102 protein-coding genes, 2 tRNA genes and 2 pseudogenes (2 of these 106 only partly in view) are annotated in these 115,343 nt (G+C 70.5%); 53 read left to right on the top strand and 53 right to left on the bottom strand.

The window, feature by feature from the left end:
• The 3 genes from OG504_RS34670 to OG504_RS34660 all read right to left on the bottom strand — a co-directional run.
• A protein-coding gene (locus OG504_RS34670) for an ATP-dependent Clp protease proteolytic subunit (protein ID WP_033285987.1) crosses the window boundary here: on the bottom strand, positions 1–444 show its 5' portion. 159 nt of this gene lie to the left of the window's left edge; only the first 444 of its 603 coding nucleotides appear in the window; the start codon lies at positions 442–444; its stop codon lies off the left edge, out of view.
• Between the two features lie 367 nt (positions 445–811).
• Complete coding sequence (gene tig, locus OG504_RS34665; RefSeq protein WP_405993328.1) at positions 812–2,176, bottom strand: trigger factor; 1,365 nt, start codon at positions 2,174–2,176, stop codon at positions 812–814.
• A gap of 194 nt (positions 2,177–2,370) precedes the next feature.
• Positions 2,371–2,447 (bottom strand) — tRNA-Pro (locus tag OG504_RS34660).
• Positions 2,448–2,611: 164 nt separating this feature from the next.
• Between OG504_RS34660 and OG504_RS34655 the strand changes: the two genes are divergently transcribed.
• Positions 2,612–2,685, top strand: a tRNA-Gly gene (locus tag OG504_RS34655).
• An 82-nt stretch (positions 2,686–2,767) separates the two neighbouring features.
• Here OG504_RS34655 and OG504_RS34650 read toward each other — a convergent pair.
• Positions 2,768–3,001, bottom strand: a complete 234-nt coding sequence (locus OG504_RS34650; protein WP_405993327.1) for a hypothetical protein — start codon at positions 2,999–3,001, stop codon at positions 2,768–2,770.
• An 11-nt stretch (positions 3,002–3,012) separates the two neighbouring features.
• Positions 3,013–3,207, bottom strand: coding sequence for a hypothetical protein (locus OG504_RS34645; RefSeq protein ID WP_026151384.1), 195 nt, complete (start codon positions 3,205–3,207; stop codon positions 3,013–3,015).
• Between the two features lie 303 nt (positions 3,208–3,510).
• Between OG504_RS34645 and OG504_RS34640 the strand changes: the two genes are divergently transcribed.
• Positions 3,511–4,617, top strand: a complete 1,107-nt coding sequence (locus OG504_RS34640; protein WP_405993326.1) for an acyltransferase family protein — start codon at positions 3,511–3,513, stop codon at positions 4,615–4,617.
• A 14-nt stretch (positions 4,618–4,631) separates the two neighbouring features.
• On the opposite strand, the gene OG504_RS34635 is transcribed toward OG504_RS34640, so the two are convergent.
• From OG504_RS34635 to OG504_RS34560, 16 genes are all read right to left on the bottom strand, one after another.
• Entirely contained in the window at positions 4,632–6,056 is a 1,425-nt protein-coding gene (locus OG504_RS34635) for a DUF6177 family protein (protein WP_405993325.1), read from the bottom strand.
• A 35-nt stretch (positions 6,057–6,091) separates the two neighbouring features.
• Entirely contained in the window at positions 6,092–10,069 is a 3,978-nt protein-coding gene (gene eccCa / locus OG504_RS34630) for a type VII secretion protein EccCa (protein ID WP_405993324.1), read from the bottom strand.
• 52 nt (positions 10,070–10,121) lie between these two features.
• Entirely contained in the window at positions 10,122–11,300 is a 1,179-nt protein-coding gene (locus OG504_RS34625) for a MinD/ParA family protein (protein WP_405993323.1), read from the bottom strand.
• Between the two features lie 25 nt (positions 11,301–11,325).
• Complete coding sequence (gene eccD / locus OG504_RS34620) at positions 11,326–12,681, bottom strand: type VII secretion integral membrane protein EccD (RefSeq protein WP_405993322.1); 1,356 nt, start codon at positions 12,679–12,681, stop codon at positions 11,326–11,328.
• 14 nt (positions 12,682–12,695) lie between these two features.
• Positions 12,696–12,989: a hypothetical protein gene (locus OG504_RS34615; protein ID WP_405993321.1), complete on the bottom strand. Its 294-nt coding sequence runs from the start codon at positions 12,987–12,989 to the stop codon at positions 12,696–12,698.
• 61 nt (positions 12,990–13,050) lie between these two features.
• Complete coding sequence (locus OG504_RS34610; RefSeq protein WP_405993320.1) at positions 13,051–13,542, bottom strand: HD domain-containing protein; 492 nt, start codon at positions 13,540–13,542, stop codon at positions 13,051–13,053.
• A 178-nt stretch (positions 13,543–13,720) separates the two neighbouring features.
• Entirely contained in the window at positions 13,721–14,452 is a 732-nt protein-coding gene (locus OG504_RS34605) for a DUF6508 domain-containing protein (protein ID WP_405993319.1), read from the bottom strand.
• A 6-nt stretch (positions 14,453–14,458) separates the two neighbouring features.
• Positions 14,459–14,863: a hypothetical protein gene (locus OG504_RS34600; protein ID WP_405993318.1), complete on the bottom strand. Its 405-nt coding sequence runs from the start codon at positions 14,861–14,863 to the stop codon at positions 14,459–14,461.
• Positions 14,856–15,254 carry a hypothetical protein gene (locus tag OG504_RS34595; protein ID WP_405993317.1) on the bottom strand — a complete coding sequence of 133 codons (399 nt, stop codon included), beginning with the start codon at positions 15,252–15,254 and terminating at the stop codon, positions 14,856–14,858. The genes OG504_RS34600 and OG504_RS34595 overlap by 8 nt, the downstream gene beginning before the upstream one ends.
• Positions 15,255–15,271: 17 nt before the next feature.
• On the bottom strand, positions 15,272–15,676 hold the full coding sequence (locus OG504_RS34590; protein ID WP_405993316.1) for a hypothetical protein: 405 nt from the start codon (positions 15,674–15,676) through the stop codon (positions 15,272–15,274).
• Positions 15,677–15,717: 41 nt separating this feature from the next.
• Positions 15,718–18,516 carry an ADP-ribosyltransferase gene (locus OG504_RS34585; RefSeq protein ID WP_405993315.1) on the bottom strand — a complete coding sequence of 933 codons (2,799 nt, stop codon included), beginning with the start codon at positions 18,514–18,516 and terminating at the stop codon, positions 15,718–15,720.
• The gene (locus OG504_RS34580) at positions 18,513–18,923 is read right to left on the bottom strand and encodes a DUF6507 family protein (RefSeq protein ID WP_405993314.1); all 411 of its coding nucleotides are present in this window, start codon (positions 18,921–18,923) and stop codon (positions 18,513–18,515) included. The genes OG504_RS34585 and OG504_RS34580 overlap by 4 nt, the downstream gene beginning before the upstream one ends.
• Before the next feature lie 105 nt (positions 18,924–19,028).
• Positions 19,029–19,343, bottom strand: coding sequence for a pore-forming ESAT-6 family protein (locus OG504_RS34575; RefSeq protein ID WP_366490831.1), 315 nt, complete (start codon positions 19,341–19,343; stop codon positions 19,029–19,031).
• A 77-nt stretch (positions 19,344–19,420) separates the two neighbouring features.
• Entirely contained in the window at positions 19,421–19,753 is a 333-nt protein-coding gene (locus OG504_RS34570; RefSeq protein WP_405993313.1) for a hypothetical protein, read from the bottom strand.
• 198 nt (positions 19,754–19,951) lie between these two features.
• Positions 19,952–21,154 (bottom strand): IS110 family transposase, encoded by a 1,203-nt coding sequence (locus OG504_RS34565; protein ID WP_405992347.1) that lies wholly within the window; start codon positions 21,152–21,154, stop codon positions 19,952–19,954.
• A gap of 265 nt (positions 21,155–21,419) precedes the next feature.
• Positions 21,420–22,598 (bottom strand): PP2C family protein-serine/threonine phosphatase, encoded by a 1,179-nt coding sequence (locus OG504_RS34560; protein ID WP_033285873.1) that lies wholly within the window; start codon positions 22,596–22,598, stop codon positions 21,420–21,422.
• A 162-nt stretch (positions 22,599–22,760) separates the two neighbouring features.
• Between OG504_RS34560 and OG504_RS34555 the strand changes: the two genes are divergently transcribed.
• Positions 22,761–24,020 (top strand): GNAT family N-acetyltransferase, encoded by a 1,260-nt coding sequence (locus OG504_RS34555; RefSeq protein ID WP_405993312.1) that lies wholly within the window; start codon positions 22,761–22,763, stop codon positions 24,018–24,020.
• A gap of 18 nt (positions 24,021–24,038) precedes the next feature.
• Here OG504_RS34555 and OG504_RS34550 read toward each other — a convergent pair whose 3' ends face one another.
• The gene (locus tag OG504_RS34550) at positions 24,039–24,854 is read right to left on the bottom strand and encodes an Fpg/Nei family DNA glycosylase (RefSeq protein ID WP_405993311.1); all 816 of its coding nucleotides are present in this window, start codon (positions 24,852–24,854) and stop codon (positions 24,039–24,041) included.
• Positions 24,855–24,974: 120 nt separating this feature from the next.
• On the bottom strand, positions 24,975–25,460 hold the full coding sequence (locus OG504_RS34545; protein ID WP_405993310.1) for a ribose-5-phosphate isomerase: 486 nt from the start codon (positions 25,458–25,460) through the stop codon (positions 24,975–24,977).
• 215 nt (positions 25,461–25,675) lie between these two features.
• Here OG504_RS34545 and OG504_RS34540 point away from each other — a divergent pair, with 215 nt between their 5' ends.
• Positions 25,676–27,106, top strand: a complete 1,431-nt coding sequence (locus OG504_RS34540) for an amino acid permease (protein ID WP_405993309.1) — start codon at positions 25,676–25,678, stop codon at positions 27,104–27,106.
• A 31-nt stretch (positions 27,107–27,137) separates the two neighbouring features.
• Here OG504_RS34540 and OG504_RS34535 read toward each other — a convergent pair whose 3' ends face one another.
• A complete protein-coding gene (locus OG504_RS34535) occupies positions 27,138–29,180 on the bottom strand; it encodes a serine/threonine-protein kinase (RefSeq protein WP_405996510.1) in 2,043 nt (680 codons plus the stop codon).
• A 239-nt stretch (positions 29,181–29,419) separates the two neighbouring features.
• Here OG504_RS34535 and OG504_RS34530 point away from each other — a divergent pair, with 239 nt between their 5' ends.
• Both OG504_RS34530 and OG504_RS34525 read left to right on the top strand, forming a co-directional pair.
• A complete protein-coding gene (locus OG504_RS34530) occupies positions 29,420–30,172 on the top strand; it encodes an LPXTG cell wall anchor domain-containing protein (protein WP_405993308.1) in 753 nt (250 codons plus the stop codon).
• 107 nt (positions 30,173–30,279) lie between these two features.
• Positions 30,280–31,608 carry an FAD-binding oxidoreductase gene (locus OG504_RS34525; protein ID WP_405993307.1) on the top strand — a complete coding sequence of 443 codons (1,329 nt, stop codon included), beginning with the start codon at positions 30,280–30,282 and terminating at the stop codon, positions 31,606–31,608.
• Here OG504_RS34525 and OG504_RS34520 read toward each other — a convergent pair.
• A complete protein-coding gene (locus OG504_RS34520; protein WP_405993306.1) occupies positions 31,592–32,173 on the bottom strand; it encodes a biotin transporter BioY in 582 nt (193 codons plus the stop codon). The genes OG504_RS34525 and OG504_RS34520 overlap by 17 nt on opposite strands.
• 440 nt (positions 32,174–32,613) lie before the next feature.
• Between OG504_RS34520 and OG504_RS34515 the strand changes: the two genes are divergently transcribed.
• From OG504_RS34515 to OG504_RS34485, 7 genes are all read left to right on the top strand, one after another.
• Entirely contained in the window at positions 32,614–33,813 is a 1,200-nt protein-coding gene (locus tag OG504_RS34515) for an ROK family protein (RefSeq protein ID WP_405993305.1), read from the top strand.
• A 251-nt stretch (positions 33,814–34,064) separates the two neighbouring features.
• Positions 34,065–35,135, top strand: a complete 1,071-nt coding sequence (locus OG504_RS34510; protein WP_405993304.1) for an ABC transporter substrate-binding protein — start codon at positions 34,065–34,067, stop codon at positions 35,133–35,135.
• A 5-nt stretch (positions 35,136–35,140) separates the two neighbouring features.
• Complete coding sequence (locus tag OG504_RS34505) at positions 35,141–36,007, top strand: ABC transporter permease (RefSeq protein ID WP_405993303.1); 867 nt, start codon at positions 35,141–35,143, stop codon at positions 36,005–36,007.
• Positions 35,983–36,726: an ABC transporter ATP-binding protein gene (locus tag OG504_RS34500; RefSeq protein WP_405993302.1), complete on the top strand. Its 744-nt coding sequence runs from the start codon at positions 35,983–35,985 to the stop codon at positions 36,724–36,726. The genes OG504_RS34505 and OG504_RS34500 overlap by 25 nt, the downstream gene beginning before the upstream one ends.
• A 205-nt stretch (positions 36,727–36,931) precedes the next feature.
• Positions 36,932–38,266 carry an LLM class flavin-dependent oxidoreductase gene (locus OG504_RS34495; RefSeq protein ID WP_405993301.1) on the top strand — a complete coding sequence of 445 codons (1,335 nt, stop codon included), beginning with the start codon at positions 36,932–36,934 and terminating at the stop codon, positions 38,264–38,266.
• Between the two features lie 11 nt (positions 38,267–38,277).
• Positions 38,278–39,168, top strand: a complete 891-nt coding sequence (locus OG504_RS34490; protein ID WP_405993300.1) for a TauD/TfdA dioxygenase family protein — start codon at positions 38,278–38,280, stop codon at positions 39,166–39,168.
• Between the two features lie 77 nt (positions 39,169–39,245).
• Positions 39,246–39,881: a superoxide dismutase gene (locus tag OG504_RS34485; protein ID WP_405993299.1), complete on the top strand. Its 636-nt coding sequence runs from the start codon at positions 39,246–39,248 to the stop codon at positions 39,879–39,881.
• Positions 39,882–39,997: 116 nt separating this feature from the next.
• Here OG504_RS34485 and OG504_RS34480 read toward each other — a convergent pair whose 3' ends face one another.
• The 3 genes from OG504_RS34480 to OG504_RS34470 are packed head-to-tail and all read right to left on the bottom strand — an operon-like array spanning position 39,998 to position 42,562.
• Complete coding sequence (locus tag OG504_RS34480) at positions 39,998–40,441, bottom strand: hypothetical protein (RefSeq protein WP_405993298.1); 444 nt, start codon at positions 40,439–40,441, stop codon at positions 39,998–40,000.
• Positions 40,442–40,466: 25 nt separating this feature from the next.
• The gene (locus OG504_RS34475; RefSeq protein WP_405993297.1) at positions 40,467–41,072 is read right to left on the bottom strand and encodes a histidine phosphatase family protein; all 606 of its coding nucleotides are present in this window, start codon (positions 41,070–41,072) and stop codon (positions 40,467–40,469) included.
• Positions 41,069–42,562 (bottom strand): FGGY-family carbohydrate kinase, encoded by a 1,494-nt coding sequence (locus OG504_RS34470; RefSeq protein ID WP_405993296.1) that lies wholly within the window; start codon positions 42,560–42,562, stop codon positions 41,069–41,071. Before OG504_RS34470 ends, OG504_RS34475 begins: the two co-directional genes overlap by 4 nt.
• Before the next feature lie 71 nt (positions 42,563–42,633).
• On the opposite strand from OG504_RS34470, the gene OG504_RS34465 reads away from it, so the two are divergent.
• From OG504_RS34465 to OG504_RS34455, 3 genes are all read left to right on the top strand, one after another.
• On the top strand, positions 42,634–43,674 hold the full coding sequence (locus OG504_RS34465; protein ID WP_405993295.1) for a 2-hydroxyacid dehydrogenase: 1,041 nt from the start codon (positions 42,634–42,636) through the stop codon (positions 43,672–43,674).
• 294 nt (positions 43,675–43,968) lie between these two features.
• Complete coding sequence (locus OG504_RS34460) at positions 43,969–45,390, top strand: FGGY family carbohydrate kinase (protein WP_405993294.1); 1,422 nt, start codon at positions 43,969–43,971, stop codon at positions 45,388–45,390.
• A 66-nt stretch (positions 45,391–45,456) separates the two neighbouring features.
• Positions 45,457–45,690 carry a hypothetical protein gene (locus OG504_RS34455; RefSeq protein ID WP_405993293.1) on the top strand — a complete coding sequence of 78 codons (234 nt, stop codon included), beginning with the start codon at positions 45,457–45,459 and terminating at the stop codon, positions 45,688–45,690.
• 12 nt (positions 45,691–45,702) lie between these two features.
• Here the strand turns inward: OG504_RS34455 and OG504_RS34450 are convergent, their stop codons facing one another.
• The gene (locus OG504_RS34450; RefSeq protein WP_405993292.1) at positions 45,703–46,356 is read right to left on the bottom strand and encodes a disulfide bond formation protein DsbA; all 654 of its coding nucleotides are present in this window, start codon (positions 46,354–46,356) and stop codon (positions 45,703–45,705) included.
• Positions 46,357–46,506: 150 nt separating this feature from the next.
• On the opposite strand from OG504_RS34450, the gene pepN (OG504_RS34445) reads away from it, so the two are divergent.
• Both pepN (OG504_RS34445) and OG504_RS34440 read left to right on the top strand, forming a co-directional pair.
• Positions 46,507–49,104, top strand: coding sequence for an aminopeptidase N (gene pepN, locus OG504_RS34445; RefSeq protein WP_405993291.1), 2,598 nt, complete (start codon positions 46,507–46,509; stop codon positions 49,102–49,104).
• A gap of 206 nt (positions 49,105–49,310) precedes the next feature.
• Positions 49,311–50,348, top strand: coding sequence for a hypothetical protein (locus OG504_RS34440; protein ID WP_405993290.1), 1,038 nt, complete (start codon positions 49,311–49,313; stop codon positions 50,346–50,348).
• A 73-nt stretch (positions 50,349–50,421) separates the two neighbouring features.
• Here OG504_RS34440 and OG504_RS34435 read toward each other — a convergent pair whose 3' ends face one another.
• On the bottom strand, positions 50,422–51,636 hold the full coding sequence (locus OG504_RS34435; RefSeq protein WP_405996509.1) for a glycosyltransferase: 1,215 nt from the start codon (positions 51,634–51,636) through the stop codon (positions 50,422–50,424).
• Positions 51,637–51,807: 171 nt separating this feature from the next.
• Positions 51,808–52,257, bottom strand: coding sequence for an ATP-binding protein (locus OG504_RS34430; protein WP_405993289.1), 450 nt, complete (start codon positions 52,255–52,257; stop codon positions 51,808–51,810).
• 101 nt (positions 52,258–52,358) lie between these two features.
• Here OG504_RS34430 and OG504_RS34425 point away from each other — a divergent pair, with 101 nt between their 5' ends.
• The 3 genes from OG504_RS34425 (at position 52,359) to OG504_RS34415 (ending at position 53,986) form a co-directional block, all read left to right on the top strand.
• Entirely contained in the window at positions 52,359–53,234 is an 876-nt protein-coding gene (locus OG504_RS34425) for a helix-turn-helix domain-containing protein (RefSeq protein WP_405993288.1), read from the top strand.
• A 75-nt stretch (positions 53,235–53,309) separates the two neighbouring features.
• Entirely contained in the window at positions 53,310–53,435 is a 126-nt protein-coding gene (locus OG504_RS34420) for a DUF397 domain-containing protein (protein ID WP_405996508.1), read from the top strand.
• Between the two features lie 59 nt (positions 53,436–53,494).
• Positions 53,495–53,986: a hypothetical protein gene (locus OG504_RS34415; protein ID WP_405993287.1), complete on the top strand. Its 492-nt coding sequence runs from the start codon at positions 53,495–53,497 to the stop codon at positions 53,984–53,986.
• Here the strand turns inward: OG504_RS34415 and OG504_RS34410 are convergent.
• The 5 genes from OG504_RS34410 to OG504_RS34390 form a co-directional block, all read right to left on the bottom strand.
• A complete protein-coding gene (locus OG504_RS34410; protein ID WP_405996507.1) occupies positions 53,925–55,040 on the bottom strand; it encodes a serine hydrolase domain-containing protein in 1,116 nt (371 codons plus the stop codon). The two genes, OG504_RS34415 and OG504_RS34410, sit on opposite strands and share 62 nt — an antisense overlap.
• 119 nt (positions 55,041–55,159) lie before the next feature.
• Positions 55,160–56,932 (bottom strand): TIGR03767 family metallophosphoesterase, encoded by a 1,773-nt coding sequence (locus OG504_RS34405; protein ID WP_405993286.1) that lies wholly within the window; start codon positions 56,930–56,932, stop codon positions 55,160–55,162.
• 252 nt (positions 56,933–57,184) lie between these two features.
• Positions 57,185–57,643: an NUDIX hydrolase gene (locus OG504_RS34400; protein ID WP_405993285.1), complete on the bottom strand. Its 459-nt coding sequence runs from the start codon at positions 57,641–57,643 to the stop codon at positions 57,185–57,187.
• A 104-nt stretch (positions 57,644–57,747) separates the two neighbouring features.
• Positions 57,748–58,638, bottom strand: a complete 891-nt coding sequence (locus OG504_RS34395; RefSeq protein WP_405993284.1) for a pyridoxamine 5'-phosphate oxidase family protein — start codon at positions 58,636–58,638, stop codon at positions 57,748–57,750.
• Between the two features lie 2 nt (positions 58,639–58,640).
• Entirely contained in the window at positions 58,641–59,090 is a 450-nt protein-coding gene (locus OG504_RS34390) for a VOC family protein (RefSeq protein ID WP_405993283.1), read from the bottom strand.
• A 111-nt stretch (positions 59,091–59,201) separates the two neighbouring features.
• Between OG504_RS34390 and OG504_RS34385 the strand changes: the two genes are divergently transcribed.
• On the top strand, positions 59,202–59,765 hold the full coding sequence (locus OG504_RS34385; protein ID WP_405993282.1) for a CGNR zinc finger domain-containing protein: 564 nt from the start codon (positions 59,202–59,204) through the stop codon (positions 59,763–59,765).
• A 113-nt stretch (positions 59,766–59,878) separates the two neighbouring features.
• Positions 59,879–63,172 (top strand): S8 family serine peptidase, encoded by a 3,294-nt coding sequence (locus tag OG504_RS34380; RefSeq protein ID WP_405993281.1) that lies wholly within the window; start codon positions 59,879–59,881, stop codon positions 63,170–63,172.
• 62 nt (positions 63,173–63,234) lie between these two features.
• Here OG504_RS34380 and OG504_RS34375 read toward each other — a convergent pair whose 3' ends face one another.
• Both OG504_RS34375 and OG504_RS34370 read right to left on the bottom strand, forming a co-directional pair.
• A complete protein-coding gene (locus tag OG504_RS34375; RefSeq protein ID WP_405993280.1) occupies positions 63,235–63,990 on the bottom strand; it encodes a hypothetical protein in 756 nt (251 codons plus the stop codon).
• A 1-nt stretch (position 63,991) separates the two neighbouring features.
• On the bottom strand, positions 63,992–64,513 hold the full coding sequence (locus OG504_RS34370; protein WP_405996506.1) for a sigma-70 family RNA polymerase sigma factor: 522 nt from the start codon (positions 64,511–64,513) through the stop codon (positions 63,992–63,994).
• 314 nt (positions 64,514–64,827) lie between these two features.
• Here OG504_RS34370 and OG504_RS34365 point away from each other — a divergent pair, with 314 nt between their 5' ends.
• Positions 64,828–65,844: an aspartate-semialdehyde dehydrogenase gene (locus OG504_RS34365; protein WP_405993279.1), complete on the top strand. Its 1,017-nt coding sequence runs from the start codon at positions 64,828–64,830 to the stop codon at positions 65,842–65,844.
• A 129-nt stretch (positions 65,845–65,973) separates the two neighbouring features.
• Here the strand turns inward: OG504_RS34365 and OG504_RS34360 are convergent, their stop codons facing one another.
• Positions 65,974–66,450: a DUF1203 domain-containing protein gene (locus OG504_RS34360; RefSeq protein WP_405993278.1), complete on the bottom strand. Its 477-nt coding sequence runs from the start codon at positions 66,448–66,450 to the stop codon at positions 65,974–65,976.
• A gap of 112 nt (positions 66,451–66,562) precedes the next feature.
• Here OG504_RS34360 and pepN (OG504_RS34355) point away from each other — a divergent pair, with 112 nt between their 5' ends.
• Positions 66,563–69,139: an aminopeptidase N gene (gene pepN, locus OG504_RS34355; RefSeq protein ID WP_405993277.1), complete on the top strand. Its 2,577-nt coding sequence runs from the start codon at positions 66,563–66,565 to the stop codon at positions 69,137–69,139.
• Between the two features lie 34 nt (positions 69,140–69,173).
• On the opposite strand, the gene OG504_RS34350 is transcribed toward pepN (OG504_RS34355), so the two are convergent.
• From OG504_RS34350 to OG504_RS34335, 4 genes are all read right to left on the bottom strand, one after another.
• Positions 69,174–70,499 (bottom strand): M14 family zinc carboxypeptidase, encoded by a 1,326-nt coding sequence (locus OG504_RS34350; protein ID WP_405993276.1) that lies wholly within the window; start codon positions 70,497–70,499, stop codon positions 69,174–69,176.
• Positions 70,500–70,604: 105 nt separating this feature from the next.
• Positions 70,605–71,363, bottom strand: coding sequence for an SDR family NAD(P)-dependent oxidoreductase (locus OG504_RS34345; RefSeq protein ID WP_405996505.1), 759 nt, complete (start codon positions 71,361–71,363; stop codon positions 70,605–70,607).
• Between the two features lie 86 nt (positions 71,364–71,449).
• Positions 71,450–72,694 carry a sigma-70 family RNA polymerase sigma factor gene (locus tag OG504_RS34340; RefSeq protein ID WP_405993275.1) on the bottom strand — a complete coding sequence of 415 codons (1,245 nt, stop codon included), beginning with the start codon at positions 72,692–72,694 and terminating at the stop codon, positions 71,450–71,452.
• Complete coding sequence (locus OG504_RS34335) at positions 72,613–73,692, bottom strand: EamA family transporter (RefSeq protein ID WP_405993274.1); 1,080 nt, start codon at positions 73,690–73,692, stop codon at positions 72,613–72,615. The genes OG504_RS34340 and OG504_RS34335 overlap by 82 nt, the downstream gene beginning before the upstream one ends.
• Positions 73,693–73,827: 135 nt before the next feature.
• Between OG504_RS34335 and OG504_RS34330 the strand changes: the two genes are divergently transcribed.
• Entirely contained in the window at positions 73,828–74,322 is a 495-nt protein-coding gene (locus OG504_RS34330) for a MarR family winged helix-turn-helix transcriptional regulator (RefSeq protein ID WP_405993273.1), read from the top strand.
• A 109-nt stretch (positions 74,323–74,431) separates the two neighbouring features.
• Here the strand turns inward: OG504_RS34330 and OG504_RS34325 are convergent, their stop codons facing one another.
• From OG504_RS34325 to OG504_RS34315, 3 genes are all read right to left on the bottom strand, one after another.
• Positions 74,432–74,710 carry a hypothetical protein gene (locus tag OG504_RS34325; protein ID WP_405993272.1) on the bottom strand — a complete coding sequence of 93 codons (279 nt, stop codon included), beginning with the start codon at positions 74,708–74,710 and terminating at the stop codon, positions 74,432–74,434.
• Between the two features lie 66 nt (positions 74,711–74,776).
• Positions 74,777–76,924, bottom strand: a complete 2,148-nt coding sequence (gene malQ, locus OG504_RS34320) for a 4-alpha-glucanotransferase (RefSeq protein ID WP_405993271.1) — start codon at positions 76,922–76,924, stop codon at positions 74,777–74,779.
• Entirely contained in the window at positions 76,925–77,254 is a 330-nt protein-coding gene (locus OG504_RS34315; RefSeq protein ID WP_405993270.1) for a hypothetical protein, read from the bottom strand.
• Positions 77,255–77,440: 186 nt separating this feature from the next.
• On the opposite strand from OG504_RS34315, the gene OG504_RS34310 reads away from it, so the two are divergent.
• Genes OG504_RS34310 through OG504_RS34300 form a run of 3 tightly spaced genes read left to right on the top strand, consistent with a single transcriptional unit; the run spans position 77,441 to position 80,009 of the window.
• A complete protein-coding gene (locus OG504_RS34310) occupies positions 77,441–77,974 on the top strand; it encodes a PadR family transcriptional regulator (RefSeq protein ID WP_405993269.1) in 534 nt (177 codons plus the stop codon).
• Entirely contained in the window at positions 77,971–78,669 is a 699-nt protein-coding gene (locus OG504_RS34305; protein ID WP_405993268.1) for an ABC transporter ATP-binding protein, read from the top strand. Before OG504_RS34310 ends, OG504_RS34305 begins: the two co-directional genes overlap by 4 nt.
• A complete protein-coding gene (locus OG504_RS34300; RefSeq protein WP_405993267.1) occupies positions 78,666–80,009 on the top strand; it encodes an ABC transporter permease in 1,344 nt (447 codons plus the stop codon). The genes OG504_RS34305 and OG504_RS34300 overlap by 4 nt, the downstream gene beginning before the upstream one ends.
• A gap of 83 nt (positions 80,010–80,092) precedes the next feature.
• Here OG504_RS34300 and OG504_RS34295 read toward each other — a convergent pair whose 3' ends face one another.
• Complete coding sequence (locus OG504_RS34295) at positions 80,093–80,629, bottom strand: HNH endonuclease (RefSeq protein ID WP_033284586.1); 537 nt, start codon at positions 80,627–80,629, stop codon at positions 80,093–80,095.
• Between the two features lie 324 nt (positions 80,630–80,953).
• On the opposite strand from OG504_RS34295, the gene OG504_RS34290 reads away from it, so the two are divergent.
• The 3 genes from OG504_RS34290 (at position 80,954) to OG504_RS34280 (ending at position 82,862) form a co-directional block, all read left to right on the top strand.
• Positions 80,954–82,048 carry a mechanosensitive ion channel family protein gene (locus OG504_RS34290; protein ID WP_405993266.1) on the top strand — a complete coding sequence of 365 codons (1,095 nt, stop codon included), beginning with the start codon at positions 80,954–80,956 and terminating at the stop codon, positions 82,046–82,048.
• 192 nt (positions 82,049–82,240) lie between these two features.
• Entirely contained in the window at positions 82,241–82,513 is a 273-nt protein-coding gene (locus tag OG504_RS34285; protein ID WP_405993265.1) for a hypothetical protein, read from the top strand.
• A complete protein-coding gene (locus OG504_RS34280) occupies positions 82,500–82,862 on the top strand; it encodes a Uma2 family endonuclease (protein WP_405996504.1) in 363 nt (120 codons plus the stop codon). The genes OG504_RS34285 and OG504_RS34280 overlap by 14 nt, the downstream gene beginning before the upstream one ends.
• 21 nt (positions 82,863–82,883) lie before the next feature.
• On the opposite strand, the gene OG504_RS34275 is transcribed toward OG504_RS34280, so the two are convergent.
• The 3 genes and pseudogenes from OG504_RS34275 to OG504_RS34265 all read right to left on the bottom strand — a co-directional run bounded on the left by OG504_RS34275 (position 82,884) and on the right by OG504_RS34265 (position 84,405).
• Positions 82,884–83,213 carry a hypothetical protein gene (locus OG504_RS34275; RefSeq protein WP_405993264.1) on the bottom strand — a complete coding sequence of 110 codons (330 nt, stop codon included), beginning with the start codon at positions 83,211–83,213 and terminating at the stop codon, positions 82,884–82,886.
• A gap of 77 nt (positions 83,214–83,290) precedes the next feature.
• A pseudogene (locus OG504_RS34270) lies at positions 83,291–83,503 on the bottom strand (VOC family protein); the annotation flags it as partial.
• Between the two features lie 170 nt (positions 83,504–83,673).
• Entirely contained in the window at positions 83,674–84,405 is a 732-nt protein-coding gene (locus OG504_RS34265; protein WP_405993263.1) for a DUF3592 domain-containing protein, read from the bottom strand.
• Between the two features lie 372 nt (positions 84,406–84,777).
• On the opposite strand from OG504_RS34265, the gene OG504_RS34260 reads away from it, so the two are divergent.
• Positions 84,778–85,233 (top strand): DUF5753 domain-containing protein, encoded by a 456-nt coding sequence (locus tag OG504_RS34260; RefSeq protein ID WP_405996503.1) that lies wholly within the window; start codon positions 84,778–84,780, stop codon positions 85,231–85,233.
• A 3-nt stretch (positions 85,234–85,236) separates the two neighbouring features.
• Positions 85,237–85,308 (top strand): annotated as a pseudogene (locus OG504_RS34255) (DUF397 domain-containing protein); the annotation flags it as partial.
• A gap of 188 nt (positions 85,309–85,496) precedes the next feature.
• Here the strand turns inward: OG504_RS34255 and OG504_RS34250 are convergent.
• Positions 85,497–86,453 (bottom strand): NAD(P)-dependent alcohol dehydrogenase, encoded by a 957-nt coding sequence (locus tag OG504_RS34250; RefSeq protein ID WP_405993262.1) that lies wholly within the window; start codon positions 86,451–86,453, stop codon positions 85,497–85,499.
• A gap of 122 nt (positions 86,454–86,575) precedes the next feature.
• On the opposite strand from OG504_RS34250, the gene OG504_RS34245 reads away from it, so the two are divergent.
• Entirely contained in the window at positions 86,576–87,181 is a 606-nt protein-coding gene (locus tag OG504_RS34245; protein WP_405993261.1) for a TetR/AcrR family transcriptional regulator, read from the top strand.
• A gap of 18 nt (positions 87,182–87,199) precedes the next feature.
• On the opposite strand, the gene OG504_RS34240 is transcribed toward OG504_RS34245, so the two are convergent.
• Entirely contained in the window at positions 87,200–87,757 is a 558-nt protein-coding gene (locus OG504_RS34240) for a hypothetical protein (RefSeq protein WP_405993260.1), read from the bottom strand.
• A 345-nt stretch (positions 87,758–88,102) separates the two neighbouring features.
• On the opposite strand from OG504_RS34240, the gene OG504_RS34235 reads away from it, so the two are divergent.
• From OG504_RS34235 to OG504_RS34170, 14 genes are all read left to right on the top strand, one after another.
• Entirely contained in the window at positions 88,103–88,936 is an 834-nt protein-coding gene (locus OG504_RS34235) for a hypothetical protein (RefSeq protein WP_405993259.1), read from the top strand.
• A gap of 188 nt (positions 88,937–89,124) precedes the next feature.
• Positions 89,125–90,351 (top strand): ROK family protein, encoded by a 1,227-nt coding sequence (locus OG504_RS34230; protein ID WP_405993258.1) that lies wholly within the window; start codon positions 89,125–89,127, stop codon positions 90,349–90,351.
• 111 nt (positions 90,352–90,462) lie between these two features.
• On the top strand, positions 90,463–91,800 hold the full coding sequence (locus OG504_RS34225; RefSeq protein ID WP_405993257.1) for an ABC transporter substrate-binding protein: 1,338 nt from the start codon (positions 90,463–90,465) through the stop codon (positions 91,798–91,800).
• A gap of 7 nt (positions 91,801–91,807) precedes the next feature.
• A complete protein-coding gene (locus tag OG504_RS34220; RefSeq protein WP_405993256.1) occupies positions 91,808–92,776 on the top strand; it encodes a carbohydrate ABC transporter permease in 969 nt (322 codons plus the stop codon).
• Positions 92,777–92,778: 2 nt separating this feature from the next.
• Positions 92,779–93,672: a carbohydrate ABC transporter permease gene (locus tag OG504_RS34215; protein WP_019065213.1), complete on the top strand. Its 894-nt coding sequence runs from the start codon at positions 92,779–92,781 to the stop codon at positions 93,670–93,672.
• Positions 93,673–93,785: 113 nt separating this feature from the next.
• The gene (locus OG504_RS34210; protein ID WP_405993255.1) at positions 93,786–95,051 is read left to right on the top strand and encodes a 6-phospho-beta-glucosidase; all 1,266 of its coding nucleotides are present in this window, start codon (positions 93,786–93,788) and stop codon (positions 95,049–95,051) included.
• The gene (locus tag OG504_RS34205; protein WP_405993254.1) at positions 95,042–96,013 is read left to right on the top strand and encodes an N-acetylglucosamine kinase; all 972 of its coding nucleotides are present in this window, start codon (positions 95,042–95,044) and stop codon (positions 96,011–96,013) included. Before OG504_RS34210 ends, OG504_RS34205 begins: the two co-directional genes overlap by 10 nt.
• A gap of 184 nt (positions 96,014–96,197) precedes the next feature.
• On the top strand, positions 96,198–97,655 hold the full coding sequence (locus tag OG504_RS34200) for a hypothetical protein (RefSeq protein WP_405993253.1): 1,458 nt from the start codon (positions 96,198–96,200) through the stop codon (positions 97,653–97,655).
• A 14-nt stretch (positions 97,656–97,669) separates the two neighbouring features.
• Complete coding sequence (locus tag OG504_RS34195; protein WP_405993252.1) at positions 97,670–98,731, top strand: glutamate ABC transporter substrate-binding protein; 1,062 nt, start codon at positions 97,670–97,672, stop codon at positions 98,729–98,731.
• A 66-nt stretch (positions 98,732–98,797) separates the two neighbouring features.
• A complete protein-coding gene (locus tag OG504_RS34190; protein WP_405993251.1) occupies positions 98,798–100,129 on the top strand; it encodes a hypothetical protein in 1,332 nt (443 codons plus the stop codon).
• A 26-nt stretch (positions 100,130–100,155) separates the two neighbouring features.
• Positions 100,156–102,696 (top strand): tetratricopeptide repeat protein, encoded by a 2,541-nt coding sequence (locus OG504_RS34185; protein ID WP_405993250.1) that lies wholly within the window; start codon positions 100,156–100,158, stop codon positions 102,694–102,696.
• Positions 102,697–104,040, top strand: coding sequence for a PP2C family serine/threonine-protein phosphatase (locus OG504_RS34180; RefSeq protein WP_405993249.1), 1,344 nt, complete (start codon positions 102,697–102,699; stop codon positions 104,038–104,040).
• A gap of 98 nt (positions 104,041–104,138) precedes the next feature.
• Positions 104,139–105,485, top strand: coding sequence for a vWA domain-containing protein (locus OG504_RS34175; RefSeq protein WP_405993248.1), 1,347 nt, complete (start codon positions 104,139–104,141; stop codon positions 105,483–105,485).
• A gap of 61 nt (positions 105,486–105,546) precedes the next feature.
• A complete protein-coding gene (locus OG504_RS34170) occupies positions 105,547–107,553 on the top strand; it encodes an FHA domain-containing protein (protein ID WP_405993247.1) in 2,007 nt (668 codons plus the stop codon).
• Between the two features lie 88 nt (positions 107,554–107,641).
• Here OG504_RS34170 and OG504_RS34165 read toward each other — a convergent pair whose 3' ends face one another.
• Positions 107,642–108,607, bottom strand: a complete 966-nt coding sequence (locus tag OG504_RS34165; protein ID WP_405993246.1) for a methyltransferase domain-containing protein — start codon at positions 108,605–108,607, stop codon at positions 107,642–107,644.
• 77 nt (positions 108,608–108,684) lie between these two features.
• On the opposite strand from OG504_RS34165, the gene OG504_RS34160 reads away from it, so the two are divergent.
• From OG504_RS34160 to OG504_RS34145, 4 genes are all read left to right on the top strand, one after another.
• Entirely contained in the window at positions 108,685–109,098 is a 414-nt protein-coding gene (locus OG504_RS34160) for a globin (RefSeq protein ID WP_405993245.1), read from the top strand.
• A gap of 146 nt (positions 109,099–109,244) precedes the next feature.
• Positions 109,245–112,472 (top strand): FtsX-like permease family protein, encoded by a 3,228-nt coding sequence (locus tag OG504_RS34155; protein WP_405993244.1) that lies wholly within the window; start codon positions 109,245–109,247, stop codon positions 112,470–112,472.
• 46 nt (positions 112,473–112,518) lie between these two features.
• The gene (locus OG504_RS34150) at positions 112,519–112,668 is read left to right on the top strand and encodes a hypothetical protein (protein WP_405993243.1); all 150 of its coding nucleotides are present in this window, start codon (positions 112,519–112,521) and stop codon (positions 112,666–112,668) included.
• Positions 112,669–112,714: 46 nt separating this feature from the next.
• Positions 112,715–115,343: the 5' portion of an FtsX-like permease family protein gene (locus OG504_RS34145; RefSeq protein ID WP_405993242.1), read on the top strand. 104 nt of this gene lie beyond the right edge of the window; the window shows 2,629 of its 2,733 coding nt (coding positions 1–2,629); the start codon lies at positions 112,715–112,717; the stop codon falls past the right edge of the window.

The following is a 115,343-nucleotide window of genomic DNA, read 5'->3' as shown; positions in this document are numbered from 1 at the left end:
CTCGGCCATGCGCTTCTTGGTGTGCAGCAGCCGCTCCGCGTGGATCTTGATGTCGGAGGCCGAACCGGCCAGGCCGGCGGAGGGCTGGTGGATCAGGATCTCGGCGTTCGGCAGCGCGAAGCGCTTGCCCGGGGTACCCGCGCTGAGAAGGAACTGGCCCATGGAGGCGGCGAGGCCCATGGCGATGGTCACCACGTCGTTCTTGATGAACTGCATGGTGTCGTAGATCGCCATGCCGGCCGTGATCGAGCCGCCGGGGCTGTTGATGTAGAGGTAGATGTCCTTGTCGGGGTCGGCGGCAAGGAGGAGGAGCTGCGCGGTGATCTTGTTGGCGATGTCGTCGTCGACCGCCTGGCCGAGGAAGATGATCCGCTCACCGAGCAGCCGGTTGTAGACCTGGTCGCCGAGGCCACCGATAGAGGGCTCGCCGGCGGCTGTAGGCATCAGATTCGTCACGTATCCACCTGCTCGTCTTTACGACGGCGCCGGGCCGTCTCACGTGTACTGCCGGGGGCAACGGGGACTCCCCTGCCCTCGTATTCATGGACCCTAACGCGCGGGTCCCTTCGGAGAATCCCGCAAAGGGAACTGTTCGCTGTCAGCGCATGCGCTGCGCCGGCCTGAGCGGAATCCCTCGCGGTGGGGTGGGTGCGGTCTGTGGCGAGGCTGCGGGTGAGTGGGGGCTGAGCGCGCCCGCGCGGCGGAGCCGCAAATCGATACAGCCCCGCGCCCCTTCAGGGGCGCTCCGGTGAGCGGTACGACAAAGGGCCCCGGGGCTCGATGCAAACCCCAGGGCCCCTCGTGTGGCTGCTTACGCCTCGGTGGGCTCCTCGGCGGCGGCCTCTACGGTCTCCGCCGTCTCGTCCTCGTCGTCCAGGTCGACGATCTCGCCGTTGGTGTCCTTCACCGTGGCGGCCTCGACCACTACGGCCAGGGCCTTGCCGCGGGCCACCTCGCCGACCAGGAGGGGGACCTGGCCGCCTTCGACGACGGCCTGGGCGAACTGGTCGGGGGACATGCCGGAGGAGGCCGCGCGGCGCATGAGGTGCTCGGTGAGCTCCTCCTGGTTGACGTTCAGCTTCTCCTTGTTGACGAGCTCGTCGAGGACGAACTGCGTCTTGATGCCCTTGACCGCGGCTTCCTTGGTCTCGGTGTCGAACTCCTCGGCCGTCTTGCCCTGGATCTCCAGGTACTTGTCGAGGTCGAGGCCCATCTGGCCGAGCTGGTGGTGCTCCAGGTTGTGCTTGCGGGTGTTGATCTCGTCCTCGAGCAGCTTCTCGGGGACGGGCACCTCGACGAGCTCCAGCAGCTTCTCCAGGACGCGCTCCTGGGCCTGCGTGGCCTGGTCGTACTGCTTCATGTTCTCGAGGCGCTTGCGGCTGTCCGCGCGCAGCTCCTCCAGGGTGTCGAACTCGGAGGCGAGCTGTGCGAACTCGTCGTCCAGCGCGGGCAGTTCGCGGGCGGCGACCTGGGTGACCTTGACGGTGACCTGGGCCTCCTGGCCGGCCGCGGAGCCGCCCTTGAGCTCGGAGGCGAAGGTGGCCTCGCCACCGGCCTCCAGGCCGGTCACGGCCTCGTCGATGCCCTCGAGCAGCTCGCCGGAACCGATGGTGTAGGAGACACCCTCGGCGACGCCGTCCTCGAGGACCTCTCCGTCGACCTTGGCCTCCAGGTCGAGGGTGACGACGTCACCGTCGACGGCCGCGCGCTCGACCGGGGAGGTCGCCGCGAAGCGCTCGCGGAGCTGCTCGACCGACTCGTCGATGTCCGCTTCGCTGACCTCGACGGCGTCGACCTCGACCTCGATGCCCGAGTAGTCCGGGATCTCGATGGTCGGGCGGATGTCGACCTCGGCGGTGAAGTTCAGCGTCTCGCCGTCCTTCAGCTCCGTGATGTCGACCTCGGGCTGGCCGAGCGGGTTGAGCTCCGCCTCGTTGACCGCCTCGGTGTAGAACTTCGGAAGCGCGTCGTTGACCGCCTCCTCCAGGACCGCACCGCGGCCGAACCGCTGGTCGATGACGCGCGCCGGGATCTTGCCCTTCCGGAAGCCCTTCACCGTGACCTGCTGGTTGATCTTCTTGTACGCCGCGTCGAGGCTGTCCTTGAGCTCCTCGAAGGGCACCTCGATGCTGAGCCGAACCCGGGTCGGGTTCAGGGTCTCCACGGCGCTCTTCACGGTTCGGTCTCCTTGGGGGCTGACTTCTTGGTTTGCGGACCCAGACAGGTCCGGCGGTTTCTGGTCGCCCGGAGGACTTCAGAGTGTGAGAGACACACGGGCGCGCAGCTTGCATAGTAGCCGCAGCGACGAGACCCCCCAAAAGGCGATCCCGCGAGGTACTGGTGTGATACCGGACCCGAAGGTCCGGCAGGTGGTCGGGGTGGCGGGATTTGAACCCACGGCCTTCCGCTCCCAAAGCGGACGCGCTACCAAGCTGCGCCACACCCCGTCTGGTGCGACACGTAGGGTACATGCCCGCAGGCGGTGAAGCCGCCGCATTTCACGAGCGCCGGGGTGCCGGAGGGGGCATGGGGAATGCGGTGTGCGCGGAGGGCACCCGACCCGCTACGATGCCTTCTGTGCCGCGGTCGTCTGACCTGCGGCGCGTCGTGTGCGGGCGTAGCTCAATGGTAGAGCACTAGTCTTCCAAACTAGCTACGCGGGTTCGATTCCCGTCGCCCGCTCCAGGCATCTCAGGGCCAGGCCGGAGGATCACTCCTCGGTCTGGCCCTGATGCGTTCCCCGCCTTTTGGCCGGAAAGGGGAGGCTTCAGGGGAGCCGTCGGAGCCAGAGTGTGGCGAGACCGTAGGCGGCGAGCGCCGCGGCGAAGCCGACGAGGCCCGATGCCGTGTACGCCCAGTCGGGCAGCGCGTGCCGGAAGTAGTCGAACGTGACATCGCGCGCGAACAGGAAGGCGGCGAACGCCGCGAACAAGGCGCCCGCCGACTCCTTGGTGAACCGTCGACGCGTCGGTGTCGAACCCCTCGCCGTGCGCTGCGGCACGCGCGCCTCCATCAGAAGCTGATCGAGTTGATCGTCTCCGCCAGCGAGTTTATGAACCGGTTGATGGACGGAGCCATCCCGGTCGAGGCGAGGAAGAAGCCGAAGAGGATCGCGACTATGGCTGGGCCGGCCTTGATCGATCCCCCTCGGATCAACACCACCAGGATGATCGCCAACAGCAGCACCACAGACAGTGAAATGGCCACAACTGATCACACCCTCGGTCGGTCCGCTCTCCCGGCCCGGGGACGCAACCCGCGCACCCCGCCAGAACCATCGTGCCACCAACGCGGCCCACGTATGCGGCGGGTGACGGATCGTTGGTCGCAAAGGTTCGGCAGGGATGTGTTCGCAGTTCGTTCGCATTATTGGCATGCGCACATGAACAGGCCTTCCCCGTGTACCCTTTTGCGCCTTTTGATCGGGATGAATCGTGACATCGTGAACAGATTCCGGACGCGCGTCCGATGGTTTCACCGATTCCCGAGGGCAACGCTAGGGTGCCTCAGATGTTCCACGTTGACACGCCCCCGGGCCAGAACGAACAGAGCAAACAGAACGAAAAGAACGAACAGCCCACATCGCGCGACGCGTTCTTCGACAACGCGAAGTACCTGGCGATCCTGCTGGTCGCCATCGGGCACTCCTGGGAGCCCCTGAAGGGCGACAGCAGAGTGCTCCAGGGCCTGTACATGGTCGTGTACACCTTCCACATGCCGGCGTTCATCGTCATCTCCGGCTATTTCTCCCGCAGTTTCGACATGAGCCCCGCCCGGCTGAAGCGGCTCCTCACCGGTGTCGCGCTGCCGTACATCGTCTTCGAGATCGCGTACTCGCTCTTCAGCCGCTACGCCAACGACGACCCGCACCAGCAGATCACCCTGCTCGACCCGCTGTATCTCACCTGGTTCCTCTGCTCGTTGTTCATCTGGCGGCTCACCACCCCGATCTGGAAACTGGTCCGGCACCCGCTGCCGATCGCCCTCGGCATCGCCATGCTCGCCTCCTGCACGCCTGCCATCACCGACGACTTCGATCTGCAGCGGACGGCGCAGTTCCTGCCGTACTTCGTGCTCGGCCTGGTCCTCAAGCCCGAGCACTTCCAGCTGGTTCGGCGGCCCGAGATGCGGAAGCTGGCGGTGCCGGTGTTCGTGAGCGCGCTGGTGTTCGGCTACTGGGCGGTGCCGCGGATGAACGCGAGCTGGCTCTACCACCACGACTCCGCGCAGGAGTTCGCCGCTCCCTGGTGGGTCGGGCCGGTGATGATGCTCGCGATGTTCGGCTGCTCGCTGCTGCTGACCGCCGCCTTCTACTCCTGGGTACCGAGCCGCACGACCTGGTTCACGGCGCTCGGCGCGGGCACGCTGTACGGCTATCTGCTGCACGGCTTCCTGATCAAGGGCGCCGGTTACGCGGGCCTGTACGACCACGCCTGGCTGCACCGGCCGTACGGCGTCGCCCTGGTGACCGCCCTCGCGGTCACCGGCGTCACCCTGCTGTGCACCCCGCCCGTACGCCGGGTGTTCCGCTTCGTGATCGAGCCCCGCATGGAGTGGGCGTTCAAGCGCGACGCGGCCGAAGTCGCCCGTGAACGGCAGAGCACACTGGTGGGCTGAGCAGCCGGGGTGTCTCAGGCGCCCTTGAGGTGCCTCATCAGCCGCTCGAAGTCCGTCCATCCCGCGAGGTCCGAGGGGTCGCCCGGGAACGGGTAGTACAACGCCGGACGCCTCTTCGGGCCCAACTCGCGCGGCGGCCGCGGCAGCGGGGTGCGCCTGGCCCGGTCGCCGGGCAGCTCGCGCACCTCCTCGGCACCGAGGACGAAGGCGTACGGGACGCCGGGCCCCTCGAAGCGCGGCGGTACGGACAGGTCACGGCGGGCCCGGCGGACCTGGACCAGCATCGACTGCAGATCGTGCCGGGTGGCGAGGACCTCCGCCGCCCGGGTCACGGCGGCGTCCGTCGGCACCGTCTCACCCGGGCCGTAACCGAACGCCAGCGTGACGTCCTCCTCCACACCGCCCTCGGTACGGCTGATCCGGACCGTCGCGAGGCCCGGGCGCTCCGGACTGCCGACGACCACCAGCCAGGTCGGCTCGGGCGCCCGCTCGTACGCCAGGTCGGTCAACTGTCGTAGCGACCAAGGCAGGTTGGCGGGCTCCTCGGTGCCCCAGCCGGCCGGCGGTTCACCGGTGAGCTCACGCCATACGGCTTCCAGGGCGCCGCCGAGCACGAGCCGCTCGTCCGCCGGGTGGACTGCCCGGAAGGACACGGCCAGCTGGCGTTCGCCGTCGTCGGCGGTCTCGGGGGTGAACGACTCGGCCACGGGGGTGCGGGGGTCCTCCGGCGTCGCGTCCGGGGACCCGGCCGTCACGAACAGGCCGTTGTCCCAGCGCAGTACGGCTCCGGACAGTCCGTCGTAGTAGCCGTCCTTCTTGTCCTGCACCACCCAGCGCGAGGGCCAGCCCGGCAGGCTGCCGCGGACCGCCGGGGACAGGCGCGTGCCGGCGGGGGTGACGATCTGCAGGCCCAGTCCGGCGTCGGCGACGGCCTTGAAGGCGTCCGAGAGCCAGGCGGTCATCGCGACCACCGGGCGGTCCTGGATCACCACGGCGACCTTGTCGGTGAGCACGTCCACGGCGGGCTGCGCCGCGGCCGGGGCCGGCACCGCGCGCACCCCGTCGGTGTCGACCACCGCCAGCGACCGCGCCGCCTGCGGCGGCCAGGCGGTGCCACCGACCAAGGTGGCGACGCGGGCCGCGAAGGCACCGGCGAGCTCCTCGGCCTCCTTGACGCCGGTGGTGGCACGGGCCTCGGTCCACCAGTACGGCACCTCGGGCTCGGTCGCCCCGAGCAGCCGCGTCGCCTCTCCCCTGACCCGCACCAGCAGGGGTGCCTCGACGGAGACGAGGGGACGGCCCCGCCCGTCGCAGAGCCGCACCACCGCGCCGTCCCCCTCGACGCCCGCCAGCAGGTCCGGGCCACCGGCCAGCAGCCCCGCGAGCACGCTCAGCGGGTCGGGCATCGTCCTGGTGAGAGCGACGGCATCCTTCGTCATGGGTACCTCGTCCCGTTGCCTGTTCCCACCCGGTCCTACCTGGTTCCCGCGTGGACGGTCTGGATCAGCCGGTTCGGCTCGCCCCTGCGGACCAGGACGCCGCGACCGGACGGCTGCCGGCCGGCGTACACCCCGGGAAAGAGCTGGCCCTCGCTGCGGTCGCCCGCCATCACCAGCGCCGAGGCGCCTGACTCGCGCAGGCTCTGCAGCAGCGGCTCGTACAGGCCCCGGGAGGCGCCCGCGACCCGGCGGGTGAGGACGAAGTGGAGGCCGATGTCCTGGGCCGAGGGGATGTACGGCAGGAAGGGCGCGAGCGGCTGCTGGCCGGCGGTGGTGAGGACGTCGTAGTCGTCGACGAGGATCACGATCCGCGGGCCCGAGCCCCAGCTGCCGGGTTCCAGGTCCGCGCCGTCCGCGCTCTCGTCGGGCAGCCGCTTCTCCAGTTCGCCGGCGATGCCCGCGGACAGGCCCGCGCACAGCTTGGCGTTGTAGGCGTAGCCGCCCCGGTACTCCTCGGGGACGGCGCCGCGCAGTCCACGGCGCGGGTCCATGACGCCGAAGACCAGTTCGTCCTCGCTGTAGCGCTCGATCAGGCCCTGGGCGACGGCCCTGAGCAGGTTGGTCTTGCCGCACTCGCTGTCGCCCATGATCAGCAGGTGCTGGTCGTGCTCGAACAGGTCGAGCAGGACGGGCGCCAGCTGGGTCTGGTCGAGGCCGATCGGGACCCGGCGCGGTTCGGCCGCCGGGCCGGGCAGCAGATGCGGCTCCAGGACGTGCGGCAGCACCCTGACCGGCTGGGCTGTCTCGCCGGACCAGGTGGCGCGGATCGTACGGGCCGTGCGCTCCAGGACCGTGCCGAGGTCGGCCGTGTCGGCGACGCCGTCCGTGCGGGGCAGGGCGACCTGGGCGAAGAGCTTGGTGTCGGTGAGGACGCGGCCCTTCTCGTCGGGCGAGAGGGTCTGCGCGAGCTTGCGCTCGATGCTGGACTCGCCAGCGTCGTTCAGCCTGAGTTCCACCCGCGTGCCGAACTGGGACTGGGCGGCGATGCGCACGTCGTTCCAGCGCAGCATGCCGGCGACCACGTGGATGCCGTAGCCGCTGCCGCGCTTGAGGATGTCGCCGACCCCTTCGTCGAGTTCCTCGAAGTCGTCGCGCAGGGCACCGAAGCCGTCGACGAGCAACACGATCTCCGTGGAGGCCAGTTCGGGGACGCGGCCCGCGGCGCGCAGGGTGCGCAGCTGCTCCAGGGAGTCGATGCGGTGGCGGCGGAACAGCTCCTCGCGCTGGTCCAGCATGCCGCGCACGGAGTCGACGGTGCGGGCGCACCGCTCCCGGTCGGCCCGGCCGGCCACCCCGCCCACGTGCGGCAGGCCGGACAGCGCCTGCAGACCGCCGCCCGCCAGGTCGAGGCCGTAGACGCCGACCTCCTGCGGGGTGTGGGTGAGCGCCAGGGACAGGGCCAGGGTGCGCAGCAGGGTGGTCTTGCCGGACTGGGGGCCGCCGGTGACCGCCGCGTGTCCGCCCGCCACCGTGAGGTCCAGGTACCACTGGCCCTGCCACTGCCGGGCCGGATCGTCCAGGACGCCCAGCGGGACCTGGAGCGGACCCCGGCGTCGGGCGAGCTGCATGCCGCGTGTGCCCACCTCGACGGGTCCGGCGACCTGGTCGAGGGCGACGGCGGCGGGCAGCGGGGGCAGCCAGATCTGGCGTACGGGCCGGGTGTCGGCGTTCTCCATCTGCCGGACCATGACGCCCATCTCGGTCAGTCCGGTCTCCCGGCGCCGCATCTGCGGCTCCTCGGGCCCCGTGCTCTCGCCCTGGCCCAGGGTGTTGTACGCCGGGTACTCCAGGGCGAGCGGCCCGGTGTCCTCGGTCTCGCGCCGGACGGGGCCGCGGTAGGCGCCGGAGACGTAGCCCGCCTTGAACCGCTCGTAGTGGCTGGTGTCGACCTTGAGGTAGCCGAAGCCCGGCAGCGGGGGCAGGTGGAAGGCGTCCGTGGTGTCCAGGACCGTACGGGACTCGTCGGCGGAGAAGGTGCGCAGGCCGAGCCGGTACGACAGATAGGTGTCCAGGCCCTTGAGCTTGCCGCCCTCGATGCGCTGGCTGGACAGCAGCAGGTGGACGCCGATGGAGCGGCCGATGCGGCCGATGGACAGGAACAGGTCGATGAAGTCCGGCTTGGCGGTGAGGAGTTCGCCGAACTCGTCGATCACGACGAACAGGTGGGGCAGCGGTTCGAGGTCGGGGCGCTTCTCGGCCCGCAGGGCGGCGTAGTGACCGATGTCGGCGACGTTGCCCGCCTCCTTGAGGACCTGCTGGCGGCGCTTGACCTCGCCGGCGAGCGAGGCGTGGACGCGTTCGACGAGACCGGCCTGGTTCTCCAGGTTGGTGATCACACCCGCCACGTGCGGGACGTCCGCGAAGGGGGCGAAGGTGGCGCCGCCCTTGTAGTCGACGAGGACCAGCGCGAGGTCCTCCGGCGGATGCGTGGCGAGCAGCGCGAGGACGAGGGTGCGCAGCAGCTCCGACTTGCCGGAACCGGTGGCACCGACGCAGAGGCCGTGCGGGCCCATACCCAGCTCGGAGGACTCCTTCAGGTCGAGGAGCACGGGTTCGTGGCTGTCGCCGACACCGATCGGGACGCGCAGGAAGGCGCGTTCGGCGCGGGGCGCCCACAGCCGGTCCAGGTCGAGGTCGGCGACGTCGTCGATGCCGAGCAGCTCCGCGAAGTCGACCGGACCGGTCAGCGGGGCACCGACCAGGGACTCCGCGGACAGCCGCAGCGGGGCGAGCATCCGGGCCAGGCCCTCGGCGAGGGCCGTGCCGACCTCGTCGACCGTGCCGTGGGCGCTGATCGGCTCGGTCTCACGCAGGTCCTCGATGTCGATCCGGGCGCCGTCGACGGTGATGCGCACACCGACGCTGCCGGGCTCCCGTACCCGCTCGTCGAGCAGGTGCAGCACGGTGACGCCCATGTCCCGCAGGCCGACCGCGTCGTCGGGGCGCGGCAGGTCGACGGCGTCGTCGCCGTGCGCGTCGGCGACGACGAGGAGCCGGGAGGTCATGGCGAGCGCGTCCCGGCCGGCCATGCCGCGGCGCACCTCGGCCGCGTAGGAGGCGCGGCGGCGCAGCTCACCGCCGATCCGCCGGGCGAGCTGGGGCAGCGAGGGGGCGATACGGCGGGCGGCGACCGGGCCGTCGAACTGCTCGGTGTCCAGCAGGTGCGGCAGCCACTTGACCCACTCCCAGTCGGCCAGCCGGTCGCCGGGGGCCGCGACGGCCAGGGCCACGTCGTCGGGCGCGTGGGTGGCGGCGGCCTGGACGAGCAGGGCGCGGGCGACGCGCAGGGTGTCCTCGCGCGGGCCGATGACGCTGATGTTGCCGACCCGGTCGAGCGGGACGGTGAGCGGCAGTTCGGTGCCGGTGCTGAAGCGGGAGGTCAGCGCGGAAGCCTCGTTGAGCATGAACCGGTCGGGCGGGGTGAGCGCGGAGGAGCCCTGCTGGGCGACCTGCAGATCGCGCACCGGCATCTGACCGGTGCCGACGCGTACCCGCAGGAAGTCCCCGTCCGTCCGGCGCCGCTCCCACAGGCGGGCGGGGTCGCGCACGATGTCGTACAGCGCGTCCGGCGGCGGGTTGAGCACCTGGGCGCGCTCGCGCCGTTCGCGTTCCTCCGTCGCCAGTTGTTCGCGCAGGTCCTCCAGGTAGGCCAGGTAGGCCTCGCGCTGGGTGCGGCGGACGCGCTGCGCCTTGCCGCGCTGGGAGAAGGCCATGGCGAGGGAACCGGCCAGGGTGACGACGAGGATGATCGCGCCCAGCCCGGCGAACTGGCTGTTGCGCACGAAGGTCATCATCACGACGGACGACATGACCCCGGCGACGGGCAGCAGCGAGTGCAGCACGGAACCGGCCTTGCCCTCGGGCAGGTTGGGCGGCGCCTCTATGGCGCGCGGCTCGGGGGCGGCCGGCGGGCGGGTGGTGCGCGCGGGACGGTGGATCAGTCGGGTGCTCATCTACGTTGCCTGGTCCTCGGGTTGGATTCCTCGGTCCCTTCCTGTCGGGCGGTCAGCGCTGCTTCTGGGAGAGCTGGAAGACGTCGGCGGCCAGCCGGGTGGCGGCCTGCCGGGTGGCCCGGGCGAGGAGATCCGTACGGATGGTGCCGCCGGACGCGAGGTGGCGGTCGTAGGGCAGGACGCGCACGGTGACTCCGGCCCCGGTCAGCTCCTGGGTCGCCCTGGCGAGGTCGACGCCGGGGTGCGGTGCGAGCTCGGTGAGGACGACGACGGTGGAGGCCAGCACGTGCGGGGGCAGGTTGCGCATCCACTCCAGGACGGCGCGGGTGCTGGCGATGCCCTCCAGCGTCGCGGGCACGGTGAGCACCCGGGCCTGCGCGGCGGACAGCGCGGTACGGGCGACCTCGGCGGGCAGGGTCTCGCAGTCGACGACGGTCACCCCGAAGAAACGGCGCAGCGAGACCATGACCCGCTCGTAGCCCGCGGTGTCGAGCATGGCGCCGACCTGGCCCTGGCTGCCGGGCAACAGCCAGGCGTTGCCGGGGAGTTGGACCAGGTAGCCGGTGACGTCGAGCAGCGACATCTGCGGTTCCACCAGTCCGGCGAGGTCGCCGGTGGTCCAGCGCAGGGTCTCCGCGCCGAGCCGCAGCGGCAGCGAGCCGAGCGCCGGGTCGGCCTCGACGACGAGCACCGGGTCCTGGCGGTAGTGGGCGTAGGTGGCGCCCAGCAGCGCGGCGACCGTCGTCTTGCCGGAGCCGCCGCGGATGGACGTCACCGCGATCTGCCGCCCGGTGGTGACCGCCTGCTGCAGCACCTCGGCGGTCGCCGCGCTGTCGGCGACCTCGCGGGCCGCCGAGGAGGAGACGGTACGGCGTACGGCGCGCAGGGCACGGGTACCGAGCGCCTCACCGCGGCGCGGCTTGAGCGCGGCGGCGGCGAGCCGCTTGTCGAGCACGGGGCGGGAGTCGGGGGTGACGCGGTGCGGTGCGCGGGGCTGCGGCTGGTAGGTGTGGGCCTGTTGCTGGTGTTGAGGAGGCGGCGGGTCGGCGTACGCCTGCTGTTGTGGGTAGCCGTACGCCGGGGCGCCGGGTCCCTGCTGCGGTAGCGGTTGTTGTTGCTGCGGCGATAGCTGTTGTTGCTGTGGCGGCACAGGCTGCTGACGCTGATGCTGAGGCGTAGCGCCTCTCAGATCGCGCAGCACGTCGCTCTGCCAGTTGTCCCCGTTCGGCATGTCGCCCTTCACTCCTGCCCTGGCCTCAGAACTTGTTGAGCAGTTGCCCATAGATGCCGAACACCCCGACGGCGAGCGGGAAGAGCCCGATCACGCCGAGGGACTCGATCAGGTCGCCGATCCGCCGCAGCCGCACCTGCACGTGCTCGGGCGGCTGGACCGCGAGGACCAGCAGCGGCAGCACTCCGGCGACGCACAGCAGCACCAGTGCCCCGGCGCCGCCCGCGTGGTCCACCCACTCCACCGCGAGCCGTACGACGAGCAGCGCGGCGCCGCTGAACAGCGCCACGACCTCGGCGACCAGCGGGAAGGCCCGGGCCTGGGACAGCAGCACCACGGCGGTGAGCGAGGTGAGGGTCACCGTCCACACGGTGGGCCGCCCGGCCGAGGTCAGCAGCCAGCCGCCGGCGGCGGCCGAGACGACGGTGGCGATGGTGATCAGCGCGAGCCCGCGGTGCGTCGCGGCGAGCGCGTTGGCGACCTGGTGGCGGCTGACCGAAGCGCCCGCGGAGCGCCGGTCGTCGAGTCCCGTCAGCCCCGAGGCCATCAGCGCCAGCCGCGGCAGCATGCCGAGCAGCACGACGGAGAACACGGCCATCACCGCACCGAGCCGGTCCGGCCGGTCCTGCACGGCGGCGACGGCCTCCCACACCAGGGTGATGAAGGCGGCGGCGCCGGCCCCGAGGAGCGCACCACGGCCGAGCGGGGAGAAGTAGGCGAGCAGTACGAGAGTGAGCACCAGCGCCGCGACGACACCGGCCAGCCGGGCCGGTCCTGACCAGCCGTAGGCGTCGGCGGCGGTCCAGGCGGCGAGCAGTCCGAGCCCCCCGGAGGCGAGCAGCAGCGCCGTGGCGAGCCCGCGGTTGCCGTCGCCGATCTTCGAGACGAGCGCGCCCGCGACCAGGAACACGACCGTGACGACCGCGAGCGCGGTGGTGACGGACTCGAGCGCGAACTCGCGCCGGGCCAGCAGGGCCGCGGCCACGGCGAACACGACGGTGGCCACCCCGGAACTGGCCCGGCGTGCGGCGGGCCGCCAGCGCCAGGCGCGCAGATCGAGGTCGTCGGCGACCTGGTCGGTGACGTCGTGCACGACGGGTGCGGGCGGCGCGGCATGGGCGCGCACCAGCTGGAGCACGGCGCCGTCGGGCACCTCGGACGACGACAGCGTGGCCTCGTGCGGCAGCACCGAGCCGTCGGAGGTGATCAGCTGCCGGGTCATGGGCCGCGTGGCGGCGCGGTCGTCGAGCAACTGCAGGATGTCGGGCAGGAGTTGCCCGATCGGGGTGTCCGACGGCAGGACGATGTCGACGCGCCGGCGCTCACCGACCAGCGTGACCCGGCTCAGTTGTGTCCGGGACGTCGTTGCTGTACTCACCACTTACCGGAACCCATTCATCGCGAAGTTGTGGCCGAGGATGCGGCGGACGGCTGCGCGGAGGTGCCGCCGTACTGCTGCTGCTCCTGCTGCTGTTGCTGCTTCTGCTTGGCCAGGGTGGCCTGCAGGAAGGACCACCCGACGCACCCGGCGCACAGGACCGCCGCGATGGCGATGCCCGCGAACACCTTCCCGAGCCGCTCGTCGGCCGAGCGCCGGGTGCGCTGCGCGCCGAAGAGCAGCGCGTCGCGCATCCGGCGCCGGCGCACCGCCACCGACTCCAGCAGTTGGCTGTCGTAGTCCCGTGCCATTGAGTTGGTCCTGTGCCTGTGCTCTCTGTGCGGTCGTCAGTCGTCGGAGGTCGTGGAGGTTTCAGGGACGCGAGGGGGTGTCAGGGATGTCGGGGTTTTCGGAGTTCTCGGGGTTCTCTGCGGTGATGCCGAGGTACTCCCGCATGTCGGCGTACTTCCGCGTCAGACGCCGTGCAGTGGGCTCGTCGAGTACGGCCAGCCGGCGCGGGTCGGCGTTGTGCGCGAGGTCGGCCGCCTTGACGAGCCGCGCGCCCTCGGTGGCGAGGATCCGATCCGCGTACGCCCGCGGCTCCTCGCCCGGCCGTTTGCTCAGGGCCCGTACGACGTCCTTGGTGCGCTGGGTGAGCGCGGCCGCCGTCAGCCACTCCTCGCTCAGCACACCGTCCTCGATCGCGTCGTGCAGCCAGGCGGCGGCGATGAGTTCGCGACCGCCACCACGGGCGCGCACGCCTTCGGCGACGGCCTCCAGGTGTTCGGCGTAGGGCCGGCCGGCCTTGTCCCGCTGCGCGGCGTGCGCGGCGCGGGCTACGGACTCGACCTCGGCGAGCGTCATGACCGGAGCGGACGACCCGTCGTACGGCATAGCGCATCCCCCCTGTCCCCGTGACTTCGCCCGTGCAACATAAAACATGGACGCGCGGGCGGCGTACCCGGGGAGCCCGGGCTGCCGGGAACGGCGCCGAAACCTCCGCAGAACCTGCACACCTGGCGTTCCCTATGTCGAATCCGGCTCACTGGGCGGGGTGCGCGGCATGCGCGGCGTGCCGGTCCAGGAGCGCGACAACCATGGCGTCGAAGAGGCCGCTCTGGACGGCTTCGTCCACCGACCCCTCGTTGACGCGTTCACCGACCGCGAGGAAGGTCGCGGCGCGTATGGCGTCCGCGGGACGCAGCCGTCCGTGGGGCGGCACCGCGGGAGGCGGAGCGGAGCTCCAGCGGTACTCCGGGGTGACGGCACCGATGCCCCACAGGGCCTTGACGACTCGCCACAGCGGCTTGCTGTAGACCGGATACGGCCACTGTGTCGCGCCGTTCGCGTTCTTCTCGCCGCCGCCCCAGCGGACGTCACGGTCGTCGTCGGTGAGGGCGGCGTAGGCGTCGGCCAGCTCCTGCCAGGCTTCGACGTCGTCGTGGCCGAGCTGGGCCAGCAGGCGCCGGTCGTCGGCCTCGGTGACGGCGCGGGCGAGTTCGTCCAAGGCCTCGGGGCCGCGGACGCCGACCGGGGGCCCGGTGCCGGCGTCGCGGGCGAGCTGGGTCAGCGCGCCGGCCAGGGGGATGCCTCGCTCGCGGGTCTCCGCCACCTTGGCCGCCCATGTCTCGCCGAGGCGATACCCGTCGACACCGGTCGCGGCGCGCCGCGACCACTCCAGGGTGCCTGCGGCGTAGTCGGCCCAGACGTATCCGACGACTTCGCCGTCGGGGCTCTCTACGGCGACGTACTGGACGGGGTGCTGGTGCTGCATGCGGGGTCAGGCCTCCTGGGCGACGGCCTTGACTGCGGCGGTGTTCGGCGCGTCCGTGAGGGAACCGGGCAGAGGACGGCCTCTGCCGCCGGGCTCCGGTCCGGCCAGGAACTCGGCGACAGCCTGTGACGGGCGGATGCCCCGCGCCTTGGCTTCACGCAGCCTGCTGATCCAGGAGATGCTCTCGTTCGCCCCCACGGGACCAGCGGCCCGCCTCGGCACATACGCGGCGGCGTCGTCCTCGTCACCGCCCCACACGTATCCGAGGACCGCACCGTTCTGCTTGTCGACAACCGTGAAGTACCGCACCGGCTTGTCGGTCCGGGTCCGGTACCTCGGCGGCCCTGGAGACACGAGGTTGAAGTGCACGTCCTCGTCGAAGCGCCGGTTGATCGGCGCGGGTTCAGCCACCAGAGGCCATTTCCTTGAGTGCGGCAAGCGTCGGGGACTCGGTGAGCGAGCCGGGGACGGCGTGGCTCGGCTCGCTGTCGTTGGTGCCCCGCGCCAGTTCCGCGAGCAGGGCCGTCGGGGCGAGCTCCCGGGCCTTGCCGGCGCGGAGGGCCCGCAGCCACCTCGCGCCGGCGTTGACGGCGTCGGCCGAAAGCCCTGGCGGCACCAGCCAGCCAGCCGCGTCGTCCTTGTCGTTCGCCCACACGTACCCGATGACCTTGCCGGTCCGGTCGGCGACGCTCAGGTACGCGACCGGGCCATCGGTGCTCCGGCCGTACATCGCCGGACCTGCCACCTGCTTCAGCTGGAGGTCTTCTGCGAAGCGCGAGTTGACCGGTCGTTCACTGCTCATGGTGGCGCGTATGACTCCTAGTCACCCTTGGCAAGGGCTTTGACCGCCGCGGCGTTCGGGGCGTCGGTGAGAGAGTCCGGCAGGGCCCGGCCGAATTTGCCTGTCGCCGGTTCGGCCAGCATCTCCTCGATGGCCTGGGCGGGTCGGATACCCCGTCCCTTGGCCTTCTCCAGACGGTTGAACCAACCGAGGCCCTCCATCAACGCCCGAGGTCCGGCGGCCTGCCGAGGTTCCCACGCGGCGGCGTCGTCCTCGTTAGCGGCCCACACGTATCCGAGAACCAAACCGTTCTCTCTGTCTGCCACCTCGAAGTACCGCACCGGCTTTTCGGTCCGGGTCTGGTACCTCGGCGGGCCCGGCTTCACGAGGTTGAAGTGCAGGTCATCGTCAAAACGCGGGTTGATCGGTCGTTCAGTGCTCATGATGTCCACATTCCTTTGCCACTCCCTGCTCCGCAACGAAGCTACGGCCTCGGCAGAACCTCTCCGTACGCATGCCACTTGCCCGCCTCGTCCACGAAGACCCGCGTCACCTTGTACTCGGTACCGCGGGCGAGGAGTAGTTCGCGTTCTCCCTTGACCAGGGTGATGGACTCCAGCCAGAGGGCAGGCGTGTCTTTCGGCACCCGCAGATGCATCCACACCGGCTTGGCGTCGAAAGGTGGTGGCGGGGTCTTGCCAATGGCAGTGGAGGTGAACGCCTTGTCGTCCCAGACGCCGCCCTGCAACTCCATCGGCGAATCGAGCCCAAAGTGACCGATGCCGGTGCCGCGGACAACCATGATGTCCTCGGGTACGGGGCGAGCGTCCATGACCTTGTCCATCTCGTCGATGGTGTGCAAGATCGAATCGGGCACTTCGGTGTCATAACGAAGATGGTCGTTGATGGGATCGTAGGCGGAGCCGGTGTAGGTGACCAGCCCTTCCTTCCTCTCGGGGTCGAGGCCGTCCATGAACTCTTTCCAGTGCGCGTGGCCGTACTCCAGCCCTGCCGCGTTGCTGACGCTGGGCGCTGGGTTCGTGCCGTGCGCCAGTTCGGCCGCGGCCACCGCGTGCTGCTGTTCGGGCGTAAGAGCCTCGAACTCTTCGTTCGACATGGTCGGCTTGTACTCGAACGGTTCCCCGTCCCGGTGCCCCGGCACGTCCGTGCCCGGGTGACCAGCGTCGGCGCCGTGCAGGGCGGTGTCCATTCCGCCGTGCGGATCGACATGCCCTACGTCGCCGTCGTGATCGTGCCCGCCATGACCGTCATGGCCACTGTCGTGCGCGGGCGCGTCGTGGCCCGGCTCATGCGGCGTCTGCGGGTCGTGGCCGCCGGTGTGCGGTACCTCGTGCGCCGGGGTCGTCGGGGTCTCGTGGTACCAAGCCGAAGGTGTCGTACCGGCGTGCCCGCCCGCCGAGACCGCGTCGCCCGTGCCGTGCGGGACGCCTCCGTGAACGCCGCTGCCAGGGACGTGCGGGACACCGCCATGCACGGCGTTGCCCGGGGCGTGCGGAACCCCGCCATGGACACCGTCACCGACGGACTTCGGGATACCTCCGTGGATCCCGTCACCCACAGACTTCGGGATACCTCCGTGGATCCCGTCACCCACAGACTTCGGGATACCTCCGTGGATCCCGTCACCCACAGACTTCGGAATGCCGCCGTGGATCCCGTTCCCAGGAACATGCGGGGCGCCACCATGCACCGCGTTGCCCGCAGCGTGGGGAATCCCGCCATGGACACCGTCCCCCACGGACTTCGGAATGCCACCGTGAATCCCGTTCCCCACGGACTTCGGGATACCACCGTGGATCCCGTTCCCAGGAACATGCGGCGTGCCACCATGCACGGCATTGCCCGCAGAGTGCGGAATCCCGCCATGGACACCGTCCCCCACGGACTTCGGAATGCCACCGTGAATCCCGTTCCCCACATGCGGAAGCGCCCCATGCGCCCCATTACCCGCCGCATGCGACACACCCACAGGCGCCGTTTCCGGCGCCGGGACCGTCCAATGGGCCGGAAGTCCAGGAGCCGCTTCCTTCGGGATCGGGGTCGTCTCGACGTTGCCCGCGTGGTCGAGGAGGTTGCCGTTCGGCTCCAGGAGCCGGCCGTCGGGGAGGTGTACGGAGCCGTCGGGGAGGGTCGGGATGTCGATCTTGCCGACGCCCTTCAGGTTCTTGGCGATGTCGCCGACCTTGGACAGGCCGGCGCCGGCGCCCTTCATGACGTACGTCATCGGGTCGATGATCCTGCCGGCCTTCCCGGCCAGGGAGACCGCCTTGGCCACCGCGCCCGCCTTGCCGGCCCCGGTCACGGCCGCGCCCTCTCCGCCGGTGAAGACGGTGGTGACGACGTTGAAGGTGACCGCACCCGCCGCACGCGCGGGATTCTTGCCCCACTCGTCCCACGCCAACAGCGCCTTCCCCGTCTGCTTCATCGTGTTGCGCGACTCGCGGAACCACGACGGCAGCGCCTTGTCCGGCAGCGCCCAGAAAGCGAGTTGGGCACCCGGCATCATCGACAGCGTCAGCCCGGTCGCCAGCTGCGCCAGGCCCTTCCACGCCTGCCCCATCGCGTCCCAGCCGCCGAACCCGACCAGCGTCCCCAGACCCTTGATGGTGCCCCAGACGCCGTCCACGATCAGGCCGTCCCACACGAACGACTTCGCCCAGTGCCCGACGTCGTACCAGTGGTGCTTCTCCTCCACCGGGTCGCCCCACGGCAGCTTCGCGTCCTTCAGGTCCGACGCGTTGTAGCCGTACTGGTTCTTCTTGTCCGAACCGTCACCGGCGACCATCTGCGTGCCGTGCCACAAGGCCGTGATCTCGTTGTGGCACGTGCGCTCGGCGGCCCAGAACGCCGCCACCGCCGCCGTGATGTCATCCCGGATCCGGTTGTGCTTGTCGACCTTGTCCCCGTCGTACTCCCAGTCGTCGTCCCCCTTGACCGAGGCGACGAACTCCGTCGCCTCGGTCTTCAGCTGCTTCAGCTTCGCCACCAGCGGACGGATCTCGGTCGCGTACCCCGACAGCGCCGAGGAGACCGTCTCCAGATCCGTGGCGAAGGTGTCCGAGCGATCCGACACCGGCTTCGTCGACGCGAACAGCGTCTCCGCCTCAGGAGCGTGGTAGTACGCCGACAACCCCTGGAACTGCGCGTGCACGTCCGCACCCGTGGAACGGATGTGTCCGGCGTCCTTCTTCAGATCGCCGTAGTCCTTCTCCAGCTGCTCCAGGTCACCGGTGAACTCGGGAATCTCCTGCGGATCGATCACGACTGACCCACTCCCGGCATCGACACCCCGGGCGTGGACGCCTTGCGCTGCACCTCAGCGGCCATCGCGTCGTCGCCGTTCAGATACGCCGTCGTCGCGTCCACCGCGCCCTGCATCGACTTGCCCGCCCGCGCGGCGATGAACTGCAGGTCCTTCATCGCGTGTTCGGCGTACTGCGAGAGCGCCAGCGCCACCAGGCCGCCCTGTGCCTTCCCGCCGTCCTTGCCGCCCTGACCGCCCGACGCGCCGCCCGATCCGCCGTCCGCGGAGATCGTGCCCGCGCTCGACGCCGCCGACTGCAGATGCGCGCCGTAGTCCTTCGCGTACGTCTCCAGATGCGACGCGGTCGTGCCCGTCGTCGTCAGCACATGCTGAATGCCCTGCGGACGCAGGTCCCAGCCCGTCATACCAACCCCCGTGAACCCGGCACCCGGCCGTCACGAACCATCAAGAACCACAACAGCCGCGGCAGCCCCCGGTGAACCACCGACCGACCGCCAACTGGGCACCGTTCAGCCGATGTTGTCCACCGCCGACTTCGCCTTCGCCAACGTCGAATGCGCCGTCGAGTCGTTCTTCTCCATCGTCGTCTTCAGCAGTTGGATGATGTTCCGGACCTCCTGCGAGGCCTGGTTCCAGCGGTGCTCCTTGCCGTGGTACTCGTCCGCCACGCCATCGGCCGTGAAGTCCGACATCGCCTTCTTCACCTGCTTGTCCCGCGCCGAGATCACCGCCTCCAGCTGGGCGATCACCCCCGCGAGGTTCCCCTGCACGTCCCCCGACGCCGTCGTGTCGTAGGAACGACGATCCGAACCCGCACCCGCCATCACACACCACTCCCCGAAAACACCCTGAACACCCTGAACAAACGGAACACCCTGAACAACCGGAACGAACCGGACCCTCAGCGGCCCGAGAACCGCGCCGCGTCGAAATTGGCCGACCCCATGTGCTGCCGGGCGTTGTCACGCTGCTCGTCGTCACCCGTGCCGAAGGCACTGTCCATCCCGGACTGGCCGCCCAGAATGGCCGCCAACGACGAGTTCAGCTCCTTCGTGATCCCGTCCGCCCGCGCCTTGAACTGGTCGAAGGCCGCGCGGCCCCCGCCGTTGAACTTGCCCTCCAGCGGCTCCGCCGCCTGCACCAACCGCTGGATCAGCGTGCCCAGATCCTGACTCGATCCACGCGAGTCACGCATCAGCGTCGACAGCGCCTGCGCACCCATGTCGAACTTCATGTCGGCTCCCCCGTACAGGCTCACGCGGCGTGTGCCGCTCGTGTCGCATACGGATTCATCAATATCAACTCGCGAATCGCCCGGGCAACCCGGGGTCTTCACCATCACAAAGTCGGCAAACTTTTCTCACCGAAACCCGGGGACTCACCGAAACCCGGACGCTCACCGAAACCCGGGGGGGTGCCCCTATGACTTCGGTCAAGGGGTGATCGGGGTTGGTGGTTGGTAGAAGGTGCCGTCGCGGAGCATCGCGAAGAGGACGTCGGCTCGGCGGCGGGCGAGGCAGAGGATGGCCTGGGTGTGGTGCTTTCCCTGGGCGATCTTCTTGTCGTAGTAGGTGCGGGAGGCCGGGTCGGCCAGCGCGGCGAACGCCGAGAGGAAGAAGGCTCGCTTGAGCTGCTTGTTTCCTCTCCGCGAAGGTTGTTCGCCGCGGATGGAGGACCCGGAACTTCGGGTCGCCGGGGCGAGGCCGGCATAGGCGGCGAGGTGGGCGGCGGACGGAAACGAGGTGCCGTCGCCGACGTCGATGAGGATGCGGGCGCCGGTCCTGATGCCGATGCCGGGCATGGACATCAGGACCTGGGAAAGAGGGTGGGCCTCCAGTAGTTCCTCGATCCGGTGAGCCAGCAGTTTGCGCTGGTCGAGCACTGCCTGGAGCGAGGAGGCGAGGCTGGGGACGATCAGTGCGGCCGCATCCGTGCCCGGAACGACGACGGTCTGCTCGTCGAGTGCGGTGAAGACGTCGTCGATCAGCCGCTCGGCCATGCGGGGCGCCTTCGGACGGATCAGTGCGATGAGTCGTCGGCGTCCGGCCTTGCGGATCTGTGCCGGCGAGCCGAACTGATCCAGCAACCTGAGCACGGCCGGGTGCTGCATGCGCGGGCCCAGGACCCGTTCCAGGTGCGGGTGGATCTGGGTGAACAGGCCCCGCAGCCGGTTCGACAGACGGGTCGCTTCCGCGGCGAGGTCGTCGTCGAACCCGACGATCATCGACAGCTCGGCGATCGTCTCGTCGTCGAGGTCGACCGAGCGCAGCGTGTGCGGCATCGCCCGGGCCGCGTCGGCGATGATGAACGCGTCCTTCGCGTCGGTCTTGGCCTCGCCGGGGTAGAGGTCGGCGATCCGCCGCATGGTCAGGCCGGGCAGGTAGGCGACGTGGCAGCCCAGGTCCCGGGCGACGGTCAGCGGCAGGGCGCCGATGGAGGCGACCTGGTCGACGATGACGAGGACGGTGCCGTGTTTGGCCTGCAGCCTGGCGAAGACCTCGCGGAGTTTGGGTTCGCTGTTGGGCAGCCGCTTGTCGAAGGTCTTCTTCCCGGCCGGGGTGAGTGCGGTGGCGTGGTGCTCGCCCTTGCCGACGTCCAGTCCGAGGTAGACGTCGATGTCGCTGGTATCGATCACGTCGTGGTTCCTTCGGTGCTGTTCACCCGGCCTGCCACGGCACTGATCGCCACATCCACATTACGAAGAGCCTCCCGACCTGCGGAAAGGCCGGTGGTCATGCCCCTAATCAGCGGTCTGTCAGTGCCTTCGGAGCTGGTGACACCACCCCCCGGGCCATGCACTCGACAAGGGGAGGTAGTCATGCCAACTCCGAAGGCCGGTAACCCCATTGCGGGGCTACGAAGACGGTAATGGGGGGGAACCGCCTCGCCCGTCGCCGACGTCAGCGCCCCGCCTGGGCCGTCGGGCCCTCGCGGCAGACCAGCAGCAGGGCCCGGTCGTCGTTGACGTCCTTGGCGACCGCCTCGATGAGGTGCCAGGCGGCGCCGTGGAAGCCGCCGGCGACATAGCGGTCGGCCTCGCCGGTGAGGCGGTCGATGCCCTCGACGATGTCGCGCTCGGAGGTCTCCACCAGACCGTCCGTGAACAGCATCAACACGTCCCCGGGCCGTAGCGATCCCTTCACGGGGTCGAACTGCGCGCCGTCGTACACACCCAACAGCGGGCCATCGGCCGCCTTCTCCTCCCAGCGGCCGCTGCCCGCGCTGAGCTGGAGGCCCGGCGGGTGGCCCGCGGAGAAGAGTTCGTAGTCGCCGGAGTCGAGGTCCAGGACGAGGTGGATGGAGGTCGCGAAGCCCTCGTCCCAGTCCTGGCGGAGGAGATAGCCGTTGGCGGCGGGCAGGAACGCGTGCGGGGGCAGCGAGCCGAGCAGGCCGCCGAAGGCGCCGGACAGCAGCAGGGCGCGGGAGCCCGCGTCCATGCCCTTGCCGGAGACGTCCGTGAGGACCACCTCCATGGTCCGACCACCGTTCGTCCGGGCCGCGACCACGAAGTCGCCGGAGAACGACTGGCCGCCCGCCGGCCGCAGCGCCATCTCCCGGTGCCAGCCCTGCGGGAGTTGGGGCAGCTTGCTCTGCACCCGGATCCGCTCGCGCAGGTCGAAGAGCATGGTGCCGCCGCGCCGCCAGGGCACGCCCACCCGGCTGCGGAACTGCGCGATCAGCAGCCCGAAGAAACCGCACGCGGCCACCACGAGCACCACGCCCGGGGTCACCCGCGCCGGGCCCTCGGTGTACGGGCCGAGCTTCACCGACTCCACGATCAGGCCGGTGGCCGCCGCCGCGTACAGGCCGAGCAGGCTCGCGGGGCGCAGCAGCAGGCCGCCCGCGACGATCGGGAGGACCAGCGCGGCCGCCGAGAACCACACCGCGTTGGCGAGGGTCATGGCCACGATCACCGGGATCGTGATCAGCAGCCCGGCCAGCGCGACCCAGTCCGAACCGTCCCCGCGGAAGTAGTCGACGGCACTTCTGCGCAGGCCGGTGCGGACCCGGTGAACCAGCTTCTTCAACCGGGCCGTGAACGTGTCGGCCTCCGCGCGCCGCTCTCGTCCTGCTGCCATTAGTTCGGGACCCTATCCATCCGACCAGCCGCTTGGCACGGGAGGTCCCACTTGTCCCCCCTGCGAGGTTCAACTTCACAGTGAACTTCACCGGAGGCCCTCGCGGTGGCGCCGAGCGGAAATTCCCTGGCTCGTCCCGCAATGCGCTGGTAGGCATGGTCCATGGGGACAGACGCGAGAAACACACCGGCCGGGCCGACCGAGCTGCGGGTACTGCGCCAGGACGAGTGGAACACCTGGTACGACAACCTTGTCAACGCCTTCGGTGGCGTCCCGGAGTCGCCCGAGGAGCGCGAGCTCTGGCAGCGGCTCACCGAGTTCGACCGCTCCCTCGGTGTCTGGGACGGGGACACGTGCGTGGGGACGGCGGGCGCGTTCAGCTTCCGGCTCACCGTGCCCGGCGGCGCCTCCGTACCCGCCGCGGGCATCACGATGGTCAGCGTGGCCGCGACGCACCGGCGCCGGGGCATCCTGACGTCGATGATGCGGCGGCAGCTGGACGACGTACGGTCCTGGGGCGAACCGCTGGCCGTGCTGACGGCCTCCGAGCCGGCGATCTACGGCCGGTTCGGGTACGGCGTCGCGACGATGCGGACGACCGCCGAGATCGACACCGACCGGGTACGGCTCTCGGTGCCGCCGGGCACGGACGATGTACGCCTGCGCTTCGCCGAACCCGCCGCCGTACGGGACCAGTGCGAGGCGGTGTACGCGCGGCTGGTGGCCGGGCGGCCGGGGATGACGGCGCGGCGGCCCGGGTGGGAGGACCTGCCGCTGCTGGACCCGGAGAGCGAGCGGGAGGGGTCCTCGCCGCTGCGGTGCGTGGTGGCGGAGCGGGAGGGTGAAGTCGTCGGCTACACGCGGTACTTCGTCAAGCCCGAGTGGGACGCCCAGGGCCCCAAGGGGACAGTCCTGCTGCGTGATCTGGAGGCGCTGGACCCGACGTCGTACGCGGCGCTGTGGCGGTTCCTCTTCGACATCGACCTGACGCGGAAGATCACGGTACGCAGCCGTCCCGTCGACGACGCCTGGCAGCATCTGGTCTCCGACATCCGCCGGTGCGGTATCCAGCAGTCGGACTCGCTGCACGTACGGCTGGTGGACCTCGGCGCCTCGCTGGAGGCGCGCACCTACCAGGCGCCCGTGGACGTCGTGTTCGAGGTCGCGGACGCCTTCTGCCCCTGGAACGAGGGGCGTTGGCGGCTCACCGGCGACGCGAAGGGCGCGTCCTGCAAGCGCACCGAGGAGCCGGCCGATCTCGCCCTGTCCGTACGGGAGTTGGGGTCCGCGTATCTCGGCGGGGTGTCCCTCGTATCGCTCGCGGGGGCCGGTCGGGTGCGGGAGCTGCGGGCGGGGGCGCTGGCGGAGGCGTCGCTGGCGTTCGGGTCGACGGTCGCGCCCTGGCTGCCGCACGGGTTCTAGCGGTACCGCTGAACGCCCTTACGGCTGCTGGCAGTTGGGGCACCAGAACAAATTGCGGGCGGCGAGGTCGGCGGTGCGGATCTCGCCGCCACAGATGTGGCAGGGCTGGTGGGCCCGGCGGTAGACGTAGACCTCGCCGCCGTGGTCGTCGACGCGCGGCGGGCGGCCCATCGCCTCGGGGGTGTGTTCGGGGCGGACGGTGTCGATGCGGTTGTTGCGGACGCCCTCGCGCATCAGCGCGACGAGGTCGGTCCAGATCGCGTCCCACTCGGCGGGCGTGAGGTCCTTGCCCGCGCGGTACGGGTCGATGCCGTGCCGGAAGAGCACCTCGGCGCGGTAGACGTTGCCGACGCCCGCGACAACCTTCTGGTCCATCAGCAGGGCCGCGATCGTCGTACGGCTGCGGGAGATGCGCCGGTACGCCGCGTTCGGGTCGGTGTCCTTCGGCGGGCGCAGGGGGTCGGGGCCGAGGCGGTCGTGTATCGCCCGCTTCTCGGTGTCCGTGATCAGGGCGCAGGTGGTGGGGCCGCGGAGATCGACGTACGACGTGTCGTTCGCGAGGCGCAGGCGGACGGTGTCCGTGGGCGGGGGTGCGGGGGCTCCGCCGAAGGTCACCTTGCCGAACAGGCCGAGGTGGATGTGGATCCACTCCTCGTCCCGGAAACCGAGGAACAGGTGCTTGCCGTGGGCTTCCGTGCGGGTGAGTTCAGTGCGGTCGAGCAGCGCGGCGGAGTCTGCGAACTTGCCCTGGGGACTCGTGACTTGTACGGGGCCGCCGGTGAAGTGACCGCCGTAGTCCAGCGCAAGCCGATGAATCGTGTGCCCCTCTGGCACCTGACGAACTTCCTTTCCCACCCGCCCACCTGTCTCGGTCAGTTGACAGGTGGGCGCTCGAAAGACCTCGGGGCTCCGCCCCGGACCCCGCTCCTCAAACGCCGGAGGGGCTGATTCTGCTTACTGGTTGGGGTGGTGCGCCGGAATCTCCGGCAGCTCCCCCGTCGCCTCGTACTTCGTCAGCATGTCAATGCGACGAATGTGCCGCGGATCCTCGGAGAACGGCGTACCCACGAAGACCTCGACGAACTTCGTCGCCTCTTCCTCCGTGTGCATCCGCGCCCCGACAGCCACCACATTCGCGTTGTTGTGCTGCCGCCCGAGCGACGCGGTCTCCTCGCTCCAGGCGAGGGCCGCCCGCACGCCCTTCACCTTGTTCGCCGCGATCTGCTCGCCGTTGCCGGAGCCGCCGATGACGATGCCGAGGGCCTCGGGGTCGGCGGCGGTGCGCTCTGCGGCGCGGAGGCAGAAGGGCGGGTAGTCGTCCTGGGCGTCGAAGATGTGCGGCCCGCAGTCGACGGGCTCATGGCCCGCCTCCTTGAGCCACTCGACGAGGTGGTTCTTGAGTTCGAAGCCCGCATGGTCGGAGCCGAGATACACGCGCATGCGTCGAGTGTGACACGGCTGTTTCCGGGAAGCAGCTCCGGGGCCCGACCACGTTAAATACAGGCAACACCTCGCAACCTCAAGGAAACCTCAAGTAACGATCTGGATTCAAAGGTTCAGGAATTCCTTTACCTCCGATTCACTGGACCGACTCGTACGCCGCTCGTACGGGCACCCCCCACCGGCATCCCAACCGGCGTAAAGGAACTCCCCCCATGACTTCTGGTTCTGGCCTTCAGGCAGGACTCAAGAACCGACATCTCTCGATGATCGCCATCGGCGGTGTCATCGGCGCCGGCCTGTTCGTCGGCTCCAGCTCGGGCATCGCGACCGCGGGCCCCGGCATCCTGCTGTCCTACGCGCTCGTCGGCACGCTCGTGGTGCTGGTGATGCGCATGCTCGGCGAGATGTCGGCCGCGAACCCCACCTCCGGCTCGTTCTCGGCGCACGCCGACCGCGCGCTGGGCCGCTGGGCCGGTTTCTCGATCGGCTGGCTGTACTGGTTCTTCTGGGTCGTCGTCCTCGCCGTCGAGGCGACCGCCGGCGCCAAGATCCTCGAAGGATGGATACCGGCCGTACCGCAGTGGGGCTGGGCGCTCCTCGTGATGGTGGTGCTGACCGCCACGAACCTCGTATCGGTCGGTTCCTACGGCGAGTTCGAGTTCTGGTTCGCCGGGATCAAGGTCGTGGCGATCGGCGCGTTCATCGTCGTCGGCGCGCTGGCGATCTTCGGCGTGCTGCCCGGCGCCCGCACCGACAAGGCGGGCCTCGGCAATCTCACCGACCACGGCGGCTTCCTGCCGAACGGTCCCGGCGCGATCCTGACCGGTGTGCTCCTGGTCGTGTTCTCCTTCATGGGCAGCGAGATCGCCACGCTGGCCGCCGGTGAGTCCGAGGACCCGCAGCGCGCGGTCACCAAGTCGACCAACAGCATCATCTGGCGCATCGGCGTCTTCTACCTCGGCTCGATCTTCATCGTCGTCTGCCTGCTCCCGTGGAACGACCCGTCGATCAAGGCGCAGGGCTCGTACGTCGCCGCCCTCGACTCCCTCGGCATCGCGCACGCCGGCCAGATCATGAACTTCATCGTGCTGACCTCGGTGCTGTCCTGCCTCAACTCCGGTCTCTACACGGCCTCCCGCATGGCCTTCTCGCTCGGCGGCCGCGGTGACGCCCCGAAGGCGTTCGCCCGGACCACGTCCCGCGGCGTACCGATGGCGGCGATCATCGCCTCCGTCGTCTTCGGCTTCGTCGCCGTCTTCTTCAACTACGCCTTCCCGGACACGGTCTTCCTCTTCCTCGTCAACTCATCAGGCGCGGTAGCCCTGTTCGTGTGGCTGGTCATCTGCGCGTCCCAGCTGCGCCTGCGCCGGATCATCGAGCGCGAGTCGCCCGAGAAGCTCGTCGTGCGGATGTGGCTGTACCCGTATCTGACCTGGGCGACGATCGCCCTGATCGTCTTCGTCCTCGGCTACATGCTCACCGACACCGAGGGCGAGAGCAGCGGCCGTACGACCGTTCTGCTGTCCCTCCTGGTCGCGTTGGCGGTCGTGGCGGTCTCGGTGGTCAAGGAGCGGGTGCGGGGCGGAAAGGCGGTCACGACCGCGGTCTCCGACACGGACGCGGACAAGGTGTCTGTGAACTAAGGGCGTTCGCAAGGGAGTTAACTCAGGACGTTCACAGCACGACGAAGCCGTTCTTGACCCTGTCGTAGGTCCCCAGGGCCTGGGTCTCCACGCCCGGCTGGTACCAGGTGTTGATCTGGTACGACTTCCCGTCCTCGTCGAAACCGAGCAGCCGGGCGTGCCACGGGACGCCCTTGAGCGTGAACGTGTACTCCCAACTCACCGCCGGATAACCGCGGAACGTCGTCCTGTCGAGCCTGATCTTCCGGTAGCTCTCCCCCTGATGGGCGCTCCGCTCCGAGGCCTCCCAGGTCTCCATCAGGTCACCGCGCGCGAGCGACGACTTTCCGACCAGTTCCTGGGTGCCGTCGGGTGATGTGTAGTGGACCTCGGCCCCCGTCTTCAGATCCCGCCGCCAGCCGCTGGGCGTCGCCCACGCGAACCCACCCGCCTCTCGGTGCGTGCCCGGGGGCAGGGTCGGGGGGCGGGAGGTGCCCTCGACCGTGGGGGACGGGGAGGCGGCTGTGGGGGACGGGGACAAGGACGGGGAGGCCGAGGGTTCGGTCGACTTCGCTGAAGCAGTCGACGAACTACCGGACGAGCCACCGGAGTTCGCGAGGATCGACCCGATGACCGTACCCGCGACCACCACTGCCGCAACGGCGATCAGTCCGACACGGCGACGGGTGCGGTGCGTCCGGTCAGGGGTCAACGGCTGGGCAGATCCCGGGAGTTCACCCCCGGGCGACGGGCCGACGGTGGGGCGAGGCAAGCGGGCCGGGTGCGGGCCGAGAGCGAGGCGCGGTGGCGCCGGGCGGGGTGAGCGGGAGCCGGGAACGGCCTCGGCGCCGAGGCCGGGGTGCGGCGGTGCCGGGCGTGGGGCCGGCGGGTGGGCCGGGAGGGGCACGGGCTTTCGCTCGGTCAACGCCGCGGCTCGTTCGGCGAGTTGGTCCTCTTCGCCGCGCTCGGCCTGTACGGCGCGCTCACCCTGATCGGCGCGGTCGAGGGAGACGCCCGTCCTGCGTGGAGCAGGGCGCGGGGAGTTGTTGGCCGAGGCCTCGGAGCTCAGCTCGGAGGCGGCTTCGGAGGCGGCCTCGGACGCTCCTTCGGCTGCGGAAACCAGTTCTTCTACGGCGGGACGCTGCGTCGGTATCGCGTCCTCGACAGGGTCGGGTTCGTAGACCCGGGGATCGCGTGCCGCGCGGACAAGCGACGGTGCCAGGAAGGCGGGGGTCGGGGACTCCCGATAGACCTCGGGCGGCGACTCCTCCAACTCCGCCTCGCCAGAGGCCAGTTCCTCACTCCCCTGCCCCTCATCCCCCTCAGGCTCCTCAGACCCCTCTCCCGGAACCGCCACCGGCCCCAGAACCCGCTCCAACTCCCCCAACCCCGGCCGAGCTTCAGGCTGCTTCCGCAGCAACGCCGCGAGGATGTCACGCAACGGCCCCGCAGCCACCGGAAGTTCGGGCTCCTCGTACAGAACCGCGTGCAAAGTGGCCAGTGTTGTGTCGCGGGAGAACGGTGAGCGGCCGCCGAGCGCGGCGCAGAGTGTCGCGCCGAGGGACCAGATGTCCGAGGGCGGTCCCTGTGGATGGCCGGAGATCCGCTCGGGTGCCATGTAGTCGGGCGAGCCCACCAGCATCCCGACCACGGTCAGCGCCGTGGCGTCCTGGATCGCGGCGATGCCGAAGTCGGTGAGCACGACGCGTCGGCCGCCGTTCTCGACGAGCACGTTGCCGGGCTTGATGTCGCGGTGCAGGACGCCTCCCGCGTGCACCTGGCGCAGGGCGGCAACCAGGCCGAGGCCGATACGGGCGACCTCGCGCGGGGCGAGCGCGCCGTCGTCCGTCAGGATGCGTTCCAGGGAGCGCCCGGCGACCAACTCCATGACGATCCACAGGCGTTCGCCCTCGTCGACGACGTCGTAGACCCGCACGACGTTGGGGTGGTCGATGCGGGCCGTCGCCCTGGCCTCGCGCAGGGTGCGCTCGCGGCGGGTGCGGGTGTCCTCCGCGTCGAGGCCGTCGATGCGCATTTCCTTGACCGCGACCTGCCGGTCGAGCATTTCGTCGGCGGCTCGCCACACCCGCCCCATTCCCCCCTGGCCGATACTTTCGACCAGCCGATAGCGTCCGGTCACCAGGAGTCCCGGAACTCCGCCATCCCTCACGTTCCCCGAATTTCCCGTATTCCCCGGCAATCCGCTGCACCCCCACAATGGTCACACTTCATGCCGTACCAGCATAGTGCGGAGAAATCTTGTGGTACCTCTTCAAGTACTGCGAATTCAGGCACAGTCGCAGGGGGATACAGGGGAACACAAGGGGGACGAACATGAGTTCTCGTCGTGCTACGACCATGACCGCGGCCGTGGCCAAGACCATCACAGGATCGCTGCTCACGGCATCTTTCTCGGCGGTGATGATCCTTTCCTTCACCGCCTCGGCGGACGACCAGGGACCGGGGAGCAGTAAAGGCGGAAAGGCGATGGACGCGGCTCCCGCCGGAGTGAAACTGACCACGCTCCTGCCGGAGAAGATCTCGGTCGACAACGGTTCGAAAAAGACGGCGATCACCGCCACGGTGAAGAACGAGGGGACCAAGGCGAGCGGCGATCTCAATCTCCTGGTCGTCGGCTTCGACGGCCTCAAGGTCAAGAGCGTGCAGGGCTGTTCGGCGATCGCCGAAAAAGATCTGCCGCCCGGTTCGAACAGCGGATTCAAGTGCTCCGTCGGCGCTCTCGCCGCGGGCAAGTCGAAGTCGTACGCCGTCGACGCGACGTACGACCTGAGCAAGGCCGGGAAGATCTGTCTGCCGGTGACGTCCGCCGACGGCAAGAAGACGTTCTGGCAGCAGGGCCCGGTCCCGTTCGGTACGACGAACCCGTCGCCGAACGCCCCGGCCACCCCGTTGCTGCTCGGCACCGACAACAAGCCGGTGGCACCGGGCGGCGACACGCTGCCCAAGACGGGGGTCGGCGATGACGTCCTGCCCCTGGGCGCGGCCGGCGCGGCACTGATCGCGGTGGGCGCGGCGGGTGTGTACTGGTCCCAACGGCGGCCGGGACAGCGGCCGTTGGAAAGCTAGTGCAAGGGGGAGGGCCGGGGAGCGGGAGCACCCGGCCCTCCCCCTCTCACTCGCTCCCGCCGGAAAGCCTGACGGCACCTGTCAGGTTATGCGGCCAGCATGACCCCATGAACCACACCCAGCCGCTCACCTTCCGCCCCACCGACCCCGGCTACGAGGACGAACTCTCCGGTTTCCAGACCGGGTTCACCCAGCGCCCCGCCGTGATCCACGGCGCGCGCTCGGCCGACGACGTGATCGCCGCCGTACGGTACGCGGCCGCCGAGGATCTGCCGGTCGGCGTCCAGGCCACCGGGCACGGGCTGCCGGGTGGCTCGGAGGGCGGGGTGCTGATCACGACGAAGCGGATGGACGGGGTGAGCGTCGACCCCGAGGCACGTACCGTCCGCGTCCAGGCGGGCGTGCGCTGGGGACAGGTCGTGGCCGCCGCCCAACCCCACGGCCTAGCTCCCCTCAACGGATCCGCGCCGAGTGTGGGTGCCGTGTCGTACACGCTGAGTGGTGGACTCGGCATCCTGGCAAGGGAGTTCGGATACGCGGCCGATCACGTCCGCTCACTCGACGTCGTCACCGCCGATGGCCGACTCCGCCGGGTGACAAGGGAGTCGGAGCCCGACCTGTACTGGGCCCTGCTCGGCGCCGGTCACGCCTTCGGGGTCGTCACGGAGTTGGAGATCGACCTCGTCCCCGTGCGCACGCTCTACGGCGGTTCGCTCGCCTTCGACGGGCGGGAAGTCGATCCCACGGCCCTGCTGCGGGCGTACGAGGAGTGGACGCGGACCGTACCGGACGAGCTGACCTCGTCCTTCGCCGCCGTACCGTACCCGGACATCCCGGCGCTGCCGCCGCATCTGCGCGGGCGGTACGTGCTCTCCGTGCGCGTCGCCTACACGGGAAGCGGCGATAAAGGCGCCCAACTCGTCGCGCCGCTCAGGGAGTTCGGGCCGGTACTGGCCGACTCGTTGCGGGAGATGCCGTACACCGAGAGCCACACGATCCACAGCGACCCGCCCACCCCGCACACGTACTACGGGGACAGCGCGGTGGTGAGTGAGCTGGATGTGGCGCGGATGGACGAGGTGCTGGCGCTCGCCGGGCCGGACGCGGCCGACGGCATGTGTGTCGTACAGGTCAATCATCTCGGCGGGGCGCTGGCGCGGCCCGCGCCGAACTCGGTGCCGTATCGCGAAGGGCGGTTCCTGGTACGGATGTTGGCGGTCGGGGAGCGGGAGGCCGCCCGTGCGCGACTCGACCCGGCCTTCGCGCTGCTCGCGCCCGCGACGCTCGGGCGGGCGGTCAACTTCGCGTTCGGGGCCGGTGATCGGACCGAGGGGCTGTACGACACGGAGACGCGGAAGAGGCTCGCCGAGCTGAAGTCGACGTACGACCCGGCGAACCTCTTCCGCAGGAACTGCCTTGTCAGCGCTGCTTGTTGACGAACTTCCAGGCCGTCGGAGCCGCGCCCATCGCCAGGGCGGCCTTCAGGGCGTCGCCGATGAGGAACGGGGTGAGGCCGGCGGCGAGCGCGGCGCTCGTCGAGAGGTCGAGGCTCAGCGCGAGGTACGGGACGCCGATCGCGTAGATGATCGCCTCGCCGAGCAGCATCGTGCCTGCCATACGGAGGACCGAGCGGTCGGCGCCGCGGCGGGCCAGGGCACCGACGGCGGCGGAGGCGAGCAGCATGCCGACGATGTAGCCGAAGGAGGCGCCGCTCCCGGAGGTGCCCTCGGCGAACCACGGGACGCCGGCGAGGCCGAGCAGCGCGTAGAGGGCGAGCGAGAGGAAGCCGCGGCCGGCGCCGAGGGACGTGCCGACGAGCAGCGCGGCGAAGGTCTGGCCGGTGACCGGGACCGAGGAGCCCGGCACGGGCACGGCGAGCTGGGCGGCGAGGCCGGTGAGCGCGGCGCCGCCGAGCACGAGGGCGATGTCCCGGACGCGGGAGGCGGGCAGCAGGTCGGCGAGGACCTGGCCCGGGCGGGTGGTGGCGACGGCGGTACTCAAGGGGACTCCGCAGGTTGACGGGGGTACAGGGGGACTTTGTGACGCTATCCCAGGGCCCTCGGGCCGATCACCGTCAGCGTCCGACAAAGGGTTCGACGAGGACTTGGTGGGCTCCGGACAAAGGATGCCCGTTACACGCGCCAGGGCGTGATGCCGGTCACGCGGGCCTCGTGCCGTCTCGCACACCGACACCCGTGCCATCTCGCCCACCGGCCGCCGTGCCGTCTCGCACACCGGTCACCGTCTGGGCAGCCGTGGGCCGTTTTGCTAGCTTCGACCGCATGGTTGCCCAGGCCCGGAACTTCGCGTCGCGTCGCTATGTCGACCTGCGACGCCAGGCCGCCGCGACCTGTTACCGCCCCTGAGGCGGGCGGAGCGGATCCGGTACGCCTCCCATTCGAGACGGCGCACTGTCGGACCCGTTCCCGAGGAAGATCCCCATGCCCCGTACCGCGGCACCCCTTCTCGCCTCCCATTCCCCCAACTCCCCCGTCCCGCGCGCCGCCGACAGCGACCGGCGGCGCACCAACGCGAGCGTCGTCCTGCGCTCGGTGCTGGAACACGGCCCGGTGGCGCGCTCCACCATCTCCCGGCTGACCGGGCTGTCCCCGGCGTCGGTCACCGACTACTGCGCCCGCTTCACCGAACTCGGGCTCATACGGGAGTCCGCCACACCCCAACGCTCGAAAGGTGTGGGCCGGCCCCATGTACCCGTCGACCTGGACGCATCACGGTTCGTTGTGGGCGGAGTCCATGTGGCGGTGCCCTATACGACGGTCGCGCTGCTCGATCTGCGCGGGCGGGTGGTGGTCGAGCGGCGCATCGGCCACGACGGCACCAACCCGTCTCTGGTGCTGGCGCGGGCCGCCGAGGGGCTGGACGCGTTGCTCGCGGAGGCGGCCGGGACCACCCCGCTGGGTGTCGGGGTCGCCGCCGGCGGCTGGGTCGACCGGGACTCCGGGACCATCGTCGACCATCCGCTGCTGGACTGGCGGGACGTGCAGGTGCGCGAACTGCTCGGCGCCCGCACCGGGTTGCCGGTCCATGTGGACGGCCACGCGCGGGCGTTGGTGAACGGCGAGCGGCTCTTCGGGCGGGCGCGCGGCAGCCGTAGCGTGCTGCATCTCTTCGTCGGCAATGTGGTCGACGCGGCCTTCGCCACCAACGACGAGGTGCACCACGGACCGCGCTCGCAGGCCGGGGCGATCGCCCATCTGCCGTTGCGCGGCGGCACGGAGCCGTGCGACTGCGGACGCGTCGGCTGCCTCCAGGTCGAGCTGAGCGAACGGACGTTGTGCAGGCGGGCCCGGGAGGCAAGGATCGTCGACGGCGTGAACCCGACCCACGTCGTGGCGGCGGCCGAGCGCGGAAACCCGGTCGCCGTACGGCTGTTGACGCAGCGGGCGCGGATGGTGGGGCGGGCGGTCGGGCTGCTGCTCGACATCCTCAACCCCGAGACGGTGGTCGTCACCGAGCTGGGGGTCATACGGCGGGAGGACTGCCTGCGCGCGCTGCGCGAGGAGGTCGGGGACGCACGGGCGTCGGCCGTCGTACCGACGAGTTTCCCGGATTCCGTACTGGCGGTGGCGGGCGGTTCGGTGATGCTCGATGTGCTGTACCGGGATCCGTTGAGCGTGTGACCGAGCGTTTCACCGGGGCGTATTTAATTCAGAAACTCGGAATATTGACAGGGGGCACGCATGACCGGGAACATCCTGGTCATGAGCCTGCAGATGAGTTGTCGCACTTCTTGTTGCTGACCCGTTGACGCGCCCCGGGCGCCGGTCTCATCCTGCCTGAATTTCCTTCTCCGGACTGCTCCGTCTTTCGCCGTCCGTGAATTCCACGCGCATTCCCGCGTTCCACTGCCTTTTGATCAGGGAGTCCTCCCATGCCTCATTCCCGTGCGCCCGGCGTCGACCGGCGGCTCTTCCTCACCTCCGTGCTCGGTGCCGCGGCGGGCATCGCCGGTCTCAGCGGCTGTGCCACGAGCAGTGCCGCGGCCGCCAAGTCGGGGGCCGGTCTGTCCGCCCCGCTCGCCGAGAAGGTCCCGTCCGGCACGAGCCTGAAGATCTCCTCGTACCTGAACACCCAGCAGTTGCAGTTCAAGCTGGCGAAACTGCCCAAGTTGCCGTTCACGGTGTCGAGTTGGGTGAACATCGGCGCCGGTCCCGATGTCATCAACGCGTTCCGCGCCAAGTCCCTGGACCTCGCCAACAACGCGGGCATCCCGCCGATCCAGGCGCACTACCAGGGCTACGACGCGAAGATCGTCGCGATCGACGTCACCCGCAAGCCGAACTACCTCTTCGCGACCAAGCCCGGCAGCGACATCCGCACCGTCGCCGACTTCAAGGGCAAGAAGCTGGCCTTCTCGCAGGGGCAGGCCCAAGGAGTCGTACTGCTACGGGCGTTGAAGCAGGCCGGGTTGAAGTACGACGAGGTGAAACTCGTCCCGCTGACCAGCAACCAGTTCTTCACCGCCCTCCAGTCGGGCCAGGTCGACATCGCCCCGCTCGCCAACAGCCAGGCACCGGCGTACCTCAAGCAGTACGAGGCGAAGGGCGCCCGCGCGATCACCACCGACGTCGTAGACCTGCTCAACCTGTTGTGGGCGCCGTCCGCCGTGCTGGCCGACTCGGCGAAGGCCGCCGCGATCGCCGCGTACATCCCGCAGTGGGCGCAAGGCCAGGTCTGGCAGTACGAGCACCCGGACGCCTGGAACGAGGAGTTCTACGTCAAGACGCAGAACCTGACGCTCGCGCAGGCCCAGTCGGTCACCGCGCTCGCCAACAAGCCGTTGTTCCCGCCGAGTTGGGACGAGGCCGTGAAGTGGGAGCAGGAGACCGCCGATCTGCTCGCGGAGGGTGGCTTCGTGAAGAAGTTCACGGTGGACTCGCTCTTCGACCGGCGCTTCGAAGGGATCGCGGCGAAGGCCGTGGCGGCGGAGTACCGGAGGTGACGGCCATGACCACCTCCCAGGCTGTGGACACGTCTGCCGCAACTGCCCTGCCGGTGACCGCTGTTGAGGGTGCCGTCGAAGCTCCGCGCAGGCGGCGGCGCGGTCTCGCCCCCGGCAAACGGCTGCCCGCCTCCCGGATCATCGGCCCCGCTCTCTTCCTCGCCCTCTGGGCCGTCGCCTCCGCCGCCGGGCAGTTGGACCCGGCCGCGATCCCGGCGCCCTGGACGGTGTTGCGGACCGCCGGCCGGCTGTGGACGTCCGGCACGCTGCCCACGGACATGCTGACCTCGCTGGAACGCGCCGCCTACGGCTTCGCGCTCGGCCTCACCGCCGGAGTCGTCCTCGCGCTGGCCGCCGGGCTGAGCCGGGTCGGCGAGGCGCTGATCGACGGGACCGTGCAGCTCAACCGGGCCATCCCCACCCTCGGCCTCATCCCGCTGTTCATCCTCTGGCTGGGCATCGGCGAGACCTTCAAGATCGCCATCATCGCGATCGTCGTCTACATCCCGATCTACCTCAACCTGCACGCCGCGCTGTCCGGCATCGACCACCGCTACGTCGAACTCGCCGAGGTCCAGGGCCTGTCGAGGCTCCAGTTCGTCCGCCAGATCGTCATCCCCGGCGCCCTGCCCGGCTTCTTCGTGGGCCTGCGCCTCGGAGTGACCGGCTCCTGGCTGAGCCTGGTCGTCCTGGAGCAGATCAACGCCACCAGCGGCCTCGGTTACATGATGTTCCAGGCCCAGAACTACGGCCAGTCGGACGTCATCCTCGTCGGCCTGCTGATCTACGGCGTGTTCGGTCTGATCTCCGACAGCGCGGTCCGTCTCGTCGAACGGAGGGTGCTGTCATGGCGCCGCACACTCAGCAGCTGACCACCGCGCCCGCCGTCCCTGCGGGTCCCGCGGTTCCCGCGGTCCAACTCCGTGGGCTTACGCGGTCGTTCGACGGGCGTACGGTCCTCGACCACGTCGATCTGGATCTGCCGGCCGGACAGTTCACCGCCCTGCTCGGGCACAGCGGTTCCGGCAAGAGCACGTTGCTGCGGGCCATCGCGGGGCTCGACCACGAGGTCGTCGGGAGTGGTCAACTCGCCGCGCCTGAAAGAGTGTCGGTGGTGTTCCAGGACTCCCGGTTGCTGCCGTGGCGGCGGGTTCTCGACAACGTGCTGCTGGGGACGGAGGGCAAGGAAGCCGCCGCGAAGGGCCGCGAGGCCCTCGCCGAAGTGGGGCTCGCCGGGCGGGAACGGGCCTGGCCGAACGAGTTGTCCGGCGGTGAGGCACAGCGGGCCGCGCTGGCCCGGTCGCTCGTCCGTGAGCCCGAACTCCTGCTGGCGGACGAACCGTTCGGGGCACTGGACGCCCTGACCCGGATCCGGATGCATGTGCTGCTCCGGGAGTTGTGGGAGCGGCATCGGCCCTCGGTGCTGCTGGTCACCCATGACGTGGACGAGGCGATTGTCCTCGCGGACCGGGTGCTTGTGCTGGAGGAGGGGCGGATCGGGCTGGACCTGGTCATCGACCCTGAGGTGCCGCGTGCGGAGTATCGGGAGCGGTTGCTGGCGGCGCTCGGTGTGACGTCGGATTCCCGCTGAGCGCCGGCTGTTCGTGCGCGCCTTCTGGGGGCTCCGCCCCCAGACCCCCATCGGCCCTGAAGGGGCCTCGTCCTCAAACGCCGGACGGGCTGGGTAATGCCGGCCTGCGTCGAGAGGTCGCCCAACGGGCTGATGTGCGGCCCGCGTTGAGAAGTCACCCGACGAGCTGATTCACGCACCCGAACTCCCACCCAAAGGACCTCCCATGCCCCGCCAACTCCACCTCAACGCCTTCCTCATGAACACCGGCCACCACGAGGCCTCTTGGCGTCTCCCGGAGAGCAACCCCTACGCCCACGTCGAGCTGGACCACTACACACACCTCGCCCGGATCGCGGAACGCGGCACCTTCGACTCCCTCTTCCTGGCAGACGGACCGCAGTTGTGGAGCAACCTCGCCCAACGCCCGGCAGGCGCCCTGGAACCACTCACCCTCCTCACCGCACTGGCGACGGCCACCGAACACATAGGCCTCATCGCCACGGCATCCACGTCCTACAACTCCCCCTACAACCTGGCCCGCAAGTTCGCCTCGCTCGACATCATCAGCGGCGGCAGGGCGGGTTGGAACATCGTCACGACCGCCGGCGCCGAGGCGGCCCGCAATTTCGGTCTGGAGCACGAGCCCGCGCACGCCGAACGGTACGCGCGGGCCGCCGAGTTCCTCGATGTGGCGCTGAAGCTCTGGGACAGCTGGGAGGACGACGCGATCGTCGCCGACAAGGCGGCCGGCGTGTGGGGCGACGACACCAAGATCCACCCGCCCCACCACCAGGGGACGTACTTCAGCGTCGCGGGCGCCCTCAACGTCCCCCGCTCACCGCAGGGTTACCCCCTGCTCGTGCAGGCGGGTTCGAGCGAGGACGGCAAGACGTTCGCGGCGCGGTACGCGGAGGCGGTGTTCACCGCGCAGCAGACCCTCGCCGACGCCCAGGCCTTCTACAAGGACCTCAAGTCCCGTACGGCGGCGGCCGGTCGGGACCCCGAGCACATCAAGGTGCTGCCCGGCATCGTCCCGGTGCTCGGCTCGACGGAGGCCGAGGCGCACGCGAACGAACGACTCCTGGAGGACCACATCGTGTACACGCACGGCGTGGACCGCCTGGAACGACTCCTCCAACTACCCTCCAACACACTGGAGTTGGACGCCCCGCTCCCCGCCGATCTCCCGCCCGAGGACGCCATCGAGGGCGCGAAGAGCCGCTACACACTCGTCGTCGAACTCGCCCGCCGCGACCGACTGACCGTACGACAACTCATCGGCCGGCTCGGCGGCGGACGCGGGCATCTCACCTTCGCCGGTACGCCGGAGCAGGTCACCGACGCGATCGAGTCGTGGTTCACGCAGGGCGCCGCCGACGGCTTCAACATCATGCCCGCGGTCCTGCCCTCCGGCCTCGACGCGTTCGTCGACCACGTCGTCCCGCTCCTCCGCGCCCGCGGCCTGCTCCGCACGGAGTACGGCCCGCGCACGACCCTCCGGGAGCGCTACGGCCTCCCCCGCCCCGCCAACCAGTACGCCCAACCCGCCCTCGTCTGAAAGGACTTCACATGTCCATCGAGATCCAGAAGGTCACCGCGAACATCGGCGCCCGCGTGTCGGGCGTGGACATCAACAAGCCCCTGAACGAAGAACAGACAACCGCGATCCGCGAGGCCCTCAACGTCCACAAGGCGCTGGTCTTCGACGACGTCCACCTCGACGACGAGGGCCAGGAGGCCTTCGCCCGCCACTTCGGCGACCTCACCACCGCGCACCCGACGGTGCCCGCCGTCGACGGCGCCCCGAACGTCCTGCCCGTCGACAGCGAGCGCGGCCGCGCCAACCACTGGCACACGGACGTCACCTTCGTCCTCAACCCGCCCCAGGCCAGCACCCTGCGCAGCATCACGATCCCGCCGTACGGCGGCGAGACCCTGATAGCCAGTTCGGCGGCGGCCTACCGCGACCTCCCCGAGCCGCTGCGCGTCCTCGCGGACACCCTCTGGGCGGAGCACACCAACGACTACGACTACGCCGTACCGGAGGAGTCGGTCGACGCCGAACGGGCCGCCCAGCGCGCCCAGTTCACGTCCATCAAGTTCCGTACGGTCCACCCGGTCGTCCGCGTCCACCCGCTGACCGGTGAACGCGGCCTGTTCATAGGCGGGTTCGCGCAGCGAATAGTCGGACTCTCAACAACCGAGTCCCGCAAGATCCTGGACCTCCTCCAGTCCTACGTCACCCGCCCGGAGAACATCCTGCGCTGGCGCTGGTCCCCCAACCAGCTCGTCCTCTTCGACAACCGCATCACCCAGCACTACGCCATCGACAACTACGACAACCAGCCCCGCCGCCTCAACCGCGTCACCGTCGCGGGCGACATCCCGGTCGGCATCGAGGGCAAGGAGAGCTACTCGATCGAGGGCGACGCGTCGCACTACACGTCGGTGGCGGAGTAGCCACACGGCACCTTTTCGCTGCTAGGTTGTAGTTGCAAGCTATGTGCAATAAGAAGTCCGGAGGGGATCGATCCGCCATGCCCGTCTACACGCTGCCCGACCTGCCCTACGACTACTCCGCGCTCGCCCCCGTGATCAGCCCCGAGATCATCGAGCTGCACCACGACAAGCACCACGCGGCGTACGTCAAGGGAGCCAACGACTCGCTGGAGCAGTTGGCGGAGGCGCGCGACAAGGAGCAGTGGGGTTCGGTCAACGGCCTGGAGAAGAACCTGGCGTTCCACCTCTCCGGCCACATCCTGCACAGCATCTACTGGCACAACATGACGGGCGACGGCGGCGGCGAACCCCTGGCCGCGGACGGACTCGGTGGCCTGGCGGACGCCATCACCGAGTCCTTCGGCTCCTTCACCGGCTTCAAGGCCCAGCTCACCAAGGCCGCCGCGACGACACAGGGTTCAGGCTGGGGCGTCCTCGCCCACGAACCGTTGAGCGGCCGCCTGATCGTCGAGCAGATCTACGACCACCAGGGCAACGTCGGCCAGGGCTCGACCCCCCTCCTCGTCTTCGACGCCTGGGAGCACGCCTTCTACCTCCAGTACAGGAACCAGAAGGTCGACTTCATCGACGCGATGTGGGCGGTCGTCAACTGGCAGGACGTGGCACGGCGTTACGAGGCGGCGAGGTCCAGGGAGACAATCCTGCCCGTCTGACCCATGGACCCAAATGAATCGTCCTGCCTCGTGATCGTCTTCTCAACCTTCACGCGGGCGGGCGGATGATGAGGAAGACCCCCGCGAGGACGTGACTCGCGGGGGTCTTCCTCATCTCACTTCGCCTCGAAGACGTGCCTCACGAGTTCCCGGTCCTTCTTGGGGAGCGCCAGGTCGAACGTGCCGTCGGCGGTGACGAGTTCGTAGCGCTCGAACTTCGGGCCCAACGGCAGCTTCACACCGGTGGGCTTGAGGGAGAAGGGCGGTCTCAGGCTCGCGGTCCGGTCTCCGCGCCGGTCTGTCCAGACCGGTTCCTCCCCCGGGGCCAGGCGCAGTTGTCCCGATCTGAGGCGCGCGATCTGCTTGCCCTTGCCGACCGAGGACACGGCTGCCCCGCCGATGCTCTTCGTGAACCCCGCGACAAGCAGCGCCTGCCCGTTCTCGAAGTCCTCGATGTCCTGCGCGGACGTACGCCGTCGGATCCACATCCAGCGCAGCAGCACGTCCACCCCGGTCAGCGTCCCCGCGGCACGCCGTGCCGCCCGCTTCTCCTGCCCCATCGTCCCCACCCTTTTCGGCCGTCGATTACACAGGCACGTTAAGCGAGAGGAACGCGGTCCCACCCGGCGCCATCCGAATCTCGGACACCGCCGCGTTGCGCAACTGCGGAAACACCCGCCGGTACTCGCCGAGCGGAATCCCCAGCAACCGGCACAGCACCAGGCGGAGGAGGGTGTTGTGGGCGACGATCAGGACTCGTTGGCCGGAGTGCGCGGCCGCGATGCGGTGCAGGGCCGCGGTGCCTCGTTCGGCGGCGGTCAAGGGGTCCTCGGACTCCGGGAACGGGTGCGCCACCGGGTCGGACCGGAAGGCCTCCGCCGCCTCGGGGTTCTCCGTCTCGAACTCCGTGAGCGTACGGCCCTCCACCACGCCGAAGTCGCATTCGCGCAGGGCGGGTTCGGTGTGGGGGGTGAGGTTCAGAGCGCGGGCGGCCGGGGCTGCCGTGAGGATCGCTCGGGACAACGAGGACGTCCAGATCGCGTCCACCGGGTGGGCTGCCGCCCAGCGGCCGAGGGCTTCCGCCTGGGCGAGGCCCGTGTCCGTCAGGGCGACGTCGCTGATGCCGGCGTAGCGGTTCTCGGCGTGCCAGACGGTCTGGCCGTGGCGGGCGAGGAGGAGGGTGGCGCTCATGAGTCGATCGTGTCCTGGTTCAGCCGGGTGCGGGTGTGGGTCGCGAGCGGGGCCGGTAGCCAGCCCCGGGTCTCCAGTTCGTCCACCAGGCGAGCGTACGGCTCGACGAAGCGGGCCGTGTGGGACGCGCGGGGTTCGAGGAGCGTGCGGATGCGGACCATGCCGTCGGCCACATCCGAGAGCGCCCTGCCAACCGGACCCGTTCCGTACGCCGCCAACACCGCCATCCCCAGCGCCGGTTCGATCTGTTCCGGTACCCGCGCCGGGCGGCCCAGGATGTCGACTCGGAGCTGGTTCCAGTACGCGCTGCGGGCCGCGCCGCCCGTGAAGGTGAGGGGGCCGTCTATCGGGGCGCCCAGGTGGTGCAGGTAGTCCAGGCACAGGCGCTCCGTGAACGCCACGCCCTGCAGCACCGCCGCCCAACTGTCCGCCTCCGACGCCGGAGTGCCGAGTGTGAAGGCGGTGGCATCGGGGGCCAGGAAGGGGAAGCGTTCGCCGGGTGAGGCCAAGGGGTACGTCAGCGCGCCCGACGGTTCGTAGGCCGCCGCCTGGCTGTCCAGCTCTGCCGGGTCCGCCACCGTCGGCAGTGCGCCCGCCCCCACACTCGACGCCCCTCCCGGTAGCCAACTGCCGTTCGGCGCGCGATGGTTGTAGACCACCCCGGCGTCGTCCCGGACGGGTTTCGCGGACGCTCCCTTGAGGACCAGGGTGGTGCCCAGTACCGAGTTCCAGGCGCCGGAGCGCAGCGCCCCCGACGCGATCTGGGCCGCGCAGCCGTCCGTCATCCCCGCGACGACCGGGGTGCCGGCGGCGATGCCGGTCGCTTCGGCGGCGGCCGAACAGACCTCGCCCAGCCGGGTGCCGGGGCGGACCACGTCCGGCAACACCTCGCCCAAGTGGGCCAGTTGGGGCGGCCAGGCTTCGCGCTCCGCGTCGTAGCCCGTCTTGAGGGCGTGACTGGAGTCGGTCGGGATCACCTCTCCCGTCAACCGCGCTGTGATCACGTCGGGTTGATGCGTCACTCGGACTGCCTGCCCCCTCCCCTCCCTCCCCTCCCTCCCCTCCCTCCCCTCCTTCCACCCGTACGTGTCCAGGAGCCACAACGCCTTCGGCAGCGCCCAGCTCGTCTGCATTCCGACCCGCGCCGCCTCCTCCACGGCGCGCCCGTCGTCGTACATCAACCCCGGTGTGAACGGGCGGCCTTGGGCATCCGTCAGCAGGACCGTCCCGGAGGTGCCGCACACCGCGAGGCCACCGATCGACCCAGCCCCCCGCCCCCTCAGCGAGGACATCGCAGCCCGGGACGCCGTGCACACCGCCTCCCACCACTCCCCCGGGTCCTGTTCGTGCCGTACGCCGTCCCGGTGGTTGGTCAGCGGGGCGGTGCCCGCGCCGAGGACCGTGCCGTCGGCCGTGACCAGCAGTGCGCGGACGCTCTGCGTGCCCAGGTCGATCCCCAGCCACGCTTCCGCTTCGCCCTCGAACATCATCCGGACCTCCCTCAGGGGTTACGCATTCGGCATTCCCCGTTCATCGTGGCGGAGAGGGAGGGAGCCCCACGATGACCGAGACCCTGCGTGTCGTCGCCGCCGGTGACCATTTCGTACTGCCTTCGCTGATCACCGCGGCCATCACCGAGGAACTGCGCGAACACCCCTTCAGCGTAAGAGAGTTGACGCTCGGCTGGCCTCTGGAACCCTTCGGATCCGTCGCCGAGGTGGAGGAAGCGAGCGATGCCGAGGACGAGGTGATCGAAACCCTGCGGAGCAGCGGCGGCCACGTGCTGGTCACTCAGATGGGCCCAGTCACCGAACGCGTACTGGATGCCTGTCCCGATCTGCGGCTGGTCGTCGTGTGCCGGGGCGGACCCGTCAACGTCAACCTGGACGCGGCGAAGACCCACGACGTACGGGTGTGCTTCGCGCCCGGCCGCAACGCCGCCGCGACCGCCGAGTTCACCGTCGGGATGATGCTCGCCGCGCTCCGCCGGATCCCGCAGGCCCATGAACTCCTTGCGGGGCAGGGCAGTTGGGAGGCGGGGGCGGCCTACTACACCTACGAGCACAGCGGGTTGGAGCTGGAGGATCTGCCGGTCGGGCTGGTCGGGTACGGGGCCGTCGGCAGCCGGGTCGCGCGGGTGCTCTGCGCCTTCGGGGCGCGCGTCATGGTGTACGACCCGTATGTGCACGGCGAGATCCACGGGCTGCGCGTCGCGACGCTGGACGAACTCCTCCGGCGTGCCCAAGTCATCACCCTGCACGCCCGGTTGACCCCCGAGACACGTGGTCTGATCGGCGCTCGCGAACTGGCACTGCTACGGCCCGGCGCGGTGGTGGTGAACGTGGCGCGGGGTCCGTTGCTGGACGAGGAGGCGTTGTGCGACGCGTTGGAGAGCGGACAGGTGTCGGCGGCCGCCCTCGACACCTACACGCGGGAGCCGTTGCCCGCCGGGGCACGCCTGTTCGGCTTCGCCGACCGGGTCACCCTCACCCCCCATCTCGGGGGTGCCTCCCGGGCCGTGGCCGAGAAGGCGGCGCGGATCGCGGCGGCGGAGGTGGGACGGTGGGCACGAGGTGAACGCTTGTCGCACCAACTCGGGTGAGCGCCCACCAAGTTCCACTGTCCCCACGTGGACGGCCGAGAGGGAGCCGTAGGGGCGCGCCGGTGTCGAGAGACCCAGCGCGCGGAGGCCCGAAGGGTCGAGCACGGTGGGTCTCTCGACACCGGCTCCCAGCGCCCCGCAGGCGACCGAACCAAAAGAGGTGCGCGCGGGGTGCGTTGACAGCACAGGCCCACCTACGCGACACCACTCAACACCGGCCCCCCTACGCGCCACCACCCAACACCGCCCCACCTCCACCCCACCCCACATCACCCACCCCCAGGAGGCCCCCACATGTACGTCGGAATCGATGTCGGCACGTCCACGGTGAAGGCCGCCGCCTTCGACGGATCGGGACGTGAACTCGCCGTGGCCGCACGGCCGGTGGAGCTGTCGATGCACGGCGGGTTCGTCGAGCAGGACATGGACGAGGTCTACGGCGCGGTCGTCGCCGTACTGGACGAACTCACGGCGGAGGTCGAGGGACCGTTCGAGCTGGCCGGGCTGACCGGGCAGGGCGACGGGGTGTGGCTGGTGGACGGCGAGGGGCGGCCGGTGCGGGCGGCGGCGTCCTGGATGGACGGGCGGGCGCATGAACTGCTCGATCAGTGGCTGGCGGACGGGACCTTCGAGACGGTGTTCCGGCGGACCGGAAGCGCGATGTTCCCCGGGTGTCCGGGGCCGCTGCTGGCCTGGCTCGCGGCCCACGAGCCCGCCGCGCTCGACGCTGCCGCCACCGCCCTGTACTGCAAGGACATGGTGTTCCAGCGGCTGACGGGGGCGCGGGCGACCACCGATGTCTCGGACGCGTCGATGCCGTTCCTGGACCCCCGGACGCGGTCGTACGACAACGGTGTCGTCGAGCTTCTCGGGCTGACCCGGCGGCGGAGGCTGCTGGCGCCGGTCAGCGATCCCGTCGCCACGGCCGAGACGCGTGGCGAGGGGCTGCCGGCGGGGACCCGGATCGCGAACGGGCCGTACGACCTGCCCGCCTGCGCGCTCGGTGCGGGGGTGACGGAACCGGGTGACGGGCTGCTCATCGTCGGGACCTGTCTCGCGAGTCTCGTCGCGACCACCGAGCTGGACCTGAGCGGTGAACCGGCCGGGCTGTACATCTCCCTCGACTGGCCGGGGCACTGGCTGCGGGCCATGCCGGCGATGGTCGGTACGGCGGCGCTGGACTGGGTGCTGTCGACGACCGGCGTCCGGCACGAGGAGGTGGACGGGCTGCTCGCGGCGACCCCGGCCGGGGCGAACGGGGTGCGGGTGCTGCCGTATTTCGCGCCGTCCGGTGAACGCGCGCCCTTCGTCGAGCCCCGGCTCCGCGCCGAACTCACCGGTGTCTCCCTGGAGTCGACGCCCGCCGACCTGATCCGCGCGACCTGCGAGGGCATCGGTTACGCGGCCCGGCACTGTCTGGAGGCTGCGGGGCTGACGGGGTCGCTCGCGGTGTGCGGTGGCGGTACGCGCAGCCCGGCCTGGATGCGGCTGCTCGCGGATGTGCTGGGGCGGCCGTTGCGGGTCGTCGAGGGGGAGGTGGGGGCGCGGGGCGCGGTGCTCGCCGCGGCGGAGCGCTACGGGGTTCCGCTGGACGCGGGGGTGTGGACGCGGCCGACCGAGATCGTGGAGCCGGATGCGGGGCGGGCCGCGTTCTACGCCAAGGGGTTCGAGGACCATCTGGCGCGGCTGGCGGCTGCGCGGCACCGGAGCCGGTGATTTCGGGGGCGGGCGCCCGCGATTCGCGGTGTACTACCGGCCTGGCCGTGTGGCGAGGAGGACTTCATGACGGTGCTTCGACGGTGGTGCCCGAACTGTCTCGGGTGGCAGGACTTCCAGATGATGGCCGCCGCCGAGAAGGCCGCCGTCCGTGCGGAGAAGGGGCCCCGGCACTACGTGGGCGATCTGTGGCGCTGCGCCGTCAAGGGCTGTGTGCGGTACCAGCCGGCGTACAACGCGCGGGGCGGCGGCGATCTCCCCGAGAAGTTCCGTGAGGAGAAGGCCGCCGCCCCGGAGTGAGCGCCGCCGTGCTTACACCAGGTTGCTGAAGTCCGGGCCCTTCGTGCGGGTGCGCTTCAGCTCGTAGAAACCGGGGACCGAGGCGACCGCGACGGTGCCGTCCCAGAGGCGGGCCGCTTCCTCGCCCTTGGGGGCGGGGGTGACGACCGGGCCGAAGAAGGCGATCTGCTCGCCGTCGGGGCCGGGGACGGCGATGACGGGGGTGCCGACGTCCTGCCCGACCTTGTCGATGCCCTCCTTGTGGGAGGCGCGCAGCTCGGCGTCGAACTCGAAGTCCTCCTGGTCCGCGTAGTCGATCAGGTCGGCGGGCAGGCCGACGTCCGCGAGCGCGCCGGCGACGGCCTCGACGGTCGGACCCTCGCCGTTGTTGTGGATGCGGGTGCCGAGCGCGGTGTAGAGCGGGCCCAGGATGTCCGAGCCGTGCTTCTGCCAGGCGGCGGTGACCACGCGGATCGGCTTCCACGCCTTGGTCGCGAGCAGCTCGCGGTACTCCTCGGGCAGCTCGTCGAGCCGGGGCTCGTTGAGCACCGCCAGGCTCATGATGTGCCAGTGGACCTCGATGTCCCGGACCTTCTCCACTTCCAGCACCCAGCGGGAGGTCATCCAGGCCCAGGGGCACAGGGGGTCGAACCAGAAGTCCACGGGGGTCTTGGCGGTCTCAGACATGACGCTCCTCGGAATACGGCCGTTTCCCCACGGCAACACCGCCCCTCCCCACCTCATTCCCGGGTACCTGCCGTCAGGGGCACATGGCAGGATCGGCCCTGACCGCATAGCGAACGCCGTTGATCGAACACCATCCGAGGGAGTGCCTCCGTGCCCGGTGAGAATCTGACCCGCGACGAGGCCCGTGAGCGGGCCGCCCTGCTGTCCGTCGACGGGTACGACGTGTCCCTCGACCTGCGTTCGGCGGTGGGTGACGACGCCGGGGAGGGGCCGCGGACCTTCCGGTCGGTGACCACGATCCGGTTCCGCTGCGCCGAGCCGGGTGCGGCGAGCTTCGCTGACCTGATCGCACCGGCTGTGACCGCCCTGTCGCTCAACGGCAAGGACCTCGACCCGGGCGCGGTCTTCGACGGCACGCGCATCCAGCTGGAGGACCTGGCCGCCGAGAACGAGCTGATCGTCGACGCGCGGTGCGCGTACTCCCGTACCGGCGAGGGCATGCACCGCTTCGTCGACCCCGAGGACGGCGAGGTCTACCTCTACACCCAGTACGAGCCGGCGGACTCGCGCCGGGTCTTCGCCAACTTCGAGCAGCCGGACCTCAAGGCGCCGTTCCGCGCCGAGGTGCGGGCCCCCGCGGGCTGGACGGTGTGGAGCAACGGCGTCGGCGAACTGACCGACGGCGTATGGAAGTTCGCGGAGACGAAGCCGATCTCGACGTACATCACTGCGTTCGCGGCGGGCCCGTACCACTACGTGACGGACTCCTACTCCCGCACCTTCGACGACGGTACGACGCTGGAGATCCCGCTCGGCGCGATGTGCCGCAAGGGTCTGGCGCCGTACTTCGACGCCGACGACGTCTTCCTGATCACCAAGCAGGGCCTGGACTTCTTCCACGAGCACTTCGACTACCCGTACCCCTTCGGGAAGTACGACCAGGCGTTCGTGCCGGAGTACAACCTCGGCGCGATGGAGAACCCGGGGCTCGTCACCTTCCGCGAGGAGTACATCTTCCGGGGGAAGGTGACGCAGGCGTCGTACTCGGGGCGGGCGAACACGATCCTGCACGAGATGGCGCACATGTGGTTCGGCGACCTCGTCACCATGGAGTGGTGGGACGACCTGTGGCTGAAGGAGTCCTTCGCCGACTTCATGGGCGTGTTCGCGAACGTCGGCGCGACCCGCTTCACCGACGCCTGGATCAGCTTCGCCAACCGCCGCAAGGCGTGGGCGTACCGCGCGGACCAGCTCCCCTCCACGCACCCGATCACCGCCGACATCCGCGACCTCCAGGACGCGAAGCTCAACTTCGACGGCATCACGTACGCCAAGGGGGCTTCCGTACTGAAGCAGTTGGTGGCGTACGTCGGCCAGGACGCGTTCCTGGAGGGCGCGCGCCGCTACTTCAAGCGGAACGCGTACGGCAACACGCGCCTCGGTGACCTGTTGTCGGTGCTGGAGGAGACGAGCGGGCGGGACATGGCGTCCTGGTCGCGGTCGTGGCTGCAGACGGCCGGGGTCAACTCCCTCACCCCGCAGGTGGTGTTGGACGTGGAGGGCGGCCGTATCGCCGAGCTGACGGTGCTTCAGGAGGCGGCGGAGTCGCACCCTGAACTGCGCCCGCACCGGGTGGTGATCGGCCTCTACCGGATGGAGGACAACCGTCTCGTGCGGTACGAGCGGGCCGAGGTGGACGTCGACGGCGCGCGGACGGTCGTGGTGGAGCTGGCCGGTGCGGACGCGCCGGAGCTGGTGCTCGTGAACGACGAGGACCTCACGTACGCCAAGACCCGTTTCGACGCTGTGTCGTTGGCGACCCTGCGCGACCATCTCGGCGCGCTCACCGACCCGATGGCGCGGGCGCTGTGCTGGTCGGCGCTGTGGAACATGACGCGGGACGCGTTGCTGCTCGCGCCCGACTTCATCGACCTGGTGATGCAGTTCGGGCGCCGGGAGACCGACATCGGTGTCCTGCAGATGCTGCACGCCTGGGCGAACTCGGCGCTGGTCAACTACTCGCCGCCGTGGTGGCGCGAGACCGGCGCGAAGCTCCTGGCGCACATCGCGCTGCGGGATCTGCGGGACGCGGAGCCGGGCAGCGAGCAGCAGCTGGCGTGGGCGCGTTTCTACGCGTCGGTGGCGTCGGCGCCGGAGGAACTGGCTCTGCTGCACGCCCTGTTGGAGGGTACGGAGAAGATCGAGGGCCTGGCCGTCGACCAGGAGCTGCGCTGGGCGTTCCTGGAGCCGCTGACCGCGCACGGTGCCGCCGACGAGGCCGTCGTGGCCGCCGAACTGGCCCGCGACGACACCGCGTCCGGCAAGCGCCACCAGGTCCGCTGTCTCGCCGCCCGTCCCTCGGCCGCCGTCAAGGCGCAGGCGTGGGCGCAGGTCGTGGAGTCGGACGCGCTGTCCAACGCGCTCGTCGAGGCGACCATCGCGGGGTTCGCGCAGCCGTCGCAGCGGGAGTTGCTCGCGCCGTACACGGAGAAGTACTTCGCGGCGATCGAGCGGGTGTGGTCGGAGCGGTCGATCCAGATCGGCGTGGACGTGGTGCGGGGGCTGTTCCCGTCGTACCCGGCCGCCGAGGACGCGCAGGCGACGCTGGACGCGACGGACGCGTGGCTGACGTCCCACGAGGGGGCGGCGCCGGCGCTGCGGAGGCTGGTGCTGGAGTCGCGGGACGACCTGGCGCGGGCACTGCGGGCGCAGGCGGCGGACAACGAGGGGCGGGGCGCTCAGGGCTGACCTTTGGCCTGCGATTGGCCTCTCCGTCACCGTTACTGAATACAGGTAATCCACCCCGTAACCCCTGGTCCACCCCATCCGGACCAGGGGTTTTCGGCGCCTACTCGGCATCCGAACGCCTGTCCTTTAGTGCCATGTTGTCCGGATTTGTCGACGGGCGTGTAACAGCGGTTAGGGACCGGATCCGGCGCGGGAAACCCCGTTGCATGAACCACAACACCCCGCTCTCCCCCCGCCCCCTCAGCCACCTCACCGAGGTGCACCGCCGCGTGCTGACGACGGCACAGCTCCGGGCCCACGGCGTCCCGGCCGCCGAGGTGAACGAGCAGTGCCGTCCCGACGGGCCGTGGCAGCAACTCCTCCCCGGCGTCGTCCTGTTGCACTCCGGCCCGCCGACCGGCGAGGAGCGGCTGCACGCGGTGCTGATGTACGCGGCGCGGGAGCGGACGGCGGGGGTTCCGGTCCAGCCCGGCGCGGAGGGCCCGCACCGCCCGACGTACACGGAGACGATGGTCACGGGCCTGGCGGCACTGACCCTGCACGGCTTCACGTCGGCGCCGGAACTGGCCTCCCTGAAGCAGATCGACGTCCTGGTCCCGCGGATGCGCCGACTGCGCTCGACGGGCGGCGCGCGGATCGTCCGTACGGCCTCGCTCCCCACCCCTCAGCAGGTGAAGGGCGTACCGGTGGCCCCGGTGCCGCGGGCCCTCGCGGACGCGGTGGCCGAGTTGTCGGACGCGAACGCGGTACGCGGACTGCTCACCGAGGCGGTACGCGGCGGGCACTGCGAACCGGCCGCGGTGGTACGGGAGTTGAACAGCGCCAAGCTGCTGAGCCGCCCGCACGTGGTGGACGCGGTGGACTCGCTGCTGGCCGAGGGCCGCGCGATCGCGGAGGACCGCCTCTACCGGATGGTGAGCGAGCACGGCCTCCCCGACCCGGTGTGGAACGTCGACCTGCGCCTGCCCGGCGGCCCGCACCTGGGCGGCCTGGACGCGTACTGGCCGGAGCAGGCGGTGGCCGTGGAACTGGACACCCGCGCCCCGCGCCAGGACGAGGACGCCCTGTGGTCGGAGTACGCCCGCAAGCGCGAAACCCTGGAGCGGCTGGGCATCACGGTCGTCCACATCACCCCGAAGAAGCTCCGGGACGGGATGGAGCAACAGGCGGCGGTGGTCCGTACGGCGCTCATGGCGTCGGCGGACCGCGATCCGGCCGCGTATGTCGTGGTGCTGCCCCGGTAGTGACGGACCGGGGCGGGATCAGGAGGGGAGAGGAGGGGCCACCGGGGGTCGGTGGCCCCTCCTCATGTCTGTCCTACAGGGGCTCGGGCAGCGGCGGCGGGGTGGCACTGGTCGTCGTGTGGCCCGCGTGGAGGCCGTCGATGAGGGCGGCGTAGGAGGCGATCATGCGCGTACGGCTGAAGCGTTCGCGGCTGCGGGCGTGGGCCTTGGCGAACTCCGCGCGGCCGATGACCGCCTCGGTCCAGGCCGACGCGACGGCGTCCGGGTCGGGGGGTGTGACGATGCCGTGCCCGGCGACGATGGAGGCGCTGTCGCCGATGTCGGTGGCGACGGGTACGGCGCCGCACATCATGCCTTCGATGAGGCAGAGGGGTGCGGCCTCGCCGAAGGACGACGTCAGCGCGACCACGTCCGACCCTGCGTAGACGGTCTCCATGTCCCGCCGTACGCCGAGGAGATGGAGCCGGTCGGCGAGCTGTTCTCTGTCCCCTCCGAAGGCGGTGTCGATGTCGGCGGAGAGGGCGGGCTGGTCGTCCGTCATGCCCGTGCCGCACATGAGGACGTGGCCGGCGGGTTCGCGCCGTAGCCACTCGTGGGCGGCGCGGAGGAAGAGCGGGATGTTCTTCATGGTGGCGTAGCGGGCGGCGAAGACTACGACGGGTGCGGTGTCCGGGATGCCGAGGGAGGCACGGAGGGCGAGCCGCCGGGCGGGGTCGGGCCGGAAGCGGAACAGGTCCACGCCGTTGGGGATGACGTGGAGGACCTCGGGCGGGATGCCGGCGGCCTGGTAGGCGTCGCGGGTGGATTCCGCGCAGCAGACGGCGGCGACGACCTTGCCGTCGGCGATGGCGGTCTTCAGTTCGTCGAGGGCGGGGCCCTGATGTTCGGGGTCCGAACGGTGCAGGCTCACGACGACGGGGCGGCGGGGCAGGCCCGCCTGGTTGAGCAGGGAGAGCGGCTGCTCCTTGAGCGACAGGACGACGTCGGCGTCCGCGAGGGCGCGGGCCGCGTCGGCGAGCTCGGGTCCGGTGAATCCGCCGGTGACGGTCCCGTCCGGGTCCCGGTCGCCGCCGAAGCTGCGGCCGAGGGTCGAGACGCCGACGCCGGCCGCGGTCAGTTGCTGGTAGCAGGCGTCGTTCTCCATGGCCTGCCGGGTTGCTTCTCGATGAACCTCGCCGTGGATGCTGAGCACCGTATGGTGCTGGCCGCCCTCCACCAGTCCCAGAACGACGTCGCTGTGGACGATGCGGGCTCCTCCGGAGAAGAACCCCTCGTAGACCGACAGCACGTGCAGTTCGTGTCTAGCGCGCACACGACCACCCGCCTTGCATATGAATCGAGCCATCCCCGTGAACAGCGGGTTAGCCGTTATGAGGCGGCACGGACATTTCGTCCGAATGAACTCGGTGTCTCGTGTCTGGGTCCGGTTGGTTATCCGGGGGTCAATTGGTACGGGGGCCTACGGCGAGCTGGACGCGAACCGTCTTTCCGATGTCTCCGCGCAGAAACCAATCAAGGGATTCGGAGAGCGCGGAGACGACGAGAAGCCCGCGGCCGTTCTCTGCTCCGGGGCTTTCCTGACCACGGGGAACACCGGGGTCGGGTCCGACACGTCGATCGTCAGCGCGGCGTTCTCTTCGTCTACGGCGACTCGTAGCCAGACCTCGCGTCCGGGGACCTTGCCGTGCCGTACGGCGTTGGCGACGAGCTCGGAGGTGACGAGGACGGCGTCTTCGATGTCGCCGGGCCAGTTCCAGAGGGTGAGGCGGCGGCGGGTGTGGGTGCGGGCGAGGCGGACGCTGCGGGGGGCATGGGGTAGCTCATGGACCAGTCGGGGGTGAGGAGGGTGGGGGCATGGAGGGTTCCCTTCGGGTGGGGGGTGCCCGACCACCGTGGCGAGACTGCGCATCGAGCTGCAATCGAAACTCCTCAGAAATTTCAGGGAAGTCGGAATTGGACTATGCCCGGATCTGCACAAGTACCTGCACGGCTTGCACGGGGACGGTGCACATGGCGGCAAAGCGCGGGCGGACCGGTCAGCGACTCGAACTTGGCCTTCAGCTACGTCAGTTACGTGAAGGCTGCGGTCTCGGTGACCGCGGGGGCGGCCTCACTCGGAAGCAGGCGGTGCAAGGACTGCGCGTCTCCGAGGCAACCCTGCTGAGGATCGAGACCGGCGCCCTGAACTTCCGAAACGTCGGCGATCCGAGGAAGCTGCTGGACAAGTACGGCGTCACCGATGAGGAGATCATCGAGTCGCTGACCAACCTCAACCGGGAGTCGGGGCAACGGGATTGGCTGACCCAGTTCCCCATGCCCACCGGGATGCCGACGTTCGTAGGGCTTGAGCCGGAGGCGCGCAGTATGAGGGCGTACCACCCGACCCTGGTGTACGGCCTGTTGCAGACCGAGGCCTATGCACGCGCGCTCCTCGAAGCGCACAAACCGGTCGAGGAGAACACCGCCGAATTCGTGCGCAGTAGCGTGGAGTTGCGGATGAGACGCCAGGAAGTGCTCACCAGGGAAGACCCGGTCAAACTTCGCGTCATCCTCGGCGAGGCCGCCCTGCGCTACCCGGTGGGAGGTGCCGAAGTGCAGCGCGACCAGTTCGAAAAGCTCGTGACGATGTCGTCCTGGGACCACATCGCCATCCAGATCCTGCCGTTCAGATCCGGCTACCGCTCGACCAACGACTTCGCGATCCTCGACCTCGGCGACGACCTCCCACCGAGAGTCCAGATCGACAGCGCCTGGGGCGCGACCCACACCTCGGACAAGCGCCGTGAAGTCGACCGCTTCATCCGCCGGTTCGACGCCATGACAGCATCGGCACTGCCGCCCGAAGACACCCCCGACTTCCTGCACCGACTGGAAAGGGAGTTCTAGCACCATGAACCCCGAGATCGCCCCGAACACGCCTGGTTCAAGTCCTCGTACAGCGACGGCACGGGCCAAAACTGCATCGAAGCCGCCCACCTCACCCCCACCGGGATAGCGGTCCGCGACTCCAAGAACCCCGCCGGACCCGCCCTGCTCCTCCCCGCGTCCGCCTGGACCCCCTTCATCACGCACGTCCAACGGCGCTGACCCGACCTCAACTCCCGCGTATCCAGCAGCCGTTCCTCCGCGCAACGTAACGTCGGCGCATGGGGTTCATGTTCGCGATCTTCGGTCCGCCTGTGATCACCGTCTTTCTCTTTGCCGTCGGAGCGGTTCCGTACGGGTTGTGGGTGACCAGGAAGAAGCCCTCGTGGCTGGCCCGTTGGGCGGTGATCGGGGGTGCGGCCGCGGTCATCGCCTACGGGGCCGGGACCGGCTACGGGCTCGCCTTCACGCATCCGCTCGATCTGTGTGCGGACAGGACCGGTGACGGCTTGTACATGGACATCGGGCGGGACTTCACCCTCACATCCGTGAGCCGGGGCAGCTTTCCGCTGTCCGTCACATGCCACTGGAACAGCGGGTACAACACCGAGATCGTCTGGTTCTGGGCCACGCCCCTGTGGTACGCGGGGCTGGCCTGCTGCCTCGGCTGTTCCGGCATGCTGCTCGTCAATCGGTACGAGCGCGGAGGCTTCACTCTCCGCAGAACTCCCCCACCACCACCGCCCCCGCATCCCCCGACCAGTCCCCGTTGAAGTTGAACGCCAGCGAATGGCGGCCGTCCGGCGTTGTCACCACCGCCGACGACGAGCCGTGGATGCCGCCGTCGTGGCCCCAGATGTGGATGCCGCAGGGGAGGGTGATGTCGGAGATGCCCAGGCCGTAGCGCGTGGTCGGGCTGTCGCCCGCCGGTACCGTCGTCTTCATCTCGTTCAGTTGCTTCGGCGGGAGGAGTTTCCCGCCCAGCAGGGCGCTGTAGAAGCGGTCCAGGTCGGCGGAGTCGGAGATCATCTCGCCTGCCGAGGAGGCCAGGGACGGGTTCAGGTTCGTGACGTCGTACGTCGGGCCCGTCGTCTCCTCCGCCAGTTTGCTGTAGGCGCGGCTACTGGGCTGCGGGACCATGACCCTCGTGCCCGGGAGTGAAGTCGCCTTCAGCTTCAGGGGGTTGATGATGCGGTTGCGGATCTCCGTCGCGTACGAGTGGCCCGTGACCTTCTGGATCACCATGCCGGCCAGGACGTAGTTCGTGTTGGAGTAGTTCCACGACGTGCCCGGTGCGAAGTCCGGCTTGTGGGACATGGCGATCGCCACCAGGTCGGCCGGGGTCCTCGTGTCGTAACGGTGCTGAAAGAAGCCGTCCTTGAGGAAGTACGTGCGGCCGAAGTCGTCGTCCGCCGTGTAGTTGAAGATGCCGCTGGTGTGGTTCATGAGCTGGCGGACGGTGACCTTGCCGCCGTCGTTGCCGTTGCCCTCGACCACGCCCGGCAGCCACTTCGCCACCTTGTCGTCCAGTGACAGGCGTCCCTCCGCCTCCAGTTGGAGCAGCACCGTCGACACGAACGTCTTGGTGATGCTGCCGATCCGGTAGCGGTCGTCGGCCGAACGCGGCGCCCCGGTACGGAGGTTGCCGACTCCGGCCGTCGCCGACCAGGCGGTGCCGCCGTCCCGCACGGTGGCCGTGACGCCGGGTACGCCGTCCTTCACGGCCGCCTTGATCGCCTGCCGGGTCGCCGCGTGGTCCCCTCCGGCGGGCGCCGCCGTCGCGGGACCCGCCAGCGCCACCGACAGCGCCACCGCCGTCGCACCCATCACTGCCGCACGAACTGCCATGCCTTCCCCCTCTGTTGAGCCCGGTTCAGCCCGGTCGAGGGGATGGACACAGTCGTCCGGTGCGAAGGTTGCCCGGATGTACGCCAGTTGAGTGAGTTTCAGCCCTTCTTGAGGAGCAGCTCCGTGTTGCGGTCCCTCGCTGCGCCGCCCAACACCGTGCTGGAACCAGGTGCGTTGTACGACAGTTCGCGGTACAGGGCGCCGAGGCCGGTCTGGGTGAGGTCGGAGAAGTCGGTGCGGTGCGGGGCCGCGGACTCGATCAGCGTGGTGAAGAGGGACAGCGTGCCGTCCTTGTTGTCCACCAGCTCGATGACACGGGCGAGTTGGGGATAGTCGACGTGCGAGGCCGTCGAGATCTCCCAGAAGCTGCGGCCGTCGGGCGCCGAGTGCGGGGTGATGACGTTGCGGTGGATGTGGCCGTTGACCCAGGCCAGCACGTTCGGGTGGCTGCCGAGGAGGGCGATGACCGCCGAGCCCTCGTAACGGCGCTCGGTGGGGTGCGCCGGGTCGGGGCGGGTGTTGTCCATCGTCTTGCTGGTGTGGTGGCTGAAGATCACCGCGTACGAGTCCTTGTTGTCGCGCAGTGTCTTGTCGAGCCACCTCAACTGCGTTGCTCCGATGGACCCTTCGTAGTGGCCGCCCGCGTCAGTGGTGTCGAGGCTGATGCCGATCACGTCGTCGGCGATCCGGAACGCGTAGTACTGCGTGCCCGCGTCGACGTTCGCCGAGGAGTAGCCGTGGCCGACCGGGCCGAGGCCCTGGTAGGCCGGGTCCAGGTGGGCCTTGAGGTACTCGGCGGAGGTGTACGGCGCACGGTTCTCGTCCGGCGTGATCGAGCGCGCGGAGCGGGCGTGGGCCTTGAGGAAGTCGCGGTAGCCGGTGCCCTTGGGGTCCTTGGCGTCGCGGATCGAGTTCTGCAGCTTCTTCGCCTCGGCCGCCGTCGCGGTCATCAACTTCTTGCCACCGATGGCGAGTTCGGTGAGGTACGGGTCCGCGTGGGAGCCGAAGCAGCCGAGCGGCAGCGCGTCGTGGTTGCCGACCGTCGAGTACCAGGGCAGGTTGAGGCCGGGGCTGCGGACCTCGCGGATCGCGGCGGCCAGGAAGCCCTTGAGGTGCGGGAAGCCGACCTGCTTGTCACCGTCGCGCAGGGTGGAGTCGGGCTGCCAGTACAGCTTGAGGCCGCTGTTCATGACGCCCTCGTAGCGGCGCGGGTCACCGGTGTTGGGGGTGAACCGCCCGCCGCTCATGATCTTCATGAACCATTCCAGCTCGGACTTCGCGTTGTTGTCCGTGTTGTCGCCGGTGGTCATCACGAAGTGCAGCGGGGAGCCGGTCACCGGGGCGCCGCGCAGTGCGTTGACCCGCTCGACCAGCGAGATCCCGCCCTGCACGGTCAGCGCCTCGTGCGGGCGCCACGCGTGCTTGTCGGTGGAGCGCAAGTACTCGAGACGCAGCGGGTGTTGAGTGTCCATCAGGTGCAGGTCGGTGAACTGCACGAACGACGCGAGTGCCGTACGGCGGCCCTCGCGCCCGGACTTGGCGTCGGCGAGGTCGCCGCGCACCACGCGCTTCCAGCCGGCGCCGTCGCCGAGGCGGCGGTAGCCGGAGCCGGTGCGCGGGGCGGCGACCGTGGCGAGGGTGGTGCCCTTGGTGTACGGGGTGAGGGGGGCGGCCGGTGCCACGCGGGAGTGCGCGACGGGCGCCTCGGCGGCGGCGTTGGCGGCATCGGCGGTGGCTGTGGCGGCCTGGCTGTCGGTGGGCCGTAGGGCGTACCCGACGCCTGCGGAGACGGACACGGCCGCGGTGGCGGCGAGGACGGTACGGCGGTTGACCCCCAGCGCGGAGCTGGCGACAGAGCGTGTGCGCGACATGGCGCGATCTCCCCGAGTACGAACTGCGTCGGCAGTGGTCGCGGGCGTTCGCGGCGATCGGTTTTCGATCGCGGTCGCGAACTTCCCGCTCGTACTGGATGCTTGGCATCGGGGATGACCTGCGCGTAAACGAGACGGCAACGCGTAGCGCCGATCACCGTACGTCGATCTTGAAGACCCCTGTGCGTTCGTGAACGCTCGTCGAGCCGCCGGGAGGCGGCTACTCCGTGTTCATCTGCCGGGGTACTGAAGCTATTCCGGGACCCGTTCGACCCGTCCTACGGCCGGCCTCTCGCGCCACAGCCTGAGCGCCACGTCGATCAACCCGACCCGGGTGAGCCCGGACACGTCGTCCAGCGGATGCCATGCGGCCATGTCGGTGGAGCCGCCGATCTCGTTGCGCAGCTCCCCGCCGACGACCCTGGCCTCGTAGACGAGCCGGAGGCCGTGCTGGTCCACCTTGCGGCGGTAGCTCCACGGGATGACGTGGTGGATGGAGTCCATGCCGAGGAAGCCGGTGACCTCGACGTGGTAGCCGGTCTCCTCTTCCAGCTCCCGTACGACCGTGTCGTTCGGGTGCTCGCCGTGGTCCATGCCGCCGCCGGGGAGCACCCACTCGTGGCCTCCGCGCTCGGCCGGTGACCGGGCGAGGAGGAGGTGGCCGTCCCTGACGCAGACGGCGTAGGCGGCAACCCTCAGCTTTTGGCGCATCCGGAGACGTTAAGTGCTCTGTCGGAAGGGCCGCAATGTGAATTCGTTCGGCTTTCGTGCCGTCGTGGCTGGTCGCGCAGTTCCCCGCGCCCCTGACGGGGCGCTTAGCGAGCCGGGGTTGGGTTGGCAGGGGAGTATTCGGGGGCGGACCATCGGAGTGGGAGTGCTGCGGGGGTCTCCACTACCTCGGTCAGAGTGAAACGCACCCTGCGCTTTCCCTCACCGTCGAACTCCGTCCTTGCCTCGCCGGTGAGTTGGAGTGTTGTACCCGTCGTCCAGTCGATGAAGAGGAGTCCTGCGCGGGGGTCGGTGTGGAGGTTGCCGAGGCTGAGGAACATGGCGTTGCCCGTGTAGTCCGGCCAGGTCAGTTCGTGGGGTGAAGTCGCTTGTACGAAGCCGGGGTTGCCGCCCCGGTGGCTGGCGTCGGCGCCGTGCTCGTGGACGGTGGCGAGGAAGAAGGTGTCGGCCGCCGCGATGAACTCGGCCTGCGTGGACGTCAGTTGGATGTCGCGCCTCGGCTGTGCGGGTTCGCGGTCGGCGACCGTCTCGTAGGACTCCCTCCGTTGGATGTACTTGGGGCAGTTGGCGAACACTCGCTCCGCCTCGATCGCCAAACCCCGTGCCGTGCGCCGGAGTTGGCCGTCCACACGCATACGGCGGCGGGTGCGGGGGTCGAGGGCGATCGTGCCGACCGGGAGGTCGTGGGCGTCGGCCAGGGCCGGGGTGAGGGGGTCGGTGGGGCGGGTGGTGCCGGTGATCGAGATCTGGTGCGGGCCCGTCGCGCGGACGAAGCCGGGGGTGCCGGTGAGCGGGGAGGCCCATACCCGGCCCGTCGCGGGATCGGCGGCGCCCAGGATCAGGAGCGGCTGGAGTTCGAGGAAGGCGGCGGCCACCGGTTTGATGCCCTGGCCGATGATCTGGCCGACGTGGTCGGCGAGTTCACGCACCCCGACCCGGTCCTGCACGGCGCGGGAGCCCTCGTGATAGGCGCCCATGACTAGAAGAAACCGCAGGTCGGGGCCTCGGTGTTGGGGACCGGGGCGTCCTCCGCGCCGGTCGGCACCGAGATCTCCAGGCGGGTGCCGTCCGGGTCGTGGAAGAAGATGCCGCCCGAGGCCGCGCCTTCGCGGTGGGCGACCACGCCCTCGTACGCGAACTCGGCGCCGTAGGACCTGAGCGCCTCCTCGTAGTGACGGACGCGCTCGATCGAGTCGGCCGCGAACGCGAGGTGGTGCAGGCCGGCGCGGTCGCCGGCGTACGGCCCCTGTGCCTGCTGCCAGAGGGTGAGGACGGGGCGGCCGTCGTCGCCGTCGCCCAGGAACGCGTACCGGCGGTCGTCGTCCTTGCCCTCGGTGAGGACCGCGAAGCCGAGGACGTCGCGGTAGAAGGCGAGGGAGCGGTCGAGGTCGGTGACGTTGAGGCCGATGTGGCCGAGGTGCGGGGTCATGGGAAGCCCTTCTCCGATATAACCGTTGTCGATGACTTTAGTGGTTAGGATCGGAGACGGTCAACCGGTCACGTACTCTTGACCGGTTAGATCAGAAGAGAGGCACCCGATATGCCGAAGCCCAAGTCGAAGCCGACGCCCCTCATCGAGGACCCCCGGCCGCTCATCGGCGAGCCGCTCGCGCTCGACCTGCTCAACACGTGGTGGACGCGGGACGGGGCCGTACAGGATCTGCTCGCGGTCCCGGGCGGGCTCGCCGTGTGGCTCGGGTCGAACGGGCTCGACGGGCGGTTCGCGGCCGACACGATCACCCTGACGTACGTCAACAGCACGCGCACCGCGCTGAAGCTGGCCCTGGACGACGGCCGCACGGGCGACCTCGACGTCGTACTCGGCATGGGACGCATCCGCGCCACCCTCACCGCCGACGGGCCCGGCGAGGTGCCCGAGTTCCAGGACCCCAGGTGGGGGCCCGGCTGGCTCGCCGCCCGCAGTTATCTGGAGCTGCTCTCCACCGCCCCGGACCGCATCCGGCGCTGCGCCCACGAGGCGTGCGTCCTGCGCTTCTTCGACACGTCGCGGAACGGCACCCGCCGCTGGTGCTCGATGGCGGCCTGTGGCAACCGCGCGAAGGCGTCCCGTCACTACGCACGTTCGAACCCGGGGAACGAATAGGGGGTTTTCCCCATACGTTCATAGGGTTTCGGTCAACACTTCCCAAACAACCGTCCCTTGGGTAAAGCTGTGCCCTCGTCCGGCACTGGATTCTTCACCTACAAGGGATGCCGATGACCCTCTCCCACCAGAGACGCGTGGCCCGAATATCCGTGGCCGCCGGTCTCGTCGCCGCGCTCTCCGCGGCCGGGCCGATACCCATGGCCTTCTCCGCCGACTCGCCGTCCGCCACCACTCCCGCGGACGGCACGGTCAAGTCCGCCGCCGCCAAGCTCGGTTCGGACGACGCCGATCTGCTCGCCACGGCCAAGGCCGACGGCGACAAGAACGTCACGATGATGATCGCCACCGCGCCGGGCGCGACCGAGCAGGTCGCCCAGCAGCTGGACGCGGTCAAGGGCGGCTCCGTGGGCCGCACCTACGACAAGCTCGGCTACGTCCGCGCCACCGTCCCGACCGGCAGGGCCGACTCGGCGATCGCCGCCGCCGCGAAGCTGTCCTCGGTGCAGGCCATCGACCTCCGCCAGGAGATCGCGCTCGACGATCCGACGCCGAGCGCGGACACGGCCAAGGGCGCCGACAAGGCGACGAGCAAGGCCACTTACTCCGGGCCGAGCAAGAGCACCCCTGCCGAGAACCCGTACAACCCGTCCTTCGAGACGGGCGCCGTCGACTTCGTGAAGAAGAACCCGAAGGCGGACGGCCGCGGCATCACCATCGGCATCCTCGACTCCGGCGTCGACCTCGGCCACCCGGCGCTGCAGAAGACCACCACCGGCGAGCGCAAGATCGTCGACTGGGTCACCTCGACCGACCCGATCGTCGACGGCGACCAGACCTGGCGCCCGATGGTGACGGCCGTGTCCGGCCCCAACTTCACCTACGGCGGCACGAGTTGGACGGCGCCCGCGGGGTCGTACGAGATCAGCACGTTCAAGGAGTCGTACACCACCGGCGGTGACGCGGCGGGTGACGCGAACCGTGACGGTGACACCACCGACGCGTGGGGTGTCCTGTACGACCCGGCGGCCGGCACGGTGACGGTCGACCTGAACAACAACCAGAACTTCAGCGACGACACCCCGATGAAGCCGTACAAGGACGGCTACCAGATCGGCTACTTCGGGACGGACAACCCGGCGACGGACGTCGTCGAGCGGCAGCCGTTCGTCGTGCAGATCAGCAAGGACGTTCCGATGGACCCGTACGGCGGGTCCTGGGTCGGCAAGACGGCCGACTTCGTCAACATCGGTGTCATCGAGTCCGAGCACGGCACGCACGTCGCCGGTATCACCGCGGCGAACGGCCTGTTCGGCGGCAAGATGAACGGTGAGGCGCCGGGCGCGAAGCTCGTCTCCTCGCGTGCCTGCACCTGGACCGGCGGCTGCACCAACGTGGCGCTCACCGAGGGCATGATCGACCTCGTCGCGAACCGCGGTGTCGACATCGTCAACATGTCGATCGGCGGCCTGCCGGCGCTGAACGACGGCAACAACGCGCGCGCCGAGCTGTACACGCGCCTCATCGACACCTACGGCGTGCAGCTCGTGATCTCGGCCGGCAACTCCGGTCCGGGCGCCAACACGATCGGCGACCCCGGCCTGGCCGACAAGGTGATCTCGGTCGGCGCCTCGATCTCGAAGCAGACCTGGGCGGCCAACTACGGCTCGCAGGTGTCGACTTCGTACCAGCTGCTGCCGTTCTCCTCGCGCGGTCCGCGTGAGGACGGCGGCTTCACGCCGACGCTCGTCGCGCCCGGCGCCGCGATCAACTCCACCCAGACCTGGCTGCCGGGCTCCCCGGTCGCCGAGGCGGGTTACACGCTGCCGGCCGGCTACTCGATGCTCCAGGGCACCTCGATGGCCTCCCCGCAGGCGGCGGGCGCCTCGGCGCTGCTGCTGAGCGCCGCGAAGCAGAAGCACATCGCGCTCACCCCGGCGACCCTGCGCACGGCGCTGACCTCAACCGCCGATCACATCAAGGGTGTTCAGGCGTACGAGGAGGGCGCGGGCCTCATCAACATCGTGGACGCGTGGAAGTCCATCAAGGACGGCGCCGGCGCCCACGAGTACACGGTGAAGGCTCCGGTCGACACCGCGATCGACTACGCGCTGAAGACCCCCGGCTTCGGCACGGGACTGTACGACCGCGAGGGCGGCCTCAAGGCCGGCGCGAAGAAGACGTACGACATCACCATCACGCGAACCACCGGTGCGGACAAGGCGGTTCGGCACGAGCTGCACTTCGAGAACAACGCCGGCGGCACCTTCAAGATCGTCGGCTCGGACGAGGTCAAGCTCCCGCTGAACCAGCCGGTGACGGTCAAGGTGCAGGCGGCGCCGAAGAGTTCGGGCATCAAGAGCGCGATCCTGGAGGTCGACGACCCGAAGACCGAGGGCCTCGACAAGCAGATCCTCACCACGGTCGTGGTCGCCTCGCCCGTCAACTTCACCTACTCCACGGCGAATTCGGTGCAGCGCAACAGCACCCAGTCGTACTTCGTGACCGTCCCGGCGGGCGCCAAGGCCCTTGAGGTCGCGATGAGCGGGCTGAAGGACAAGAGCCAGACGCGGTTCATCTCGATCCACCCGTACGGCGTTCCGGTCGAGGACACGGGCACCCCGTACTGCTACAACAACTACCTCGACGGCAACGGCTGCAAGCCCGACGTACGGTCGTACGCCGACCCGCAGGCCGGTGTCTGGGAGATCGAGGTCGAGGCGCGCCGCACCTCGCCGCTGCTCGACAACCCGTACAAGCTGGACGCCACCGTCCTCGGCGCGGCCTTCGACCCGGAGACCGTGACCGTGCCCGAGGCCAAGGTCGGCGTCCCGGCCACGGCTTCCTGGAAGGTGACGAACAACTACGCGGCCCTCACCGGCACGTTGAAGGGCGGCCCGCTCGGCTCCTCGCTGACCGCGCGGCCCACCATCACCGAGGGCGTCACGCAGACCACCACGGTCGACGTGCCCGCCGGCGCCACGTCCCTGGACGTCGCCATCGGCAACGTGTCGGACACGGCGGCGGACCTGGACCTGACGGTGAAGAACGCCGCCGGGACCGTCGTCGGCCAGTCCGCCGACGGCGACTCGGAGGAGTCGGTCTCCATCGCCAACCCGGCCGCCGGTACGTACACGGTCGAGGTCGTGGGCTACTCGGTGCCGTCCGGCTCGACCGCGTACGACTACCGGGACGTGTTCTTCTCCCCGGCGCTCGGCACGGTCACGGTCGACGCCTCCACCCCGGTGAAGCTCGCCACGGGCGCCTCGGCGACCGTCTCCGGCAGCGTCACCGCCCTGGCCCCGGCCCCCGAGGGACGCGAGTTCTTCGGCCAGGTCCAGCTGGTCAACGCCCGCGGCACGGTCGCGGGGCTGGGCAGCGTGAAGATCGAGAAGGTCACGTCGTAGCCCTGACAGGGATACGGCGGTGAGGGGGCGGGCGTCCGTGCGGGCGCCCGCCCCTCTCGCGTTCAGTCGGCGGGGCAGGTGGTGGTGCGGGAGCCGGGCAGGGCCTTGAGGATCCAGGCGCGGTTCACGGCGACGCGGGTGTCGCCGACGGCCCAGAGACTCGCGTTCTGCTGGCCCCGGCCGACCTCAACCAGCACGTGCTGGCCCTTGCGCGGCTTCGGGTCCGCTCCGCCGTCGAGGAGGAAGGACACCTGGGAGGGGCCCTTGGCGGGCTTGTAGGAGCGGATCACGGTCAGCACGATCCGGCTCCAGGGATCGTCCAGGTGCGTCTCCACCTCGGCCACCGTGCCCTCGACGACGAGCCGGTCGCAGGCCAGCGCTTCCTCCGGGTCGGACGGCGGCAGGCCGTCCCCGGACATCTTGGCGGGGGCATCGGACTTGCTCTGGGCGGACGAGGAGTCGGCGCTGGCGCCGCCGTTGTGGGCGCCGAGCCAGGCGAGCCCGGTGACCATCCCGGCGATCACGGCCGTGGCGAGCGTGCCGTAGGCGAGGACGCGCAGGGCGGGACGGCGGCGTCGGGCCGGGCGGGCCCTGGTCACGGGTTCCGGTGCCGGGGGTGCCGACAGTGCCTCCCCGATGATCCCCAACTGCTCGCGCAGCAACGCCACTTCGGCGGTGGCGACCCGGTGCTCGGCCATGAACCCGGCGTCCGCGCGGGCCGCTTCCGGCAGCGGCTCGTCCAGGATCGCGGCCATCAGCGCGTCCATGCCGCCGTACTCGTCGCCGTCGTACTCGTTCTCGTCCCGTTCGGCGGTCACGTCACACCACCTCGTCCTCGTGCAGGCGGTCGCGCAGGGCGCGGACCGCGGAGTGCAGCCGGCTCTTGACCGTGCCTTCCGGGATGCCGAGTTCCTCGGCGATCCCGCGCACGGGCAGGTCGGCGAAGAAGCGCAGGACGAGGACCTGGCGGTGCTGGTCGGGCAGTTCGTCCAGGCCCTGTGCCACCGCCAGGGACAGGACGCTCGTGTCCTCGCCGGAGGGGTGCTCCAGCTGGCGCAGGGAGGCCAGCCGCTCCCCCACCCGCTCCTGGCGGCGCTTGGCGCGGTGCCAGTCCATGGCGAGGTTCGAGGCGACGACCGCCGCCCACGCCGAGACGTCGCGCGGCGCCTCGTCGCCCTTCGCCGCGCGCTCCAGCAGCCGCAGCCGTACCTGCTGGACGCCGTCCGGCAGATCCGCCTGCGGCACCCCGCCGAGCGCGAGCACCGCCCGTACCCGGCGTTCCTGGGCCGCGTCCAGAGGATCGTCGTCCTCCTGGACCCGGCGGGCCATTCTGCGCAGCACAAGCCACCCCCTCACCGCGTTTCCTCTACGACGCGGGAGGGGGCGGAAACGTTCGGCCGGGCGAGGAGGAGTTTTCCGCGGCGGCGGGCGGAGGCGTGGATCACACCGGCGGGCGGGACGGCTTGCGGTCCGGGGCCGGTGCGGGGCGGATTTCTCGCAGCGCGCGGAGCCGTCGCCGCAGGATCGGGCCGGGGGCGGTCCAGTGGCGCGTCCCACTCCTCGGGCCGGGCGGTGAAAGGATTGGACACGCGGGCACGGGTGAGACGCATCATGGAAGCGCTGGACCACGTAGAACGCACGCAAAGGGAGTCGCCGTGAAGGTCGGAATCGTCGGAGCCACCGGTCAGGTCGGCACGGTCATGCGCAGGATCCTCGTGGAGCGGAACTTTCCGGTCACCGAGCTGCGTCTGTTCGCCTCGGCCCGTTCGGCGGGGACGGTCCTGGACGGCGTGACGGTGGAGGACGCGGCGACCGCGGACTACTCCGGGCTGGACATCGTGCTGTTCTCGGCGGGCGGCGCGACGTCGAAGGCGCTGGCCGAGAAGGTCGCCTCGCAGGGTGCTGTCGTCATCGACAACTCCTCCGCCTGGCGCAAGGACCCGCAGGTCCCGCTGGTCGTCTCGGAAGTGAACCCGCACGCGATCGTCGACCGGCCCAAGGGCATCATCGCCAACCCGAACTGCACGACGATGGCCGCGATGCCGGTGCTGAAGCCGTTGCACGCGGAGGCGGGTCTTGAGGCGCTGGTCGTCGCCACGTACCAGGCGGTGTCCGGTTCCGGGCTCTCCGGTGTGGCCGAGCTGCACGGGCAGGCGCTGAAGGTCGTAGCCGACGCGGACAAGCTGACCCACGACGGTTCGGCGGTCGACTTCCCCGAGCCGCAGGTCTACAAGCGGCCCATCGCCTTCAACGTGCTGCCCCTCGCCGGTTCGATCGTCGACGACGGCCTGCACGAGACCGACGAGGAGCAGAAGCTCCGCAGCGAGTCCCGCAAGATCCTGGAGATCCCCGAGCTGAAGGTCTCCGGCACCTGCGTCCGCGTCCCGGTCTTCTCGGGCCACTCCCTCCAGGTCAACGCCCGTTTCGCCCGGCCCCTCTCGGTCGAGCGCGCGACGGAGCTGCTCGGCGGCGCCCCGGGCGTCGCCCTGACCGACATCCCGACCCCCCTCCAGGCAGCCGGCCAGGACCCGTCCTACGTCGGCCGCATCCGCGCCGACGAGACGGTCGAGCACGGGCTCGCGCTGTTCATCTCCAACGACAACCTCCGCAAGGGCGCTGCGCTGAACGCGGTCCAGATCGCGGAACTGGTGGCGGCGGAACTGAACGGCTGACGGGCTCACTTCGCCCCCGCCGCCCCTACCCGCCCCATCCTTCTGGGGCTCCGCCCCAGACCCCGCTCCTCAAACGCCGGAGGGGCTGAGGTTTTGCCGGCCGGAACTTTCAAGCGCCGGCCGCACCCCTCAGCCCGTCCGGCGTACCTCGTAGAAGAAGCAGCCGTACTCCACCGCCCGGACGTGGACGAGAACCACGGACGGATCGGCGAACGCCCGGGCGAAGGCGTCGTCGTCGAGGGTGTCGACCAGCTCGCCGCCCAGGATGTGGCCCTCGGCCGAGTAGCGCCGGACCGTGCGGTGCGACCCCGCGAAGGGATACCCGGACCCCGCCGCGGGCCCCCCGCACTCCTCCGCGTGGATGAACACCGGCCCCTGCTCGTCGTACGCCCCGGGCTCGGCGCCCGTTTCCGCAGCCCAGCGCCGCAGCGGGGCGTACGAGACCAGGGCGACCCGCTCGCCGGGCTCGCTGCGGCGCAGGCAGCAGCGGAGCGGAGCGCCGCCCTCCTCATCCAGGAAGGGAACCATTCCGCGCCCCGCATCGTCAGCAGAGCGCAGCTCCTTCAGGGCCGTCGGGTCGATGGGTCGTGCCGTGTTCGTCGTCATGTCCCCAGGCTCGCGCTCGTTCGCCCCGCTCACCGGCGGGAACCGGACATCGCGCTTCCCGCAGGTCCCGTGGAAGGATGGCGCAACCCACACATAACGAGGAGATGACCGCGTGCCTGGCACAAACCTGACTCGCGAAGAGGCGCGGCAGCGGGCAACGCTGCTCACCGTTGACTCGTACGAGATCGATCTCGACCTCTCCGGCGCGCAGGAGGGCGGGACCTACAGGTCCGCGACGACGGTGCGCTTCGACGTGACGGAGGGCGGCGCCGAGTCCTTCATCGACCTGGTCGCCCCGGCCGTCCACGAGGTGACGCTGAACGGTGACCCGCTCGAGCCCGACGAGGTCTTCAAGGACTCGCGGATCGCACTCGCCGGGTTGCTGGAGGGGCCCAATGTCCTCCGGGTCGTCGCCGACTGCGCTTACACCAACACCGGTGAGGGACTGCACCGGTTCGTCGACCCCGTCGACCAACAGGCTTATCTCTACACCCAGTTCGAGGTGCCGGACGCTCGGCGGGTCTTCGCCTCCTTCGAGCAGCCCGACCTCAAGGCCACCTTCCAGTTCACGGTGAAGGCGCCGAACGGCTGGACCGTCATCTCCAACTCCCCGACGCCCGAACCCCGGGACGACACCTGGGTGTTCGAGCCGACGCCGCGTATCTCGACGTACATCACCGCCCTGATCGTCGGGCCGTACCACAGCGTCCACAGCGTGTACGAGAAGGACGGGCAGAGCGTGCCGCTGGGCATCTACTGCCGGCCCTCGCTCGCCGAGTTCCTCGACTCGGACGCCATCTTCGAGGTCACGCGGCAGGGATTCGACTGGTTCCAGGAGAAGTTCGCCTACCAGTACCCCTTCAAGAAGTACGACCAGCTGTTCGTCCCGGAGTTCAACGCGGGCGCGATGGAGAACGCCGGTGCCGTCACCATCCGGGACCAGTACGTGTTCCGGTCGAAGGTGACCGACGCCGCGTACGAGGTGCGGGCCTCCACGATCCTGCACGAGCTGGCCCACATGTGGTTCGGCGACCTCGTGACCATGGAGTGGTGGAACGACCTGTGGCTGAACGAGTCGTTCGCCACCTACGCCGAGGCCGCCTGCCAGGCGTACGCCCCCCAGTCGCGCTGGCCGCACTCCTGGACGACCTTCGCCAACTCCATGAAGACGTGGGCCTACCGGCAGGACCAACTGCCCTCCACCCACCCGATCATGGCCGAGATCAACGACCTCGACGACGTGCTCGTCAACTTCGACGGCATCACGTACGCCAAGGGCGCGAGCGTCCTGAAGCAGCTCGTCGCGTACGTCGGCATGGACGAGTTCTTCGCGGGCGTGCAGGCCTACTTCAAGCGGCACGCATACGGCAACACCCGGCTCTCCGACCTCCTCGGCGCGCTGGAGGAGACCTCCGGGCGTGACCTGAAGACCTGGTCGAAGCTGTGGCTGGAGACGGCCGGCATCAACATCCTGCGTCCGGAGATCGAGACCGACGCCGACGGCGTCATCACCGCCTTCGCGATCCGGCAGCAGGCCCCGGCGCTCCCCGAGGGCGCCAAGGGCGAGCCCACCCTCCGCCCGCACCGCATCGCCGTCGGCCTGTACGAACTCGACGAGAACACCGGCAAGTTGGTGCGCGACGAGCGCGTCGAGCTGGACGTTGACGGCGAACTCACCGCCGTACCGCAGCTGGTGGGCAAGCGTCGCCCGGACGTCGTCCTGCTCAACGACGACGACCTGTCGTACGCGAAGGTCCGCCTCGACGAGCAGTCCCTCGCGTTCGTCACCGAGCACCTCGGCGACTTCGAGTCCTCGCTGCCCCGCGCCCTGTGCTGGGCCTCGGCCTGGGACATGACGCGGGACGGCGAACTCGCCACCCGTGACTACCTGTCGCTCGTCCTGTCGGGCATCGGCAAGGAGTCCGACATCGGCGTCGTGCAGTCCCTCCAGCGGCAGGTGAAGCTGGCGATCGAGCTGTACGCCGACCCGGCCGCCCGCGAGACCCTGCTCGCCCGGTGGACGGACGCCACGCTGGCGCACCTTCGCTCCGCCGAGGCGGGCAGCGACCACCAGCTGGCGTGGGCGCGGGCATTCGCCGCAACGGCCCGCACCCCGGAGCAACTCGACCTGCTGGACGCCCTGTTGGAGGGCACCCAGACGATCGAGGGCCTGGCCGTCGACACGGAGCTGCGCTGGTCGTTCGTCGAGCGCCTCGCGTCCGTGGGCCGGTTCGACGAGTCGGAGATCGCCGGCGAGTACGAGCGGGACAAGACGGCCGCCGGTGAGCGTCACGCCGCGACCGCCCGTGCCGCCCGTCCGACCGAGGAGGCGAAGGCAGAGGCCTGGGCACAGGTCGTCGAGTCCGACAAGCTCCCCAACGCCCTGCAGGAAGCGGTGATTTCGGGCTTCGTCCAGACGGACCAGCGCGAACTGCTGGCGCCGTACACGGAGAAGTACTTCGCCGCCGTCAAGGAGGCCTGGGACACCCGGTCGCACGAGATCGCCCAGCAGATCGCGGTCGGCCTCTACCCGTCGATCCAGGTCTCCCAGGACACCCTGGACCGTACGGACGCCTGGCTGACGGCCGCCGAGCCCAACGCGGCCCTGCGCCGCCTGGTCTCGGAGTCCCGCTCGGGCGTGGAGCGCGCGCTCAAGGCACAGGCCGCGGACGCGGCCGCCGACCACTAGGCAGGGCCGCACGGAGGGCGGGTGACCGACCGGGTCACCCGCCCTCCGTGTGCCCACCCTCCGTACGCCCGCCCTCCGCGCACAGCAGACGGGCGGTGTCGAGCATCGTCCTCAGATGCAGCCCGGTCTGCACGGCCACCGGCACCCATTGCGGGTCGTAGGACTTCCGCAGTTCCTGGCACCACTCGTGCACCAGGTTCCGGAGGGTCTCGGCGGCGTCGGGGTCGGTGCGGGCGAGGGCGCGGCGCAGCATGGCCGCCGCCCGCAGCGGGACCCGGCGGGCGGAGACACCCAGGGTCGCGAAGTGGCCCTCGTGCGCGGGCAGTTCCTCGGCGGCCCAGGTGCCGGCGATGGACGGCGAGACGTCGACCAGTTCCAGCCCCGCGTCCCGCAGCGGTCTCAGCTCCTCGGGCACATCGTCGAGCGCCCGCCCGTCGAGTACGGCCGTGAGCTGCCGGGTCCGGTCGAGGAGCAGCTCGCTCACCCGCGCGGTCTCCCCGGCCGGGTCGGCGGCGGGTCTCGGGTCGCCCGTCGCGGCGACGGCCCAGGCGGGCGCCTCGACGAGGGCGGTGAGGGTGCCGTAGCGCCGGGGATGGAGCCAGGTGCTCTCGGCGACGAAGCCGCTCTGGTCGCGTTCGCCCGTGCCCCGGTCCGACGGCAGCACCAGGACGCCGGGCGGTTCCGGGCGCCAGTCGAGGCCGTCGAGGGGGTGATGGACGAGGGGGACGCGCAGCCGGGCCGCGGTGTGCCGGAAGGCCTCGGCGACACCCGGGACGTCCTCGGTCAGCATGACGAAGCCGCCGCCGAACTCAATGCCGTGCAGGGTGAATTGGGCGGCGGGCCGCAGCTCGTCGAGCAGCCGCACCAGCGCCGCGGACTCGGGCAGCGGCTGCCGCCCCTCGCCCCGGGCCGGCATCGACTCGGGCTGGCAGGCGAACTCGGGCCGGTAGAAGGAGCGGTGGCACTCCTCCAGGGACGGCTCCGGTTCCTCCGGCTGCCAACCCTGCGCGAGATGTGCCCCGTCCGGGTCGAGGCAGAGCAGGAAGTGCCAGGTGCAGCCGAGGAGTTGGAGATATCGCGGCCGGCGCGCGAAGAGCCGAGCCAGGCGGAGTGCGGAGGCCCCGCCCACGGGTTCGTTGGCGTGCGCGCCCGCGACGGTCAGGAACTGCCGGTCCCCGGACCCGGCCGACAGCAGCCACAACGGACGCCCGGCCCGGCTCTCCCCCACGGCACGCAGCCGCAGCACCCCGGGCGCCAGGGCGACCAACGCGCGGGCCTGCCGCTCCAGTTCGTCGACACCGGGATACCTCGCGGCCGGGAAGAGCGGTGCCCGCACGCCGGCCCTCCCTTTCGTCGTCACGCCAACTCCCCTTGCCCGTAGGGCTGTTGAATTCCTCATGGGAGCTCCAGGAGTACGGCGTGTCAAGAGGGACCCCGGGGACGGACGGCCCCGTCCAGGCCGTCCTCAGCCCGGGAACATCCCGCCCGTGACGTTCACGAACGTGCCCGTGATGCTCGCCGCGTGGTCCGAGGCGAGGAACACGGCGGTCGCGGTGATCTCCGCGAGGGTGGGGTTGCGGCGGGTCATGCGCAGGCTCGACAGGTGGTCGAGGATGCCCTGGATCGCCGCCTCGTTGAGGTCGGGGTTGACCTTGCCGAGCTTCTCGACGGTGAGGGTCTCGGGGATCCCGGCGGCCCACAGTCCCACGGCGCGCACCCCGCGCGGGCCCAGCTCCATCGCCAGGTTGCGCACGAGGCTGTCGGTCGCCGCGTCGGCGGGACCGGTGCCGCCCATCATCGGACTGCCGTGCGCGGAACCGCTGTTGAGGGTGAGGACGACACCGCTGCCCCGCTCGGCCATCCGGCGGGCGGCGGCGCGGGCGGTGATGAAGTTGGCGCGGGTGCCGTTGATCACCGGCGCGAGGAAGGCGTCGACGGGCATGTCGGTGATCGGCAGCCCTTGGACGTCACCGCGCGAGACGAGGTTGAAGGACACGTCGATGTCGCCGACACGGGCGAGGTGTTCCTCCACCGCCGTCTCGTCGAGGGCGTCGACGACAGCGACCTCGGCGTCCTTGATGTCACTCGCCACGGCCTCCAGCGTCTCCCGGGTACGTCCCACGAGGTGGACGCGGGCCCCCTCGGCGGCGAAGGCGCGGGCGACCGCACCGCCGATCGAGCCTCCGGCGCCGTAGACGACCGCGGTCCTGTCGGTGAGCAGCATGGTGAACTCCTTGCGGGTCGTGTGTCGTTCGAGTCGGCCGTACAGACGCACGCGGGGCCCGCCACTCATCGGTCACCCCTCGTCGGTCACAGGCGCAGGGGCAGTCCGAAGGCCGGGAACAGGTGCGGCTCGAAGGACGTGATCTCCACGATCCGGTCGTCGGCGCCGAAGCGGAGCACGTCGAGGACCTGGGCGCGGTAGACCGTCGTACCGGGTCGGCGGACGTAACCCCCGGCCGCCAGTTGGCCGTTGGCGCGGGCGGGCAGGTGGCGCCAATGGCCGAGGAACATGGGCGAGTTGGCGTCGAGGCTCACGCTCAGGAACTCCAGGAGCGCGTCGCGGCCGGTGAACCAGAACGGGTTCGGCGGCATGGTGAGGGTGACGTCCTCGCTGAGCAGGGCGGCGACCTCGGACAGGTCGAGGCGCTCGGCGGCGGCCATGTACCGCTTGACCAGGGTGCGTTGGTGCTCGGTGGGCTCGGAAGTCGTCCAGTCCGCACGGGGGCCGGGCAGGCGGTCGCGCAGGGTGGGGCGGGCGCGTTGCAGCGCGCTGTTGACCGAGGCCACGGTCATGCCGAGCGCCTCGCCGGTCTCCACGGCTGTCAGCCCGAGCACGTCACGCAGTACCAACACCGCGCGCTGGCGCGGCGGGAGATGCTGCACGGCGGCCAGAAAGACCAGTTCGAGGGTCTCGCGGGAGACCGCGGCGGCCTCCGGCTGCTCCTCGGCGGAGGGCAACTCGTCGTCGGGGTAGGGCTGTAGCCACGTGATGCGGGCGGGCGGCTCGCCGCCGCCGTGGTTCATGCCGGGCAACGGTTCGTAGCGCTTGGGGCGACGGGCCGTACGGCGCTGGAAGTCCAGGCAGGCGTTGGTGGCGATGCGGTACAGCCAGGTACGGGCACCGGCCCGCCCCTCGAAGGTGTCCCGGGCCCGCCAGGCCCGCAGGAACGTCTCCTGCACCAGGTCCTCGGCGTCGTCGTACGACCCGGTCATGCGATAGCAGTGGACCTGGATCTCACGGCGGTGGGACTCGACGAGGGCGGCGAAGTCCCCTTCGTCGAGCGGGACTTCCGCAGGGGGTGAGGCTTCCGTGACGGGTACGTGCGTGACGGATTCCTGAGCGGTGTCCCGCGCCGTGCGCGCCACCCGTCTCAACCGCGCGACGGACGACGACAGTTCCGTCACGCCGGAGTAGAAGACGGAGGGCGGCTGCGGCACCAGCTGCTCCACCTGCCGGCCGATCTCCTTGATCAGCCCGTCGACTCCGACCTCGCCGCCACCGCCCTGCCGCTCCCGGTAGGCCTTCTGCCGGCAGGCGGCGGAACAGTACACGGAACGCCGGCCGGTACGGCCCGCCCGCGCGGTGAGCGGCTTGCCACAACTGGGGCAGGACTCCTCGGCCACGAGCGCCTCCGGCGTTGCGTCACGGTGTTCCCGCGTGACGCTACCCCCCGAACGGGAACAGGAGGCGTCCGCGGACCGATCTGCCCGAACACCGTCGCCCCGAACGCCAGCGCCATCCCCGCCACCTGCACCGCCGTGAGCGCCTGCCCCAGCGCCGCCCAGCCGACGACGGCCGCGGTCAGCGGGGAGAGCGGGCCGAGGAGGGTGACCTGGGTCGCGGAGAGCCGGCCGATGCCGCGGAACCAGAGCCAGTACGCGATCGCCGTGTTGGCCAGCGCGAGGTACAGGTAACCGCCGACCGCGCGGCCGTCGAGCGCGGGCGGCGCCCCCTCGACCAGGAAGGCGACGGGGGCTATCAGCAGCCCGCCCGCGGTGAGCTGCCAGCCGGTGAGGGCGAGCGGGCCGACGCCGTCGGGGCGGCCCCACCGCTTGGTCAGGACGGTGCCGGTGGACATCGAGGCGGTGGACGCGAGGGCCGCGAGCACGCCGACCGGGTCGAGCGCTCCGGCCGCCTTCAGTACGACGAGACTGACACCGAAGGCCGCGACGGCACCGGTGAGCACGCTCCGGGCCGTGGGCCGCTGCCCGAGCAGCACCGCCGAGAGGCCTACGACGATCAGCGGCCCGACCGATCCGACGACCGCCGCCATGCCACCGGGGAGCCGGTAGGCCGACAGGAACAGCAGCGGGAAGAAGGCGCCGATGTTCAGTGCGCCGAGCACCGCCGACTTCCACCACCAGGCGCCGCGCGGCAGCACCCGGGCTAGCGCGAGGAGCACAAGACCGGCGGGGAGGGCACGCATCAGGCCGGTGAAGAGGGGGCGGTCGGGCGGGAGGAACTGGGTGGTGACGGCGTAGGTGGTGCCCCAGGAGACGGGGGCGAGGGCGGTGAGGAGTATGAGGGCGGGGCGGCTGGTGGTCGGCATGGACGCACCCTTCAGGTAGGTCACTGGTAACTAGCTTAGCCTCAAGTTAGTTACCGTCAAGCCACTAACTGACGATCCGCTGACCATTGATCCACTTTCTTGCGACCGACCCACTGACCGGCGGATACTCGCCCCATGAACGACAAGGACCCCGTCGACGCGATCGTCGAGCAGTGGGCGGCGGTGCGGCCCGACCTCGACACCGCCGCGATGGAGGTCTTCGGGCGGATCTTCCGGCTCGCCCGGGCCATGGGCGACCGCATGGAGAAGGCGTACGTCCCGCACGGCATCTCGCGCGGCGAGTTCGACGTCCTCGCGACCCTGCGCCGGGCCGACGAGCCGTACACGCTCTCGCCGCGCGAGCTCTCCGCGACCCTGATGCTCACCACGGGCGGCATGACCGGCCGCCTCGACAAACTGGAACGGGCCGGCCTGCTCCGCCGCTCCCCCGACCCGCACGACCGCCGGGGTCTCCAAGTCACCCTGACGGAGAAGGGGTTGGCGCTGATGGACGAGGCGGTCGGCTCCGGGCTCGCGACGCAGACGGCGGCCCTGTCCGGCCTCGACGCCGATCAGGCCTCCCAACTGGCCGACCTGCTCAGGAAGTTGCTGGCCTCGACCGAGCGATGACCGCTCTGTACAGGTCTGTTCAGCGGCAGAGGGTGCCCGCCGCAGGACATGCCGAAGGCGCCCGCCTCACCGCTGTGGGTGATGTGGGCGCCTTCCGGAAAAGGTGAGGTCAGACCTTGGCGTCGACGGCGGTGCCGGTCCTGCCGGACTTGGCCTTCGGCGCGCGGTCCTTGGACTTGTCCAGCGCCATGACCAGGCCCGCGATGATCGCGAACAGGGCGAGCGGGATCAGGACATAGAGCCCCAGCGTCTCGGCGACGCTCAGGCCGTGGCCCGGGTCGTCACCGTCGTCGCGGGTGAGCGCGAGCGCGGGGGACGTCATGAGCAGCATCATCAGCGTCGTACCGGCAGCCAGGGCACCGGCGCGCAGGGCGTTCTTCTTGTCCACACCGCAAAAGTAGCGAACGTCCGAACGGCCCGCGCGCCCGGGGGTGCCGTATGGGGCGTACGCCCCTCACGGACCCCCTTCACCACCGTCCCCTGAACCCGCCTCCATGTCCCCCGAACCCTCCCCCAGCCCCACCCGCAGCACATCCACCAGCGCGTGCAGCCGCGGCGAAGCGGCCAGCTCCTCCAGCGTCACCGGCCGCCCCTCCGCGTCGGCGATGGGGAGGCGCCAGTTCGGATACTGGTCCCACGTGCCGGGCAGGTTCTGCGGACGCCGGTCGCCGACGGTGTCGGGCAGCCAGACGCCGATCATCCGGGCCGGGGTCCGGAGCAGGAAACGGTGGACGGCGTGGATCTCCGCCTCCTCCTCGGACGCGGGCCGCCCGCCGCCCGTGGGGTGTTCGTAGAGGCCGAGTCGGGCCAGCAGGGCGAGCCACTCCCCCACGTCGGTGGCGGACTCGATCCGCTCCTCCTCCACCGGCCGGGTCAACAGGCCGAGCCGGTCGCGGAGTTCGACGTGTTCGCCGGTGAGCCGGGCCGCGGTGGGCGGCAGGTCGTGAGTGGTCGCGGTGGCGAGACAGTCCGCGCGCCACTTCTCGGGCGCGAGCGGACGCCCGTCACCTTCCCAGTCCCGCTCGAACCACAGCACCGACGTCCCGAGCACCCCGCGCTCCTGCAAGGTCTCGCGCACACCCGGCTCTACGGTCCCCAGGTCCTCGCCGATCACCACCGACCCGGCGCGGGAGGCCTCCAGCGCCAGGACGGCGAGCATGGCCTCGGCGTCGTAGCGGACGTAGGTGCCCTCGGTGGGCGGATGCCCCTGTGGGACCCACCACAGGCGGAACAGGCCCATGACGTGGTCGATGCGGAGGGCGCCCGCGTAGCGGAAGAGCGCGCGGAGCAGGCGGCGGTACGGGGCGTAGCCGGACTCGGCGAGGCGGTCGGGGCGCCACGGGGGCAGACCCCAGTCCTGGCCGAGGGAGTTGAAGGCGTCCGGGGGCGCGCCGACCGACATGCCGGCGGCGAAGTACCGCTGTTGGGCCCACGCGTCGGCACCGTCCGGGTGCACCCCGACGGCGAGGTCGTGCACGACCCCGATCGGCATGCCCGCTTCCCGTGCGGCCCTCTGGGCGGCGGTGAGTTGGTCGTCGGTGAGCCAGGCGAGGCGGCAGTGGAAGTCGACGCGGTCCATCAACTCGCCCCGGGCGCGGGCGGTTTCGGGTGAGCGCGGGTCGCGCAGGGCAGCCGGCCACTCCCGCCAGTTCGAGCCGTGCACCTCGGCGAGGGCGTACCAGGTGGCGTGGTCCTCCAGCGCCTCGCCCTCGCGGGCGAGGAAGTCGACGTAGGCGGCCCGTCGTCCGGGTCCGAGGGGGACCTCGCGGACGATCTCCAGCGCCTCGCGCTTCAGTTCCCATACGGCGTCGCGGTCGATCAACGCGTCCTTGTCCAGGACGGATTCACGCAGCCGCCCGGCCCGTTCGAGGAGCCCGCGCAGTCTCTCGCGCTCCGCTTCCTCGACGTACGCGAACTCGGGGACGTCCTCGACCCGCAGGTACACCGGGTCGGGGAAGCGGCGCGAGGACGGCCGGTACGGGGAGGGGTCGGTGGGCGCGCCCGGCACGGCCGCGTGCAGCGGGTTGACCTGCACGAACCCGGCCCCGAGCGATCGCCCGGCCCAGGCGGCGAGTTCAGCGAGATCGCCGAGGTCACCCATGCCCCAGGAGCGCCGGGAGAGGAGCGAGTACACCTGCACCATCAGCCCGTACGACCGGTCGGCGGGCGTGGGCAACCGGTCCGGGGCGATGACGAGTTGGGCCTCGGCGCTGCGGCCGTCCGGCGCGGTGGCGGTCAAGTGGTGGACGCCGAGCGGGAGTTGCTCGGTGCTCGCCCGGGTCTCGCCCTGCTCGGTCTCGATGTGCAGCACGGTGCCTTGGGGCAGCGCGTCGAGCGCGGCGGGCGTGCTGCCGTACCGGCCCACGACGGTGGGCGGCAACAGCCGTGCGGCCAGCTCCTGTTGGCGGGCGGCGAGCGCGGCGGCGGTGGCCTGCGGGGTGCTCGCGTCGACGCCGAGGGCGGCCAGCGCGGCGACGACCGCGACGGCGGAGGCGGGGACCGCGCGGTCCGGTGAGGGGCTGTAGGCGGTGGCGACGCCGTGCAGTTCGGCGAGCTGTGACAGGTCCTCGCCGAGGGTGTCGGCCGGCCGGGGTGCGGTCATCTAGGGCCTCGTCGAGTCCGGGGCGGCGAACGGGTCGGCCAGGGCGGCGAGTTCACCGCTCGTCGTCATCGGGTCGTCGATCAGGCCGGCCTCGCTGGTGAGCGGCGCGTCCATGGTCGCGGACTCGCTGGTGAGCGGGGTGGCGTCGGCGAGCGGGGGCTCGCTGGTGAGGGGTTCGGCGTCGGCCAGTGGCGGTTCGCTGGTCAGCGGGGTCTCGGCCCAGGCTCCCTCGGAGTCGAGGAAGAACAGGTCGGGTGTGAGGTCGGCGGCCGGCTCCGGGGTGCGTTTGGAGCGGGCCGGGCGCGGAAGTGATGCCGATGCTGCGGCCACGGGGGCCTCCTTGTCGTGTCGGGCGAGCGTGGGAGATGGTCACCGCAAGCCCTACCCAGTGGACGCGACGGCAGACCTCCAGGTTGGGGTACGGGTGGCACTGCGGCCACTCCCGCCCCCACTCCCCCCAAATTTCCCGCTGATCACTATTCACTCAGTACATGTATCCGGTGCATACTGAGCGCCATGAGCACCCGCCACGTCCTGCTGGGCCTGCTCGCCTCAGGACCGAGCCACGGCTACGACCTCAAGCGACGCCACGACGAACGTTTCCCGCAGGCCCGACCACTGGCGTACGGGCAGGTCTACACGACCCTCCAGCGCCTGGTCCGGGACGGTCTCGCGGAGGTCGACGGCACCGGTTCGGACGGCGGCCCGGAGCGGACGGCGTACCGCGCGACGGCGGACGGTTCGCGTGAACTCGTCCGCTGGGCAGGGGAGATCGCGCCGCCCGCGCCCTTCGTGACGAACGAGATCTTCGCCAAGGTCGTCGTCTCGATCCTGGCCGACGGCGACCCTGAGGCGTATCTGCGGGCCCAACGCGCCGCCCACATGGAGCGGATGAGGGAGCTCACGGCGGTCAAGACCGCCAAGGGCACCGACCTGGCGACCGTGCTCTCGGCGGACTACGCCCTCAACCACCTTGACGCGGACCTCCGTTGGATGGCGACGACGGCGGCCCGGCTGACCACTCTGACCGCGGAGGTCGACACAGCATGAGCGACAACGGGGGTACGGCGGCGCCGCTCCTCGCGGCCCGTGACCTCGCCAAGACGCACGGCAGGACGAGGGCGCTGACCGGCGCCTCGGCCGACCTGCACACCGGCGAGATCCTCGCCGTGACGGGGACCAGCGGCAGCGGCAAGTCCACCCTTCTCCACTGCCTGGCCGGGATCGTCCGCCCCGACGCGGGGACGGTGACATACGCGGGGCAGCGGCTGGACGACCTGCCCGAGAAGCGACTCAGCGAGCTGCGGCGCACGGAGTTCGGAGTGGTCTTCCAGTTCGGCCAGCTGATACCCGAGCTGACGGCCGTCGACAACGTCGCGCTGCCTCTCCTCCTCGCAGGCACCTCGCGCACGGACGCCCGGGCGGAGGCCGGGGAGTGGCTGGAGCGGTTCGGGGTGCGCGGGCAGGGCGAGCTGCGGCCGGGCGAGCTGAGCGGCGGCCAGGCCCAACGGGTCGCGCTGGCACGGGCGTTGGTCACGTCACCGAAGGTCGTCTTCGCGGACGAGCCGACGGGCGCGCTGGACTCCCTGGCGAGCGAGCAGGTGATGACGGCCCTGGTCAGCACCGCCCGCGAGTCCGGTACGGCGGTCCTGCTGATCACCCATGACGCGCAGGTCGCGGCGTACGCGGACCGCGAGATCCGGCTGGCGGACGGGACCGTGGCGACGGCGGGGGTGGCGGTATGAGCACACTGCTCGCGGATCTGCGGCTGGCCTGGCTGCTCACGCGGGGTTCCGACCGGCGGGAGTGGTGGCGGGTCGGGCTCACGGCGGTCGGGGCCGCGCTGGCGACGGGCATCGGACTGGGCGTCGTAGCGCTGCTGTCACTGGACGGGTTCTACTCCGTGTCCTTCGGGTCGGGGCTGTTCGACTCCCCCAGCGACCGGCAGAACGTGAGCCTGGCACTCGGCCTGCTGCTCATCCCCGTGCTGGGGTTTCTCGGGCAGTGTGCGCGGATCGGGGCGGTGCACCGGGACCGGCGGCTGGCCGCGTTGCGGCTGGCGGGGGCCGGGCCGTGGCAGGTGCGGCGGATCGCGGCGCTGGAGTCGGGGCTCGCGTGCCTGGCGGGCGCGGTGGTGGCGACCGCGGTGGTCGTACCGCTGCTGCCGTACGCGACGGCCTGGGCCGGGGTCGTCGTAGTCGCTGTGCCGGTGCTGGGGGCGGTCGTGAGCGCGGTGGCGCTGCGGCGGGTGGTGGCGGATCCGCTGGGCCGGGTGCGGCGGGTGCGGCCGGTGCGGGGGCCGGGGCGGTGGTTCGGCACGGCGACCCGGCTGCTCGCGGCGACGGCGGTGTTCATCGCGCTGACCCCGGTCTTCGGCAGCCCCGTCTCGTTCGGGCTGGGCCCGGTGGCGGTGCTGGTCCTGGCGGTGCTGTTCAGCCTGATCGCGATCTGGCTCTCCGGCGCCTCGTCCCGCCAACTGGGTGAGGGCTTCGCGGCCGGCACCTCGCGTCCCGCGCTGCTGATCGCGGCGGAACGGATGCGTGAGGACCCCTGGTCGACCGCCCGCACCCATGCGGCACTGCTGCTGGTGACGGTCGTGGGGTCGGGCTTCGCGGGCGTACGGCAGATCCTGCTCGCGGGCCTGGAGGACATGCGCCGCAGGGGCCACCTCGGCACGCGCATGTCCTACTACACCACCGGCATCGACCTCACGGCCGCCGCGATCCTCGTCGCCTTCGCCCTCGTGCTGACCGCCCTGGCCGTGGGCACCGCCGAGTCCCTCGCCACCCGGCGCCGGGGCCTGGCCGCACAGGCGGCGGCCGGGGTGCCGCACGCCGTACTGGCCCGCGCGCTGCTTTTGGAGACCGCGCTGCCGCTGTTCCCGGCGATCGCGGTCGCGGGCCTCGGCGGCACGGTGATCAGCGGCTGGTACGGCGCCGCCGTCTCCGCGCACACCGACGTGCCGTTGCCGTACGCGGCGCTGCTGGTGCCGGTCGGCGTGTACGCGGCCTGCGTGCTGGCGGCCGCCACATCACTGCCGCTGCTACGGCGGTCGGTGCGGCCGGGCGAGCTCCGCTACGCATGACGGTCCGCCCCGGCAGCACGGGGGGCTGCCGGGGCGGACGACTCCGTACCGCCGTACATGGGCGTACACAAAAGCCCGGATCGTCAGGCGGAGATGCCGTCGATCCGGGCCATCGCGTCCTCCGCGCCGTACGGCTGCAAGTACGGCAGCCAGCGCGGGTCCCTATGACCTGTCCCGATGATGCGCCAGGCCAGGCCGGTGGGTGGGGCGGGTTTGTGGCGCAGCCGCCAGCCGATCTCGAAGAGGTGTCGGTCGGCCTTCGTGTGGTTGCAGCGGCGGCAGGACGCCACCACGTTGTCCCACGCGTGCTTGCCCCCGCGGCTGCGCGGAATGACATGGTCGACGCTGGTTGCGACGCCACCGCAGTACATGCACCGGCCCCCGTCGCGCGCGAAGAGCGCCCGGCGGGTAAGAGGAACGGGCCCCCGATAGGGAACCCGTACGAATCGCTTGAGCCGGACCACGCTGGGTGCGGGGACTGTGACGGTTGCGCTGTGCATAAAGGCGCCGGATTCCTCAAGGGAGACTGCCTTGTTCTCCAGGACGAGGACGAGCGCGCGGCGGAGCGGTACGACGCCGAGTGGCTCGTACGACGCGTTGAGGACCAGGACATGCGGCACGGATGCCTCCTTGTGCGTCGGCGGCACGTGGCTCGTGCCGGGACGATCTGTAGTCAGTCTCCCCTCATGCCTGGTGGAAGCGCCACCATGTCCCGGTAACGGGCTGGGAGTGTTTTCGACCACATGTGATGCGGGGCCGGGACGGGTGTGGGTTCGTCCCACCTGTTCATTCCCGGCTGAGCACAGCCTCTCCCCTGAACATGGCAACGATCCACACACGATGCCCCGATAGTGTGGTGAGCCCGCCCTCTTGGTGACCTATTCGTGACCTTGCCCCTGTCGGACCATGCCGGAGGGCGGACGCAGCACCTGGAGGTACCTGCCGTGTCCTTGTCCGCCGTCCTACTGGCCGCCGCCACGCCGTCGCCGTCCCCGAGCCCCTCGGAGACCGCGGTGACCGTGCCCTCGCTCCAGGACGCCCAGGAGAGCGCGACCAACGCCGCGAGCTGGGTCGAGCAGAACTGGTCCACATGGCTGGCGATAGGTCTCCGGGTCCTGCTGATCGTGGTGATCGCGGCGGTCCTGAGAATGACGGTACGGCGGGCGATCACCAAGCTGATAGACCGGATGAACCGCACGGTCGAGTCGGTGGACGGCACGGCGCTGGGCGGCCTGCTCGTGAATGCCGAGCGCCGCCGCCAACGCTCCCAGGCGATCGGCTCGGTCCTCCGCTCGGTGGCGTCTTTCGTGATCCTCGGCACAGCCGCCCTGATGGTCCTGGCGACGTTCGAGATCAACCTCGCCCCTTTGCTGGCCTCCGCCGGTGTGGCGGGCGTGGCGATCGGTTTCGGCGCCCGCAACCTCGTCACGGACTTCCTCTCCGGCGTCTTCATGATCCTCGAGGACCAGTACGGCGTCGGCGACCAGATCGACGCGGGCGTCGCCTCCGGCGAGGTCATCGAGGTTGGCCTCCGCGTGACCAAGCTCCGCGGCGACAACGGCGAGATCTGGTACGTCCGCAACGGCGAGGTCAAGCGCATCGGGAACCTGTCGCAGGGGTGGGCGACGGCGGGCGTGGACGTGACCGTCCGCGCCTCCGAGAACCTGGACCGGGTGAAGGCGACGCTGGACGCGGTCACGGAGCGGATGAGCAAGGAAGAACCCTGGAACGAGCTCCTCTGGGGCCCGATCGAGGTCCTCGGCCTGGACAGCGTCCTGATCGACTCGATGGTCGTCCGCCTCTCCGCGAGGACGATGCCGGGCAAGTCGGTGAGCGTCGAGCGGGAGCTGCGGTGGCGGGTGAAGCGGGCCTTCGACGAGGCGAACATCCGCATCGTGGGGGGTGCGACCGCGGATCCGGTGGAGGACGCGGCGGACCCGACCGAGGCGGTGGCTGCGCCGTCGGTCTACTCGAACTCGGATTCGCCTCAGGTGGCGAATACCTCGCCTATTGCTTCGCAGCGGCCTACGGGGCGGTAGTTGTAGGGGCTGGCGTTCCGAGGGTGTACGGGGCCGGGGGCGGGGCCAAGGTCGGGCGGAACGGTTCAGCACACCCGTTCGAGTGAACCCATGCGAAAACCCAGGTCACAGGCCTTCCCGGCGGCCCATGGCTCTGCCGGGGCACCCGGCACGGGCGTAGCCTGGCAGCAGCGTGACGAGGGAGAAGCATCGATGAGCGCCGAACCCATGTTGGAGCCGGTCATGACGCAGCAGGACCCCATCGATCTGCTGATCGCGATCGAGGAGGCGTCGACGACGCCGATTCGACCCGAGTACGTCGAGGGGATGGCCATCGTGCCACCGGCACCGAACGACAATCACAATGACGGCGCCTTCGAGCTGTCCTTCCAGTTCCGCGCCGCCGGACACCGCCTCGTGGGCATGGGCAACGGCTACCGAGCAGCCCACAAGGACGGCACCACGATGGGCCCTGCTCATCCCTGACTGCTACGTCCGTCGCCGCAGGCCGAGCGAGCTCGACGACTCATGCCTGAAGGCCCACAGGGGCTGGTACCCCATCGACATGATCGCCCTGGTCGGCGAGGTCACGTCCAGCAACCACGAGACGGACACCGGCCCGAAGCTCCGTACCTACGCCGCCGCCGGAGTGGCGATCTACGTCCTGATCAACCGCAACACGAAGACGGCCCACTGCCACACCGCCCCCGTTCTCCCCGGCGACGATCCCAAAGAGGCGTACTACGACGCCGAGTCCAAGGTCGGCCTGGGCAATCCCCTCGTCCTCCCGGCCCCGTATCCCATCCTGGACACGGCACCGTTCCTGGAGAACTGAGGCCGAGGCAACGGGTGCCCTTCAGGTCCCCGCCCGCTCCGCCCGCTCCGCCCGCTCCGCACCCGTAGCGAAGAACCGCCCCACATACTCGTCGGCGGGCAACCCGCTCTCCCGCATGAGGGAGAACACCTCGGCACCCTCCCCCGGCTCGTCGAACATCCGGTACGCCTCGGCGAAGTCGGCGTACTCGACGCCGTCGAGGTCGGCGCAGTACTCGTGCGCCTCCAACTCCCCACGGCTGATGGCCTCGCCGAGCGACGTGGCCCGCCACAGGGTCAACCGCTCCTCGTAGACGCCGAGTTCGCGATGCCGGAACACACACCGGACGCCGTACCAGGACTGCTCATTCACCTGTGCCCCCTCAACTCACCGCCGCGTGGCCGGTGAAGCGCTGTCCGACCAGTCCCACTTGAACCACCACGATCTTCTCAGCGCAGTTGCTCGGCCAGTCCGACGATGATGCCCTCCGGGCCGCGGACGTAGCAGAGCAGACAGCTGTCCTCGAACCGGGCGATCCCGCCGAGGAGTTCGGCGCCGTGCGGGCCCAGGCGGGCAACGGTGTCCTCGATGTCGTCGACGGCGAACATCACGCGGTGCGTGCCCGGAATGTTGTGCGGACGGTCGCGCGACCCGGCACTGATCGGCGACCAGTCCCTCGACCCCATCCGCTGAATCCCCATGCCGGTCTCCCCGGATCTTCAAGGGTGTGGGACCGTCTACCAATTGCCGCCGCACGCACCGGGCCAGCTCACCGCGCTGGTGAAGACCCGGCTCGGCCCTGCCCCCGCGGCATCTCCGCAACCCAAGATCTCTAGAACGGCAGGGCCAACAGCTCAATCAGCCAGAGAATCGCCGGGATGCTGAAGACAACGCCCCACAAACCCGTCACCCCGAATGCGACCATGGCGACCCCCAGCCAGGCCACACGGGTCGGCGCGAGTACGCGTGAGGGGTCCTGGGGGTCGTACCTGATCTCGTCGCGGCGTCCTCGCAGTGACGGACGCGCCGTGACCTTCCGGCCGTCCAGCGTGCGGAAGTGGACGACGCAGTCATTGGTGCCCTCGGCGTCCGGGTCCGCCTCGTACCTCGCGCGGACGGTGATGCCTCGCCGCCTCATCACCCACCACGTGTCCAACTCGGCCATGCCCACCCACATACGCAGGAAGACCACACCCGCAGGCAGCAACAGCCAGGCGAAGAACCCCAGGACGGGCTCCACCGGCAGCAACACGGCCAAGGGAAGCCCCAGGACCACGTACCAGAGCGCGCGCCGCCACCACGGGTTGCCGTAGAGCACCCGATCACGAAGACCGGCCAGCGTACGCAGGGGCCACACCCGCACCGAATGCCGCTGCAGCGGCCGCCGGTTCCCCGACGGGTCGGCGTCGCTCATGATCGCTTCGATCTCCGCGCCGAGCGCGGCGACCATGTCCCTGTTTCGGTGCCGGACCGTCAGGGCCGTGTCGACCTGCGCGTCCTCGAAGAGGAGCACGGCCAGCGACTTCTCAGTGGCCTCGACCCGGCGGATCCGCGTCCCGGGCACAACGACAGTCGTTCGCCCCCGCCTCCAGTGCAGTGCGCCCTGCTCCACCCATACCCGGGTACGGCCGCCGGCCAGGACAACTCCTGCTGCCGCATGCCCAGTGTTCGATTCCCCCACAGCAGTGGATCGTAGACGTGCCGGGCGTCGGACGCGTCTGCCGGAGCAGGACTGGACTCCGCTTCGTGACCCCAGCCCCTGAAGATCATCGAACCGGCTCATCTCTGCCACGGAAGCCAACGGCCCCACTGACAACGCCCTTGAGCGAGTGACCAGCACCCATGACAACCGTGCCGAAACGAACGAGGACTCACGGGGAGCGGTGGGCGCCGAGAGGGCTCGTGCCCCACGTCCGCCGGAGTACCCCTTCCACAGATAAGCGCCGAGGGCACCTGGGATGATCCGGACGACATCGAGCGCATGGCCGAGATCAAGCAGAAGCGCCAAGGCCGACTGTTGGGCGAACGTCCGCTCCAGTCGTACGCGGTGATCTGGGAAGCCGCGCTGCGCCAGGAAGTTGGCGGCCCCGCAGTCATGCGCGCCCAGCTGGAGCGCCTGCTCGAACTGACCGAGCTGCCGAACGTACGCCTTCAGGTACTCCCGTTCCGAGCCGGCGCGCACCCGTGCATCGCGGGCCCGTTCAGCATCATCTCCTTCGCGGAGGACGAGACCCTCGACGTGGTCCAGAGCGACACCATCACCGGCATGGTGTGGGTGGAGAACGAGGTGGACAGCAACGCTTACAGCGTGCTGTTCGATCGCACGTCGCGGCTGAGCCTCGCCCCACGCGACTCCGTGACCCTCATCGACAGCCTGCGCAAGGAGATGTGAACCGTGCCCGAGTTCAACTTCACGAAGTCCAGTCACAGCACGCCATCCAACGAATGCGTCGAAGTCGCCCGCAACATCCCCGGCACCATAGCCATCCGCCACTCCAAGACCCCCGACGGCCCTGGACGAAGTTCACCGCAACCCTGCACCGACCACCGCGCGCCTTGGCCCCCCCGCCACAGCACACCCTCCCCGCCAAAGTGTGACACTTTCGCACCGAGTGTCACACTTCCACGCCCCACCCCCACCCCCAGGCAGTCCCTCTACGCCCCCCGCACCTCGATCACGAACTTCCCCCGCACGCCGCCCTTTTCGAGCCTCCGGTGCGCCTCCGCGATGCCGGCCAGCGGAAACACCGTGTCGATCGTGGGCCGCACATCCCCCGCCTCGACGGACCGGGCAAGTTCAGCGATCCGGTCGGCCGACGGATCATTGCTGAAGAGCTTCACCCGGCGGGGCCGTGCCGCGGCCCGCAACCCCGTGCCGAGCATCGACGTGACGATGTGATCCGGGTCGAAGGCCAGCGCGATCAGGCGGCCCCGCCGAGCGAGCCGGGCCTGGTAGGCGCCTAGGTCCGTACCGACCACGTCGACGATGACGTCGAAGCGGCCCAGGTCTTCCGGCCGGGTCGTGCGGTAGTCCAGGGCGACATCCGCACCGAGTTCCGTAACCCAGTCGACGTTCCGCGCCCCCGCAAGGGCCGTGACATGCGCACCCAACGCCTTGCCCAGTTGTACGGCGATGCTGCCCACGCCCCCTGCGGCACCCCGGACCAAGAGCCGTTCACCGGGCGCGAGTTGAGCCTTGTCCGTCAGCGCGGTCAGCGCGGTTGTGCCCGATACCGGAAGCGCGGCGGCGTCCAGCAGGCTCAGGTTCTTCGGTGCGTGGGAGAGGCGCCGCTCGGGTACGGCGACGTACTCCGCGACGGCCCCGAAGGTGAGGTGCGGCATGAGTCCCCACACCGCGTCCCCGGTCCGCCACTCGCTCACCCCCGCCCCGGCTTCCACCACCCGGCCGGCGAAGTCGCCGCCCGTGCGGCGGGGGAACCCGGCGCGAGTCATCCAGCGCATCCTGCCCGCCCGGAACGCGATCTCCCCCGCGTCCACACTCGCGGCGTACACCTCGACGAGCACCTCCCCCGGCCCGGGACTCGGCGTGGGCACCTCGTCGACACGTAGCACCTCGGGCGGGCCGTAACGGTCGTACTGCACAGCACGCATGATCGATCTCCCCTGGTCATGGGCATGGACATCTCTCGGGGCCATAAGTGGGGTGACACCCCACTTCCCGTCCGCTACGATAACCGGAGTACCACCCCACTTAACAAGCGCAGGAGGTCAACGTGGTCGACACGGCGGCGCGACGACCCCTGCGAGCAGACGCCCAGCGCAACTACGACCTCATCCTCGCCGCCGCCCAGAAGGCGTTCGCGGCACACGGAGCCGGTGCCTCGCTGGAGGAGATCGCCCGCCGGGCAGGCGTGGGGTCGGCGACTCTGCACCGGCACTTCCCCTCCCGGGCCTCCCTGTTGCGGGCCGTCTTCCGCGACCGCGTCGAAGCGCTCTGCGCAAGAGCCGAGGAGCACACCCGCGCGAGCGAACCAGGCACCGCGCTCTTCTCCTGGCTACGGGACTTCAACGCCTACGCGGCGGCCAGCCGCGGCCTCGCCGCCTCACTGCTGCACGACGGCCGGGACGCCGACCTGCTGAAGGAGGACGACGACTGCGTAGCGACGATCACCACCGCGGCCGGTCAACTCCTGCGCGAGGCACAGCAGTCGGGCGCGGTACGCCCCGGCATCCGCACCGAGGACATGCTCACGCTCATCAGCGCCATCTCACTCGCGACAGAGGGCCAGGACGACGACACACAGGCAGGTCGACTCCTGGACATCGCGATCGACGGGATGCGCGGCGCGAGCGCCTCACCCTTCACATCTACGGCGTGAACGTCTCGCCCTTCACATCTACGGCGTGAGCGTCTCCCCCTCCACGCCCACCAGCCCCAGAACCCCGGCCACTTGGCACACTGCCACGAACGACGACCCCTTCCGCAGCCCCGCGGACATCTCCTCGTCGCGCAGGTCGAGCACCACCGTCCCCGACACCTCGTCGAAGGCGATCGAACCCCAGACCGTGCGATTACGGCGGCCCGGGCGCCAGTGGAACCAGGTTTCCTCGCTGCCCTTCTCCGCCGTGACCGACGCGCGATCCGACGCCTTCAGCTCCGTGCGCATCCGGTCCGACCAGCCCACCGAGGGCCGTAGCGCGCGGAGTTGGCGGGTCTGGCGGGCGGCGAGGGCGTCCGGGGTGAGGGTGATGCCCGACCTGCGCGCCCGGTGCCGTAGCGACTGCCATGCCACGGCGGCCCATACGACGCTCGCGGCGGCCCATGTCGCCGCCAGCTCGCCCGCCGTGCTCCAGGCGAGGCCGCCCCGGTCCCAGAGCTCGAAGCCGACCCGGATCACCACGGGTACGGCGACCGCGCACGCCGCCTCACGCCAGCACCCCGCCCACACCTTCATGCCCCGCACCCCGTTCTCCGCCGCCCGCAAACGGGGTTGATCAAAAGTCAGGAATCTGTGAGGCGGCTGGCAGGACAGGTCCGTCCACATCACGAATCGGCCTCGAGGGTGGGACCGTAGCGGCCGAAAAGCGCCCAACAGGACTCGCAATTCCGGCAGATCGGGGGAATCTACGCCACCCGCTCCCACCTGCGGCTTTGTTCATCGTGACGAAGCCGTGATGCGATCACCTTCACAGGCTCAACTCATTTTCATCGCAGTCTCACCACGCCTAAGGTCGCCCTACGACGGGCCCTTGTTCTGGAGCGCAACGCCCAGGGGCCCGTTTCGAATGTGGGGACAAGAATGAGAAAACTCGCCATCGGCGCCGCCCTGACCGGTGCCCTGGCTCTGACCGGTCTGGCCGCGCCGCTCGCGCAGGCCGCGACACCGGCGCTGGTCTTCAGCGGGGTGACGGTCAACAAGGGGAAGGCGGTCGTCGTAGGGACGACCGCGACGGTGAAGGTGCCGATCACGTACACGCTGACGCGGCCGTCCGACGTGACGATCGACTACAAGAAGACGTTCGCCGGGGTCATGCTCTACCGCGGCTCACTCGCAGCCTTCGACAACGAGCTCGACGCCGACATGTCTCCGACCTGCACGACCACCGCGACGACGGACACCACCGTCACCGAGTCCTGCTCCGACACGATCGCGATCGAACCCGGGGACAGCCTGTACGAGACGGCCGACGCGACCACCTGGAACGTCGCCGGCGTCTACGCCTACATCGACGCCGACCTGGACGACTCGGACGACCGGATCAGCTACTCCACCGACTTCGCGGCCTGGGGCAACAAGGGCAAGGTCAAGATCCAGCGCGCCGCGAAACTCACCGCGAACGCCTCTCCGGAGCCGGTGAAGAAGGGGAAGACCATCACGGTCACCGGCGCGCTGACCCGGGCGGACTGGGAGAGCGGCAAGTACACCGGCTACGTGTCCCAGCCCGCCAAGTTGCAGTTCCGGGCGAAGAGTTCGAGCACCTACACCACCGTCAGGACGGTCACCACCGGCAAGAGCGGTGCCCTGACGACGACCGTGAAGGCCGCGCAGGACGGTTACTTCCGCTACGTCTTCGCCGGCACCTCCACCACCGGCGCGGCCACGGCCGCCGGTGACTTCATCGACGTCAAGTAGGACGCCGGGTAGCACCCCCCTCCCTCACCGCCCCCGCAGGTAACGAGTCTGTTGCCTCGGGGGCGGTGTCTATTGACGCCCCCTTCGCCCCGGGCTTACGTTCCTCCCACCCAATTGGAAACTTTCCTAACAGTGATCACGTGACACGCTGTGTGGTTCGGGAGTTCGAAAGGCAGGTGGCGTAAGACATGGCAGGAACCTCCGGTACCCCGGGCACCGGCACCCCGGGCACCCCCCGCGTCCTGCGCGCCATGAACGACCGCGCCGCCCTGGACCTCCTCCTGGAGCACGGCCCGCTCTCCCGCACCCGGATCGGCAAGCTCACCGGCCTCTCCAAGCCGACCGCGTCGCAGTTGCTGGCCCGGCTGGAAGCGGCGGGGCTCGTGCTCGCCACCGGGACGAGCGAGGGGCGGCCGGGGCCCAACGCCCAGCTGTACGTGGTCAATCCGAGTGCCGCGTACGCCGCGGGACTCGACGTCACGCCGGAGCGCATCCGCGCCGCCGTCGCCGACGTCACCGGCCGGACGGTGGGGGAATTCGAGCTCGCCACTCCTGGTCGGCGGCCCGCCCAGCCCGTCGTACGGCAGGTGACGGACGCCCTCGACGGTGCGGTGAAAGCCGCCGGGCTCGCCCGGGACGACGTCCACCGTCTCGTCATCGGCACCCCGGGCGCCTTCGACCCGAACACCGGTCGGCTGCGCTACGCCTCCCACCTGCCGGGCTGGCACTCCCCCGCCCTGCTCGACGAACTCGCCGCCGCGCTGCCGATGCCGGTGGAGTACGAGAACGACGTCAACCTCGTCGCCATCGCCGAGCAGCGACTCGGTGCGGCGCGCGGGCACGGCGACTTCGTGCTGCTGTGGAACGAGGGCGGTCTCGGCGCCGCCCTCGTCCTCGGCGGCCGGCTGCACCGCGGCTGGACCGGCGGCGCGGGCGAGGTCGGCTTCCTGCCGGTGCCGGGCGCGCCCCTGGTCCGCCAGGTGACCAAGGCCAACAGCGGTGGTTACCAGGCCCTGGCGGGCTCGCAGGCCCTGCCCCAACTCGCCCGCGAACTCGGCATCACCGAGATCCCGACGGGTCCCTACGCCGAGGTCGCCGCCGCCCTCGTCGCGACCGCCGCCGACCACACCAGCGGTCCTCAGCGGCGGCTCCTGGAGATCTACGCGACCCACCTCGCGACCGGTCTCGCCTCGCTCGTCTCCGTACTCGACCCCGAACTCGTCGTCCTCAGCGGTGCCTCACTGGCCGCCGGCGGCGAACCTCTCCGCGCCCTGGTCCAGGCCGAGTTGGAGGAGCTGGCGGCGTCGCGGCCCCGGCTCGTCGTCGGCGACGTCCATGAACACCCCGTGCTGCGCGGCGCGTTGGAGAGCGCGCTGGCAACCACCCGCGACGAGGTCTTCGACACCTCGCGCTGACCCCACTTCCCGCACGGCCGACTCCGGTTCCCCCAGACCGGCTTCGGCCCACCTCGAACCACCCGGCTTCCCCAACCACCTCGCCCCGCCCTGCCCTTGGGAGACCTCGCCATGCCCGGAATATCCCGGAAAGCGGTCATCGCAGTCGCCGCCTCCGCCTCCTTCGCCCTTCTCGCGACCGCCTGTACGGGCCAGTCCTCGTCCGGTGCCTCCGACGACGCCTCGAAGGACGTCACCATCAACTTCTGGCACGCCTGGAGCGCCGCCTCGGAGTTGAGCGCCGTGAAGTCGCTGGTCGCCGGGTTCGAGAAGGCGCACCCCAACATCCATGTGAACGTCGTCGGCAACATGACCGACGACAAGATCAACCAGGCATTGCGCACGGGTGGTGGCAAATCCCCCGACGTGATCTCGTCGTTCACCACGAACAACGTCGGCAAGTTCTGTTCGTCGGGCGCTCTGGTCGATCTCAACCCCTTCTTCAAGAAGGACGGCATCGACCCGGAGACGACGTTCCCGAAGGCGATGAACGAGTACACCCAGTTCGACGGAAACCGTTGCACCGCGCCCCTGTTGGGCGACGCGTACGGGCTCTACTACAACAAGACGGAGTTCGCGAAGGCGGGCATCACCAGCCCGCCCAAGACCTGGTCCGAATTCGAGGCCGACGCGAAGAAGTTGACCATCTCCAAGGGCGACTCGTACTCGCAGCTCGGGTTCATGCCGGACTACCACGGCTGGGAGACCACGACCGAGCACATCTTCGCGCAGTTCTCGCCGACGTACTTCGACAAGAGCGGCAAGTCGGCGCTCGCCACGGACCCCGCGTTCAAGGCCGGTTTCACGCTGCAGAAGAAGCTCGTCGACGAACTCGGCGGTTTCAAGAAGCTGGAGAGCTACCGCTCCACGCTCGGTGACGAGTGGGGCGACAAGCACCCCTTCCACACCGGTCAGGTCGCGATGCAGCTCGACGGCGAGTGGCGGCTCGGGATGGCCATGGCGGCAAATCCCAAGCTGGACATCGGAGTTGCCCCGCTGCCCGTGCCGGACGACCAGGTCGCCCAGTACGGCAAGGGCTACATCACCGGCACGATCACCGGAATCGCCGCCAACAGCAAGAAGCAGAACGCCGCTTGGGAGTTCGTCAAGTACATCACCACGGACACGGACGCGGTGGTGAACTTCTCCAACGGCATCCACAACGTGCCCTCCACCCTCGCCGCCCTCAAGTCCCCGAAGCTGAAGTACGACCCGCGCTTCAAGACGTTCCTGGACATCGCGTCGAACCAGTACTCGACGACAAGTCCCGCCTCCATCAACGGCGGTGTGTACCTGACGACGATCCAGAACCTCGGCTACGACTACGAGAGCGGCAAGGTGAAGGACCTGGACTCCGCTCTGAAGAGCACGGCCAAGCAGATCGACACCGACATCGCGCAGGCGAAGTAGCCCCGGAATGAGCACAGTCACCCTGGCGAAGAAGCGCCGCCCGCCCGGCCTCGCCGCGAAACAGCGGAAACAAGCGCTTCGCACCCTCGCCTTCATGTCGCCCTGGCTGATCGGCTTCGCGGTCTTCTTCGCGTATCCGCTGATCTCGACGGTCTATTTCTCGTTCATGCACTACGACGGCTTCAAGCCGCCGACGTGGGTGGGGACGAAGAACTGGACGTACGTCTTCAAGAACTATCCGTACTTCTGGCCCGCGATGCGCAACACCCTGTGGCTGGTCGTGGTGATGGTCAGCCTCCGGGTTGTCTTCGGCCTCGGCGTCGGGCTGTTGATCACCAAGATCAAGACGGCGACCGGCGTCTTCCGGACCCTCTTCTATCTGCCGTATCTCGCGCCGCCGGTCGCCGCCACGATGGCGTTCGCGTTCCTCCTCAACCCCGGTACCGGGCCCGTCAATTCGCTCCTGGAGAAGGTCGGCATCCCGGCCCCGGGCTGGTTCAACGACCCGACCTGGTCCAAGCCGGCGCTCACCCTGCTCGCCCTCTGGGGCATCGGCGACCTCATGGTCATCTTCATGGCCGCGCTGCTCGACGTACCCCAAGAGCAGTACGAGGCAGCCGAGTTGGACGGTGCGTCGGCCTGGCAGCGGTTCCGGTTCGTCACGCTGCCGAACATCTCGCCGATCGTGATGTTCGCCGTCGTCACCGGCGTGATCCAGACCATGCAGTACTACACACAGCCGCTCATCGCCGGGAAGGTCGCGTCCGGCGTCATCCAGGGCGCCGGCACGCAGTTCGAGCCCGGCTACCCGGAGAAGTCCACGCTCACCCTTCCCCAGCTCGTCTACAACCTCGGCTTCCAGCGCTTCGACTACGGCTCGGCCTGCGTGGTGGCACTCGTCCTGTTCGCCCTGTCGATGGTGTTCACCGCGTTCCTGATGCGGCGCCGGGGCGGCCTCAACCTGGCAGGTGACTGACCATGGCCCAAGTACTCGACAAGCCCGTGGAGTTGAGGGCGCCGGTGACCCCCGCCGAGCGCACCGCCCGCCGCAAGGCGCTGATGGAGTGGATCGCCGTCCACTCGCTCGGCGTCGCCGCCGCGCTCTTCTTCACGCTGCCCTTCGTGTTCGTGTTCCTGACCTCGCTGATGAGCGACAGCCAGGCCCTGAGCCGCGACCTGATCCCGCACACCTGGGAGTGGGGCAACTACAAGAAGGTCTTCGACACCCCGGGCTTCCTCACCTGGTGGAAGAACACGCTGATCTACGCGGGTCTCGGCACCGTCCTGACCGTCGTGTCGTCGATCCCGGTGGCGTACGCGCTCGCCAAGTTCCGCTTCCGGGGCCGGAATCTGTCGCTGATGCTGGTCATCTCGATGATGATGCTGCCGCCGCAGGTCGTGATCATCCCCATGTACCTGTTCTGGGCCAAGCAGTTGGACCTCTCGGGCACGCTGTGGCCGCTGATCATCCCGATGGCGTTCGGGGACGCGTTCTCGATCTTCCTGCTGCGGCAGTTCCTGATGACCATTCCGAACGAGTACCTGGACGCGGCGAAGGTCGACGGCTGCGGCGAGTTCAAGACACTCGTGCGGGTCGTGCTGCCGATGGCCAAGCCCGGCATCGCGGCCGTGGCGCTCTTCCAGTTCTTCTACGCCTGGAACGACTACTTCGGTCCGCAGATCTACGCGTCCGAGAACCCCGGTGCCTGGACGCTGAGTTACGGCCTGGAGTCGTTCAAGGGCGCGCACCACACCGACTGGAATCTCACCATGGCCGCGACCGTGCTGGTCATGGCCCCCGTGATCCTCGTGTTCTTCTTCGCCCAGAAGGCGTTCGTCGAGGGCGTCACGCTCACCGGAGTGAAGGGTTAACCAGGTATGCGGTGTCTTCCCGGGGGACGCTGCCCCCAATTGCCGCTCCGCGGCGGGCCGGACCCCCGGCAAATGAAAACCGTCCCCGGCGCCCGGAAGCGAGGAAACCTCCAGTGAAACTGACCGTGGTCGGCGGAGGCTCGACCTACACACCCGAACTCATCGACGGCTTCGCCCGGTTGAGGGACACCCTGCCCGTCGAGGAACTCGTCCTCGTCGACCCGGCACCCGAACGCCTGGAACTGGTGGGCGGGTTGGCCCGCCGTATCTTCGCCAAGCAGGGGCACCCCGGCCGGATCGTGACCACCGACGACCTGGACGCCGGTGTCGAGGGCGCCGACGCGGTGCTGCTCCAGCTCCGTGTCGGCGGCCAGGCGGCCCGCGAGCAGGACGAGACCTGGCCGCTGGAGTGCGGCTGCGTCGGCCAGGAGACGACCGGCGCGGGCGGCCTCGCCAAGGCGCTGCGGACCGTACCGGTGGTCCTCGACATCGCCGAGCGGGTCCGCCGGACGAACCCGGACGCCTGGATCATCGACTTCACCAACCCGGTCGGCATCGTCACCCGCGCGCTGCTCCAGGCCGGCCACAAGACGGTCGGCCTGTGCAACGTGGCGATCGGATTCCAGCGGAAGTTCGCCGGGCTGCTCGGGGTCACCCCGACCGATGTGCACCTCGACCATGTGGGCCTCAACCACCTCACGTGGGAAACCGCTGTGCGGCTCGGCGGTCCCGAGGGCGAGAACGTCCTGCCCAAGCTGCTCGGCGAACACGGCGACGACATCGCCGCCGACCTGAGCCTGCCCCGGGTGCTGCTCGACCGGCTCGGCGTCGTCCCGTCGTACTACCTGCGCTACTTCTACGCGCACGACGAGGTCGTACGGGAACTACGGACGAAGCCGTCCCGGGCCTCCCAAGTCGCCGAGATGGAACGCGAGTTGCTGAAGATGTACGCCGACCCGGCCCTCGACGAGAAGCCCGCGCTGCTCGCCAAGCGCGGGGGCGCCTACTACTCCGAGGCCGCCGTCGACCTCGCCGCCGCGCTGCTCGGCGGGGGCGGAAGTCCCTACCAGGTGGTGAACACGTACAACAAGGGCACACTGCCGTTCCTGCCGGACGACGCGGTGATCGAGGTGCAGGCCGCCGTCGGCGCGAAGGGTCCTACTCCCCTTGCCGTAGCGGAAGTTGATCCCCTGTACGCGGGGTTGATGGCCAACGTGACGGCGTACGAGGACCTCGCTCTGGAGGCCGCGTTGCGCGGGGGCCGGGACCGGGTGTTCCGGGCGCTGCTCTCGCATCCCCTGATCGGCCAGTACGAGTACGCCGAAGCCCTGACCGACCAGCTGATCGCGCACAACCGGGAGCACCTCGCGTGGGCCTGACCGCAAGTGTCCTCGCCGTCGACGCGGGCAACAGCAAGACCGACGTCGCGGTCGTGGCGGCCGACGGGGAGATCCTCGCCACGGCCCGCGGCGGCGGGTTCCGGCCGCCGGTCGTGGGCATCGGGACGGCCGTCGACAACGTCGCCGAAGCCGTCGCCCGCGCCTTCGCGGAGGCGGGGGTGAGCACGGTCGACCATGTGTCGGCCTGTCTCGCCAACGCCGACTTCCCCGTGGAGGAGGAGCAGTTGGCCGCCGCGCTGCACGCGCGCGCGTGGGGCACGAGTGTGGAGGTCCGCAACGACACGTTCGCGGTGCTGCGCGCCGGCATCCCCGAACCGCGCGGCGTCGCCGTCGTGTGCGGGGCCGGCATCAACTGCGCGGGCATGCGGCCCGACGGCCGCACCGCCCGCTTCCCGGCGATCGGCCGTATCTCCGGTGACTGGGGCGGCGGTTGGGGCCTGGCGGAGGAGGCCCTGTGGCACGCCGCCCGCGCGGAGGACGGCCGCGGCGGTCCTACGGCCCTGGCGCGTACGCTCCCGGCGTACTTCGGCCTGGACTCGATGTACGACCTCATCGAGGCGCTGCATCTCGAACAGGTCACGCACGAGCGGCGGCACGAGTTGACACCGGTGCTGTTCGCGACGGCGGCGGACGGCGACCCGGTGGCCCGGTCGATCGTGGACCGGATGGCGGAGGAGGTCGTGGCGATGGCGACGGTCGCGCTGACCCGCCTCGACCTGCTCGACGAGGAGGCGCCGGTACTGCTCGGCGGCAGCGTCCTCGCCGCCCGGCATCCCCAACTGGACGACCGTATAAGGGAGTTGCTGGCGGCCAAGGCGCCCAAGGCGGTGGCGACGGTCGTCACCGCGCGGCCGGTCCTCGGTGCCGTCCTGCTCGGTCTGGACCATGTGGGCGCCGCGGCCGGGGCACATGTGCGGGCCAGGGCCTATTACGAGCACTGACACCCGGGAACCGAACAGATTCCCACTGCGTATTCATGGACAGGGGGCGGTGCGGGGCGTTGTGTGGTGCCGGAAATCCGGTGACCGCGCTGCGATCCGATCAAGATCCAGTGAAGGCCGGTGCGGAATGTCAGTCCCTGCGGCGATACTTGCCGCGACGGGATGACCCTGGGGGAGGTCAGCAGTGACACAACCGCAGCAGAGCAGTACGGCGCCACCGGGCACCGCCGTGCCCACGATGCCGGCGCTGCCGCCGCAGTCGGACCGGCCGGGGGCGCCCGCGCCCCGGCGTACGCCGGACGCGGCGCCCGCGCGCCGTACGGCGATCGCCGAGGGCGTCGACCGGCTGCGCGCGGCGGCCACGACCGAGCCGGGCCGGCTGCGGGCGCTCGGCGCGCTGCTGGCCGTGCTGGTGATCGCGTTCGGCGCGGTCGCCGCCTGGCAGACCGACAGCCGGGCCACGGCGGCCGACGACGTGCTCCACCACAGCCAGCCGCTGAGCTCCGACGCGGCGGACATCTACCGCTCGCTCGCGGACGCCAACACGATGGCGGCCACCGGTTATCTGGCGGGCCCGGACGAGACCCCGGCGACCCGCACGCAGTACGAGGACGACGTGCGCGACGCCGCCGCGAAGCTCGTCACCGCCGCCGCCAACACCGACCCGGGCACGACGTCCGCGAACCTCATCAAGCAGCTCAACGAACGGCTGCCGGAGTACAAGGGCCTGGTCGAGTCGGCCCGCGCCAACAACCGGCAGGGCTTCCCGGTGGGCGGCGCCTATCTGCGTGCCGCGAACGACATGATGCAGAACAAGATGCTCCCGAAGGCCCAGGACCTCTACAAGGCGGAGAACCAGCGGCTGAGCGCCGACTACGGCGACGCGACTCCGTACCCCTGGTTCGCGATCGGTCTAGGGGTCCTCGCGCTCGCCGGCCTGGCCTACGCCCAGCGGCGCAACTACCAGCGCACGAACCGGGTCCTGAACCACGGCCTGGTCGCCGCCTCCGCCACCACCGCCGTCGTCCTGCTGTGGGTGGTCGTCGGCCACACCGTCGCCCGCGCGGGCCTCGACGACTCGTACGACCACGGGGTCAAGTCGATCAACGTGCTGCACGACGCCCGTATCGCCTCCCTCAGGGCGCGCAGCGACGAGAACCTCACCCTCGTCAGCCGCGGCTCGGAGACGAAGAAACTCGCGAACAAAGAGGTCGTGGACACCTACGCCTGGGGATACGAGAACGAGATCGCCGCGCTGGGCAAGGGCCTGAAACTGGCCGACTCGCTCGCCGACGACTCCGCGGGCCGCAAGCCCGTCGCCGCCGCCAACAGCTCGATGACGGTGTGGATATCCCGCCACAAGCAGGTCCAGAAGGACAACGAGTTGGGCAAGTACGACGATGCCCGTGCCGGTGTCATCGGCACGGACGATTCGACGAAGGAGTCGACGGCCGAGTGCTTCAGGACCGTGGACGCCTCGCTGGACAAGGCGCTGACGCACGAGACGAACGAGTTCAAGCAGTCCGCGGGTGACGGCCTGGACGCGATGACCGGCCTCACCGTCGGGGCCGCTGTGCTCGCGGTGCTGGGTGCGGCCGGTGCCGTACTGGGCATCGGTCGCAGGCTGTCGGAGTACCGGTGAAAGGGGGCGTGACGATGCGGACACGGAGTGACTTCTTTCGCCGCCTGAGCGCGGTGCGACGGTTGCGGACCGGTCTGAAGGGCTGGGGCGGGGTGGGCGCGATGGCGGCCGTCTGCGTCCTCGCGGTCGCCTTCGTCCTGCTGCTGCCGCTCACCCAGTCGCGCGGCGAGGCGGGCACGGCCCTCGGCGGTCAGCGGACGGTCCAGGGCACCCAGGCCAGGGCGCCCAAGTGCGATGAGGCGACCGTCCAGGACCAGAGCCCGTCCCCGTCGGACGCCGACGGCAGCACCATCGACGCCATCAAGGCGCGCGGTGTGCTGAAGGTGGGCGTCGACCAGAACAGCTACCGCTGGGGCTACCGCAACCCCAACAGCGCCTCCAGTGACCTGGAGGGCTTCGACATCGACCTGGTCACCGCCATCGCCAAGAACATCTTCGGCAGCTCCTACAGCCCCAACAAGGTCCAGATGCTGGCCATCCCGACCGACCAGCGCATCCCGGCGGTCCAGGGCAAGCAGGTCGACATGGTGGTCCGCACGATGACGATCAACTGCGACCGCGCCGGTCAAGTGGCCTTCTCCGCCCCGTACTTCCTCACCGGCCAGCAGGTCCTCGCCCCGAAGGCGTCGACGATCACCGGCTACGACAAGTCCCTGGCCGGCAAGCGCGTCTGCTCCGCGTCGGGTTCCACGGCGAACGACCGGCTGACCGACGACAGGGCGAGCGGCAAGCTCCCCGCCAGCGTGAAGATCCTGCCCCCCGTCGCCAACCAGCTGGACTGCCTGGTGGAGCTCCAACTCGGCGAGGCGGACGCGGTGGTGACCGACGGCGCGCTCGCCGCCAGCCAGGCCGCGCAGGACCCGACGGTGGAGCTGAAGGGCACCGCCTTCACCAAGGAGTACTACGGCGTGGCGATGAACAACGACGCCACCGACCTGGTACGCCGGGTCAACCGAATACTGGAGACCTACCGCACCGACCCGGACGGCTGGCGGGCGTCGTACACGAAATGGCTGCTGCCCACCCTGGGTAAGAACTCGGAGTCGGCCGACCCGCCGCCCCCGCACTACACGTGACGGACCATCAACTACCGAACGGCACAACGGACCTTCCACGGAACACAACGCAGCGAGAGGTGATCGATGGGCGTCACGGGACCCCCCGGGCCGGTAATGGACCGGGACGAGGTGGACCGTGCGCTGGCGCGGCTCGGCGCGGAGCACGAGGCCATCGAGACCTCGCTCCTCGCCCTGCAGGACCACGCGGGCCGCAGACTCCTCGAAGGCGCCGAGCTGACCGGCACGACCAAGGAGCGCTGGGTGTCCACGGAGGCGTCGATCACGCTGCTGTGGGCGTACTTCGACGCCTACACGGACGCGTTCCACGCCGCCCAGAGCATCCGCTCCCGGCGCCGCTGGTCCAGCCGTGAGGACCTGGTCGAGCTGACCGAGCTGCTGCGCGGCGAGTCCGTCACGGTCGCCGGTTCGACCACGGCGACGGCCAACATGCCGACGCTGACCGGGGGTTCGAGCAAGCTGAGCCACCAGTTCTCGCTGAGCGGGCTCGTCGACGAGATGAACGACCTGTACGCGAACTCGCTGGACATGGTCGTCACCTCCGACGCGGTGTGGTCCGCGCTGCCCGCCCGGATCGATTTACTGGCCGCGGAGTTGCAGCGCACCCGGCAGCTCGCCCACTCCGTCGGCGTCCGCCCGGGCGAACACCCGGCGGGCGACGACCTGGAGCGCATCACCGACACCTTGACCGAGCTGCGCGAGCGGGTCATCTCCGACCCGCTGGCCTACTGGGTGCGGGCACAGGGCAGTTCGGCCCCCGGCGGCGGCCGCCCGGACACCACGGTCTACGACCGGGAGGCGCGCGCCCTGGAGGACGTGCGCCGCGAGATCGACGCCGTGCTGACCGTCCGGCAGGACGCGGAGGCACGGCTGGTGAAGCTGCGGGACGTGCTGTCCCGCGCGGACCGCACGCTCGCCGAGGCGCGCACCGCGCGCGGTGAGGTCCTCGCGAAGATCGCCGCCACGGAGGTGCCGGTCGTCGGCGGACCGCCGACCGTGCTGCAGGAACAGCTGTCGACGGCCGCCGAGTACCGCAGACACGCCCAGTGGCACCGTCTGTCCCCGCTCCTGGAGTCCCTGGAGCAGAAGGCGGAGGACGAACTGCTGCGCGCCCGCGAGTCGTTGACCGCGGTCACCCAGCCGCTGGCGGTCCGCGCGGAGCTGCGCGGCCGCCTCGACGCGTACAAGGCGAAGGTCGCCCGGCACGGCCTCGCGGAGGACCCGCTGCTGATCGAGCGGTACGACGCGGCCCGCCGCATGCTGTGGAGCGCGCCCTGCGACCTGCGCGTCGCCGAACAGGCGGTGCTGCGCTACCAGCACGCGGCCGCCGAGCAGTTCAACGCTCCGCGGACACAGCCGCAGGGCGGTCCCGAGGACCAGAGGGGGCCGGGCGCGTGAGTGACGAGGAAGAAGCGGGGTCGGTCATGAGCGAGACACAGCAGAAGTGTCAACGGCCGGGCTGCGAGGGGTCGTACGAGGACGTCGGCGGCGGCGAGCTGTACTGCGACACGTGCGGTCTGGCGCCGGTGGTGTCGGCGAAGGGCGCGATCAGCTCACCGCCCACCGGGATGACCAGTGGCAAGGGCTCGCGGGGCACGGGGAGCGGCAGTTCCCGTACCAGCAGCCGCAGTTCGCGTACGTCGTCGCAGTCGTCGAAGTCCCGGCGCTCGGTGTCGGGGCGGCTCTCGCGCTCGGAGTCGGGCCGTGCCTCCAGCCGCTCGGTGTCGGTGCGCAGCTCCGGCTCGTCGTCCGGGACCTCCAGCCGCGGCCGGCTCGGCGTCGGTCTGGTGCAGGTGCCGGGGGTGCCGCGGCCGGACCCGCGCGAGATGGTCCTGGAGAACCCGGAGGTGCCCGAGCGGAAGCGGTTCTGCTCGCGCTCGGACTGCGGTGCGCCGGTGGGCCGGGCCCGCGGCGACAGCCCGGGGCGCACGGAGGGTTTCTGCACCAAGTGCGGCAACCCGTACTCGTTCACGCCCAAGCTGGAAGCCGCCGACATCGTGCACGGCCAGTACGAGGTCGTGGGCTGTCTCGCGCACGGCGGCCTCGGCTGGGTCTATCTCGCGGTGGACCGCGCGGTCTCCGACCGGTGGGTGGTCCTCAAGGGACTCCTCGACACCGGCGACCAGGACGCGATGGAGGCCGCGATCTCCGAGCGGCGCTTCCTCGCCGAGATCGAGCACGCCAACATCGTGCGGATCTACAACTTCGTGGAGCACCTGGACCAGCGGACGGGTTCGCTGGACGGGTACATCGTCATGGAGTACGTCGGCGGCAAGTCCCTCAAGGAGATCGCCAACGACCGCCGTACAGAGAGCGGGAAGCGCGATCCGCTGCCGGTGGAGCAGGCGTGCGCGTACGGCATCGAGGCCCTGGAGGCGCTCGGCCACCTGCACAGCCGCAACCTGCTGTACTGCGACTTCAAGGTCGACAACGCGATCCAGACCGAGGACCAGCTCAAGCTGATCGACATGGGCGCGGTGCGCAGGATGGACGACGACGAGTCGGCCATCTACGGCACGGTGGGCTATCAGGCGCCGGAGGTCGCGGAGGTCGGCCCGTCGGTGGCGAGCGACCTGTACACGGTGGCCCGCACGCTCGCGGTGATGACCTTCGACTTCCAGGGCTACACGAACGTCTTCGTGGACTCCCTGCCCGACCCGGACAACATCGAGGTCTTCCGCCGCTACGAGTCGTTCTACCGGCTCCTGGTCCGCGCCACCGACCCCGACCCGGCCCGCCGGTTCGCCTCCGCGCAGGAGATGGCCGAGCAGCTGACAGGCGTGCTGCGCGAGGTCGTCTCGCTGCAGACCGGGCGGGCCCGCCCGTCGCTGTCCACCCTGTTCGGGCCCGAACTCAAGGTCACGGACACGGAGTTGTTCCCGAAGCTGGACGGGGACGTGTCCCTGCTGGGGGCGAGAGCGGTACAGCCGCCGAAGCGGATCCCAAGTGCCCGCTCCGGCACGGCACTTGCCGAACGCCCCAACGGCGGCCCGGTGTTGACCGCGCTCAACGGCAGCGCGCCGAGCATCGTCAAGCAGGTCGACTCCCCCGCCGTGGCACTGGCGCTGCCCGTTCCGCATGTCGACGCGAGCGACCCCAACGCGGGCTTCCTGGCGGGTCTGATGACGACCGCGGCGACCGAGCTGCTCGGCGCGCTCGCGTCGGCGCCGTCGCCCTCCGTGGAGACCCGGCTGCGGCAGATCCGCGCCTGGCTGGAGAACGGCGACTCGTACACCGCGCTGGACGCCCTGGCGAAGCTGGAGGACGAGCGGCCCGACGACTGGCGGGTCGTCTGGTACACGGGCGTGGCCGCGCTGGCGACCCTCGACTACGAAGCCGCCGCACTGTCCTTCGACGCGATCTACGACGCCTTCCCGGGCGAGCCCGCGCCGAAGCTGGCGCTCGGGCTGTGCGCCGAGGTGCTGGGGCAGCTGGACAACGCGGCCGAGTACTACCGCCTGGTGTGGTCGACCGACCCGAGCTATGTGAGCGCGGCCTTCGGCCTGGCCCGCGTCCAGTTCGCGACCGGCGACCGGCCCGGCGCCGTACGGACGCTGGAGTCGGTGCCCGAGGCGTCGATCCACTACACGGCCGCGCGCGTGGCCGCCGTACGGGCGCGGCTTCGGGAGCGGGCCGCGACGGCGGACGACACGCCGTTCCTGGACGATCTGACCGCGGCCGCCGGACAGGTGGAAGCGCTGGAGGGATACGGTCTGGACGCGGTCCGGCGCGAGCGGTTGTCGGCCGAGGTCCTCGGCCGCGCCCTCGACTGGATACTCTCCGGAGGCCAGGGTTCCGTGCCGCTCACGCGGCGGGAGCTGCTCGGCAGCGAACTGGACGAGCGGGGACTCCGCTTCGGCCTGGAGCGTTCGTACCGCACGCTGGCCCGGCTGGCACGGGACGGCGAGGAGAGGATCGACCTGGTGGAACGAGCCAACCGTTACCGCCCCCGGACGTGGGTGTAGTTGATGTCGCAGATGCCCCAGCTCTCCGCCTGCCCGAGCTGCGAAGAGCCCCTGGAGTCCGGTGACCGCTTCTGCGGCGCCTGCGGATACGACCTGTCCGCCGTGCCCGCGCCGCCGGACGACCATCCGACGCTCACCATGAACGGCGCGGTGCCGCTCCCGCCCGAGGAGGCCACGGACGTGGACTGGCCCGTGGTGCCCCAGCCGGGGAACTCCGAGACCCCGCCGACGGTCCATCTGCCGACGGACCTGCCCGGCACCGACTCGGGCGGCACCCCCCTGCCCTCCAACGCCCCGCTCCCGCCCGCCGGTTCACCGGTCACGGCGGCGACGGGCGTACGGTTCGACCGGCCGCCGGAGCCCGACGAGTACCCCCTGCAGGCGCCGGACCCGCGGGTCACCGCCGACCCGCCGACCGCGGGCGAGGGCGTGAAGGTGTGCGTGGCCTGCCGCTCGGGCCGGGTCGACCCGGACGGCTACTGCGAGAACTGCGGGCACGCCCAGCCCCGCGAACGCGACCACATGGAACAGGAGTTGGGCCCGCTCGCGGCGGTCAGCGACCGCGGGCTGCGCCACCACCGCAACGAGGACGCCTTCGCCGTAGGACAGTGCCTGCTGCCCGACGGGGCGCCCGCGCTGGTCGCGGTGGTGTGTGACGGGGTGTCGTCGGCGACGCGGCCCGACGCGGCCTCGCTGGCCGCTTCGCAGCAGGCCGGTGAGGCGCTGCTGGCCGCGCTGCCGCAGGGGACGCATCCGCAGGCGGCGATGCACGAGGCGATCATCGCGGCCTCGCACGCGGTCAACTCCCTTGCCCAGGAGCCCGCCACGGCCCGCGAGCACACCCCGCACCAGAACGCGCCGGCCTGCACGCTGGTCGGCTCGATCGTCACCCCGACCCTCCTCGTCGTCGGCTGGGTCGGCGACAGCCGCGCCTACTGGATCCCGGTGGACCGCAGTTCACCGCCGGCCCGGCTCACCGAGGACGACTCGTGGGCGGCGCAGATGGTCGCCGCGGGCCTGATGAGCGAGGCGGAGGCCTACGCCGACGAGCGCGCCCACGCGATCACCGGCTGGCTCGGCGCGGACGCGTACGAACTGGAGCCGCACACCGCCTCGTTCAAGCCGGACCGCCCCGGTGTGGTGGTGGTCTGCACGGACGGGCTGTGGAACTACGCGGAGTCCGCCGAGGAGATGGCGGAGATCGTCCCCGCCGACGCGGCGGTCCGCCCGCTGCACAGCGCCCAGGTGTTGGTGGGCCACGCGCTGGACGGCGGGGGCCACGACAACGTAACAGTGGCCGTCGTCCCGTTCCCCGCCCCGCCGCAAGGGGCAGTATCCGGCTGAGGCCGTACAAACGGGGGCGGCCTCGGACCGGTGGGGACCGGTCCGCATATAGTCATCGCCCCATCCAGGTGGGGCACTTGAGGGGGATCAGAGCAGGCATGGCCAATTTCTCGAAGTCGAACGTGCCACAGTTCTCGGTCGACGTGTACCAGAACGAGTACCTGCCGGAGGGCGGGCGTGAGGTCAACGCGATCGTCACGGTGACCTCCACCGGCGGCGGCACCATCGGGAGCCCGGTCGCGGCGCCCCATCTGTACTCGGCCGGACAGGGCCCGGACGCGGCCGTGGCGATCATGGTCGACTGCTCGGGGTCGATGGACTACCCGCCGACCAAGATGCGCAACGCCCGCGACGCCACGGCCGCCGCGATCGACACCCTGCGGGACGGCGTGCACTTCGCGGTGATCGGCGGCACGCATGTCGCCAAGGAGGTCTATCCGGGCGGCGGCGCGCTCGCGGTGGCCGACGCCCGGACCCGCGACCAGGCCAAGCAGGCGCTGCGCAAGCTGAGCGCGGGCGGCGGTACGGCGATCGGCACCTGGCTGCGCCTCGCCGACCGGCTGCTGTCCTCCGCGGACGTCTCCATACGCCACGGCATCCTGCTGACCGACGGCCGCAACGAGCACGAGGCACCGGAGGACCTGAAGGCGGCGCTCGGGTCCTGCGCCGGACGGTTCACCTGTGACGCGCGGGGCGTCGGCACCGACTGGGAAGTGAAAGAAGTCACAGGGATCGCCTCCGCGCTGCTCGGCACCGCCGACATCGTCGCCGACCCGGCCCATCTCGCCGCCGACTTCACGAAGATGATGGAGACGGCGATGGGCAAGGAGGTCGCGGACGTCGCGCTGCGACTGTGGACGCCGGTGGGCACGGCCATCAAGTTCGTCAAGCAAGTCGCGCCCCGGGTCGAGGAGTTGACCGACCGCCGTACCGAGGCGGGCCCCCGCGCCGGGGACTACCCCACCGGATCCTGGGGAGACGAGTCCCGTGACTACCACGTGTGCGTCGAGGTCCCCGAGGCCGGCATCGGCCAGGAGATGCTCGCCGCCCGGGTCTCGCTGGTCGTCCCGCAGCCCGACGGCAGCACCCAGAACCTGGGCGCCCAAGGCCTGGTGAAGGCCGTGTGGACCGACGACATGGTGGCGTCCACGTCCATCAACCCCCAGGTCGCGCACTACACCGGCCAGGCCGAACTGGCACAAGTCATCCAACAAGGGCTCGATCTCCGCAAATCGGGAGATGTCGACGGAGCAACGGCCAAACTGGGACGGGCCGTTCAGCTCGCCAGCGTCTCCGGAAACGCGGATACTGCGAAACTGCTTGCGAAGGTGGTGGACGTGGTCGATGCCGCGGCGGGTACTGTGCGACTGAAGGCGAAGGTCGCGGAGGCCGACGAGATGACTCTCGAGACCCGGTCCACAAAGACTGTTCGTGTAAAGAAGTGACATAGCAAGCACGACTCCGTGAGACCGAGAACGACCCTGTGCGAAAGGGGGACGCGCCGACATGCCGACCTGCCCGAACGGACACCAGTCGGGTTCCGACGACTGGTGCGAGGTCTGCGGTCACCGCATGGCCGGTGCCGTACCCCCGCCCCCTCCCCCGCCGCCCGGCGGCGGCTACGGCTTCCCGCCGCCCGCGCCCGGCCGCGCCCCGTCCGCCGAGGCGGAGCTCTGCCCGCAGTGCCGCACGCCCCGCGAGGGCGGTGCGCCGTTCTGCGAGGAGTGCCGGTGGAACTTCCTCACGAACACGGCGACGTCGTACACCCCGGCGGCCCCGCGCCCCTCGACCTCGGGCCCCGGCCCGAGCCCGGCGTCCCGCTTCCAGCAGCAGTCCCCGCCGCCCGGTCCTGGTCCCGGTCCGACGTACGGCGGTGACCCCTACGAGTACCAGGGGTCGCGGCCCTCACAGATGAACCGGCCCGCGGAGCCCATACCCCCCTTCGGGAGTGAACCGACGGGGCGGCCTGGAGGTCCTGGTGGGCCTGGTGGACCTGGTTCCGGTGGGCCTGGTGGGCCGAACGGTCCCGGTGTCTTCGGCGGCGAGCGGCAGGGTGGGCCCGGTGGACCGGGTGGTCCCGGCTCGCAGGGGTTCGGCAACGAGCGGCAAGGTGGACCCGGGGGCGGTCCTGGCGGCCCCGGCCCGCAGGGCTTCGGTGGCGAACGCCAAGGTGGACCCGGTGGTCAGGGCGGACCTGGTGGCCCCGGTGGTCAGGGCTCGCAGGGCTTCGGCAACGAGCGGCAGGGTGGGCCCGGCGGTCAGGGTGGACCCGGCGCGCAAGGCTTCGGCGGTGAGCGTCCGGGCGGCGGTCCCGGCGGTCAGGGTGGACCTGGCGGTCCCGGTGGCCAGGGCGCGCAAGGCTTTGGTGGCGAGCGGCAGGGCGGCCCCGGTGGCCCCGGCTCGCAAGGTTTCGGCAATGAGCGGCAGGGTGGGCCCGGCGGACAGGGCGGACCCGGCGCGCAGGGTTTCGGCGGCGAGCGGCAGGGCGGCGGTCCCGCGGCCTTCGGGAACAACGACCCGTCCGGTCCGCCCCGGCCGTTCGGCAACGACCCCTCCGGCCCGCCCCCTCCGCCGCCCTTCGGCAACGAGGCGTCCGGCCGGCCCGGCTCCTTCGGCAATGAGCAACCCCCCGGTCCCGGCGGCCAGTTCGGCAACGAGCGCCCCCGCCAGGGTGACTTCGGCGGCGGCCGCCCCGGCACCTTCGGCGGTGAGCGGCAGGGTCAGCCCGGACCGTTCGGCAACGAGCCCTCGAACCCGCAGGGTCCCTCGGGCTTCGGTCCCGACCCCTCGCGGCCGATCCCGCCGCCGCCCGGACCGACCCCGCCCGCGGGTCCCGGTGGGACGAGCGGCGCCCCGCAGGCCTTCCAGCAGTCCGCTCCGCCGGCCCCGCCCGGGTTCCCGCAGGAGACGAACCGTCCTCAGCAGGGCGGCTCGCCCTTCGGCGGCGGTGACGACGACTGGGTGATCTCCCCGCCGACCCCCGGCTCGCCGGGCGGTCCCGGTGGTCCAGGGGGTCCTGGTGGTCCCGGTCAGGGTGGCGGTGGCTACGGCTATCCGGGGCCCGGTTCGAACCAGGCCCCGCCCCGTCCTGCGTACCAGCAGCAGTCGACGACGTGGATGGCGACGATCGGGCCGGACCGCGAGTACTTCATGGCGATGATGCAGCGTTCGGGGCCGGAGGCCGCGGGGCTCAATCTGCCCGCGTACTCGCCCGAGCAGCAGCGGCAGCTCACCGGTAACCAGATCACCATCGGCCGGCGCCGCCACTCCACCGGGGAATCCCCCGACATCGACCTGTCGGTGCCGCCGGAGGACCCGGGTGTCTCGCATCAGCATGCGGTGTTGGTGCAGCAGCCGGACGGGAGTTGGGCCGTCGTCGATCAGAACTCGACGAACGGTACGACCGTCAATGGTGGCGAGGAGCCTATTCAGCCGTTTGTGCCGGTGCCGTTGCAGGATGGGGATCGGGTGCACGTGGGGGCGTGGACGACGATCACTGTGCGGCGGGGTTGATCAAAAGGTCCCGCAGCGTCGTTTGTCGTCTGATGCGCCGTCGTGGCTGGTCGCGCAGTTCCCCGCGCCCCTTGCAGGGGCGTTGCAGCTAGGGGAGTGACCAAGTGTGCGGGCTCTCCGGGGCGTCCAGCCACGCCCGTGCCCCCTCACCGGTGACCGTGACGCCGTAGCGCTCCCGCCCGGGTCTCCCCTCGCGCTCCCACAGTTCACGGGCGTCCCGCGGATCAAGCGCGCCGTGGGTGAGGGTCAGCAGGAAGCGGAGTCGTTCGTGGTCGCCGGGGTGGTGTGGGATCTCGTCCTGTACTGCGGGTTCGGTGCCGCGTAGGGGGACGAAGTACGCGGCCGTGTCCAGGAAGTTGCCCTCCGCGTGGGTCGTGTCCTGGACGGTGAGGGCGATCAGGCCGGTGGCCAGGGGGGCCAGGATGCGGGCGCCGGGGTTGCACTGGGCCAGCCAGGCTCGCGGGATCGATGTCAGGGCGCAGGTCGCGATGATGCGGTCGTAGGGGCCGTGTTCGGGGACTCCGCGGGTGCCGTCGCCGGTGATGACGGTCGGGTGGTGGCCGGCGTCGGCGAGGTGGGTGCGGGCGGAGTCGGTGATCTCCGGTTCCAGGTCCACGGTCGTCACCTGCTCGTCGCCGAGCCGCTCCGCGAGCAACGCCGCGTTGTAGCCCGTCCCCGCGCCGATCTCCAGCACCCGGTCGCCGTCCGTCACCCGTAGCTCGGCCAGCATCCGCGCCATCAGGGACGGCTGGCTGCTGGACGACACCAGCTCCCCGTCCCGCAGCCGCGTGGCGAGCGGTACGTCGGCGTAGACCCCGCGCAGCCAGCGCTCGCGGGTGCGCGGGTCGGGGCTGTCCCTCCACAGCCGCTCGTTCCCGTCGGCTGCAGCGGCGTAGTAGTACGGCACGAAGAGGTGCCGCGGTACGGCCGCGAACACCGCCCGCCAGCCGGGGTCCGCGTCCCAGGCACCGCTCAGGCCGATCGCCCGCACCAGTTCCGCCCGCGCGGAGACGGCGACGGCGTCCAGGTCCTTGTCGAGAGCGTGCGCGCTCATACGTCCACTGTCCTGCCGTGGCGGCCGGGAGGCGAGCGGTCCTAAGTCTCAAGTCGTCGGCCGCCCCGTCTGAGACCATGGGGAGTGTGAACGAGATTCGGCGCGGCACGCTTCAGGAGCAGACCTTCTACGAGCAGGTCGGCGGGGAGAAGACCTTCCGTCGGCTCGTCCACCGTTTCTACGAGGGCGTCGCGGAGGACCCGCTGCTGAGGGCGATGTACCCGGAGGAGGACCTGGGTCCGGCCGAGGAGCGCTTCGCCCTCTTCCTGATGCAGTACTGGGGCGGCCCGACGACGTACAGCGACAACCGCGGCCACCCGCGCCTGCGCATGCGCCACGCCCCGTTCCAGGTCGACCAGGCCGCGCACGACGCCTGGCTGAGGCACATGCGCGTCGCCGTCGACGAACTCGGTCTGTCCGAGGAGCACGAGCACACGCTGTGGAACTACCTGACGTACGCGGCGGCTTCGATGGTGAACACGGCGGGCTGACCGCCGCTCACTGAACGTCGGACTCCGGTCGTACGGCGCCGGTATCCGGTCACGATCCGGTCAAGCAGTGGTCGCAAACGGTTACTCGCCGCCGGTCCCCTCTGGCAGCATCGCCGGGGAAGATCCGGACGACGGCGGGGGGCCGGGTGGGGTTCGTCCTCGTACGCGCGCGGGCGCATCGCCTGCTGCTCGCCGCTGCCCTGCTCACCGTGCTGCTGACCACGGCCGTCCTCACGACGCTCACCGCCTACTCGGGCGCGATCGGCGACGCGGCGCTCCAGCACTCCCTGAACGACACCCGCAACACCCCCGACACCGCCCTGCTCGTCAAGGCCGACGTCCCGCCCGCCGAGCGCGCGGCCGCCGACACCGCCGTACGGAAGGCTGCGGGGCGGACCTTCGACCAACTGCCGGTGACCGTACGGACGTTGGTGCGCTCGGGGCCGTACGCGCTGCCGCGCTCGCTCCAGCCGCGGGCCGAGCGGTCCGGCGATCCGGATCTCACCTACTTCGGGGCCCTGGACCGGTCGCAGGTGCGGCTGGTCTCGGGCCGCTTCCCGCGCGCGACGGGTTCCGGGGACATCGAGGTCGCGCTGCCCCGCACCGCCGCCGAGGGGCTCGGGGTACGGACGGGCACGCGGCTCACCCTCGACAACCGGCTCAGCGGGCCCAAGGCGCACATCCTCGTCACGGGCGTCTACCGGCCCGCCGTCGCGAGCGCCGCCTACTGGCTCCTCGACGACCTGCGCGGCCGCGGCCTCAGCACGGCCGGTTTCACGACCTACGGCCCGCTGCTCACCGATCCCGCGAGTCTCGCCGGGTTGAGTGCCGGGCCGTCCGCGTGGCTCGCGTCGGCCGACTTCTCCACGCTGACGACCGGGCGGATCGGCACCCTGCGCGCGAGCGCCGGGGCGGGCGGCGCCGCGCTGCGAAAGTCCGGTGCGGTCAAGGGAGTTACCACCGCGACCACCTCACTGCCGGACGTACTCGACCGCATCGACCGCTCGTTGCTCGTCTCCCGCTCGACCCTGCTGATCGTCGCGCTCCAGCTCGCGCTGCTCGCGGGCTACGCCCTGCTGCTGGTGGCCCGGCTGCTGAGCGCCGAACGGGCGGGCGAGAGCCGGTTGTTGCGGGCACGCGGCGGTTCCCGGGCGCGGATCGCGGGCCTGTCGGCGGTGGAGGCGCTGCTGCTCGCCGTACCGGCGACGGCGGTTGCGCCCCTGCTGGCGGGTCCGCTCACCGAACTCCTCGCCGGACACGGCGCGTTGGCGCGGATCGGCCTGCACCTGGACACTCCGGCGGGCGGCCGGGCCGGCGTGTGGCTGGTCGCGGCGGCCGTCGCTCTCGGCTGTGCGCTGGCGGTGACACTCCCCGCGCTCACGTCGTCCTTCGAGGGCAGCCGGGCCCGCGCGGTCCCCGCTCCGCTGCGCGCGGGTGCGGACATCGGGCTGCTGGTCGTGGCCGGGGTCGCCTACTGGCAGCTGAACCGGCAGACCTCGGGCGCCGTCAGCACCGACAACTCCGGGACGCTGGGCATCGATCCGCTGCTCGTCGCGGCCCCCGCCCTCGCCCTCCTCGCGGGCACGGTCCTGACGCTACGGCTGCTGCCGCCGGTGGCACGGCTGGCCGAGCGCCGGGCCGCCGCCGGGCGGGGGCTGCCGGTGGCGCTGGCGGGCTGGCAGTTCAGCCGCCGTCCGACGCGCGGTGCCGGGCCGGTGCTGCTGCTCGTGCTCGCCCTGGCGCTGGGCATGCTCGCCATCGGCCAGAGCGCCTCCTGGAACCGCTCGCAGAGCGACCAGGCCGACTTCCAGGCCGGGGTCCCGGTCCGCGTACTGGCCGCCGGTGACGGCGGGTTGGGCCGCACGGAGACCTACGCGGACCTCCCGCACGTGCGGGAGGCCGCCCCCGCCGTCCGCACCACCCTGTCCCTCTCGGGCGACCGCACGGCGACCGTGCTGGCCCTGGACACGGCCCACGCGTCGGACGCTGTACTGATCCGCCAGGACCTGACTTCGGGGCACCCCGCCGGACCGCTGCTGGCCGGCCTGGGCCCGAAGGGACGCACAGGGGGCACCGAGATCCCGGCGGGAACGGCCGGGTTGACGGTACGGGCCGGCATCGGCGGCACGGGCCCGCGGACCACCGCCGCCGTCACGGCCACGGTCGAGGACCGCTACGGCACGCCGTACGAGGAGCCGCTCGGCCAACTCCCCACCGACGGAAGGCAGTACGACCTGAAGCTGGACGTCTCCGCGTCACCCGGCCCGCTGACCCTCACCGGACTTCAGCTCGACCTGCCCCAGCCCGGCGAGCACTCGTCCCGACACCGGCTCACCGTCAGCGGGTTGACCGCCACGGACGCCCGGGGAAAGGTCCGGCCGCTGCCGCTGCCCGCCGCCTGGACGGCGCGGGCCTCCACCAGTGAGTCGTACGGTCCGCGCTCCAACCCGCCCACTCCGAAGGTGCGTTCGGCTAAGCCGCTGACCGTCGACTACGGCACGGGGTACATCCCAGGCAAGGACATCTGGACGATCTCCTCCGTCACGGTGCGGCTGCGGGTCGCACAGCCCCCGGCGCCCGAGATCACGGCCGTCGCCACCGACCGCTTCCTGACCTCGGCGGGTGCCCGCACCGGACAGCGGGTGCAGGTGACGCTCGGCGGCGAGAACCTGCCGGTGCGGATCGTGGCGGCGGTGCGGGGACTGCCGACGACGGGTGGTGTCGAGGAGGGCGACGGCGGTGCGCTGCTGGTCGATCTCCGGTCCGTGAACCGGGTGTTGGGAACGCGCTTCGTCGATGGCGTCACGCCCACCGAGTGGTGGCTGGGGACCACGCCGGGCGACGCGCCGGCGGTGGCCGCGGCGGTGCGCGCCCTGCCCGACGTCGATCCCGGGGAGGTCGTGGTGCGGGAGGAGATCGCCCAGGACCTGCGCAACGACCCGTTCGGCGCCGGTCCCGAGGCCGCGTTCGCGGCGGCGGCGCTGGTGGCGGCGGCGCTCGCGGCGGTCGGGTTCGCGGTGAGCGCGGCGGGCTCGCTGCGGGAGCGCGATGCCGAGTTCGCCGTGCTGCGCGCGCTGGGCGCTTCGCGCCGCCAGCTGGCCCGGATGATCGCCGCCGAGCAGGGGGTCCTGGTCGCCCTGGCCCTCGTGGTGGGCGTCGCCCTGGGGGCCCTGCTGACCCGCGCGGTGATCCCCCTGATCGTCCTCACGGCCCAGGCGACCCGCCCGGTACCGGGCGTCCTGGTCCAACTCCCCGTAGCAAACGTGGCGTTGCTCCTCGTGGCGGTGGCGGTGACACCGCTGATCGTGACGACGACGCTCGCGCTGCGCCGGGCCGATCCCGCGACGTCGCTCCGCGAGCAGGGAGGCGAGTGATGAACACCCGCGCGCCCTTCCGTGACCGCCCCGGGAGGCAAGTGAGATGAGCGCCCCGCACGCCTCCGTGACCGCCCCCGATACCGCCCGGGCGGTGCTCGCCGCCGTGGCCGTCGCACCGCTGCCCGTGCCGGCGAAGCTCGCTCTACGACGGCCCGACCCCGCGACGTCGCTCCGCGAGCAGGGAGGCGAGTGATGAACACCCGCGCGCCCTTCCGTGACCGCCCCGGGAGGCAAGTGAGATGAGCGCCCCGCACGCCTCCGTGACCGCCCCCTGGATCCGCACCCATCTGCGCTCCGCGTCCGGGACCGCCTGGGCGCTGGCGCTGCTCGTCGCGGTGACCGCGTGTCTGGCCGCCGTGTTCCCGCGGGCCCTCGACCGGTACGAGGACGCCGGGCTGCGGCGCGCCGCCGTGCAGGCGGGCCCCGACCGGACCTCCGTCCAGCTCTCCGGCGAGCAGCCGGACCCGATGCTCCCGCCGGACCAGCGCGAGGCGGCCCTGCGCCCCGACGTGCTGCGCTCGGGGTACGAGCGGGCGCGCACCGTGGTGGGCCGTCCCCTTGTCGTCGACACCGCCCAGTCCGCGTACGGCGTGCGCCCGGCCGACGAACCGGCCGTGCCGGACACCTGGATACCGCGCCCGAACGGCCTGCCCGCGCATGTCTACCCGGCGACCCAGAGCGACCTCGCCGGGCACGCGACCGTACGGGAGGGCAGACTGCCGCGCGCCTCCGCATCGGTCACCGCGCAGACCCCGGAGGTCGAGGCCGCCGTCACCGCCGCGACCGCCGAGAGCCTGCACATCACGGTGGGTTCGGTGATCCACGTGCCCGGCGAGGGACGGGGCCCGCTCGCCGTCCGCGTCACCGGCGTCCTCACCCCGCGCGACCCGGCCGGCGCCTACTGGTCGGCCCAGCCGCTGCTGCGCACCCCGACCCTGGTGGCCCTGCCGACGCCGGACCGGCCGAAGTACTGGCTCGGCGCCCTGCTGCTGGCCCCCGACGCGGCCCCGGCCCTCCTCGGCACCTCCGCGCAGCCGGGCCCGTACTGGCAGTTGGCCCCCGACCTGACCACCCTGCACGCCCACGACCTGGACCGCCTGAAGACCGCGGTCGCCTCCGTCGAATCGGGTCCCGGCCTCCAACTGGCCCGTACCTACACGACCCCCGACACCCAAGTGAGCACCGGCCTCGACGACATGTTCACCGCCTACGGCGAACTCCGCTCGGGCATCCGCCCGTTGACCGCCGTCGCGGCCTTCGGCACCGGCACGGTCGCGCTCGTCGTCCTGCTCATGGCGGGCGGCCTCACCGCCGACCGCCGCCGCACGGAACTCGCCCTGCTGCGCGCCCGCGGTGCCTCGCTGCGCGGCCTCACCGCCCGCCTGCTCGCCGAGACGGCCGTGATCGCCGTACCGGCGGGCGCGGTCGGGCTGACGGTGGCGCTGCTGGCCGCCCCCGAGGGCCGTCGCGCCCAGGCCGTCGCCGCCGCCCTCGCGGTCGCCCTCACCGCGTCCGCAGCCCTGCCCGTGCGCGCCGCGCTCACCCATCGGACCGTGGGCGTCCACGGCCCGCGCGAGGACGTGACGGCCGTACGTCCGTCCCTGGGCCGCACGGTCGCCGAACTCACCCTCCTGGTGGTGGCGTCCGGCGCGGTGGAGGCCCTGCGCAGACGCGGCACGTCCGGTTCGGCGGGGGATCAACTGGTTTCGCTGGCACCGGTGTTGGTGGGTGTGATCGCGGCGCTGGTGCTGGTGCGGGTCTATCCGCTGCTGCTGCGCCAGTTGGCCCGCCCGGCCGGCCGACTGCGGGGCGCGGTGGGCCATCTGTCGCTGGCCCGGGCGGGCCGTACGTCCGTCTCCGCGGTGCTGCCCCTGCTGGCCCTCCTCACCGCGCTCACCACGGCCGCGTTCGGCGGTTCGGTCCTCGCGGGCGTGAGCGACGCCCGTGACCACGCGGCGCTCCTCGCGGTCGGCGCGGACGCCCGCCTCGACGCGACCGCTCCCCTGCCGTCCCAACTCCCCGGCGAGACAAGCCGATTGCCGGGGGTGCGCGGTCTCGCCGAGGTGAGCATCACGGACGAGGCGAAACCGTTGGACGGTCTGGACGCGGTCCCGCTGGTGGGCGTGAACCCCGGTGATTACGCGGAGTTGGCGGGGCGCACGGGCCTGGGAGCCTTCCCCGAGGGGCAGTTGAAGCGTCCCTCGGGCTCGGAGGTCGTCCTCCCGGCCCTCGCCTCCCCCTCCGTGGCGACCGCGTACGGCACCCGCCCCTTCCTCGTCCGGCTGCCGGACACCAGCGCGGTCACCGTACGGATCGTGCTCGTCCGGGACGTGACCCCGGCCGTGTCCGGCGCCGACTTCCTCGTCGTGGACCGCGCCGGGCTGTCCGGTACGGCGGCCCGCCCGAGCTCGCTCCTGGTGACCGGCGACCGGGTGAGCGGGGCCGCGCTGCGCAAGGCGGCCGGGTCCTCGGCCGGGGTGACGGTACGGGCCGAGGAACGCGCCCGGTACGTCGACTCGCCCCTCCAGTCCGGCGCCGAGCGCATCTACACGGCGGCGGTGGCGGCGGGCGCCGGCTACGCCGTACTGGCCCTCCTCCTCTCCCTGTTGCGCGCGGCCCCGGAACGCGCCGCGCTCCTGGCCCGCCTTCGCACGATGGGCCTCACCCGAGCGCAGGGCCGCCGCCTGCTCGTCCTGGAGTCGCTGCCCCAGGCCCTGTTGGCGGCGGCGGGCGGCGCGCTCACCGGCTGGGCGACGATCCGTCTGCTCGCCCCCGGCATGGACCTGACGTCGGTGGCTCTCGCGTCGGCCCAGAACCCGGTCGGGGAGGCCAGGTTGAGAATCGACCCGGTGTCACTGGCCGTCCCGG

It is taken from the genome of Streptomyces sp. NBC_00986, from assembly GCF_045162565.1.
Classification (GTDB): Bacteria; Actinomycetota; Actinomycetes; order Streptomycetales; family Streptomycetaceae; genus Streptomyces.
The sequence above is the reverse complement of the archived record's forward strand: the minus strand, read 5'-3'. Positions and strand labels throughout refer to the sequence as shown.

What these genes read in the sequence shown, in the direction of transcription:
- OG504_RS34575 (WP_366490831.1), bottom strand. Translation starts at nt 19,343, where the DNA reads ATGGCGGGTGCGGGTTCGGATCGTCGTTCCTACGACACGACGGCGTCG.
- OG504_RS34625 (WP_405993323.1), bottom strand. Translation starts at nt 11,300, where the DNA reads ATGCCGAACGGGGACAACTGGCAGAGCGACGTGCTGCGCGATCTGAGA.
- OG504_RS34405 (WP_405993286.1), bottom strand. Translation starts at nt 56,932, where the DNA reads ATGTCGCGCACACGCTCTGTCGCCAGCTCCGCGCTGGGGGTCAACCGC.
- OG504_RS34590 (WP_405993316.1), bottom strand. Translation starts at nt 15,676, where the DNA reads ATGAGCACTGAACGACCGATCAACCCGCGTTTTGACGATGACCTGCAC.
- OG504_RS34220 (WP_405993256.1), top strand. Translation starts at nt 91,808, where the DNA reads ATGAGCACAGTCACCCTGGCGAAGAAGCGCCGCCCGCCCGGCCTCGCC.
- OG504_RS34390 (WP_405993283.1), bottom strand. Translation starts at nt 59,090, where the DNA reads ATGACCCCGCACCTCGGCCACATCGGCCTCAACGTCACCGACCTCGAC.
- OG504_RS34170 (WP_405993247.1), top strand. Translation starts at nt 105,547, where the DNA reads ATGCCGACCTGCCCGAACGGACACCAGTCGGGTTCCGACGACTGGTGC.
- OG504_RS34225 (WP_405993257.1), top strand. Translation starts at nt 90,463, where the DNA reads ATGCCCGGAATATCCCGGAAAGCGGTCATCGCAGTCGCCGCCTCCGCC.
- OG504_RS34240 (WP_405993260.1), bottom strand. Translation starts at nt 87,757, where the DNA reads ATGAAGGTGTGGGCGGGGTGCTGGCGTGAGGCGGCGTGCGCGGTCGCC.
- OG504_RS34495 (WP_405993301.1), top strand. Translation starts at nt 36,932, where the DNA reads ATGCCCCGCCAACTCCACCTCAACGCCTTCCTCATGAACACCGGCCAC.
- OG504_RS34415 (WP_405993287.1), top strand. Translation starts at nt 53,495, where the DNA reads ATGGGGTTCATGTTCGCGATCTTCGGTCCGCCTGTGATCACCGTCTTT.
- OG504_RS34395 (WP_405993284.1), bottom strand. Translation starts at nt 58,638, where the DNA reads ATGGGCGCCTATCACGAGGGCTCCCGCGCCGTGCAGGACCGGGTCGGG.
- OG504_RS34190 (WP_405993251.1), top strand. Translation starts at nt 98,798, where the DNA reads ATGGGCGTCACGGGACCCCCCGGGCCGGTAATGGACCGGGACGAGGTG.
- OG504_RS34500 (WP_405993302.1), top strand. Translation starts at nt 35,983, where the DNA reads ATGGCGCCGCACACTCAGCAGCTGACCACCGCGCCCGCCGTCCCTGCG.
- OG504_RS34595 (WP_405993317.1), bottom strand. Translation starts at nt 15,254, where the DNA reads ATGAGCAGTGAACGACCGGTCAACTCGCGCTTCGCAGAAGACCTCCAG.
- OG504_RS34465 (WP_405993295.1), top strand. Translation starts at nt 42,634, where the DNA reads ATGACCGAGACCCTGCGTGTCGTCGCCGCCGGTGACCATTTCGTACTG.
- OG504_RS34215 (WP_019065213.1), top strand. Translation starts at nt 92,779, where the DNA reads ATGGCCCAAGTACTCGACAAGCCCGTGGAGTTGAGGGCGCCGGTGACC.
- OG504_RS34430 (WP_405993289.1), bottom strand. Translation starts at nt 52,257, where the DNA reads ATGCGCAGTCTCGCCACGGTGGTCGGGCACCCCCCACCCGAAGGGAAC.
- OG504_RS34610 (WP_405993320.1), bottom strand. Translation starts at nt 13,542, where the DNA reads ATGACGCTCGCCGAGGTCGAGTCCGTAGCCCGCGCCGCGCACGCCGCG.
- OG504_RS34380 (WP_405993281.1), top strand. Translation starts at nt 59,879, where the DNA reads ATGACCCTCTCCCACCAGAGACGCGTGGCCCGAATATCCGTGGCCGCC.
- OG504_RS34640 (WP_405993326.1), top strand. Translation starts at nt 3,511, where the DNA reads ATGTTCCACGTTGACACGCCCCCGGGCCAGAACGAACAGAGCAAACAG.
- OG504_RS34480 (WP_405993298.1), bottom strand. Translation starts at nt 40,441, where the DNA reads ATGGGGCAGGAGAAGCGGGCGGCACGGCGTGCCGCGGGGACGCTGACC.
- OG504_RS34485 (WP_405993299.1), top strand. Translation starts at nt 39,246, where the DNA reads ATGCCCGTCTACACGCTGCCCGACCTGCCCTACGACTACTCCGCGCTC.
- OG504_RS34310 (WP_405993269.1), top strand. Translation starts at nt 77,441, where the DNA reads ATGAGCACCCGCCACGTCCTGCTGGGCCTGCTCGCCTCAGGACCGAGC.
- OG504_RS34605 (WP_405993319.1), bottom strand. Translation starts at nt 14,452, where the DNA reads ATGCAGCACCAGCACCCCGTCCAGTACGTCGCCGTAGAGAGCCCCGAC.
- OG504_RS34400 (WP_405993285.1), bottom strand. Translation starts at nt 57,643, where the DNA reads ATGCGCCAAAAGCTGAGGGTTGCCGCCTACGCCGTCTGCGTCAGGGAC.
- OG504_RS34455 (WP_405993293.1), top strand. Translation starts at nt 45,457, where the DNA reads ATGACGGTGCTTCGACGGTGGTGCCCGAACTGTCTCGGGTGGCAGGAC.
- OG504_RS34285 (WP_405993265.1), top strand. Translation starts at nt 82,241, where the DNA reads ATGAGCGCCGAACCCATGTTGGAGCCGGTCATGACGCAGCAGGACCCC.
- OG504_RS34535 (WP_405996510.1), bottom strand. Translation starts at nt 29,180, where the DNA reads ATGGGGCGGGTGTGGCGAGCCGCCGACGAAATGCTCGACCGGCAGGTC.
- malQ (WP_405993271.1), bottom strand. Translation starts at nt 76,924, where the DNA reads ATGACCGCACCCCGGCCGGCCGACACCCTCGGCGAGGACCTGTCACAG.
- OG504_RS34540 (WP_405993309.1), top strand. Translation starts at nt 25,676, where the DNA reads ATGACTTCTGGTTCTGGCCTTCAGGCAGGACTCAAGAACCGACATCTC.
- OG504_RS34235 (WP_405993259.1), top strand. Translation starts at nt 88,103, where the DNA reads ATGAGAAAACTCGCCATCGGCGCCGCCCTGACCGGTGCCCTGGCTCTG.
- OG504_RS34410 (WP_405996507.1), bottom strand. Translation starts at nt 55,040, where the DNA reads ATGGGTGCGACGGCGGTGGCGCTGTCGGTGGCGCTGGCGGGTCCCGCG.
- OG504_RS34195 (WP_405993252.1), top strand. Translation starts at nt 97,670, where the DNA reads ATGCGGACACGGAGTGACTTCTTTCGCCGCCTGAGCGCGGTGCGACGG.
- OG504_RS34515 (WP_405993305.1), top strand. Translation starts at nt 32,614, where the DNA reads ATGCCCCGTACCGCGGCACCCCTTCTCGCCTCCCATTCCCCCAACTCC.
- OG504_RS34450 (WP_405993292.1), bottom strand. Translation starts at nt 46,356, where the DNA reads ATGTCTGAGACCGCCAAGACCCCCGTGGACTTCTGGTTCGACCCCCTG.
- OG504_RS34490 (WP_405993300.1), top strand. Translation starts at nt 38,278, where the DNA reads ATGTCCATCGAGATCCAGAAGGTCACCGCGAACATCGGCGCCCGCGTG.
- OG504_RS34360 (WP_405993278.1), bottom strand. Translation starts at nt 66,450, where the DNA reads ATGACGACGAACACGGCACGACCCATCGACCCGACGGCCCTGAAGGAG.
- eccCa (WP_405993324.1), bottom strand. Translation starts at nt 10,069, where the DNA reads ATGAGCACCCGACTGATCCACCGTCCCGCGCGCACCACCCGCCCGCCG.
- OG504_RS34335 (WP_405993274.1), bottom strand. Translation starts at nt 73,692, where the DNA reads ATGCCGACCACCAGCCGCCCCGCCCTCATACTCCTCACCGCCCTCGCC.
- OG504_RS34440 (WP_405993290.1), top strand. Translation starts at nt 49,311, where the DNA reads ATGAACCACAACACCCCGCTCTCCCCCCGCCCCCTCAGCCACCTCACC.
- OG504_RS34425 (WP_405993288.1), top strand. Translation starts at nt 52,359, where the DNA reads ATGGCGGCAAAGCGCGGGCGGACCGGTCAGCGACTCGAACTTGGCCTT.
- OG504_RS34300 (WP_405993267.1), top strand. Translation starts at nt 78,666, where the DNA reads ATGAGCACACTGCTCGCGGATCTGCGGCTGGCCTGGCTGCTCACGCGG.
- OG504_RS34555 (WP_405993312.1), top strand. Translation starts at nt 22,761, where the DNA reads ATGGGGACAGACGCGAGAAACACACCGGCCGGGCCGACCGAGCTGCGG.
- OG504_RS34385 (WP_405993282.1), top strand. Translation starts at nt 59,202, where the DNA reads ATGCCGAAGCCCAAGTCGAAGCCGACGCCCCTCATCGAGGACCCCCGG.
- OG504_RS34305 (WP_405993268.1), top strand. Translation starts at nt 77,971, where the DNA reads ATGAGCGACAACGGGGGTACGGCGGCGCCGCTCCTCGCGGCCCGTGAC.
- OG504_RS34510 (WP_405993304.1), top strand. Translation starts at nt 34,065, where the DNA reads ATGCCTCATTCCCGTGCGCCCGGCGTCGACCGGCGGCTCTTCCTCACC.
- OG504_RS34150 (WP_405993243.1), top strand. Translation starts at nt 112,519, where the DNA reads ATGAGCGCCCCGCACGCCTCCGTGACCGCCCCCGATACCGCCCGGGCG.
- OG504_RS34175 (WP_405993248.1), top strand. Translation starts at nt 104,139, where the DNA reads ATGGCCAATTTCTCGAAGTCGAACGTGCCACAGTTCTCGGTCGACGTG.
- OG504_RS34230 (WP_405993258.1), top strand. Translation starts at nt 89,125, where the DNA reads ATGGCAGGAACCTCCGGTACCCCGGGCACCGGCACCCCGGGCACCCCC.
- OG504_RS34505 (WP_405993303.1), top strand. Translation starts at nt 35,141, where the DNA reads ATGACCACCTCCCAGGCTGTGGACACGTCTGCCGCAACTGCCCTGCCG.
- OG504_RS34165 (WP_405993246.1), bottom strand. Translation starts at nt 108,607, where the DNA reads ATGAGCGCGCACGCTCTCGACAAGGACCTGGACGCCGTCGCCGTCTCC.
- OG504_RS34525 (WP_405993307.1), top strand. Translation starts at nt 30,280, where the DNA reads ATGAACCACACCCAGCCGCTCACCTTCCGCCCCACCGACCCCGGCTAC.
- OG504_RS34160 (WP_405993245.1), top strand. Translation starts at nt 108,685, where the DNA reads ATGGGGAGTGTGAACGAGATTCGGCGCGGCACGCTTCAGGAGCAGACC.
- OG504_RS34185 (WP_405993250.1), top strand. Translation starts at nt 100,156, where the DNA reads ATGAGCGAGACACAGCAGAAGTGTCAACGGCCGGGCTGCGAGGGGTCG.
- OG504_RS34530 (WP_405993308.1), top strand. Translation starts at nt 29,420, where the DNA reads ATGAGTTCTCGTCGTGCTACGACCATGACCGCGGCCGTGGCCAAGACC.
- OG504_RS34475 (WP_405993297.1), bottom strand. Translation starts at nt 41,072, where the DNA reads ATGAGCGCCACCCTCCTCCTCGCCCGCCACGGCCAGACCGTCTGGCAC.
- OG504_RS34615 (WP_405993321.1), bottom strand. Translation starts at nt 12,989, where the DNA reads ATGGCACGGGACTACGACAGCCAACTGCTGGAGTCGGTGGCGGTGCGC.
- OG504_RS34250 (WP_405993262.1), bottom strand. Translation starts at nt 86,453, where the DNA reads ATGCGTGCTGTGCAGTACGACCGTTACGGCCCGCCCGAGGTGCTACGT.
- OG504_RS34560 (WP_033285873.1), bottom strand. Translation starts at nt 22,598, where the DNA reads ATGGCAGCAGGACGAGAGCGGCGCGCGGAGGCCGACACGTTCACGGCC.
- OG504_RS34570 (WP_405993313.1), bottom strand. Translation starts at nt 19,753, where the DNA reads ATGAAGTTCGACATGGGTGCGCAGGCGCTGTCGACGCTGATGCGTGAC.
- OG504_RS34460 (WP_405993294.1), top strand. Translation starts at nt 43,969, where the DNA reads ATGTACGTCGGAATCGATGTCGGCACGTCCACGGTGAAGGCCGCCGCC.
- OG504_RS34345 (WP_405996505.1), bottom strand. Translation starts at nt 71,363, where the DNA reads ATGCTGCTCACCGACAGGACCGCGGTCGTCTACGGCGCCGGAGGCTCG.
- OG504_RS34580 (WP_405993314.1), bottom strand. Translation starts at nt 18,923, where the DNA reads ATGACGGGCTGGGACCTGCGTCCGCAGGGCATTCAGCATGTGCTGACG.
- OG504_RS34330 (WP_405993273.1), top strand. Translation starts at nt 73,828, where the DNA reads ATGAACGACAAGGACCCCGTCGACGCGATCGTCGAGCAGTGGGCGGCG.
- OG504_RS34635 (WP_405993325.1), bottom strand. Translation starts at nt 6,056, where the DNA reads ATGACGAAGGATGCCGTCGCTCTCACCAGGACGATGCCCGACCCGCTG.
- OG504_RS34470 (WP_405993296.1), bottom strand. Translation starts at nt 42,562, where the DNA reads ATGATGTTCGAGGGCGAAGCGGAAGCGTGGCTGGGGATCGACCTGGGC.
- OG504_RS34545 (WP_405993310.1), bottom strand. Translation starts at nt 25,460, where the DNA reads ATGCGCGTGTATCTCGGCTCCGACCATGCGGGCTTCGAACTCAAGAAC.